General features: G+C 70.5%; 53 protein-coding genes (2 of these 53 cut by a window edge). 26 read left to right on the top strand and 27 right to left on the bottom strand.

Features of this window, described 5'->3' with window-relative positions; translation table 11 throughout:
• The 4 genes from nadE to M4V62_RS00935 all read right to left on the bottom strand — a co-directional run.
• Positions 1–625: the 5' portion of an NAD(+) synthase gene (gene nadE, locus M4V62_RS00950; protein WP_283779062.1), read on the bottom strand. It extends 206 nt beyond the left edge of the window; the window shows 625 of its 831 coding nt (coding positions 1–625); its start codon is at positions 623–625; the stop codon falls past the left edge of the window.
• 100 nt (positions 626–725) lie between these two features.
• Complete coding sequence (locus tag M4V62_RS00945; RefSeq protein WP_249585254.1) at positions 726–1,415, bottom strand: DUF899 domain-containing protein; 690 nt, start codon at positions 1,413–1,415, stop codon at positions 726–728.
• 89 nt (positions 1,416–1,504) lie between these two features.
• Positions 1,505–4,111 (bottom strand): rifamycin-inactivating phosphotransferase, encoded by a 2,607-nt coding sequence (gene rph / locus M4V62_RS00940; RefSeq protein WP_249585253.1) that lies wholly within the window; start codon positions 4,109–4,111, stop codon positions 1,505–1,507.
• 108 nt (positions 4,112–4,219) lie between these two features.
• The gene (locus M4V62_RS00935) at positions 4,220–7,336 is read right to left on the bottom strand and encodes a helix-turn-helix transcriptional regulator (RefSeq protein WP_249585252.1); all 3,117 of its coding nucleotides are present in this window, start codon (positions 7,334–7,336) and stop codon (positions 4,220–4,222) included.
• Between the two features lie 224 nt (positions 7,337–7,560).
• Between M4V62_RS00935 and M4V62_RS00930 the strand changes: the two genes are divergently transcribed.
• Complete coding sequence (locus tag M4V62_RS00930) at positions 7,561–9,318, top strand: putative Ig domain-containing protein (protein WP_249585251.1); 1,758 nt, start codon at positions 7,561–7,563, stop codon at positions 9,316–9,318.
• 57 nt (positions 9,319–9,375) lie between these two features.
• Here M4V62_RS00930 and M4V62_RS00925 read toward each other — a convergent pair whose 3' ends face one another.
• From M4V62_RS00925 to M4V62_RS00915, 3 genes are all read right to left on the bottom strand, one after another.
• Complete coding sequence (locus M4V62_RS00925; protein WP_249585250.1) at positions 9,376–9,828, bottom strand: hypothetical protein; 453 nt, start codon at positions 9,826–9,828, stop codon at positions 9,376–9,378.
• Positions 9,829–9,983: 155 nt separating this feature from the next.
• Positions 9,984–10,445: an SRPBCC family protein gene (locus tag M4V62_RS00920; protein WP_249585249.1), complete on the bottom strand. Its 462-nt coding sequence runs from the start codon at positions 10,443–10,445 to the stop codon at positions 9,984–9,986.
• Positions 10,446–10,488: 43 nt separating this feature from the next.
• Positions 10,489–11,781 (bottom strand): ROK family transcriptional regulator, encoded by a 1,293-nt coding sequence (locus M4V62_RS00915; RefSeq protein ID WP_249585248.1) that lies wholly within the window; start codon positions 11,779–11,781, stop codon positions 10,489–10,491.
• A gap of 249 nt (positions 11,782–12,030) precedes the next feature.
• On the opposite strand from M4V62_RS00915, the gene M4V62_RS00910 reads away from it, so the two are divergent.
• Complete coding sequence (locus M4V62_RS00910; protein WP_249585247.1) at positions 12,031–14,109, top strand: hypothetical protein; 2,079 nt, start codon at positions 12,031–12,033, stop codon at positions 14,107–14,109.
• Positions 14,110–14,165: 56 nt separating this feature from the next.
• A complete protein-coding gene (locus M4V62_RS00905) occupies positions 14,166–15,974 on the top strand; it encodes an RICIN domain-containing protein (RefSeq protein WP_249585246.1) in 1,809 nt (602 codons plus the stop codon).
• 21 nt (positions 15,975–15,995) lie between these two features.
• Here M4V62_RS00905 and M4V62_RS00900 read toward each other — a convergent pair whose 3' ends face one another.
• A complete protein-coding gene (locus tag M4V62_RS00900) occupies positions 15,996–16,658 on the bottom strand; it encodes a DUF4232 domain-containing protein (RefSeq protein WP_249585245.1) in 663 nt (220 codons plus the stop codon).
• Between the two features lie 405 nt (positions 16,659–17,063).
• Between M4V62_RS00900 and M4V62_RS00895 the strand changes: the two genes are divergently transcribed.
• Positions 17,064–17,774 (top strand): GNAT family N-acetyltransferase, encoded by a 711-nt coding sequence (locus M4V62_RS00895; RefSeq protein ID WP_249585244.1) that lies wholly within the window; start codon positions 17,064–17,066, stop codon positions 17,772–17,774.
• Position 17,775: 1 nt separating this feature from the next.
• On the opposite strand, the gene M4V62_RS00890 is transcribed toward M4V62_RS00895, so the two are convergent.
• The 3 genes from M4V62_RS00890 to M4V62_RS00880 all read right to left on the bottom strand — a co-directional run bounded on the left by M4V62_RS00890 (position 17,776) and on the right by M4V62_RS00880 (position 20,973).
• Positions 17,776–19,008 (bottom strand): cytochrome P450 family protein, encoded by a 1,233-nt coding sequence (locus M4V62_RS00890; RefSeq protein WP_249585243.1) that lies wholly within the window; start codon positions 19,006–19,008, stop codon positions 17,776–17,778.
• Positions 19,009–19,132: 124 nt separating this feature from the next.
• Complete coding sequence (locus M4V62_RS00885) at positions 19,133–20,017, bottom strand: aldo/keto reductase (RefSeq protein ID WP_249585242.1); 885 nt, start codon at positions 20,015–20,017, stop codon at positions 19,133–19,135.
• A 14-nt stretch (positions 20,018–20,031) separates the two neighbouring features.
• Complete coding sequence (locus M4V62_RS00880; protein ID WP_249585241.1) at positions 20,032–20,973, bottom strand: NAD-dependent epimerase/dehydratase family protein; 942 nt, start codon at positions 20,971–20,973, stop codon at positions 20,032–20,034.
• 70 nt (positions 20,974–21,043) lie between these two features.
• Between M4V62_RS00880 and M4V62_RS00875 the strand changes: the two genes are divergently transcribed.
• Positions 21,044–21,955 (top strand): LysR family transcriptional regulator, encoded by a 912-nt coding sequence (locus M4V62_RS00875; RefSeq protein WP_249585240.1) that lies wholly within the window; start codon positions 21,044–21,046, stop codon positions 21,953–21,955.
• A 73-nt stretch (positions 21,956–22,028) separates the two neighbouring features.
• Entirely contained in the window at positions 22,029–22,775 is a 747-nt protein-coding gene (locus M4V62_RS00870) for a DUF1838 family protein (protein ID WP_249585239.1), read from the top strand.
• 14 nt (positions 22,776–22,789) lie between these two features.
• Here the strand turns inward: M4V62_RS00870 and M4V62_RS00865 are convergent, their stop codons facing one another.
• The 8 genes from M4V62_RS00865 to M4V62_RS00820 all read right to left on the bottom strand — a co-directional run bounded on the left by M4V62_RS00865 (position 22,790) and on the right by M4V62_RS00820 (position 35,728).
• Positions 22,790–23,203, bottom strand: coding sequence for a peptidase inhibitor family I36 protein (locus M4V62_RS00865; protein WP_249585238.1), 414 nt, complete (start codon positions 23,201–23,203; stop codon positions 22,790–22,792).
• A gap of 177 nt (positions 23,204–23,380) precedes the next feature.
• The gene (locus M4V62_RS00860) at positions 23,381–26,383 is read right to left on the bottom strand and encodes a 3-keto-alpha-glucoside-1,2-lyase-like domain-containing protein (protein ID WP_425575271.1); all 3,003 of its coding nucleotides are present in this window, start codon (positions 26,381–26,383) and stop codon (positions 23,381–23,383) included.
• Between the two features lie 375 nt (positions 26,384–26,758).
• Complete coding sequence (locus M4V62_RS00855) at positions 26,759–27,361, bottom strand: HutD/Ves family protein (protein ID WP_249585237.1); 603 nt, start codon at positions 27,359–27,361, stop codon at positions 26,759–26,761.
• Positions 27,362–27,538: 177 nt separating this feature from the next.
• Positions 27,539–29,293, bottom strand: coding sequence for an ankyrin repeat domain-containing protein (locus tag M4V62_RS00850; protein ID WP_249585236.1), 1,755 nt, complete (start codon positions 29,291–29,293; stop codon positions 27,539–27,541).
• Between the two features lie 411 nt (positions 29,294–29,704).
• On the bottom strand, positions 29,705–32,701 hold the full coding sequence (locus M4V62_RS43550; RefSeq protein WP_283779061.1) for a helix-turn-helix transcriptional regulator: 2,997 nt from the start codon (positions 32,699–32,701) through the stop codon (positions 29,705–29,707).
• A gap of 64 nt (positions 32,702–32,765) precedes the next feature.
• Positions 32,766–33,326, bottom strand: coding sequence for a cytochrome b (locus M4V62_RS00830; protein ID WP_249585234.1), 561 nt, complete (start codon positions 33,324–33,326; stop codon positions 32,766–32,768).
• A 38-nt stretch (positions 33,327–33,364) separates the two neighbouring features.
• Entirely contained in the window at positions 33,365–34,537 is a 1,173-nt protein-coding gene (locus M4V62_RS00825; protein WP_249585233.1) for a serine hydrolase domain-containing protein, read from the bottom strand.
• Positions 34,538–34,651: 114 nt separating this feature from the next.
• Positions 34,652–35,728, bottom strand: coding sequence for a LacI family DNA-binding transcriptional regulator (locus M4V62_RS00820; protein ID WP_249585232.1), 1,077 nt, complete (start codon positions 35,726–35,728; stop codon positions 34,652–34,654).
• Between the two features lie 331 nt (positions 35,729–36,059).
• Between M4V62_RS00820 and M4V62_RS00815 the strand changes: the two genes are divergently transcribed.
• Positions 36,060–36,683: a class I SAM-dependent methyltransferase gene (locus M4V62_RS00815; RefSeq protein WP_249585231.1), complete on the top strand. Its 624-nt coding sequence runs from the start codon at positions 36,060–36,062 to the stop codon at positions 36,681–36,683.
• Positions 36,684–36,775: 92 nt separating this feature from the next.
• On the opposite strand, the gene M4V62_RS00810 is transcribed toward M4V62_RS00815, so the two are convergent.
• From M4V62_RS00810 to ccrA, 6 genes are all read right to left on the bottom strand, one after another.
• Positions 36,776–37,744, bottom strand: a complete 969-nt coding sequence (locus M4V62_RS00810) for an NAD(P)-dependent alcohol dehydrogenase (protein ID WP_249585230.1) — start codon at positions 37,742–37,744, stop codon at positions 36,776–36,778.
• A 197-nt stretch (positions 37,745–37,941) separates the two neighbouring features.
• On the bottom strand, positions 37,942–40,821 hold the full coding sequence (locus tag M4V62_RS00805) for a non-ribosomal peptide synthetase (RefSeq protein WP_249585229.1): 2,880 nt from the start codon (positions 40,819–40,821) through the stop codon (positions 37,942–37,944).
• Positions 40,822–40,853: 32 nt separating this feature from the next.
• Entirely contained in the window at positions 40,854–41,678 is an 825-nt protein-coding gene (locus tag M4V62_RS00800) for an SDR family NAD(P)-dependent oxidoreductase (protein ID WP_249585228.1), read from the bottom strand.
• The gene (locus M4V62_RS00795; protein ID WP_249585227.1) at positions 41,665–42,432 is read right to left on the bottom strand and encodes a thioesterase II family protein; all 768 of its coding nucleotides are present in this window, start codon (positions 42,430–42,432) and stop codon (positions 41,665–41,667) included. Before M4V62_RS00795 ends, M4V62_RS00800 begins: the two co-directional genes overlap by 14 nt.
• A gap of 117 nt (positions 42,433–42,549) precedes the next feature.
• Positions 42,550–43,437 (bottom strand): 3-hydroxybutyryl-CoA dehydrogenase, encoded by an 888-nt coding sequence (locus tag M4V62_RS00790; RefSeq protein WP_249585226.1) that lies wholly within the window; start codon positions 43,435–43,437, stop codon positions 42,550–42,552.
• 64 nt (positions 43,438–43,501) lie between these two features.
• On the bottom strand, positions 43,502–44,884 hold the full coding sequence (ccrA, locus tag M4V62_RS00785; protein ID WP_249585225.1) for a crotonyl-CoA carboxylase/reductase: 1,383 nt from the start codon (positions 44,882–44,884) through the stop codon (positions 43,502–43,504).
• Positions 44,885–45,263: 379 nt separating this feature from the next.
• Between ccrA and M4V62_RS00780 the strand changes: the two genes are divergently transcribed.
• From M4V62_RS00780 to M4V62_RS00735, 10 genes are all read left to right on the top strand, one after another.
• A complete protein-coding gene (locus M4V62_RS00780) occupies positions 45,264–45,479 on the top strand; it encodes an MbtH family protein (RefSeq protein WP_249585224.1) in 216 nt (71 codons plus the stop codon).
• Between the two features lie 234 nt (positions 45,480–45,713).
• The gene (locus tag M4V62_RS00775; RefSeq protein WP_249585223.1) at positions 45,714–47,300 is read left to right on the top strand and encodes an amino acid adenylation domain-containing protein; all 1,587 of its coding nucleotides are present in this window, start codon (positions 45,714–45,716) and stop codon (positions 47,298–47,300) included.
• A 36-nt stretch (positions 47,301–47,336) separates the two neighbouring features.
• Positions 47,337–47,567 (top strand): phosphopantetheine-binding protein, encoded by a 231-nt coding sequence (locus M4V62_RS00770; RefSeq protein ID WP_249585222.1) that lies wholly within the window; start codon positions 47,337–47,339, stop codon positions 47,565–47,567.
• Between the two features lie 39 nt (positions 47,568–47,606).
• The gene (locus M4V62_RS00765) at positions 47,607–48,794 is read left to right on the top strand and encodes an FAD-dependent oxidoreductase (RefSeq protein WP_283779060.1); all 1,188 of its coding nucleotides are present in this window, start codon (positions 47,607–47,609) and stop codon (positions 48,792–48,794) included.
• A gap of 42 nt (positions 48,795–48,836) precedes the next feature.
• Positions 48,837–57,488 (top strand): non-ribosomal peptide synthetase, encoded by an 8,652-nt coding sequence (locus M4V62_RS00760; protein ID WP_249585220.1) that lies wholly within the window; start codon positions 48,837–48,839, stop codon positions 57,486–57,488.
• 5 nt (positions 57,489–57,493) lie between these two features.
• Positions 57,494–66,403: a non-ribosomal peptide synthetase gene (locus M4V62_RS00755; protein ID WP_249585219.1), complete on the top strand. Its 8,910-nt coding sequence runs from the start codon at positions 57,494–57,496 to the stop codon at positions 66,401–66,403.
• A gap of 5 nt (positions 66,404–66,408) precedes the next feature.
• Positions 66,409–70,233, top strand: a complete 3,825-nt coding sequence (locus tag M4V62_RS00750; RefSeq protein WP_249585218.1) for a non-ribosomal peptide synthetase — start codon at positions 66,409–66,411, stop codon at positions 70,231–70,233.
• Positions 70,230–70,973 (top strand): thioesterase II family protein, encoded by a 744-nt coding sequence (locus tag M4V62_RS00745; RefSeq protein ID WP_249585217.1) that lies wholly within the window; start codon positions 70,230–70,232, stop codon positions 70,971–70,973. The genes M4V62_RS00750 and M4V62_RS00745 overlap by 4 nt, the downstream gene beginning before the upstream one ends.
• A gap of 129 nt (positions 70,974–71,102) precedes the next feature.
• A complete protein-coding gene (locus tag M4V62_RS00740; protein WP_249585216.1) occupies positions 71,103–72,041 on the top strand; it encodes an ATP-binding cassette domain-containing protein in 939 nt (312 codons plus the stop codon).
• The gene (locus M4V62_RS00735) at positions 72,038–72,802 is read left to right on the top strand and encodes an ABC transporter permease (protein WP_249585215.1); all 765 of its coding nucleotides are present in this window, start codon (positions 72,038–72,040) and stop codon (positions 72,800–72,802) included. Before M4V62_RS00740 ends, M4V62_RS00735 begins: the two co-directional genes overlap by 4 nt.
• Here the strand turns inward: M4V62_RS00735 and M4V62_RS00730 are convergent.
• Both M4V62_RS00730 and ddaH read right to left on the bottom strand, forming a co-directional pair.
• The gene (locus tag M4V62_RS00730; RefSeq protein ID WP_249585214.1) at positions 72,786–75,977 is read right to left on the bottom strand and encodes an ATP-binding protein; all 3,192 of its coding nucleotides are present in this window, start codon (positions 75,975–75,977) and stop codon (positions 72,786–72,788) included. The two genes, M4V62_RS00735 and M4V62_RS00730, sit on opposite strands and share 17 nt — an antisense overlap.
• A gap of 225 nt (positions 75,978–76,202) precedes the next feature.
• Positions 76,203–77,027: a dimethylargininase gene (gene ddaH, locus M4V62_RS00725; protein WP_249585213.1), complete on the bottom strand. Its 825-nt coding sequence runs from the start codon at positions 77,025–77,027 to the stop codon at positions 76,203–76,205.
• Positions 77,028–77,306: 279 nt separating this feature from the next.
• Here ddaH and M4V62_RS00720 point away from each other — a divergent pair, with 279 nt between their 5' ends.
• The 9 genes from M4V62_RS00720 to M4V62_RS00665 form a co-directional block, all read left to right on the top strand.
• Positions 77,307–77,576 (top strand): phosphopantetheine-binding protein, encoded by a 270-nt coding sequence (locus M4V62_RS00720; protein WP_249585212.1) that lies wholly within the window; start codon positions 77,307–77,309, stop codon positions 77,574–77,576.
• Positions 77,573–78,823 (top strand): cytochrome P450, encoded by a 1,251-nt coding sequence (locus M4V62_RS00715; RefSeq protein WP_249585211.1) that lies wholly within the window; start codon positions 77,573–77,575, stop codon positions 78,821–78,823. Before M4V62_RS00720 ends, M4V62_RS00715 begins: the two co-directional genes overlap by 4 nt.
• On the top strand, positions 78,820–79,557 hold the full coding sequence (locus M4V62_RS00710; RefSeq protein WP_249585210.1) for a thioesterase II family protein: 738 nt from the start codon (positions 78,820–78,822) through the stop codon (positions 79,555–79,557). The genes M4V62_RS00715 and M4V62_RS00710 overlap by 4 nt, the downstream gene beginning before the upstream one ends.
• Before the next feature lie 52 nt (positions 79,558–79,609).
• Positions 79,610–82,819, top strand: coding sequence for a type I polyketide synthase (locus M4V62_RS00705; protein WP_249585209.1), 3,210 nt, complete (start codon positions 79,610–79,612; stop codon positions 82,817–82,819).
• Positions 82,820–82,862: 43 nt separating this feature from the next.
• Entirely contained in the window at positions 82,863–101,807 is an 18,945-nt protein-coding gene (locus tag M4V62_RS43545) for a type I polyketide synthase (protein ID WP_283779059.1), read from the top strand.
• Positions 101,808–101,839: 32 nt separating this feature from the next.
• Positions 101,840–108,415 carry a type I polyketide synthase gene (locus M4V62_RS00680; RefSeq protein WP_425575273.1) on the top strand — a complete coding sequence of 2,192 codons (6,576 nt, stop codon included), beginning with the start codon at positions 101,840–101,842 and terminating at the stop codon, positions 108,413–108,415.
• A 1-nt stretch (position 108,416) separates the two neighbouring features.
• Complete coding sequence (locus M4V62_RS00675) at positions 108,417–111,527, top strand: type I polyketide synthase (protein ID WP_249585207.1); 3,111 nt, start codon at positions 108,417–108,419, stop codon at positions 111,525–111,527.
• A gap of 220 nt (positions 111,528–111,747) precedes the next feature.
• Positions 111,748–114,948: a non-ribosomal peptide synthetase gene (locus M4V62_RS00670; RefSeq protein WP_283779058.1), complete on the top strand. Its 3,201-nt coding sequence runs from the start codon at positions 111,748–111,750 to the stop codon at positions 114,946–114,948.
• Between the two features lie 7 nt (positions 114,949–114,955).
• On the top strand, positions 114,956–115,343 hold the start of the coding sequence (locus M4V62_RS00665) for an FAD-dependent monooxygenase (protein ID WP_249585205.1). 1,232 nt of this gene lie beyond the right edge of the window; the window shows 388 of its 1,620 coding nt (coding positions 1–388); its start codon is at positions 114,956–114,958; the stop codon falls past the right edge of the window.

The raw sequence follows: 115,343 nt of genomic DNA, 5'->3' as shown, positions 1-115,343 counted from the left end.
CACCCAGCGTCTCCGCGACGGCGCGCACCCGGCGCTTGGTCAGGCCGGTCAGCGGGACCAGGTCGGCGGCGCCGTCGCCGAACTTGGTGAAGAAGCCGGAGACCGCCTCCGCGGCGTGGTCTGTGCCGACGACCAGGCCGCTGTGCGCACCGGCCACCGCGTACTGGGCGATCATGCGCTGCCGGGCCTTGATGTTGCCGTGCACGAAGTCCTGGTGGTGGGCGTCGCGGAAGCTCACACCGGCGGCCAGCGCGGCCTCGAGCGCGGCGTCGCTCGCGGGCTTGATGTCCACGGTCAGCACGTGGTCGGCCTGGATGAAGGAGAGCGCGAGCTGCGCGTCGTGCTCGTCGGCCTGGGTCCCGTAGGGCAGCCGCATCGCATAGAACCGCGCCTCGTGTCCGGCGGCCCGCGCCCGCTCGACGGCGAGCTGGCACAGTCGGCCCGCGGTGGTGGAGTCGACGCCGCCACTGATGCCGAGCACGAGGGAGCGCAGACCCGACGAGGTCAGCCGCTCGGCCAGGAAAGCTGCCCGGCGCTCGATCTCCCGCTCGGCCTCGAAGGTCTCGGCGACCTGAAGTGCCTGGGCGATCTCCTGCTGCAGGGCGATGGACGCCGACTCGCTCACGTCTGCTCCTTGTTCCGGTTCACGATGTGCTCTCGCGGAACCCTAGCCTGGGGCGCTGCCGCGGGCGCCGTCGGCCGTGTCCGGGGGCTGGCCGAGAGCCTCAGGACGGCCCCGGGCCGTAGCGTGCGGCGATGTCCTCGGAGCCGGCCCACCGGCTGTAGGTGGGGGACTTCGGCCAGCCATCGGGCGAGTCCTGCCACTCCTCCTGCCGTCCGTACGGCAAGAGGTCGATCAGCGCGAAGGTGTGACTGAGCTGCTCGGTTCCCCGGCCGCTGGTGTGCCACGTCCGGTAGACGGTGTCGCCGTCACGCAGGAAGACGTTGACCGCGAATCCGCCGCCGGGAGGCGCTCCGACGTCGGTGCCGAAGGAGCTGTTCGCGGTGGAGTACCAGGCCATCTTGTTCCCGACCTGCCGTTTGTACGCCAGGGCCTCGTCGATCGGCCCCTGGGTGACGACGACGAACCTCGCGTCGTAGTCCTCCAGGAACTCCAGCCGGGTGAACTGCGAGGTGAACCCCGTGCAGCCCGGGCACTGCCACTTCTCGCCGGGGAACCACATGTGGTTGTAGACGATCAGCTGCGGCTTGCCGTCGAAGATGTCGGCCAGCCGGGCCGGCCCTTCCTCGCCCTCAATGGTGTAGTCGGGCATCTCGACCATCGGCATCCGGCGACGCTGGGCGGCGATCGCGTCGAGCTCCCGGGTCGCGGCCTTCTCCCGAAGACGCACATCGTCCAGTTGGCTCTGCCACGTCTTGGCGTCGACGACGGGCGGCAGTGCTTGTGCGGTCATGAGTGCCTCCGGTTCGCGGTCTGTACGTACAGCGCGGTGTGTACGTACAGACCGCTCCCGTTCGCCGAACTCATCGACCTCCCGCCATTTCAGGGCAGGATCTCGACGTACCCCTCGGTTCCGTGCACGCGGATGCGCTGCCCGTCCCGGATCAGCCGGGTGGCCTGATCCACGCCCACGACGGCCGGCAAGCCGTACTCCCGGGCGATCACCGCGCCATGGGTCATCAGACCGCCCACCTCCGTCACCAGGCCCGCGATCCCGACGAACAGCGGCGACCAGCTGGGGTCCGTGAAGGTCGTGACCAGGATGTCGCCCGCTTCGAGATCGGCCTCCGCCATGTCGAGGATGACGCGGGCCCGCCCCTCGATGGTCCCGGCGGAGACAGGGACGCCGATCAGGGCGCCGGCCGGTGCGTCGTCGCGCCGGTACGCCCCGGTGACGGCCTCGCCGTCCGACGTGAGCACGCGCGGCGGGGTGAGCGCGTGGTACGACCGGAACGCCTCCTTGCGCCGCTGGATGAGCTGTTCGTCCACCTGATGCGAGCGCACGACGTCGTGGAGTTCCTGGAACGTGAGGTAGAAGATGTCCTCCTGCTCGGGAAGCACGCCGGCCTGCACGAGACGCCCGGCTTCTTCCAGCAGGGCCTGCTTGTAGAGGAACGTGCGGCTGACGATGCCGTACTTCGGGTACTCCCGGTAGCCGACGAAGGCTCTGACCTGGTCGATCATCCGCTTGGTCTCGTCGGCCTTCTGTTCTCCGTCCGGCAGTTCCCGCAGGCGGGACAGCACCTCCTGCTCCTTCTTCCGTGCCTTCTGCCGCCCTTGCTCGAAGTGCCGCTCGGCGGCGCCCGGTTCGAAGATCCTTACATTGTCGAGGATCACGGGCACGAGCGTGGTGGGACGCTCGCGCCACCGTGGCCTCGTGATGTCGATCTCGCCTGCGCAGCGCATGCCGTACCGGTCGAGATAGGCCTCGATGGCGTCGCGTGCCTCGGCCCCGCCCGTGAGCTTCGCCAGCTCGTCCAGGAAGCCCTCATCCTCGACGCCCTGCAGGAACACCACCACCTCCGGCCGCGGGCGGATCACGTCCGCGACGTCGAGCAGTGCGAGTCCCATCTCCGAGGTGACGTTGTCGGGGGCGGACAGCGTGAGCGTGTCCGCCGCGTTCTTCTCGCCCAGCCACTCCCGCAGCTTGTCGTTGAGCCACCACGTGGCCTCCATGCCCGCCATGATCGCCCGGAAGTTCAGCGGATCGCTGAGGACCCGCTTGTGCTCCTCGAAGGCCTCCAGCAGGAAGTCGAACAGCGCCGGCCCGGTCTTCGTACGGATGTCGCGTTCCAGGGCGGCGATGGATGCCTGGCTGCGCTCGATCAGCTCGGTGATGACGGCCGGGTCGGTCGCGGTGGGGGTGGGCGCTCCGCCGGGCGGCGGCCCGGCAGGACTCGCGTCGGGGGCGTCGGGGAGCAGCGGGACGAAATCGTCGCGGTCCAGGACGGTCTCCAGAGCGTCCCTGATCAGCGGGTCGCCCTTCCCCATGACGTCCAGGAGGGCGGCCCGGCTCGCGGGGGAGGACAGACGCGCGGTGACGTCGACGAACAGCCTCCCGGCGGCCGCGTGCATCGGAACCAAGGCGGTCAGCTGCCACATGGAGAGCCCCAGGGGCTTCATGGGGTCGGTCATCATCTGCTGGTGGCCGACGGAGACGTAGACGTGACTCTCCTGGTCGCCGGTCTCGGGGACGGGGAACAGCGTCGTGATCGGCCGGCTCTGTACGATCTGGAAGCCGTCGTCGACCAGGCACCATTCGATGTCCTGCGGGCGGCCGAAGTGCGCTTCGATCCGCCGCCCGAGCTGCACGAGCCGCACGGCCTGCGCATCCGTCAGCGCCGGCTGCTCCTGCTGCTGCGGGTCGATCGCCACTTCCTGCGTACCGCCGCTCGGCAGGGCGTGAACGGCACGCTGTTTGGCGGCGATCGTCTTCGCGACGACTTCGCCGTGGCGCACCTTGAAGACGTCCGGGTTCACCAGGCCGGAGACCAGGGCCTCGCCGAGGCCGAACCCGGCGTCCACGGTGGCGACCTTCCGGTTGCCCGTGACGGGGTCGGCCGTGAACAGGATGCCGGACGCGTGCGGGAAGACCATCTGCTGCACGACCACGGCCATGTGGACCGTACGGTGGTCGACGCCGTTGCGCTGGCGGTAGGTCACGGCCCGCTCGGTGAACAGCGAGGCCCAGCACCGGCTGACGTGCCGGAGGATCGCCGTCGTCCCCACGACGTTCAGGTACGTGTCCTGCTGGCCGGCGAAGGAGGCCGTCGGCAGGTCCTCCGCCGTCGCGCTGGAACGGACGGCGTAGGCGGCCTGCTCGCCGGACCGGGCGAGCGCACGCGTGATCGCCGCCGCGAGATCGTCCGGGACGGCGATCCCTTCGATGGTCCCGCGGATCTCCGCGCTGAGCGTGCGGAGCGCGTCGCGGTCGTCCGGGTCCAGGCGCGCAAGCCGATCGAGCTGATCGTCCATCGACGGCGCTGCCGCCAGGATCCGCCGGAAGGCGTCGGTCGTCACGCAGAAGCCGGCCGGCACGCGGATGCCTTCGATCCTCGAAAGACCGCCCAGATGCGCGCCCTTGCCGCCCACGACGGCGACCTGCATCTCGTCGGCCTCTTGAAGATCCACCACGTAACGCTCGATCACTGCGACACCTCCGGGGCAGCCGTGCTTCGTTGCACTGGTCCGGCTGATCGAATCACAGAAGCCCGCGGCTCCGCCGCCCCGGTCGCCCGCCAGGGGCGGCGCTTGGGGCTACGGAGTGAGTGCGGCGGCGAGTTGTGTCCGGGAGCGGATGCCCAGCTTGCGGTAGATGCGGCTCAGCACGGTCTCCACGGTCTTGACGGAGATGAACATCTGCTGGGCCGCTTCCTGGTTGGTCGCACCGGTGCGCACGAGCTCGGCCAGGCGTACCTCGTGTGCGGTCAGGCGCCGCCCCTGCGGCCCCGCCGAGCCGCCGGGCGCGGAGGGCTGGCCCGTCAGGTGTGCCAGATGGTCGTTCGCGAGCGCTGTCCAGGGCCGCGCCTCGGCGTCTTCGAAGAGCGTGCGGGCCCTCTCCCACGCGGTGCGCGCGGCGGCGGCCCGCCGGCGGCGGCGCTCGACACGGCCGCGCAGCAGCTCGGTGCGGCCCTCCTCGACCGGCAGGCCGAGCCCGGCGAAGACGCATGCCGTGTCCGCCAGGAGCTCCGCCGCCTCTTCCCCGGAGCCGTCGAGGTAGCGGCAGAGCGCGCGGGCCCGGGTGAGCGTGGCCCGCAGAGCGGCGTGTGCGGGGTGCGGGCCCACCCGCTCCTGCATCCGCTCCAGCAGGCCGCGGGCCTCGTCCATGCGTCCGCAGAGCGCGAACGCCTCCACCGCGTCGCCCTGCCAGCGCAGTACGCCCGGATCGGCAGCCCCGGAGCGGGACTCGAGCTCCGCGACCTCCGCCAGCGTCGCGGCGGCCCTCTCGGCCCGGCCGGTGTGCAGGAGGGCGGCTCCCAGGGCCCACAGGCCACGTGTCGTGTGGAGCGCGTCCTGCTCCTCACGGGAGGCGCGCACACCGTGGGCGGCATGGCGAAGTGCGTGGGCGAAACTGCCGCCGCAGGTCTCGGCCGTGGCGGCGGTGTACCAGGCGGGGCCGGGGGACAGACCGGCGGCCGCGGTGAGATCGACGGCGCGGGCCGACCAGTGCAGGGCCTGGCCGCACGCACCGCGTCCCGCGTCGACCTCGGCGAGGCTGCGCCAGAGGTCCACCAGGTCCTCGGGCTCCCCGGACTCCTGGGCCGCGGGCAGCAGTTGGAGCAGGAGAGCGCGGGCCTCGGGCAGACGGGCGTCGAACACCGCGTGGCGGGCGGCGAGGTACTGCGGGCTGTTGCGGATCCCCAGCCGAGTCGGCGGCACGGCGAGGTGGAGGGCGCGGTCCAAGGTGGCCGCGGCGGTGTCGAGACGGCCAAGGACGCGCTGCATGCGGGCGGTCATCGTCAGCGCGGCAGCCTCCAGGGGCACCGCGCGAGCTGCTTCGGCCAGGGTGGTGGCCGCCTCTGCGTGGTGCAGGGCACGGGCGAAGTCCTCGCCGGAGATGTTCGCCTGCACCGCGGAGCGCAGCTCGACCGCGGCGAGCAGCGCGGGGTCCTCGGCGGCGGTCCTGCGCGCGGTGGCGAGCAACGGCCGTGTACCGGCGGTGTCCTGGCCGTGCGCGTCGACGACGGCCAGCAGGGCGTGCACCTGTTGTGCGGGAGTGCCGTGCTCGGCCACGATCCGGTCCGCCGCCAGGCGGGTCAGGGCGGCCGAGCCGGCGGCCGCGGCTTCCTGCGCGGCATCGGCGAGCCGTTCAAGGCGCAGGCGGGGCCGGTTGGCAGGGGTGAGGCGGGCCGCGAGGAACAACAGCTCGGCCGCGCACAGGCGTTCGCCCGCCGCGCGGGCCGCGGCGGCCGCGTGCGCGGTGTCACCGGCTACGGCCAGGTCCGGGGACTCCTGGGCCAGCGCGGTGTGCAGGGCGGGTGCGACGGGCCCGTGGGAGCAGGCGGCGAGGGCGTGGTGGATCGCGGTGCGCCGCTCCCGGGTCACCGTGGCGGCCGCGGCGTCGGCCAGGGCCGTCGCGGAGAATCGGTGCGACGCGGCCACACCGGCCGGGACGGATCCCGTGACGCCGTCCGCGGTGACCAGACCGGCGTCGACGGCATGGGCGAGATGGTCCTCGGCGTTGCGGCGCCCACTGCCGCGCAGCAGGTCCGCGTCGCACCTGCCCGCGAGCGCCGCGACCCGGAGCGTGGCACGGACGTCGGCAGGGACGGAGGCGAGCCACGTGGCGGCGAGGTCGCGCACCTGCCGCGGCGGTTCGGGCGGCCCGGTGCAGCCGTCCCCGTCGCCGGACCGCGCGGCGGCGGGGTGGAACCGGACCCAGGCGTCGAGCAGTCCCCGGTGGCCCCCGCAGTAGCGGTGAACGGGCGCCGCCCAGCGCGCGGGCAGCCCAAGGCGCGCGCAGGCGGCTGCCGTCTCGGTGAGATCGGCGGGAGGCACGGGCAGCACCGCCGGATGGCCGCCGAGCAGTGCGGCCGCGGCGGCCGGGTGGCCAGTGGTGCGTTCGGCTGCCACGGCGGTCAGCTGCGCGGGGCCGAAGGTGCGGACGGCGTACCCGATCAGGTCCGCGCTGGCCGGGTCGAGCCACTGCGCACCGTCGATCAGGAGCAGGACCGGAGGCCCATCGGTGAGCAGCCGTATCAGGGCCACGCGCAGCCTCAGCGGGTCGTCGGCGGCGCCCGAGAGCCAGGCGGCGCTCCACGCGCTGTCCCGCGCAACGGCCTCTGCTTCTACGGCTGATGGCGGCGACGCGGTGTGCGCGGGTGCCACGGCACAGGGGAGCAGCACGGCCGCGGCGGGCTCCGAGGACGAGAGAGGGGACGGCGCCGACGACGAGAGAGGGGACGGCTCCGAGGACGCGGCAGGGGATCGGGGAGGGGCGCCCACCGCGCCTGCACGGTCAGCGCCGTGCCCAGGGACCTGCGGTCCACGACAATCCGTTCCGGCACCCTGCGTCCGCGCCGCGCCGAGCAGTTGGACCAGCGCACCGTAGCGAACCCCGGCCCCGCCTTCCTGCGTGCACACCCGCAGGCAGCGCCGCACCACCCCGGTGCCCTGCACGGCTGACGACTGCTCGGCCAGCGCGTCCAGCAGGGTGGTCTTGCCCGCGCCCCACGGACCACTGACCGCCAACCGGCCGTGGCGCTCCAACAGGGCGGCGGCATCGCGGACCACGGTGGCCCAGCCGTCCTTCGCCGCCCACGCCTCGCCGTCCACGCCCGTACGTCCTTGCACACCGGGCACCGTAGGCGCCCGCCTGTCCTCCCACAACGCCCGCGGACGGTCCGCGTACCGGACGAGGGAGATCCCTGACATGCCCGCACTCCCGGCGAGGGAGGCCGTACCCGAGGTCCCGGTCCGTCCGGGTTCCCGGACGTACGCGACAGGGGGCTTCCCGGATACCGCCGACGCCCCGGCACCAGGACGCTGTGGCCGTCCCGGGCGGCACGCCCTGCGGTCTGCCCACACCCACCCCGGACGCACCACATCGCTGCTGATGCCCCGTCACCGGCGACGCCTCCCGGAAAGGAACAACCCCCATGCGAACCCCCTCCCAACGGCCGCTCCTGGCAGGCCTCGTGGCCGCAGCGGCCCTCGCCGGCCTCGCCGCCCTGCCCGCCCACGCGGACACCCCCGCTGATCCTTCCCCCGGAACGACGGCCGAGCCGCGACTGCCGGACGAGCTCCGCGCCGCCCTGGCGCGGGACCTCGGAGTGAGCCCCGCGGGGGTGGCCGAGCGCCTGGCCGACGAATCCCGTGCCCAGCGCGCGGCGACCGCGATCCGTGCCGAGGTCGGCGACCGGGCCACCGCCCTCTGGTTCGACGCGGCCGACGGGCGTCTCCACGCCGCCGTCACCACACCCGGGGCAGCCGACGCCGTGCGGGCCGCCGGAGCGGTGCCGCACGAAGCACGCCGTACACGCGCCGAGTTGGAGGCGGCGGCGCAGGCCGTCGGCGCGTGGAGCCGGGGGGTGCCCGGCGTGCGCTCGTGGGGTCCGGACGCCCGTGCGGGACGGGTCGACGTGGTCGTCGACCCCGCCGCTTCGACCGCGGCGGCCAAGGTCCTGCGGGCCAGGCTCGCCTCCCTCGGCGGGCTCATACGGGTGGTCGAGTCCCGCGACGTACCCCGCCAGCAGGGCGGCGATGTGGTGGGCGGTGAGAAGTGGACCCCCGGCAGCGAGTCGCCCTGCTCGATCGGCTTTCCCGTGACGCGCACGAGCGGCGCCGGCAAGGCGTTCCTCACCGCCGGGCACTGCACGAACGACGTCAGCCAGCCCGCGTACGGAAAGGACGGCACGCGCGTCGGCACGTCGAACAAGAACGGCACCGGGTCGGTCAACGCCCGCGAGGGCGACATGGGCATCGTCGACGTCGACCAGGCAGGCTGGTCGCTGGCGCCCAAGGTGGCGGGCTGGGGCGAGGGAGACGTCGCAGTGACGGGCTCCGCCGAAGCGGTCGTGGGAACGGCCGTGTGCCACTCGGGCCAGACGACCGGATACCGATGCGGCGAGGTCACCAAGGTCGACCAGAGTGTCGACTACGGCAACGTGGTGATCGACGGGCTGTCCTACTCCAGTGCCTGTTCCGCAGGGGGTGACTCGGGCGGCAGCTACGTCACGCCGGCCGGGGGCCGGGCCGTGGGTCTGCACTCGGGTGGCGGCAGCGCGACGTGCAGCGGCGGAAGCGGAGAGAAGTACACCATCTTCCAGCCGGTCAACGAAGCCCTCTCCAAGTTCGGTGCGCAGCTGGCCACTTCGAACCCCCAGCCCGGCGAGGTGACGGTCTCGGCGGTGTCCGCGCAGACCACCGCCACCGGCGGCCGGGTGGAGCTGCGCAACAGCGCGGAGGGCGGCACGGCCCCCTACACATGGACCGCGACCGGCCTGCCCGCGGGGCTGTCCGTCGACGCGTCCACCGGCACCGTATCGGGCAGCCCGACGGCCGCCGGTACGCACCAGGTGACGCTGACCGCGACGGACACGGTCGGCAAGAAGGGGTCCACGTCGTTCGCGTGGACGGTGACGGCCCCCGGTTCAGGCGCACCGAAGCTCGCCGATCCCGGCAGCCAGAACGGCTACGTGGGGCGCCTGGTGAGCGTGCCGCTGAAGGCGACCGGAGGCACGGCCCCCTACACCTTCACCGCGACAAACCTGCCCGCAGGGCTGGCTGTTCACCCGACCACGGGCCTGATCTCGGGCACCCCGACGAGCTGGGGATTCCGCAACGCGACGATGACCGTCACCGACGCGACGGGCAGGAAGGCCTCCGTCGCCGTCACCTTCACGATCTGGTCCTGACCAGGTGAACCGCCGCCCCCGGGCCACGTTTTCCGGGGGCGGCGGCCTCCGGGCCGGTCAGGCGCCCTCGAGCGCCTCTTCGCCGGGCTTGCATTCGGGGCCCCACTTCAGGGACGTCACGGTGTAGCCGTAGCTGTTCGTCGGCTTGAGTTCGACCTTGTACTGACCGCCCGACCCGTTCGGAGTCGCATAGTGCAGGCAGCCCTTGGCCTTGTGCACCCTGCCCGTGGTGGGCGAGTACTTCTCCGCGGTGAAGCGGATGTGGTCCACACCCGCCTGCTGCGTCCCATTGTTGACGATCCGAGTGCTGGACTTCCTGCCGCTCCAGTTCCCCTCCGTGGAGAAGGAGGGGGAGGAGAGGTCGCTGTAGTACAGGCACACATGGCCGGGCTTGCACCCGTAGGCGGACGGATAGATGGCGGCCGACGCGGTGCCGGTGGAGCCGACCGCGGCGAACAGTGCGAAGGTGGCGCTTGTGGCCAGGAGACTGGCCGTACGACGCATGCGCATGGTGTGGGTGAACCTTCCCCGTTGGATGCGGCGGGCGGTCTGCCCGCCCGTTGAACGGGACCCAACGTAGGGACACTTCGCTGTCGGGGCCTCCTGGAAAGTCAGAGGTTGACAGCCCGGCCGAGCAGGGGTGAACGAGCACGGCGCGGCCGTCGCTACTCCACGTTCCGCGCCAGGATCCCGAGGGTCGCGCGCAGGCCCGCCTCAGGGATGACGGGAAAGATGCCCGCGTCCCGGTACCGTTCCTCGATCTCGCTCCAGTCGTAGTACGAGGTGGCCAGAGTGCCGCCCTCGTGGGCCTTGAGCCGGTAGCCGTAGAGGTGCCGGATGGGAGGCTGCACCTGGCCGGAGATCGTCCATTCGATCAGGGCGTCCTGCTCGAACTTCGTGATGATCACGGTGACGTCGTACTTGCCCAACGGATAGTCGTTCAGCGCCTCGCGGTCCATGTGGACGACGAATTCGTCGCCGGCACCGCGCGCGGGCTCTCCCTCGGCGGACTGCAGCATTCCTGAACTGTCGATCGCCACATGCCCGGCCGGGTCGCACAACAAGGCGAAGATCTTCTCCGGGGACGCGGCAATCTGACGCTGCACTTCGAATCGCTCTGTCGTCATGAGGGCCACCCTCGCACGATCACGGAACCGGGGGAGGGGCCGCCTACGACCCCGTGCGCCCGTCCGTCACGGACGTGGTCGTTCCGCTCGGGTCCTGGTAGACCCGGTCGATGGACAGGTAGGCGCCGCCGCGTGCCGCGGCGCTGAATCCCAAGGACGACAGCATGATCTCGCAGCCGCCGGCCTCGGGGGCCATGACCCGGGCGGCGAACTCATCGCGTACGCGATCGATCAGGTAGTCGCCGAAGTGGGTGAAGTAGCCGCCCAGGACGACGGCCCGGGGGTTGAGCACATCGGCCAGCAGCGCCACGCCCAGTGCCAGGCCGTCGGCGATCTGTTCCAGTGCGGCGAGGGTGGCTGCGTCGCCCGTGTCGGCGCGGCGGCGCAGCTCAGTCAGCCGTTGCTCCAGGTCGACGGTGGGGTCGTGGACCGGGTCGTGCGGCGGTGCTGCCCGGCGGAGCAGGGCCGTCAGGCCCACCATGGTCTCCCAGCAGCCGACCCGGCCGCAGACGCAGGGCAGTCCGCCCGGGTCCAGGGGCATGTGGCCGATCTCGCCGGCGAATCCGGCCGAACCCTGCAACAGGCGGCCGTCGGAGATGATGCCGCCGCCGACGCCCGTCTCGCCGGTCACGTAGATCAGGTCGTGGATGTCGGCCGACGCGGCGAGGAGATACTCGGCGATGGCGCCCAGCTTGGCGTCGTTCTCCAGATCGACCGGCGGTGCTCCGGGACCGAGCCGGGCGCGCAGTCCTTCGGCGACGGCGACGTCCTGCCAGCCGATGTTGGGGGCGTAGGAGACGACGCCGGTACCGGTCTTGATCACGCCGGGCGCCGCGACGGTCACCGCCACGGGGGTCACGCCCCGCGCGTGCAGGGCCGCGCGCGTCTCGTTGATGGCCTGGGCCATCTGGTCGAGGACGGCGGCCGGGTCGCTGCCGCGGGTGTCCAGCGGGACGCGATGCCGGGCGGTGACCTCGCCGCGCAGGTCGAGGGCGACCAGGCTCAGGTAGGCGACGTTGATCTCGACGCCGATGCCGCAGAAGCCACGGCCGTCGATCTCCACGGTGCGGCTGGGGCGGCCGACGGAGCCATGGCGCTCGGTCTCCCCTTCGCGCACCAGACCGCTCTCCATCAGCTCCGCGACCAGGTTGGTGATGGTGGCCTTGGGCAGGCCGGTGTCGGCGGCGATCTGGGTGCGGGGACGTGGTCCGGCGTCGCGCAGCAGGCGCAGCACCAGGCTGAGGTTGGACCGGCGCAGGGAGGCGCGATCGCCGGCCCGCGATGGTCCCGCCCTGCCCAAGTCGCGTACGCCCGTGCCGCGTAGGTCTGCCTTCACCAGGTCCGCTCCTTGTCCGTGCTGATCGTCGCGTATCGCGGTGCCCGCCAAATTACGTGGTGGCCGGGGTGTGGGGGAGGAGGGGGCGGAGTTCCGGGCCGGAGTGCTTGTCGTGAACCTGTTGACGAGCCTCTACTTATTTTGGATCCTAGCCGAACTAATTATGACCGACCCGCGACAGAGGTACGACCGAGGCACGCCTGACGTACGCCTGAGGGAACGTCTGGTTTCGGCGAGGGGGCCGCACACATGGACACCGGCACGGAGCATCGCCCGACGGCGCCTCGGCCCACCCGGCGGGCCCGCTATCACCTGCGGTTCCAACTGCGGCCCGGCGACGACCTCGCGGACCGCGCCCGCGCGCTGGCCAAGGTGTGCGGCGAGAACGGCGTCGAGGAGGTGGTCCTGCTGCTCGGAGCCGAGCAGCAGCACACCGGGCACCTCGCCGGGGCGGACGAGGCGCGCTGGTTCGCGGCCGCGGGCGAGGCCCGTGACGTGCTCGGCGCCGCCGGCCTGGACGTCAGCCTCAACCCCTGGGTCACCGTCGGCCACGCGGACCGGGGCCGCGTCGGCACGCTCGGGTTCGCCCCCATGGTCTCGCCCACCGGGCGCCACGCCACCGCCCAGGCGTCCTTCGCCTGCCCCCTCTGGCGTCGCTGGCTCTACGCGCACTACGGACTCTTCGCCGAACTGGGTTTCCGTGTGCTGTGGGTCGAGGACGACTTCCGCTTCCACAACCACGCCCCGCTCGACTGGGGCGGCGGCTTCGAACCGCTCATGCTGGAGCGGTTGGCCGCACTCGTGGGCGAGCCGGTCGGCCGGGAGCAGGTGGTCGCGGCCGTCACCGCGCCCGGCCCGCCCCACCCCTGGCGCGCCCTGTTGCAACAGGTGTGGCGCACGGCCCAGCTCGAGGTCGCCGAGGGGCTGGCCGAGGTGGTGAGGCGGCGCTCCGGCGGCCGCTCACACCTGGGGTTGATGAGTTCGCTGCCCGCGACGCACTCCGTGGAGGGCCGCGACTGGGAGGCGCTGTTCGGTGCCCTGTCCGTGGGGAACAAGGTGACCCACCGGCCGCACTTCGCTCCGTACTCCGACACCCCTGCCCGCGGCCTCGCCTCCGCGGTCTGGTCCCTGGAGGCGCAGCGCGCCCTGCGCCCGCGCCGCGCGGCCTGCGAGCCGGAGATCGAGAACTGGCCGCACACCACGTGGTCGAAGTCGGACACCCAGACCTGGTCGGAGATGGTGACCGCCCAGCTCTTCGGAGCCGACGCACTGCTCCTGAACCTCCACCCCACCCACGGCGAGCGCGCGGAGAACTTCCCGCGCGTCGACCGGCTGCTGCGCCGCTCCCGGCCCGCCCTCGACTGGCTGGCCGCACGCCACACGGGCGAGGAGGTCCCGCTCGGCGTCGGACTGCCCTGGCGGCAGGACACCGCCGCGCGGCTGCCCACCGAGACGGGCCGGATGCAGGAACTGGTGGCAGACCCCGCGCAGACCGCGGAGTTCCTGCTCGGCTACGGGGTCCCTGTCACCTCGCGACCGGCCCCGGTCCAGGCCCTGTTCGGCGATCTGGTCCACACCCTCGACGACGCCGAGATACGCGAACTGCTCCACGGCGGGCTGCTGTTGGACGGCGTGGCCGCACACGCCCTGACCCGGCGGGGGTTCGCCGACCTCCTGGGTCTGCGGGCGAGTGAGCTGGTCGGCCGCGAAGAGCGGGCGCTGCCCGGCCCGTACGCGGTCGAACAGATCACGGGTGAGTACGGAACGGACGGCGGGGCGCTCCTGAGCGTCGACGTCCAGCCTGCGTTGGCCCGCATCGAACCGCTGCCCGGTGCCCACGTCCTGACCCGGATCCAGACGCCCGACGGCCGCCCCTGGGGCGCGGGCCGCTGCCACTTCGGCAACGCTCTGGGCGGGCGCGTGGCGGTCCTGCCCGCGACGGCGCCGGCCGGCCTGGCCCGCAGCGACGAAGGCCGAAGCCTTGTCCACTCCACGATCCGCTTTCTGGAGGGCGAGCAGCCCCAACTCCCGTTGGTGAGCGGCGCTCCGCACCTGATCCCGTACGCGACGCGCTCCGGCGACGGCCACCGGCTCGCGGTGGCCAACGGCAGTGCCGACCCGGCCCACCCCATCATTCACCTGCCGGGGGACGGCCACGACGTGCGGTGCACGCTGCTCGCACCGCTGGCCGATCCCGCCGAGGCCGCCACCGAAGCGGCTGACCCTGAGGCGGCTGGCCCTCAGGCGGTCGACCCTGAGGCGGCCGGTACCGCCCTGGAACTGGGGGCCCCGCTGCCGCACCGCGGCTGGGCGGTCCTCGCATGGTGAACCACCGCCCCGCGGGCACGCCGCCCGCGAGGTGTCCGGCCCCGAGAGGAGTACCCGTGTCACTCCGTTCCCGAGCAAGAACCCTCGCCGCCTTCGCGGCGGGCGCCACCGTCCTGCTCAGCGCGGCAGCCCCCGCACCGGCAGCCCCCGACGCACCCACGTACCAGGTCGCCGTCGGGCAGAAGGGCGCGTGGACCCACCCCGACGACACACCCGCCGCCACCTACATCGACAAGGACGGGACGTTCCACTACCAGTCCGCCCACGCCCTGTACGGCGCCGACGACCCGCGCAAGTGGACGTTCTACACGGGCAAGGACTTCGACTCCGCGACCCGTGATGGCAAGCTGAGTGACGCGGTCAACCCCGCCAACACCAAGGACCGCAACAACGACACCACTTGGCGGTGCGACAACAGCCCCACCGGCCGCGAGGCCACCCAGGCCCAGGACACCTCGCACTACGCGCAGAAGAACTACTGCGACCTCATGGGCGTGTGGGTCGACCCGGACACCGGCCATTGGTACGGCCTGGTCCACAACGAATTCACCCCGCAGCCCTTCGGCGACGGCCTGCACTACGACGCGATCGACTACGCCGTCTCCAAGGACCAGGGCAAGACCTGGGACATCAAGGACCACGTCCTCACCTCGCCCTACAGCACGAAGCGAGGGGACAACGAGGCGTTCCCGCACGACACTTACCACTACGGGAATGGTGACGCGCGCCTGTTCGTGGACACCGCCTCCGGCTACTTCTACGTCTACTACAACTCCCGCGTCATCCCCAAGGGCGGCGTCCCTGGCGCGTGGACGGACGGCAGCCGGGCGCACGTGGCCCGTGCTCCCATGTCCGCCAAGCTGGCCCCCGGCTCCTGGAAGAAGTGGTACGACGGCGCCTGGTCGCAGCCCGGTGTCGGCGGCCTGGAGAGCAACATGGAACCGGTCGGCGCCGACAACCCCACGGGCTACACCCCCGTGGAGCACGACTACGACCCGTCCAACGAAGGCTCGGTGCAGGAGCAGCAGGCCGCCGGTGAACTGCCCGCCAAGTCCGACCTGTTGACGATGAACATCGCCTACGACGCCTACCTGGGCAAGTACATCGGCCAGCCCGAGGCCATCGTCCAGGACAGCACCCAACCGCAGCGCTTCTACGCCACCGACGACCTCTCCACCCAGAAGTGGGAGCTGATCGGAGACACCGGTGACTACCGCTCAGGGTCCTGGTACCGCTGGATGCTGGACTCGGTGAACAAGACCGGATCCACCATCGTCGGAAAGAAGTTCCGCAGCTACTGCTCGTTCTCCTGCTCGGGCGGTGCCGACGGCGAGTACTACGACACCACCATCGAGACCAGCAGCCCGGCCGCCCCCGTCGACACGGGCTCCGCCCACACCATCAGCAGCGGCACGGGCCGTTTCCTCGCCCAGTCCGCCAACGGCAGCGGCACGACCTCACGGCCCTCCGGCGATGACTCCACACGCGGGCACTGGGTCTTCACCTCCAACGCCGACGGCTCGTACCGCATCGCCAACGCCGCCACCGGCCGGCTCCTGGGCGTCGACTCCACCACCAAGGACGGCCGCGCCTGGGGCGCCGAGCCGACCGTGACCTCGGCCCCCAAGGCCGGACCCACCGTCGGCCAGCAGTGGTTCGTCGTCCCCGGCCGGGACGCCGACGGACGCGCCACGGACACCGTGCGCCTGGTCAACCGCTACAGCGGTCTGGTCATCGGCCTGTCGGACACCGAGGGCAGGCTGGCCGAGACCACGCCGACCCGCGCGTGGACCGGCACCTCCGGCGGCATCGGCGGCGCGAGGACCGCGGCCGAGCAGACGCTTGACCTCAAGCCCGTGGATTGAGCTGACTCCAGGGCGTTCGGGTCAGTTCGCCCCGCCCTGGCCTGCGCTGCCGATCGGGAAGACCTTGACCGGGGAGCCGGAGCCGTCGGTGACGGGCAGGGTGGCGGCGCCCGGCCATTCGAGGGAGTACGACTTCGTCTCGCCGGGCGGGGTCACGACCAGGCCGGTGACGCCGACGCCGGAGCCGCCCGAGTCGTTGACCGGGTAACTGATGCTGAAGGAGACCGACTTGCCGTCCTTGAGGGTCATCGGGCTGGCTCCCTGGCCACTGCGCTCGGCGGACAGCTCCCCCTCGCTGGTCTTCAGGTCGACGCCCGCGAAACCGGAGAGGACGCAGTCACGGCCGCCGCCGTTCTGGAACGTCACCGCGACCGAGCCGTCGGTGTCGCCGTCGATGGTGCTGTCCGTCGCGGTGATCTCCAGATCGTCGGTGCGGCACTTGCCTGCCTTGCTGTCCGCGTCGGAGCCGCTTCCGGCGGCCGTACCCTGCCCGCCGGAGTCCTTCGCAGTGTCCTGCCCCGCATCGCCCGAGCCCGCTTCGCCCGAGTCGGAGCCGCCGCCCGAGGAAGACTCGGTGGACGCGGACGACGGGTCGCTCTGTGCCGTGTCGTCGCCGTTGCAGGCCGTCAGCGAGAGACCCGCGGCAACGGCCAGGGCGGCGAAGGTGAGCTTGTGAACGCGCATCGTTTCTTCCTCAGTGTCAGTCGGGGTGGTGCGGTGCCATCTGGTGCGGGCTGCTCGGTACGCGGGGGTACGAGCGAGCGTTTCTGATCACCAGGACCGCACAAGACCGATCAGGCGTTCCCCCCAACTTCCCCCTAAGACATTCCTGTTACATGCACGTACCGCCACCGCGAGCGCCAACACCGGTCACACCCCGCCGTCAGCAGCCTCCCGCCGCCATGGCGCACCAGTTCGAGGCCTCCGCCCGTTGGGACAGACCCGTGACCCGGGCAATCTTGACCCCAGCCGTGTCGTTGTCGTGCCCAGCCGAGGGCGGCTGCGAGGTGGGGGCGCGGCTGTGGGTCCGCAGGCCGGTGTCGCTTCCCGGTCGTAGCGTGGCCCCAGCGCAAACATCTTGGAGATCTGGTGACATCACGCCTGAACACATTCGACCAGCCCGTCGGCGAGCCCCTTCCCGACTGGACACCCCGCCCGGCCCCCGCGAGGGCCGACCTGGACGGCGCGTACTGCCGCCTCGAGCCGCTCGACGCCGGGCGTCACGCGGACGACCTCTTCGCGGCGTACGCGACCGAGACCGACGGCCGGAACTGGACCTATCTGCCCGACGAGCCCTTCGACACCGCCGACGGATACCGCCGCTGGGCCGAGTCCGCGGCCCGCAGCGCCGATCCGCTGCACTACGCGGTGATCGACCGCAGGACGGACAGGGCGGTGGGCACCATGGCGCTGATGCGGCACGACCCGGCCAACGGCGTCGTCGAGGTCGGCTACGTGGTGTTCTCACCGCTGCTGCAGCGCACCCCGGTCTCGACGGAGGCGCAGTACCTCCTGATGGCCTACGCCTTCGACGGGCTGGGCTATCGCCGCTACGAGTGGAAGTGCGACGCCCTCAACGCGCCGTCGCGCAAGGCGGCCGAGCGACTCGGCTTCACCTTCGAGGGCGTGTTCCGCCAGGCGGTCGTCTACAAGGGGCGCAACCGCGACACGGCCTGGTACTCGATCGTCGACGGTGAATGGCCGCTGCTCCGCAAGGCGTTCCGTGTCTGGCTGGCGCCGGAGAACTTCCTCGATGACGGGCGACAACGGCGCTCACTCGGCGGGATCTTGGGCGGTTGAGTCAGTTGCCGGTGGCCGGGCGGAGGATGACCGGAAGTTCCCGGTGCCCGTTGGAGATGAACGACTCCGCGGGACGCAGCGCGGATACGGGGACGGCGAGGGCGAGATCCGGGAAACGGGTGAACAGCGCCCGGAGCGCGGTCTCGGCCTCCATCCGGGCCAGGGCGGCGCCGAGGCAGACGTGGACGCCGTGGCCGAAGGCGAGATGGGTCTTGCCGGCTCGGGTCACGTTGAAGGAGCCGGCGCTCGGGCCGTGGAGGTCGGGGTGGCGGCCTGCCGCGGCGTAGGAGGCGAGGATCGCCTCTCCCTGACGGATCGTGAGTCCCTGCCCCAGCGTGATGTCCTCGACCGCGAACCGCATCGGCAGGTGCGCGACCGGTGCCTCGTAGCGCAGTGTCTCTTCGACGACGTCGGACCACGCACTCTTGCCCTCGCGCACCAGGGCGAGCTGTTCGGGATGGGTGAGCAGGGCGGCGATGGCCTGGTCCAGCAGGTTGACAGTGGTCTCGTAGCCCGCGCTGATCACGAGGAGGAGGGTGTCGAGCAGCTCCTGCTCGGTCAGCGCGGAGCCGTCGTCGTCCCGGGTGGCGATGAGCACGGAGGTCATGTCCGCACCGGGATCGGCGCGCTTGGCCGCGACGAGGTCGGCCAGGATCGCGTACAGCTCCTGGGTGTTCGCGGCGGCTTGCTCAGGGCTGAGCGTGGTGTCGAAGACGCCGTCGACGGTACGGCGGAAGCTGCGCTGGGAGTGGTCGGGAAGCCCCATGAGTTCGCTGATGACCCGGATCGGAAGCGGGTAGGCGAACCGCTCGCGCAGGTCGGTGGGTTCTCCCGGAGGAAGGGCGGCGAGCTCCTCGACCAGGGCGTGCGCAATCTCCTCGATGCGCGGCTGAAGCGCGGCGGTACGCCGCGAGGTGAAGGCCGGGCTGACCAGACGCCGCAGCCGCCGGTGGTCGCCGCCGAAGGCGGTGAACATGTTGTCGACGGCCACCCACAGCGCCAGGGGCCAGATGCCGACGATCTTGTCGGGGAACAGCGGCCAGTGCCGCCGAGGATCCTTGGAGACCCGCGGGTCGGTGAGGAGTTGCTTGAGCAGAGCAGGGTCGGTCACCGCCCACGCTTCGACGCCCAGGACGTCGACACGGGCAGCCGGACCGCGCGAGCGCAGCTCGGCGTCCTCGGCGTGCCGGTCGCTCCCGGCGGCGTCCAGGACAAGTAACTGCGGCTGGTGCATGCGAGAGCTCCTCGAGGCAGGGGAGTGGGCTGCGTCCAGGACAGCACGTCCAGCTGTCGTGCGGTGGCCGTCCGCACAATCAGGCGCGACCGCAAGGGGGCGGTCGGTCGGACTGCCGGTCGGTTCAACTCGGCAGCGCGCCGTCAAGTTCCGCCAACTCCGCCGAGCTCAGACTGACTTCGGTGGCCCGGGCCGAGTCCTGGACGGATGCCGGGCGGCTGGCTCCCGGTACCGGGATCATGGCCGGGGAGCGGGTGAGCAGCCATGCCAGGGCGATCTGTTGCGGGCTGACTCCGTGCCCGGCCGCGACGCGGTGGAAGGCGGTGCCCGCGGAGGTCGGGCCTGACGGGCCGTCGAGGGAGCTGCGGGCGATGCCGCCCAGTGGACTCCAGGGCAGGAAGGCCAGGCCCAGCTCCGCGGTCAGCCGCAGTTCGGGCTCGCTGTCGCGCACGGCGGGGGAGTACTGGTTCTGGACGGAGACGAGCCGGTCGCCGAGGATCGCGTGCGCCTCGCGGATCTGGTCGGTGTTCACGTTGGAGATCCCGGCGGCGCGGATCGTGCCGGCGTCCAGGAGTTCGAGCAACGCGCCGACGGAGTCGGACCAGGGCACCGCCGGATCCGGCTTGTGCAGCTGGTAGAGACCGATGGCCTCGACACCCAGCCGCTTCAGTGATGCCTCGGCGGCGCGCCTGAGGTGTCCGGGGGTGCCGGTGACCGTCCAGCTGCCGTCACCGGGCCGTCCGCGGCCGCCCTTGGTGGCGACGAGGACGCCGGAGGTGTCGCTGCCGTAGCGGGCCAGGGCGCGGGCGATGAGGCGCTCGTTGTGGCCGCTCTCTCCGGCGTGCCAGTGGTAACTGTCGGCCGTGTCGATGAGCGTGACGCCCGCGTCGAGGGCGGCGTGGAGGGTGGCGACGGCCCGCTCCTCGTCCGGTCGCTCCTCGATGGACAGCGGCATGGCACCCAGGCCGACGGCGCTGACGGTGGTGTTCCCGATGGTGCGGTACTGCATGGCGGGTCTGCTCCTCAGGTGGCTCGGGCGGCGGATGCGGCGAGGGCTTCGGCGACGGCGGCGGGCAGCCAGTCGGTGGTGCGGGAGAAGGAGAAGCCCAGTTCCTTCGCACGCCTGTTGCTCATCGCGTAGTGGCGGTCGAAGGAGAAGGGCGAGGCCGCGGCTCCCGCGGCGACGGTCCGGAACACGGGCTCCTGGCCGGTCTGCGCCGCGATGACGGCGGACAGAGCGCGTACGTCGAGCGGTTCGTCGGAGCAGGCGTTCACCGGGCCGGTGAAGTCGGTGGCCGTGGTCGCCCACAGGAGCAGGTCCGCCAGCTCCTCGTAGTGGATGAACACGGTGGGCAGCACCTCGGCGTGCACGGCGATCTCCGTGCCCTGGCCGATGCGCTCGATGTAGTGCGCGAGCCGCCCCGTGAACTCCCGCACGCCGCCGCCGAGTACGTGGGCGCTGCGCACGGAGGCGAAGGCGAACCCGCCGTCGCGGGTGAAGACGGCCTCCGCCTGGCGCTTGCCCTCGGCGTAGTGGGCTTCGAGGTACGCCGTGTCGTGCCAGGGCAGGTCGGTCCGCACCTGCCAGGCGGCCGGGTCCACGACGTCTTCCGGCACGGGGGTGCCGTGCGGGACGGTGGACAGTGCGGCCGTCGCCGGGTCGTACACCTCGATCGTGGACGTCATCACGTACCGAGTGGTGCGACCGTGGAAGGCGCGGGCGGCGATGGCGGCCTGCACGGGGGTGTAGCAGACCTGGTCGACGACCACGTCGAAGGTGCGGGAGCCGAGCGCGGTGGTCAGGGCGGTCTCGTCGTCGCGGTCGACGACGAGGTGCTCGACGCCGGGGGGTGGCGGTGTGGAGCCGCGGTTGATCACGGTGACGTGGTGCCCTGCGGTCAACAGCTGCTGGACCAGGAGCTTTCCGAAGTACCGACTGCCTCCGATGACACAGATTCTTTGCATGCCCCCACCCTGAAGGTCTAGCGTCACCAGAGGAAGTGCTCACTTACTGGACGAGTATTAAGGAATACTGTTGATCGACGTGCAGCGGCTTCGCGTCCTGCGGGCAGTGGCGGAGCACGGCAGCTTCAACCGGGCGGCGGCGGCCCTGCGCCTCACCCCCTCGGCCGTCTCCCAGCACATGGCTGTCCTGGAGCGCAGCCTCGGCACGCAGGTCGTGGCGCGCAGCACGCGCGGGGTCACCCTCACCCAGGCCGGTCGGATCATGGTCCAGGCCGCCGAGTCGGTCACCGCCGAACTCGCGCACGCGCAACAGCAGGTCGAGCGGCTCGGTACGGGCCGCACGCAGCTCACCGTCGCCACGTTCACCAGCGGCGGCAGGTTTCTGCTGCCCGGCGCCCTCGCCCGGCTGACGGAGGCCCATCCCGACACCGTGCTCCACGTCAGGGAGGGCGAGCCCGAAGACAGCCTGGCTCTGGTCCGCCAGGGCGCCGTGGACCTCGCGCTCGCGTATCACTTCGACGGTCCGCTGCCCGGCCGGGTGAGCCGGAATTCAGGGATGGAGTGGACCGAACTCTTGAGTGACCCCTTGCACGTCGTGCTGCCCGAGGGCCATCGACTGGCCGGCCGCGCCGCGCTCGACATCGCCGAGCTGGAGACCGAGTCCTGGGTGCTCGGCTGCCTCAAGACAGAGGCATATCTGAGGCGTTACGCCGAGCGCGCCGGTTTCAGCCCGCAGCTGCGCGGCACGACGACCGACTACTACTTCGCGCGCTCGCTCGTCGCCGCGGGCATGGGGATCTCGCTGATCCCCTCCATCGCGCTGTCTCCGGAGGTGCCTGGTGTGCGCGCCGTCCCGGTCAAGGAGCCGGTTCCGACGCGGCACATCGGCGTTGCCACGATCAGCCGCCGCCGCGAGGACCCCCAGCTCGCGACCCTGATCAGTGCCCTCCAGGAGCAGGCGGCAGCCGTGGACGGCAGGTGACCGCCGGGTGCCGCCCGTCCGGCCGCATGCCCCGCTCACGCGGACCGCGCGGCAGTGGAGCAGAGTTCTCCGTATGACGACACCGGCAGAGCTGCTCCGCTCCTTCGCCCGCACCCGGGCCTCGCTCGACGGCGGCGAGGTCACGTACTGGTGGTCCGGAGACGTGTACTCCTGGGCCCCCGACGAGCCCTACCAGCGCGTCTTCGGTTTCGAGGGGCTCAACGTCGCCCGCCTCCTCCAGGACCCCGAAGGCGGTCCGGACGCCTACCAACTGCTCACGCGCGAGGCCGCCTTCTACCTGGACCCCGTGACGCGCGAGATCCTGCAGACCTGGCGGGACCTGCCGGTGGTGCACATATGGAATGACCCGGCGAACCAGAAGTGGCGCCCCTTCCCGATCCCGACGACCGATCTCGGTGGGCAGGTCTGCTTCAGCCTGGAGATCCCGCTGGCCTACCCCTCGCCGCTGCCGGTGGCCGAGTACCCCGTCCACTCGGCCGGCGACACGTACAAGGCTCTGGAGCTCTTCCAGTTCTTCGCCGACCGGGCCGACCTGGCAGGGCCGGCCCTCAGCGTTCCGGCCACCATGTCGTGGACCCGGATGTCCCAGTGGCTCCCGTGGATGGCCCGCGGTCGGCGGCCCGGCGGCCTGACCTACCACTGCCGCGGCCGCAAGCTCGGCTCGTACGCCGAGGTTCCCGAGCGCACGCGTGCCTATGTCGCCGACCACCACCCGGAGTTCGCCCAGGCCCCGGAGAAGTGGAGCGAGCCCAACGAGACCAGCTGGACGTACTTCCGCAAGCTCAACCCGCCGAAGTAGCCGTTCAGGCCGGCTCAGCCGCCTTCACCGGGCGGCGTGCCGCAGCTCTGACCACCCGGCCCGTCGAACTGCACCGAACTCAGGAAGTCGCGGTAGGCGGGGAAGAAGTTGCCTTTGCCGGTCGGCCCGGCAGAGGTGACGACCGTACAGCCGGAGTAATTCGCGTCGGACCAGAGGTAGATGGTGGAGGGCGTGCGGTTCCAGTCCGACTTGGCCCGGTCGGACATGCCGAGCGCCGCGAGGTCCGGGGTGTTTCCCTTCAGAGCGATCATGTCGCCGGTTCCGTCGAGGCCCGAGAACATGCAGTAGGAGCCGTCCGGGCACCGGTCGTACCCATCGGCCGCGTGGGCCGTGGAGAGCGGTACAGCGGTGGCGGTGGCCGCGGCCACCGCCACGAGCAGCACGGAGAGCTTGTTCCTCTTTGCCATGGCCTTGCGCATACGTGTCCGCCTCAGTCATCAGGGCCCGCGAGTCCGTGAGGTGCGGGCCGTTGTCACCTCAGGCTCGTCGCCCTGTTCGGTGATCCGCCATCCCCCGCAGGGGTGAGACGTGCGCGCTCCGGGCCGCCACTCGGCGGCCCGGAGCGCGCACGGCCTTGCCGACGGTCAGTCGACCGGTTCGATCCAGACGTTGCGGAAGCGGACCTTGTTGCCGTGGTCCTGGAGCCGGATCGCGCCCAACGCCGCGGATTCGGGATCGCCCGCCCCCGTCGGGCCGTCGACGGCCACGTTGTCGTGGACCTTCTTGCCGTTCCACACCACGCTGACCCTGGCGTCCGCCGTCTTCTTGCCGTCCGCGTCGTAGCGGGCGGCGCGGAAGACGATGTCGTACGTCTGCCAAGTCTCCGGCGCCGTGGAGGCGTTGAGGTCGGCGGCCTTCTTGGTGTAGATGGCCGCGGCTTCGTTCGCGGCGAGTTTCTCCACTCCGAACGAGTCCAGGATCTGGATCTCGTACCGCTCCTGAAGGTAGATCCCGCTGTTGCCGCGATCCTGTCCTGTCACGTCGTCGGGCAGCTTCGGCACGCGGAACTCCGCGTGCAGCTTGAAGTCGCCGAAGGCCTGCTTGGTGCGGATGTCCCCGCAGCACACCTCGATCGACTTGTCGGCGGTGTGCGGCCACTCGACGCTGCGGCCGTCGGTGTGCTGCCAGGCGGTGGAGGCGCTGCCACCGGAGAACAGATCGATGCGGCCGCCCGGCTTGCGCACCTCGATCATGTCGAGGTTGACGTGTCCGGTGTCCTCGGGCCGGACGGCGTACGTGATGGTGTTGCGGCCTTTGCGCAGGGCGAGTTGCTCGGTCTTGGTCGACCAGCGCTTCCACGTCTCGGTCGAGGGGAGCTTCGTCTGGTGCGCCGTTCCGCCGTTCACGCTGACCCCGAGGGTCTTGGTTCCGGCGGCGGGGTTGGGTCCGTTGGAGTAGCGCAGGCCCACGGAGTAGGTGCCCTTGGCCGGAGCCTGGACGTCGAAGGTGGCGGAGGCGCCCGGGTCGACGAAGCCGTCGACGAAGCCGCCCCCGGTGTAGCCGGCGTGCTCGGTGTCGATGTCCGCGCCGCCCGAAAGGCGGGCCGACTCGGCGTCGTAGGAGGTGACCGGATCGTCCTGGCCGGGGCGCGCGTTGAGCGTGTACCAGGCCTCGGTGGACCACAGCTGCTCGTCGTCGGTCGAGGAGAACGGGCGCGGTGAGCGCACATGCACCACGCGGTCGCTCTTGAGACCGGGGATGGTCAGCTGGACGGTGCGGCGGTCATCCGAGACGCGGGCGCCGGTGACGGGCAGGGACTCCTCGTCGACCTTGGGGCCGCCGTAGGCGGGGGTGGGGGCGTAGCGCCACTGCTCGACGGAGTAGGCGCCGCTGGTCAGCTTCTCGATGGTCTTGTCCGACAGCGGCTTGGTGTAGGTGAGTTTGAAGCCGTCGCGGGTGGCACGCATGGTCTTGATGTCGAAGGCGGTCTTGCCGTTCGGGGTGAGCTTTTGCAGGCCGAAGCGGAGTTTGCCCTCCTGGCCCCAGTTGCCGTCCGCGCCGAGCCCGCCGGTGTAGATGGCCCCGTCAGGACCGGTGGAGATGCGGGTGATGCCGGACTCAAGGCCCTGGGTGTGGCGGAAGACCGCGCCCTGGAACTCGCCGTTGACCTTCTCCAGGTCGGCGCGCTGCAGGCCGCCGTAGGTGACGTCACCGAACATCAGCTGCCCGGCGAAGGTCCCCTTCTTCACCGTCATGGGGGTGCTGGGCGAGTTGGCTATCTCGTTCTGCGGCAGCCACAGCACCGGCTTGCTGACGCTCTTGTCGTCGAACGGGCCCTCGGGGTTGGTGTAGTGGTTGAAGAACCGGTCCTGCTTGACGTGCATCAGTTTCGACGCGGGCAGCCATCCGCCCTGGTTGTCGGTGACGAACAGCTCGTTGTCCGGGCCGCGGCCTATGCCGTTGGGGGTGCGCAGACCACCGGCCAGGTAGCTGACCTTGCCGCTCGCCCTGTTCACCTTGATGGTGGTGCCTCGGTTGGCGGCGGGCTGCGGATCGGTCGTCGCGCCGCCGTAGTTGATGGCGACGGAGAGGTTCAGATAGAAGTCGCCCTTCTCGTAGAGCAGCCCGAACGCGAACTCGTGGAAGTTCCCGCCGTAGGGCCACTCGGCGATCTTCCGTCGCTCGCCCGCGCCGTTGTCGCCGTCGATGTCGGCGAGCTCGGTCAGCTGGTGCTTCTCGGAGACGTACAGCTTCCCGTCCACGTACTTGATGCCCATCGGCTCCTTGAGCCCGTCGGCGATCTTCTCGTACGTGACCTTGTCGGGACCGGTGTCGCCGGTGACGTTGTCCAGGACGTACACCTCGCCCTTGGTCTCCTGGCTGCCGCCCCAGGTGGTCACCGCGAGCCGGCCGTCGGGCAGCCAGTCCATGGCGGACACCTGCGGCTCGAATCCCTTGGGGCGCAGGTCGGTCAGCGTGTAGCCGGGGTTGACCGACTTGAGCGGGAGGCCGTCGCCGGGGGTGTCGTAACTGCCCTCGCACTCCTTGCGGCCCGGCGCGGTGACCCGCACCACGTCGGCGTCCGTGCTGAGCACGGAGTTGGGCACGAGCGCGAAGGAGTCGGCGCCCGGAGGCTTCCACTGCAGGGTGACCTGCTGGTCGTTGCTCCGGTCGAAGTGGTCGATGCGCAGCGGGTGGTAGCCGGGGGTGAGGGTGATCTCGCCGTCCTTCGGCTCGGCGCCGTGCAGTCCGTCGTGGTCGATGACCTTCTTGTCGCCGAGGAACAGACGGGAACCGTCGTCACTGATCAGACGGAAGGAGTACGCGCCGTCGGAAGGGACGTTGATGTTGCCGATGATCTGCGAGACGAAGTTGTCGTTGAACCCGAAGCCTTCGGTGGAGGACCAGTCGACGGTGGGGATCAGCTTGTCGACGTTGGGGGTCTGGGCGGGCTTGAGGTCACAGAGCTTGCTGAGCGGCGACTGGACGTCGAAGACCCGCAGCGTGACGCCGGGTTCCTGCGGCGGCAGATCGGCGAAGGGCTTCTTCTCGGCGCCGACGGCCGGCGCGGTGAGCCCGGCGGCCAACAGCAGTCCCAGGAGTATCCCGGTGGCTCTGCGCGGTCTCAGACGCGTGCGTCGGCTGATGCGGGGTGGGCGCGTGGGGTTCTCGTGTGGCGTCACTCTGTCTCCTGCTGGGGCGCTGCGAGGCGGCCCGGGCCGCCTCGGCCCGCGTCCGCGGAGTGGAGTTCGTGCACATAGCGGTGGTGCGGGCCGCGGCATTTCGGCCGCGCCTTGCGCAGACTTCCGTACGAGAGCGACGCCCAGAGTACGAAGAGTGCCTCGCAACGTCCATACTTTGTCCTCAACAAGGAGAAACTGGCGGGGGGTTACTGGCGGCACCGGTGAGGCCCGGCGCCACCCGCTGCAACGGGGAAAGCCGCGGGAATGGTCCCGCGGCATCCGTCATTCGCTGAGGTAGGTCGTAGTGGCGAAGCGTGTGTCTACGGCTGAGGCCCGCCGTCAGCGCGCAGCGGTGATCCTGATCGCGGCCACCGCGCCCTCGCCCCGCAGGGTGAGCGTCCCCGGGCCTTCGTGACGTACGCAGTCGAGACGGCCGAGCGCGGTCTCCCGCCCGTCCGGTCCGCCGACGGCGACACCCTCGGTGGCGGCCATGACGAGGAGCGTCTCGCCCGCGGCGCACGCCATCGCCGCCCCTTGTGCGGCGGCGACGGTGACCATCCGTACCTGCGCCGTCGCCCGGCCCCTGCGGGTCATCACATTCATGTCGCGTACCGCGCCCGCCTCCAGCCGGCAGTCCGTCACTGCGTCGCCGGAGAAGGCAAAGGGGCTCAACGGCTCGACCGGCCGCGGGGTCCCGTCCACGGTCAGCACCATGCCTTCGCCCTCGACCAGGGTGATCACACGGTCGATCCCGGGAAAGGAGGAGAAGGGGCCTCCCGCGTCCACGTCCGCGACACTCACCCGCCAGTCGAAGCCGTCCGCGGGCCCCGCGGAGGCCACGGGTGTTTGCACGGCGCCGGACGCGACCTCGCGGGTCGTACCGCCGCCGTTCTTCCACGGCATGCTGCGATATTCGCTCCAGCGCAGAACGTCTCCGCCCACCCGAAACCGCCTCCTTCTTCCGTCGTCCCGCAGGCCCGCCGGGCCCAGCCTACGGTGGCGCGGCACAGGACTCGCCGCAGGCAGGGGGGAGTGGCCGCACGCCCCAAGCACCTCCTGGAGCGCAGCTGGCTCGGCCAGTTCGCCATCTGAGCGCGAGTCCGACCTGCTCCGGACTTCTCAGCGCCGAAGATGTGCAGGCAACTCCACCCAGCGGCGCGGCGTGCGGCGATCCAGTGCGTCCTGGGCGTCACTGACACGCAGACCGGCCGCCGCGGCGGCGTAGGCGAGGGTGTTGGCGTCGTGCGGGAACGTGTGCTGTCGCTGCCAGAAGCGAAAATGCCAGTAGGCGGGCGGGTCCGACTCGTCCGGGCACAGGCCGATCTCCTCGTGCGCAACAGTCTCGCCGTTCTGGGCCAGGGTCCCGAAGGTGCCCCCCTTGGGGTTGAAGTAGATGCCGTACGCGGCGGTGCCCGCCGATATCGCCCGCAGCACGGCGTCGTCGCTCGGCATGTATCCCTCTTGCGTGATCACACAGCCGCCGGGTGCGCCGGGCACGGTGGTGACGCCCACATAGCTGAGGGATTCGTCGGCGTCGGTCAGGTCGAAGGGGGCGTGCTCAAGGTCGGCCGTCGGGCAGGACGCGGGGTCAGCGCTCAGGCGCCGGATCACCTCTTCCTCGCTCAGCCCCCGCACGAAGCAGAGCCCGAGTCCTTCGGTCCACAGCTCTCGTCCGCTGAACGCCGTGATGAGCGCGTCCGCCTCCCGGAAGGCGGTGGCTTCGTCGGCGGGCAGCTCCACCGCCCCGGGCAGTTGCCTGACGTGGGACGCGAGCGACGTCGACAGCAGCAGCCGGCCCGGCGACCAGGTGCCTGACTGTGGCGTCCATACATCGGCCCCGGCGGCGATCAGTGCACGGACGCTGTCCTCGTCCACAGTGCAGGCGGCATACCACAACGGCGTGTGCTCATCGGCGTCGTGTGCGTCGGCCTCCGCACCATGGGACAGGAGCGCGGCGACCGCTTCCGCTGCCCCGTGCTCCGCTGCCAGGTGCAACGGGGTCGACCCATACCCTTCGATGCGGGCGCCGGGCGGCGCGCCCCCGTCGAGCCGGGCCCCGATCACCGCCGCGTTCCCCCAGTCCCCGTAGGCCATCCGTTTCCAGTCGGCCCGCGGCACCAAACGCAGCCGTTCCTCTTCCTGGCGGCGCAGCATCGTGCGCTGGCGCCCCGTCAGAGGCCGAGCCAGGAAGCTGGGCGGTCCGCCCCTCTCGAAGGTCGCGAAAGAGCCCGGCTGCTCCGTCGGCTCGGGTGGTTCGAGGCCCGGCCAGACCTCGAGCACCCGCGCCGACGCGGCGTGCAACGCAGCTGTGTCGATCGACGTACGCGTCTCGTCGATGCCCTCGTCCGGCCACTCGACGACCAGATGTGCTTCGCCCGGCGGGGGAAGCTCGGCCAGATACAGGTCGACGTCGGACTTGAAGAGGGAGCGGTGGGACTGATGCAGTCCGAGGTCCTGCGGGATCAGCCCGACGGCCTGGTCCGTGATGGCCGTGCTCTCTTCTCCATCTGGCCTCGTCCACTGCACGGCTCGTTGCACCGTGGCATCCAGTGAAGTCACCCGGCGGCCGTCGGAGAACAACAGGCCGATCCTGAGCCCGGACTGCCGTCCCGCCTCCGCGCCGGACCATCGGGCCTTGCGGAAGACGGAGAGATGCAGGGTCGCCGCCTGCGGCCACAGAGACCATCCCGTCAACACCACCCGGGCGTGCGCCCCGGCACCGACCATCTCCAACTGCGAGTGCAGCACCGGTGCGAACCAGTCGACGGGCGGCGCGTGACGCCCGGCGTCCGTTCCCGGCGGGCTCAACTGGACCAGCACGGTCCGTTCCGCGGCCGGTTCTTCCGGTAAGACCAGATCGTCGAAGAATCCCATGCGCCGATCGTGGCAGAGGGGTCTGACATCGCCGGCCGTCGAGCGCCAGCTCCAAGTGCTCACCTCGGCCTGCACCCTCGGCAGCTCTCAGGCCTCCGTACTCCTCCGCACGCGTGGTGAGTCTGTGCGGTCACAGTGCTGGATGTCTTCGTCACCGCTGGGGAGTTCGTTGTGGCCTTCGCTCCAGTTGTTGACCCATCCGCATACTCCGCACGCGTAGCGGCCGTTGACGCCTGATACCTGGGTGCCGCACTGGCGACAGTCCGTCGTGGTGATTTCCTGTGATTCCAGGAAGGCCATGGCCGGTGTCGGGGGCCGATCAGATGTCATGGCCTTGACTCTATGTGCGGGGGCCGGAATCAAACACCGCCGGGTCGGCGCGAGGCACCGCACCTGGCCTGTCCTGAACCGTCACTCGCCGAAAACCCCCAACCGGTGCGCGATCGCCGCAGCCTCCCCCCGGCCTGAAGCGTTCAGCTTGGCCAGGATGTTGGAGACATGCACGCTCGCCGTCTTCGGCGAGATGAACAGCTCCTCCGCGATCCTGCGGTTGCTCCGTCCGGCGGCGACCAGCCGCAGCACGTCCCGCTCCCGGGCGGTGAGCCCCAGCGCCCGAGCCGGCTCCGGGGGCGGGGTCGCATCCCCGTCGGCCCGGTGCAGCGGGATCCTGGCGCGGCCTGCCAGCGTGGTGATCTCCGCCGTGAGCGGCACCGCGCCCAGCTCGCGCGCCACCGCCTCGGCCTGCCGCAGCAGCTCACCGGCTGCTTCGCGGGACGCGGCGCCGCCCTCGGCGATCAGTGCCTGTGCGAGCCGCAGCCGGGCGGTGGCCGCCGGCACCGGGGCCTGAAGGCTCTCCGCGGCGGCGACGGCCCGCGTCCAGTGGGCGGTTGCGTCGCGCCCCTCGGCGGTGAGCAGCTCGGCCTCGGTCATTAGTGCCTGCGCGTCCCACAGCGGTACGAACCGGGGCTGGCCCCGCATCGCCTCGCGGATCCGCTCCACCGCCGCCTTGCGCCCCGGCTCGGCCGCCGCGTGGCCGCGGGCCCGCGCCTCCTCCGCAGCGGCCTCGTACAAGAGCGGCCAGCCGTAGCGCTGATGGCCGAGTGGGACGGCCTCGCCGATCGCGGCCTCAAGGAGGGAGCGGACATCCAGGATCCGGCCGTCGGCGGCCGCCAGCGCGATGGCGACCCGGGCCACGGCCAGGGTGTGCTGCGGCTCCGGGTAGGAGCCGGTGGTCCAGGTGTCGGACTCTTCCAGATGATGACGCGCTTCGTCGTACGCGCCCCGGGCCAGGGCCAGTTCGGCCCTCAGCTCGGCGATCTGCCCCCGGGTGCGGATGCTCGCCCCACGGCGGCCGAGGGCCCGCGCGAGCACGTCGTCGGCATCGTCCCAGCGGCCGAGCTGGATGAGGGACTCGGCGAGGTTGCTGTCGATGAACGAGGCGGTGTCGGGAAGGCCGTGCCGGTCGGCAAGGCCGCTGCCCTCCTCACCGGTCTCGACGGCCTCGGTGTAGCGGCCGATGCCGTGCAGCGCGGTGGACAGGTTGCCGTACCCGCGCAGCAGTCTCTGGGCGTTGCCCGGCTCCAGGTCCCGGTCGCATGCGGCACGGGCCAGTTCGAGCCCGGCCTCGATGTCGCCCGAGTCCATGATCCGCCAGGCCAGGGTCTGCTGAGCGGTGATGCCGCTGATCTCGGCGCCCGTGATCCGGCAGAGCTCCACGGCCTGCTTGGCGGTCTCGGTGGCCGTCAGGTCGGGCCGGTGCACCGCGTGCCAGTGAGCCGCCTGCGTCAGCACATCGGCGTGCACGACGGACGGCGGCAGGCCCTGCATCAGTTTCTGGGCGTTGCTGATCTCCTCCCAGCCGTCGGAACGGCAGAGGTCACGCATCAGCTGGTAGCGCTCCAGCCAGAACCACGCCGCCCACGAAGGAGCGCCCTCCAGCATGCGCAGCGCGCGCTTGCAGAGGGCGAGAGCCCGCTCCCGCTCCGTCGCGAGGCGCGCGGCGACAGTGATCGCGGCGAGCAGGCCCACGAAGTCCCCGGGCATGTCGGGGGAGACGGCAGGACACAAGCCGTCCTCGATGCCACGACGTATCGCCTGGCCGCGCAGCTCCTCGGGGGCGTCGTCCCACAATTCGAGCGCCCGCTCCAGGAGTTGGTGCTGCTCGGCGAACGCGTGCCGAAGGCGGGCGGTGGCCGCCGCGGCGATCACGGCGGGCAGCGCCCTTGCGGGGTCACGGGCGCCGAACCAGTAGCCGGCAAGTCGCCCGGCCCGCTCCTCGGCCCGTACGAGCGTGGGGTCGGCCTCCAGCGCCTCGGCGTAGCGGCGGTTGAGGCGGGAGCGTTCACCGGGCAGCAGGTCGCCTGCCACGGCCTCGCGCATCAGGGCGTGCCTGAAGCGGAAGGACTCGCCCTCGTCGCAGGGCTGGAGGACGGCGGCGCCGACAGCGGTGCGCAGGGTCTCGATCAGCGCGTCCTCGGTGAGGCCCGTGACGGTGGCAAGGAGCGCGAACTCCACCTCGGAACCGCCCTCGGCGGCGATCCGCACCACGCGTTGCACCTCGTCCGGCAGTGTCTCGACCCGGACCAGCAGAAGGTCGCGCAGGGAGTCGCTGATGCCGCCCGGGGAGCCTTCGAGGATGCTGCAGGCCAGCTCCTCGACGAAGAACGCGTTGCCCTCGGAGCGTTCGAAGACCCGGTCGAGGATCTGCTCGGCCGGGGCCTCGCCGCGGATGGCGGCGAGCTGGCTGCGGACCTCGGTGCGGTCGAAGCGGGGCAGTTCGACGCGGGTGACGGTGCGCAGTCGCTCGTACTCGGCGAGGGCGGGGCGCAGTGGGTGGCGGCGGTGCAGGTCGTCGGCTCGGTAGGTGGCGACGATGAGCAGGCGGCTGTCGGTGAGGGCACGCAGCAGATAGCTGAGCAGCTCGCGGGTGGAGCGGTCGGCCCAGTGCAGATCCTCCAGGACCAGGACGAGGGTCCGGTCGGCGGCGAGGCGCTCGAGGAGGCGGACGGTGAGCTCGAACAGCCGGGCACGGCCGTCGGCCTCGGAGCGGCCCGGGTCCATCTCGCCGAGCTCGGGCAGCAGCCGGGCGAGCTCGCCCTCCTGGCCGGCGACGGCGGCGTCTAGCTCCGCGCCGAGCTGGCGGCGCAGTGAGCGCAGTGCGGTCGAGACAGGGTGGTAGGGCAGGGCGTCGGCGCCGATCTCGACGCAGCCGCCGAGGGCGACGACGGCCCCCTCCGTGGTGGCCCGGCCGAGGAACTCCCGAATCAGCCGGGTCTTGCCGACGCCGGCCTCGCCGCCGACGACAAGGGCACCGGGCTCCCCGGCGTTCGCCCTGGACAGCCCCTGGCCGAGGGCGGCCAGTTCGGCGCTGCGACCCACGAAGACGGGGCTTGTATGACTGCTGTGCACGGTGCCGAGCATCGCACGTCGTACGCACGGGAGCTGCCTCAGGGCCGGGCCGTACGACATCGCTTCAGGTGATGCGGCGCAGCAAGTGGTCTCGGTTGATCAGTTGATGCTTGAGCACCAACCCGACGTGGACCGCCAGAGCCGCGAAGAAGACGACATGCGCGGCGATGTGGACGACGAGCAGATCGTCGCCCGACAGCAGCAGTGCGATACCGGTGGCCGGAACGGCGAACATGGACACGTACAAGGCGGTCTCGGTGCCGTGCGCGAGGCGTCGCTCGCGGTGGGTGAGGGTCGGCGCCCACGGGGGCAACGGCGTGGCCAGCCGCCAGGCGAGCCGCACGACACCGAGCAGCAGCACCGCCGCGCCGAGCACGACGTGCAGGGTGAGCAGCGCGTCATCGCCGAACGGGTCGTACCCGTCCTCCGCGCCCCCGCCACGGCCTCGTCCCCGGCCCGAGCCCTCACCACGCCCACGCCCGCGGCCCCGCCCATGACCGCTGTCGTCCGCGTCGAGCAGGTATCCCACGACGAACTGCGCGGCCATGGTCACGAAGACCACCCAGTGGAGCGTCTTCGTGACCATGCCATAGCCGTGCGGGCCGTTGCGCAGGTGAGAGCTCATCCCTCCAACGTGCCCTCTCGCGGAGGTCGCCAGTCTGCCTACCGCTTGCGCAACAGCGAGCAGACGAAGTTCTCCTCCACGGTCCGCAGGCGCTCCAGCAGCTCCGGCTTGTTCGTCTTGTTGATCTGAGTGGTGAGGGAGACGGTCAGCGACCGCTTGCCGTCCGGGGTGGCCGCGATCAGCTGGGTGTAGCCGGGGAAATTGCCCGTGTGGCCGTACACCACGCCGCAGCGAGTGGTGTACCGGAAGATGGCCAGACCGGCCTTGTTCTTGCCGGGGCCCGCGGGTTCGGATGCGCCGTTCACCCAGTTCAGCTGCTGACGGCGGGTCCGGTCGGAGATCAGCTTTCCGCCGGCGTAGCCGCGGATGAAGGCCGTCATGTCCTTCGGCGTCGAGATGATCCCGCCCGAAGCCCACACGCCCGACGCGCTCAGCACCTCGCTGACGTCCTCGGGCGGATTCGGCGGGGTGACGTCGTAGCCGTGCATGTACGGATCGGGCATCCGGTAGCCCTGCGGCAGGCTGGTGCGGCGCAGACCCAGCGGTTGGTGGACGAGCTGGGCGAGCAGGTCTTCGTAGCGGCAGTCCGTCGCCGCCTCCGCCATCAGGGCCACGGCGATGTTGTCGGAGTTGGAGTAGGCGTACCGGGCCCCCGGACGGAACCCCAGCGGCTCGTCGGCCACGAAGTCGAGCAGTCGGCGCGAGTCGAAACGGCGGCGCGGGTCCTCGGTCACCAGAGCCAGGAACTCGGGGTCGTCGCTGAAGTCCGGCATCCCGCTGGTGTGGTTCAGGAGCTGCCGCAGCGTCACCCGGTGCCATGCACGCGGCAGGTGGGGGAGCACCTTGCCGATGGTGTCGTTCAGACGCAGCTCCCCACGGTCGACGAGCTGGAGGGCGACCGCGCCGCTGTACGCCTTGGCCGTACTGGCGATGCGCATGTGGTCGTCGACGTCGACCGGACGGTCGGAGCCGGTCTCGGCGACGCCGGCCCGGTAGACCTCGGTACGGGACCCGCGTTTGAGGACCGCCATCGCTCCGGGCGGCCCGCCGGGCGCGGTGGTCAGCTCCTGCAACTGCCGCCGCAGTGAGCGGTGGTCGTCGGCAGGGGCATCCGCGGCTCGGGCCGGGGCCTGCACAAGACCGGCCAGGCAGGCGGCGGCCAGCAGAGCGACAAGGGGCAGGCGGACCTGCGCGGAGCGGGGAACTGGCACGGAGTACTCCCGGGACGTGAGCGCGGTGGGACGTCCAGCTTCACCCGCCGGTCAGGAACCCGCGCGCGGCTCTGCTCCAACCAGCCCACAGCGGCATCCGAACGCCACTGAGGCTCAGGCCGAATCCCGTATCACCAGCCGCGTAGGGGTGACCACGGACGGCAGGCGGTGGGCACCGTCCTTGCGGAGGGGCTGGTGCGATGTGCGGTCGCAGAGCAGCCGGGCCATCAGCCGTCCCATCCCCTCGATGTCCTGACGCACCGTCGTGAGCGGCGGCTCCGTGGCCTCGGCGATGGGGGTGAGGTCGTCGAAGCCGACGACGGCGACGTCCCCCGGCACGGTGCGCCCCCGCTCCCGCAGGATCCGCAGGGCGCCGGAGGCCATCAGGTCCGAGGCGACGAACACCGCGTCCAGATCCGGTGCCTGATCGAGAAGCAGAGCCATGGCATCAGCGCCGCCCTGCAGCGTGAAGTCGGCCTCGGCGACGAGCCGGGGTGGGGTGTCCAGGAGTACGTCGCGGTAGCCGTCGAGCCGGTCCATCGCGGAAGCCTGGTCGAGGGGCCCGGTGATCGTCGCGATGCGCCGGCGCCCCAGCGAGACGAGGTGGCGCACGGCTTCGCGGGCACCGCCGCGGTTGTCGGCGTCGACGTACGTGTAGACATCGCTGCGCTGTCCGGAGCCAGGCCCTGGACGCCCACCGAAGACAGCGGGCAGCCCCATCTGTTCGACCAGGTCCGGCAACGGGTCGTCGGCGCGCAGGGAGAACAGCAGGGCGCCGTCGACGTGACCGCCGCCCAGGAAGTTGCAGACGCGCGGATAGTCCTCCTGCTCCTCGATGAACAGGAGCACCGGCTGGGCGCCGTGCTGAACGAGTTCGTGTCGGATGCCGCGCAGGAGGCAGTCGAAGTACGGGTCGACGAACAGCCGGTTCTGCGGTTCGGTGACCACCACGGCGACGGCGTCGTTGCGGCGGGTGACCAGACTTCTGGCGGCCTGGTTCGGTACGTAGCCGAGCTCCGCCACCGCTTCCCGGATGCGTTCGGCCACCGCCGCGCGCACCCTGGGCTCGCCGTTGATCACACGCGACACCGTGGATTTCGACACCTCCGCCCTGCGCGCGACGTCCTCGAGCGTGGGGCGTTGTCCGATCAGCCGTTCAGCCAACTCGATCTCCGATGCCGTGCGGTTCACGTGCCGTGGACACGTTAGCCGTCCGCCGCCCCATCGTCCCCGACCAATAATTCAGGTGCTGGCCACGAGTCCGACGACTACGGTGATGACTGTTCAGGTGCGCAGGTGGCGGCTACTTCTCCTGTCAAGAGAGCAACGCGGGTTCGAATCCCGTCGCCGACCCCTGGTCGGTGTCGTCCAGCGGCCGAGGACGCTTACGTCGCCGCCGCCGAGTCCGATCTCTGAACATCCGACGCGAGCCGTCCGCCACGGGGGACCAGGCGGACGGCTTCGTCGTGTCCTGTATGCGGCCCGGTCCGGCCGTGCTGCTCACTCACCTACCCTGAGCGTCATGAGTCGTTGGGAAGAGCTGACCGGTGGGACGTCCGGAGAGGACTACGCCGCCCGGTTCGCGGCGCTGGCCGGCAGTGGCAAGGACATGCACGGCGAGGCACAGTTGTGCGCAGCGCTGGTGCCTGCCGGGGCGCGGGTGCTGGACGCCGGGTGCGGTACGGGCCGGGTCATGATCCGGTTGGCGGAGCTCGGCTATGCCTGTGTCGGGATCGACCTGGACGCGTCCATGCTTGCCGTGGCGCGCAGGCAGGCGCCCGAACTGCCCTGGATCCAGGCCGACCTGGCCACGTTCGACCCGGCTGAGCTTCATGGCGGCGCGGACTTCGACCTCGTGGTCGCCGCCGGAAACATCTTCCCGCTCCTTGCTGCGGGTACAGAGGCCTCGGTGGTCGGCCGCCTGGCCGCGAGCCTGCGGCCGGGCGGCCTCATGGTCGCCGGGTTCGGTCTGGATGAAGCCCATCTGCCGGTGGCGCCGGCCATCACACTGCCGGAGTACGACGCCTACTGCGCTGCGGCAGGTCTCACTCTCGTCGACCGCTTCGCGACGTGGGACGCCCACCCCTACGAGGGCGGCGGCTATGCCGTGAGTGTCCATCGGGTGCCGCAGCGCGCAGGCTCCTGATACGGCGGCACTGTTCGGCACGAACCTGAGCGGTGACAACGGCTCCGGAGCGCTGATCCCCCAGAGCCCTGGATCGCCGTGACCCTCTCAGCTCATGGGGTCACGACGATCTTGCCCCGGGGATGTCCCGTCTCCAGGTGCTTGATCGCGGCGACGGCTTCGGAGAGCGGGTAGGTGCGGTCGATGGCCGGTGTGATCGTGCCTGCCTCGGCGAGCCTCTTGAGGGTCAGCAGGTCCTTGTGGCGCACGGTCGCGATCAGGCTGCTCAGCGTCTGGCCGAGGAACGGTGAGAGCGCGTAGCCGCGGAGCTGGCGCCCCAGGCCGCCCACCCAGTCCCCGCCGCCTTCGCCTCCGGCCATCACCAGTACGCCCTTGGGGGCGAGTGCGCGGCGCAGCAGGGACAGCGGGCGGTTGCCGGCGGCGTCGAGGATGATGTCGAACAGGTGCTTGCCGTCGGTGATCTCCTGGCGCGTGTAGTCGATGACGTCGGTGGCGCCCAGGGCCCGGACGAAGTCCGCCCTGCCAGGGCCGCAGACGGCTGTGACCTCGGCTCCGTACGAGACGGCGAGTTGGACGGCGTAGGTTCCGATGCCGCCGGAGGCGCCGATGACCAGGACCTTCTGCTCCGGTGTCGGGCGCGCCTTGCCGCTGAGGGCCTGGCAGGCGGTGACGCCGGATACGGGGAGAGCCGCGGCTTGTTCGAAGGTGAGGTTGCCGGGCCTGGGTGCGAGCTTGTCGGCCCTGGCGCAGGTGTACTCGGCCAGCGAGCCGTCGCCGCTGCCGAAGACCTCGTCACCCGGCTTGAAACGTGCCACCTTCGCACCGACCGTTTCGACCACTCCGGCGACGTCCCAGCCGCGAACCGGGTTCTTGGGCTTGCGAAGTCCCCATGCGAGGCGGGCGATGTAGGGCTTGCCCGTCATGAGGTGCAGGACGCTCGGGTCCACCCCGGCGGCGCGCACCTGGACCAGCACTTCGTTGTCGTGGGGAACGGGGCGGTCGATGTCGCGTAGTTCCAGGACGTCGGCGGTGCCGTACGGGCCTTGGGCGATGGCCTTCATGAGTCCCCCTGGTCGGCGATGCTGCCCCTGAGCATCGCGCCAGTTCGAACCGCTGACCAGCCTTCGAGTCCCCCGTATGCCAACTGCCAACGCGGGCAGCCCTCATGGCCTGTGCTGCGCCGCGGCGGTTGGCGTCGGGCTCACGGTGGGCGAGCGCGACCCGCAGTGCTGCGGGTCGCGCTCGGCCGCAGCCCCGGTCACATCGCGGGGTGCCCGTTCGGCTCCTCGGTGGGCTCTCGGCCGGTGATCAGCGCGCTGACCTCGGCCGCGGTCGGGTGCACGTACAGTTCGCGCAGGGACACCGGGGGCAGTCCGGCCCTGCGCAGCGCACCGGACAGCCGTACCGCGAGCAGCGAGTTGCCGCCGAAGGCGAAGAAGTCGTCATCCGGGCCCACGTGTTGGCCGAGAATCTCCCGCCACACCCGCAGCACCGGGTCGTCCGTCGGCTGCCCGGCCTCGGTGACCGGCGCTGTCCTTGCGGCATCGGTGACCGGGGGGAGCTTGCTCACGTCGACCTTGCCGTTGACGGTCAGCGGCAGCTCGGGCAGCAGCGTGAAGGTGGTCGGCACCATGTACTCCGGCAGATAGCGCGCCGCCCGCCGTCGGACGTCCTCCACGGACACGCCGTCGTGCTTCGGCACCAGGTACGCATCCAGGCGGACGTCAGCCGCATCACCGGCGTCGCCGCCCAGGACAACCGCTGCCGCGGTGACATCCTGATCCTCCATCAGGACCGAGCGGATCTCCCCGAGTTCGATGCGGAAGCCGCGCACCTTGACCTGGCCGTCGATCCTGCCGAGATGGTCCAGGCGCCCGTCCGGGCGCAGCCTGCCCAGGTCACCGCTGCGGTAGACACGCTCCCCGGTGACGGCGTCGGACACGAACCGGTCGGCGGTCAGCTCCTCCTGGTTGAGGTAGTGGTCGGCCACACCTGCGCCACCGACGTAGATCTCACCTGGCACCCCGAACGGCTGGACACGGCCCGCGGTATCCCGTACGGACACCGACCAGCCGGGCAGCGCCCGGCCGACCGACCGGGATCCGGCGCCGACGTCCTGCGGTGTGACGGTCTGGCTGGTGACGTGCACGGTGGTCTCGGTGATGCCGAACATGTTGACCACCCGGCACCGGGTGTGCGGGTGCCCGCGGAACCAGTCCTGCAGCATCCGCACGTCCAGCGGCTCACCACCGAAGATCACCAATCGCACCGCGAGCTCGGCGGAGCGCTGAAGGTCGACCTCCTTGAGCGTGGCGAACGCGGACGGAGTCTGGTTCAGGACGGTGACCCGGTGCCGTACCAGGAGGTCGTGGAAGTCCTCCGGGTTCCTGGAGACGAAGTACGGCACCACGACCAGGTGCCCCCCGGTCAGCAGCGCGCCCCAGATCTCCCACACCGAGAAGTCGAACGCACTGGAGTGGAACAGCGTCCAGGTGTCCGCCGGCCCGAGTCGCAGATCGGTGGTGGTCGCCGCGAGCAGCGCGCCGACGTTGCGGTGGGGTACCGCGACCCCCTTGGGCCGCCCGGTGGAGCCGGACGTGTAGATCACGTAGGCGATGTCGTCCGCGCTGACGCCCGGGTCCATGAGCGGCTCACTGCCCGTACCGGACACCTCGCTCGGGTGCAGCACGCTCACTCCGTCGACCGCGGGAAAGTCCGCCGGACGGGAGAGCACCACCCGCGCGCCGGAGTCGGTCACCGTGTGGACCAGCCGTTCCGCCGGATAGGTCACATCCATCGGGACATAGGCGGCACCGGCCTTGAGCACGCCGAGCAGCGCGATCACCAGATCGGCGTCACGGTCGAGGCACACACCGACCCGGCTCCCCGGTGTCACCCCGTGGCCGCGCAGCGCACCGGCCACCTCGTCGGACCGGGCGTCCAACTCGGCATAACTCAGCGTGCGTTCCGGATCGGACAGCGCGGGGGCGTCCGGCTGGCCGGCGGCCACCTTGCGGAACAGCTCGTGGACGGGTGCGACCACCGCGTCACCCACGGCCGGGGTGCGCCCGGCGGCGACGATGGCGGCGGCCTCCCCGGTGTCCACCAGCTCGATCCCACCGACCCGGGCTCCGGCCGGAGCCTGTGCCAGCGCCCCTACGAGGCGGTCGACGTGCCCGGCGAACTGCCCGGCGATCACCGGGTCCAGTACACCCTCGTCGTAGTGCAGGACGCCGCTCTGGGTACCGTCCGCGTCGTACTGCCACTCCAGCGTCACCGGAAAGACCGGCGCGAGGGCGGGTCGGTAGACGTCACCGGTGCGGTTCTCGGCCAGCAGGACCCCGACCGCCGGCATACCGGACGGCGGCTCGCCGTCGGTGGCGCCGACGCGTGCCGCTGCGTCGAGCAGGTCGGTGAGAGGTGCCGCATCCTCGATCGGGAGTGCGACCGTCCGCTGCGCGTCCGCGGCCGACGAACCCCCGGTGATCAGCGCGAACTCCGCGCGCTCCGTCCCGCCGTAACGGGCCAGCGCAAGCGCGGTGGCCGCCACCCACACCGCCGGTGCCGCGTCGCCCGTGACCGCCGTGGCGGTCAGCGCGACGCTGCCGGCCCGGCCCGCATCGGCCGGGTCGCCGAGGCCCCACGGCAGATCGGGCGGGCCGTCGTGCCGAGGGCTCGCGTCGGCCGTCGATTCGGGCAGTGCCACCGGCTGTGCCGGGTCGGCCAGTGCCGTGGCCAGCTGGTCCAGGGCGCGTCGGTCCACGGCCCGGCGGTGTGCCACCAGCACCAGGTCGACCGTGCCGTCGGCGTAGCCGAGCACGACGGCCCGCGCGATGACCGGGGCGCCGTTGACCGCGCGGCCGGCCTCGCGGGTGCGGCGCCTGTGCGCGGCCCTGTCACCCGCGTCGACGTCCAGTGTCTCGTCGAACAACTGCATGTCGCGGAGGGGCGGGTGACGCTCCGTCAGGATGGCCAGGTTCGCACGCACCGCCGCCGCGTCGGTCCCGGCGGGCAGGCGTCTGATGAGGCTGTGGCAGGCACGGGCCGGGTCGGCGCCGAACTCGGCGCGGGCGAAGAGCCGACCGCTCGGGTGATCGGCCGCGGGAACCTCCGCGGCCGCTTCGCTGGAGACGGACACACGCACTCCTTTGGGTGAGGCCGGGAGAAGGGTCAGCGGGCGGAGAAGCCGGCGTCCACGGGGACAACCGTTCCGGTGACCTTGAGGGAGTCGTCGCCGGCGAGCCACATCGCGGCACCGGCGACGTCGGCCGGGTCGACGAGCGAACTGGTCGCCACCGACTCCAGATAGACGGCTTCCTGCTCCTCGTAGCTGATGCCGAGCGCATCGGCGACGACCGCGGTCATCTGGCCGTCCACGGCCGGGTCGTCGCGCACCGGACCCGGGCACAGCGCGTTGACCCGGATGTTCAGCGGTGCGTAGTCCAGTGCGGCAGCCTTGGTCAGGCCGACCAGCCCGTGCTTGGAGGCGACGTATCCGGCGAAGTGGCGGTAGCCGACGAGGCCGGCCGTCGATGCGACATTGACGATGCTGCCCGACCTCTGGGCGACCATGACCGGCGCGACCGCCGTGATCAGGTGCCACGGCCCGGAGAGGTTCACGTCCAGCATGACCTGCCACTCGTCCTCGGTGACGTCGTGCGCGGCCTTCCCCGACGGCGCCCCCACCCCCGCGTTGTTGATCAGGGCGTCGATCCGCCCGAACCGGTCCACCGCGGCCGTGACGGCCGATGTCACGGCGGACCGCGAGCGCACGTCCGCCGTGGTGACGAGCACGGCCGCGCCGTTCTTGCGGCACAGATGAGCGGTCTGCTCCAACTGGTCGGCGGAGCCCAGGGCGTAAGGGATCTCCGGCACATCAACGGCGATGTCCATGAGGACGACGTCCGCGCCCTCCTCAGCGGCCCGCACGGCACATGCCCGGCCGATTCCCCGGGCCGCGCCCGTGATCACGACGGTCTTGTCATGCAGTCCCATGGGTGAGCCTCCTCCCGGAACCGGCGCGGCCGGCAGCGATGGTCTCGGAGATCAGTGCGAGCAACGGGGCGGGATCGTCCGCCGGATACATATGCCCTCCGGGCAGCTCGGTGAGGGAGAAGGGTGCGGTGGTCACGTCCTGCCACTTGGCCACGTCGTCACGGGAGACGAACGTGTCGTCCGCGGCGTACACCCCGGTCATCGGGACGTCGAACGCCGCGGCGCCGCTGGGCCGGTAGCTCTCGTCCATCGCGTAATCGGCACGCAGTGTCGGTATCAGGAGCTCGCGTATCTCCGGTACGTCGAAAGCGTCGTACCGGCGCCCCGTGGTTTCCTCGACATGTTTGAGGAATGCGTCGTCGGTCAGTGCGGCCACGTCGCTGACCGGTCCTGCGGACGGCGGGCGTGCCGCGCTGACGAACAGGTGCACCACCTCGTTGCGCCCGGTCTCGGTGATGCGGCGGGTGAGTTCATAGGCCAGCACCGCGCCGAGGAAGCAGTGCCCGAGCAGGGCGACGGGGCCCTCGTCCGCCGCCTTGAGCGCGGCCGGGAGCAACGCGTCCGCGGCGACGTGCACGTCGCGGAACGGCTCCTCGTCCAATTGGCGTTCGCGGCCGGGCAGTTGGAGCGGTGTGACCACCACCCCGGGCAGGCCCAACTTGTTCCACGGGCGGAAGAAGTTTGCTCCGCCCCCGGCGAACGGAAGGCACAGCAACGGCACGCTGTCGCGCTCCGAAGTCGTCGGCTTGGTCACGGCATTGCCTCCAGGCGAGACTCCCGGACAGCTCGGATGTGCCGTCCGGGACAGATGGATGGTGGATGTCCGCTTGTTGTCGTGCCCGGCGGAACCACTCAGGAATAGCGGAACCACTCAGGAATAGGAGTAGAAGCCGCGGCCGGACTTCTTGCCCAGCAGTCGGGCCTCCACCATCCGGAGCAGCAGGGTGGGCGGGGCGAACTGCGGTTCGCGGAACTCCCGGTGCAGGGACTCCGCTATCGCGGTGACGACGTCCAGGCCGATCATGTCGGTCAGCCGCAGCGGCCCCATGGGGTGCGAGCAGCCGAGCGTCATGCCCTGGTCGATCACTTCGGCCGTGGCGACATCGGACTCGACCATCCTGATCGCGCTCAGCAGGTAGGGGATGAGCAGGGCGTTGACCACGAAGCCGGACCGGTCCCGCGTGCGGATCGCCGTCTTTCCGAGGGCGACCTCGACGAATTCGGTCATACGCTGGAGGGCGCGTTCCCCGGTGAGCAGCGAACCGATCAGCTCCACCAGCGGCAGGACCGTCACCGGGTTGAAGAAGTGAGCGCCGACCACCCGCTCCGGCCTGCTGGTGACCGCGGCCAGGCGTGTGATCGGGATGGACGAGGTGTTCGACGCGAGGATGGCCTCGGGGGACTCGACGACCTTGTCCAAGGCCACGAACAGCTCGGACTTCTCGTCCTCGTCCTCCCGGATCGCCTCCACCACGAGGTCACGTTCGGCCAGTTCGTCGAGGTCGGCGGTGAACGCGATGCGCGCCAGCGCGGCGTCCCGGTCGGCTCCGGACACCTTGCCGCGGGTCACGGCCCGGTCCAGCGATGCCGTCAGCCGCCCGCGCCCGGCGGACACGGCCGCAGGCCCGGACACCACGACGACGACGTCCAGCCCGGCCCGGCCGCATATCTCGGCGATGCCGGAACCCATCGTGCCGCAGCCGACGATTCCCACGCGGTGGATGCCACCCGGCGGGGCGGTGGCGGTGGTCGCGGTCATGCGGGCACCTCCCACCGCGGCAGACAAGCGCCGAAGGACTCGGTCACGGTCAGATCCCTCCTGGTCAGCCGGTGGGCCCGGCGACGACCGGCGTCGGGCGTGCGGACGGGGCCGGCAGGGCCGGGTCCCGCAGCGGGTTGAGCCGGTCCGCGCCGAACCGGGCGCGCAACACGGGGTCGGTGACCCCAAGCCCGGTGTGCGGGGCGAGGCACAGCACACCGACCTTGCCGATGTGCCGGTTGTTCTGCACCAGCCGGGCGGCCTCGCCGATCTCGTCGAGCGGGTACACCGTCGAGAGCGCGGGTACGAGCTTGCCCAGCTGCACCAGTCGGTTGCACTCCTGGAGCTCCTGCCAGTTGGCCGCGTGACTGCCGATGATCCGCTTGAGGTTCATCCACAGGTAGCGGTTGTCGTACTGGTGCTGGTAACCGGTGCTGGATCCGCAGGTGACGACCGTGCCGCCCTTGCGCACCACGAACACCGAGATGCCGAAGGTGGCGGCGCCGATGTAGTCGAACACCACATGCGGGTCCTCGCCCACCTCGTCCCTGATCCGCCTGCCGAGTTGCTTGCCCAGAGCGATGGCTTCGTCCGGACTCGGGACGCGATCGCCCAGGCCGATGTCGTTGCGGTTGATGACCACGTCACAGCCCAGCCGGCGCAGCGCGCGTGCCTTGTCCTCCGAGCCGACCACACCGACCGGGATGCCGCCGCCCGCCTTCACCAGTTGCACCGCGTAGGAGCCCAGGCCGCCGGTCGCCCCCCAGATGAGCACGACGTCGCCCTGCTTGATGCGTGCGCCGCGGTCGCTGACCAGCATCCGGTAGGCGGTGCTGGCGCACAGCGGTACGGACGCGGCCTCCTCCCACGTCAGGTGCGTGGGCTTGGGCACGAGCTGGTTGACCCGCACCACCGCGTAGTGGGCCAGGCCTCCGAAGTTGGTCTCGAAGCCCCACACGCGCTGTTCCCTGCCGAGCATCCCGTCGGCGTGGGTCGCGGGCTCCTGGTCGTCCACGTAGGACGGTGAGATAACCACGTGGTCGCCGAGCCGCCAGTGCCGCACGCCTGTGCCGACGCGCACGATCACGCCGGCGCCGTCCGAGCCGAGCACATGGTGCGGCCGGTCGTGCCGGGCGGCGTACCCGCCCTGACGGCTGAACCTGCGCAGGAAGTCGAAAGTCGGCAGCGGTTCGAATGTCGCCGACCAGACGGTGTTGTAGTTGACGGAGCTGGCCATGACCGCGACCAGCGCCTCGTCCGGCGCCAGTTCCGGCATCGGCACCCGGCCGATCCGGAGCGAACGGCGCACATCCTTGTCCGGGGCGTCGCCGAACATACCGGCGTCCTCCGCGTGCAGGTACGCGGCCAGGTATTCGCCCGGCACATCCTCCCGGATCAGTTCGTCAGGCGAAGCACCCGCGAGCGCGGCTTCGGCCAATGCGTCCATCTGGAATTCCTTTGCCCTCGTTGCGGCGCAAGCGCGGTCGCCGCTGCGCGACGGAGTTCGGCAGGGATGGGGCTCTTCCGACATCTCTCCACTCGACGCTTTGGTGGAGGGAGATTGGTCGAATCCGAATTCAACTGGGCCCGGCTACGGGGCCACTGCTCGGCCATCGTGGCACAGAACCTCAGAGGGACACAGGTTCGGGCGGACGGCCGGGAGCCAGCAATTCAGCGGTCCTTGCGGCGTTGGCGGTCGAGTCTTAGCGTGGCGTCAGCATTCCAGGGCGGATGCGGATGCCGGGTGTCCTGTCGACAGGACGACGCCCATCTGCGAACCGGTGCTCGGCCCTGTTGATTTCCCCTTTCGATTGAGGATGGTGGCAATGAGCACGAACCCTTTCGATGACGAGAACGGCCAGTTCTACGTCCTGGTCAACGATGAGGACCAGCACTCCCTGTGGCCGGCGTTCGCCGAGGTGCCCGCAGGCTGGCGGGTGGTCTTCGGCGAGGCGGCAAGGGCCGAGTGCCTGGAGTACGTCGAGCGGCACTGGACCGACCTGCGCCCGAGGAGCCTTCAGGAGGCCATGGCGGCGGACTGACCGGGCCGGTGGGCGCGGGCGGTGAGCTCGCCCACCACGCCGATGTGACCCGCCTGGCGCCGCAGGCGCCGACAGCCGCCTGCGGGAGGCCGCCACGCTCACCATCGAACTGTCCGCAGGCCGGCCGGCCTGCTCCTGGCGAAAGTGGCCACCGTCCGAGTGCCGGACAAGCCCCGTTCCCCGTGGCGCGCCGACGGCTCGCCCGGCCGGCCACCTCCACATCGGAGTCAGTTGATGATCCTTCAGGGAAAGCGGGTCGCCCTGCCCTCGGCGCCCGTCGTCCACCAGCAGTTCGAGGCGCACGCGGAGAACACCCCCGACGCCGTTGCCGTCTTCTGTGCGGGACAGCAGGTGACGTACGCGGAACTGAACGCGAAGGCGAACCGGTTCGCGCACTTCCTCACCGCCCGCGGAATCAGGCGGGGCGCGAAGGTCGGGGTCTGTCTCGACTACTCGATCGACATGCTCGTCGCCATCCTCGGCACGCTGAAGTCGGGCGCGGCCTACGTACCGTTCGACCCCTCCTACCCCGCGGCCAGACTCCAACTGCTGCTGGGGCAGGTCCCCGATCTCGCACTGATCGTGGCCTCCCCGGCGACGACCGACCTGGTCGAGTCGTCGGCCGCCGAGACCGTCGGTCTCGAGCAGCTCTCCGATCACCTGGCAGGGCTCCCGGAAACCAATCCTGACGTCACGGTCACCGGGGACGACGTGTGCTACGCGGTCTTCACCTCCGGGTCGACCGGTACGCCGAAGGTGGCCTCGGTGCGGCACGAGGGCTGGTTCAACCTGCTGAACTGGCTGATGCTCGAGTACGGCCTGCACCGCGGATCGAGCAACTTGGTCGTCAGCGCATTCGGGTTCGACCTCTCCCAACGCGCCCTGATGATGCCGCTGTTCTGCGGCGCCACCCAACACCTGATGGCCAGCCGGAACTTCGACGCCGCGATGGCCTACCGCATGGTGGCCCAGCACGGCATACGCGTGGTGCACTGTGCTTCCAGCACGCTGTACCTGCTGGTGGACTGGGAGACCGCACGTGGCGGTGACGTGCTCACCAGGCTGGACTACGTGCTCTTCGGCGGGGAGCCGCTGCGTCTCGAACGGATCGTGGACTGGGCCCGGCGCGAGGACAACAGGTGCACCCTCCTGCACCAGTACGGCGTCGCCGAGTGCACGGACGTCGCGACGTCGTACGACCTCGCAGGCCACCCACCCGGCGAACACGACATCGCACCCGTCGGCACGCCGGCCTACAACACCGACATCCACATCGTCGACGAGCGGATGCGCGGTGTCGCGGTGGGGGAGTACGGCGAGATCTGCATCTCCGGGAGCAGCGTCGGCGCGGGCTACCTCAACGGCACGGGCCCCGAATCCGAGCGGTTCACGACGGTCGTGATCGACGGCGCGCCGCGCAGGCTCTACCGCACGGGTGACCGCGGCCGTGTGAACGAGGCCGGGCAACTCGTCGTCGCCGGGCGGATGGACGCGCAGGTGAAGGTGCGGGGCATGCGCATCGACCCCACCGACATCGAGCGGGCCCTCGGCAGGCTGGACGGCGTCCGGGAGGCCGCCGTGGTGGTCGGGTACACGGACTCGGGCGAGGCCGAACTGCTCGCGTTCGTCGTCCCGGCGGGAGAGGGACCGGCCGGGGACGACGTGCGTAGCCGCCTCCTCGAGACGCTGCCGCGCAACATGGTTCCCGCCAGGTTCCTCACCATCCCGCGGCTTCCGCTGAACCCGCACGGGAAAGTGGACCGCGTCGCATTGGCCGATGAATTCAAGAACAAGTACGCAGGCAGCGGCATGACGGCATAGTCGACGGACCTTGCTGACGAACGAGAGGGCTGTGTGATGATTGCCGACACGGTGCGCAGCATCTGGTGCCGGGAACTCAAGCGCGACGACATATCGGTCGACGACAATTTCTTTGCCCTGGGTGGCCAGTCCCTGATCATGGCCAAAATCCAGATGGCTTTCATCGAAGAGCTGGGCGTCGAGGTTCCGGTGGACCAGATGTTTCTCAACTCGACGGTGGCTTCGATTTCCGCGTACATCGAATCCATGGGTGCGGAAACCTCATAGTCTTTGGGATCCAAAAAACCACTTGGCAAGAGAGGTGCGATGTACGACGTCATTGTCATAGGTGCCCGTTGTGCGGGTTCGCCGGCGGCCATGTTGTTCGCTCAGCAGGGGTACCGAGTCCTGCTCCTGGAGAAGGCACGGTTTCCGCAGGACACGCTCTCCTCGCACTACATCCACCAGCCGGGCATCTCGCTGCTCGGCCGGTGGGGGCTGCTCGACGAGCTCCGTGCGGCGGGCTGCCCGCCGATCGACCGCGAGAGCTACGAGGGCCCCGGTGTCCGCCTCGACGGCTTCTCCCTGCCGGTCGACGGCCATCGGACGACCTATGCGCCGCGGCGGTTCGTACTCGACCCGATCCTTGCCGCCGGCGCTGTGGCGGCCGGCGTGGAGTTCCGGGAGTCCTGCGCGGTGACCGATCTGGTCTTTGACGACGACCGGGTCGTCGGCGTGCGCTACACGACGCCCGGCGGCGCCGAGGCGACGGACCGGGCCCGACTGGTCGTCGGCGCGGACGGCATGCGATCGCTGGTGGCCCGCAAGGTCGGTGCGGGAAACGTCGTCGAGCACCCGCGGATGAGCTGCGTCTACTACAGCTACTGGGCCGGGGTCCCCGCGGGCTTCGAGGTGTACGAGCGACCGGGGCGCTGGATGGTTGCCGCTCCCACCAACGACGACCTCACGCTGATCATGACCTACTTCCCGCAGGACGAGTTCTCCGAGGTCCGCAAGGAGGTGGAACCCGCCTACCTCGAAGCCGTCCGCTCGACGAGCCCCGAGTTGTACGAGCGGATGTCGGCGGGCGAGCGCGTGGAGCAGATGTACGGCACGGGCCACCAGGAGAACTACTTCCGCAAGGCCTACGGCCCCGGGTGGGTGCTGCTGGGCGACGCGGTGCACCACAAGGACTCCATCACCGCCCGCGGCATCACCGATGCCTTCATCCAGGCCCGGTCGCTCACCGAACACATCGGGGAGCGGCTGCACGACCCGGCGGCGCTCGATGAGGCTCTGAAGCGCTACGAGGAAGACCTCGAGGACACCTTCTCCGACGTGTACCAGGGCGCTCTCAACGTGGCCGAGCTCAAGCCGGAGGGGCGTACGGAGATGCTGCGGAAACTGGTCGGTCACCAGGAACTGATCGACCGGTTCTTCTCGACGGTGTCGGGCGCGTGTTCCTTCGACGACTTCTACAACGCCGAGCTTCTGGCAGTACTCGATCAGAACTGAGCTGCGGATTGCTCCTGGTAGCTCTATCGATGTGGAGGAACAATGATCCCGTTGTCGTTCGCGCAGCGCCGACTGTGGTTCGTGGACCGGTTTGAAGGCCCTTCGCCGACGTACAACGGCGCTTTCGCCCTGCGGCTGACCGGTGAACTGGACGTGGGAGCGCTGGAGTCGGCGCTCCGCGACGTCATCGACCGGCACGAGGTCCTCCGCACGATGATCGTCGAGGACGACGACGGCGTCCCGCACCAGCAGGTGCTGCCGTCCGGTCAAAAGCCGTTCGACCTGCCGCTCGTGGAGATCGCGAAGGAAGAGGAGTCGGCGGCCGTCGACGAGGCGGCCACCGCCACCTTCGACCTCGCCGCCGACGTGCCGATCCGCGCCGTCCTGATGCGGTGCGGACCGCGCGAGCACACGCTGGTCCTCGTGATGCATCACATCGCCGTGGACGGGGAGTCCTTCGGGCCGCTGTTCAGCGATCTCCTCATGGCCTACGCGGCCCGCACGGAGGGCAGGGCCCCTGAGTGGGAGCCACTCCCGGTGCAGTACGCGGACTACACGCTGTGGCAGAGGGACATGCTCGGTGACGAGTCCGACCCGCACAGCCTGGCGGCCGGGCAACTGGAGTACTGGCGGCAGACTCTGGCCGATCTGGCACAGCCGCTGGCCATACCCACCGACCGCCAGCGACCGAAGGCGATGAGCCGCCGCGGCGACATGGTCCCGTTCGCGATCGACCCCGATCTGCTCCGGGCCGTCGAGAAGCTGGCCGCGCAGGCGGACACCACGACGTCCATGGTCATGCACTCCGCGCTCGCGGTCCTCCTGCACCACCTGGGCTGCGGTGACGACGTGCCCATCGGCGCACCGATCGCGGGACGCACCGACGAGGAACTGCGGGACCTCGTCGGCTTCTTCGTCAACACCTGGGTGCTGCGCGTCGACCTCTCCGGGAACCCGACCTTCCGCGAGCTGCTCCAGCGCGTGCGGGAGCGAGCCCTGGCCGCGTACGACAACCAGGACATGCCGTTCGAGCGGTTGGTCGAGCTCCTTAACCCGGACCGGTCCACCGCCTACAACCCGTTCTTCCAGGTGATGCTGGCCTGGCAGCCGCCCGTGCCGGAGATGGAGTTTCCCGGCCTCGCGGCGCAGGCCGAGAGGCTGGAGACCAGGACGGCGAAGTTCGACCTCTTCTTCGACATGGTCCCGATCGCATCGGGCGGCGCGCGATGCCGACTGGAGTACGCCACCGACCTGTTCGACAGGGCCACGGCCGAAGACATCGCGGACCGGTTCGTGCGCGTGCTGGGTCGGCTCGTGGCCGCTTCGGGGAACGGGATCGGCGGCATCGACGTGCTCGACGCAGCCGAGCGGGACCAGGTGCTCACCCGGTTCAACGACACCGGCACGGACGTGCCCGAGCTGACGATCCCGGAGCTGTTCGAAAGCCAGGTCGCCAGGACGCCGGACGCCCCGGCGGTCGTGTGTGCCGACCGGACGCTGACCTACCGGGAGCTCGACGACCGGGCGAACGGCCTTGCGCGGGAGCTGGTTCGGCGGGGCGCGGGGCCGGAGGACCTGGTGGTGCTGGCGTTGCCGCGCACGGAGGACCTGGTGGTCGGCCTGCTCGGCATCCTCAAGTCCCGTGCCGCATACCTGCCGATGGACCCGCAGTACCTCGGTGGGCGAGCGGAGACGGTGCTCGCCGAAGCGGCTCCGCGGTTCGTGGTCACCGACACCGAGACGTGGCGGGACCTGCCACGCAACGACATGTCGGCCGTCCACCTCGACCAGCACGCCCAGTGGGCCACGCCTGGGGCGCCGTTGGACGACGCGGGCCGGGGCACGTCGTGGGGTCCCGACAGTCTGGCGTACGTCATGTACACCTCGGGCTCCACGGGCAAGCCCAAGGGCGCGGCGATCACCCACCGCAACGTCGTCAACGGCGTGCGGGAGCTGGTGCGCGTCCTGGACGCGCCGCCCGGGTGGCGGATGCTGGCCGGCACCTCGGTGAACTTCGACGTCTCGGTCTTCGAGCTGCTGACCACCCTGTCCACGGGCGGCACGGCCGAGATGGTGCCGAACGCGCTGGCGCTCGCCGAGCGGGACTCCTGGGACGGGCACGTGATCAGCGCGGTCCCCTCGGTGATGGGGGAGCTGGTCGGCCACCTGGAGAAGGCGACGGACGTGCGCACGGTCGTCTTCGCGGGCGACGTGCTCCCGGCCCGCCTGGTGCGGGAGGTACGCGAGGCTCTGCCCGGGGTGCAGATCGTGAACTCCTACGGGCAGAGCGAGAGTTTCTACGCCACCACGTACTCCCTCACGGCGTCCGAGGAAGGGGCGGGGAGCGAGGTCGCACCGATCGGTACCCCGCTGGGGAACATGCGGTCCTACGTGCTGGGTCCGGGACTCGCCCCGGTGCCGCAGGGCGTGGTCGGTGAGCTGTACGTGGCCGGGACCTGCCTCGGCCGCGGTTACCACGGCCGCCCGGACCTGACCGCCGAACGCTATGTGGCGAACCCGTTCGGCCCGGCGGGTGAGCGGATGTACCGCACGGGTGACCTGGCCCGCTGGAACGCGCGCGGTCAACTGGAGTGCGTGGGCAGGGCCGACGGCCAGGTGAAGGTGCGCGGATTCCGCATCGAGACCGCCGAGGTCGAGGCCGCGTGCATGCTGCACCCCGGGATCAGCCAGGCGGTGGTGATCAGCCGGGAGGCGCCCTCGGGCGGGCGGCGGCTCGTCGCGTACGTGGTGCACGCGGGCGAGGGCGGCGTCGGTGACGACGGCGCCGGCGGGATCGGCGACGTGGATGTGCTCGCCGGTGCATCGGCCGCCGAGCTGCGCAAGTTCGTCGCGGCACGGCTGCCCGACTACATGGTGCCATCGGCCTTCGTGGCCCTGGGCCGGATGCCGCTCGGTCCGACCGGCAAGCTGGACCGCACGGCGCTGCCCGAACCGGAGTTCACGGGCGAGACCTACCGGGCGCCGCGCACCGAGGCCGAGGCGATCATCACCGCGGCGTACGCGGACGTTCTGGGCGTGGACCTGGTCGGCGCCGACGACGACTTCTTCGCCGTGGGCGGTGACAGCCTGCGGTCCCTCCAGGTGGTCGCACGGGCCCGGGCCCGGGGACTGGAGGTCACCACGCGGGAGGTCTTCGAGTGCCGCACGGCGGCCCGCCTCGCCGAGGTGGCCGCCGCCCGCCGGGAGCGGGTGCCCGTGCTCGCGGAGGACGAGGGCGGCGGCGTCGGCCCGATGCCGCTGCAGCCGGTGGCGCGGCAGGTGTTCGAGCACGGCGGCGGGACGAACCGGTTCGCCATGGCGATGGCGCTGGAGCTGCCGGTCGGCATCGACGCGAGCGGGCTGGCCGCGACGCTGGACGCCGTGCTCGACCGGCACGACCTCCTGCGCGCGCAGCTGGTGCGCGGTGACGAGCCCTCCCTGGTCGTGCGTCCGCACGGCACGGTACGGGCGGCGGACCTCATCCACCGGATCGACTGCGACGGCCGGTGGGAGGAGCCGGCCTTGCTGGAGGCCGGGAAGGCGGAGCTGGACGCGGCGGTCGGGCGACTCGATCCGGCAGCCGGAACCATGGCGGACTTCGTGTGGTTCGCCGCCGAACGGGGTGCGGGCCGGCTGCTCGTCGTACTGCACCACCTGGTGGCCGACGGCGTCTCCTGGCGCATCCTCATGTCGGACCTCGCCGAGGCGTGGCAACAGGTCAGGTCCGGCCGGACGCCCGAGCTGCCCGAGGTCGGGACGTCGGCCCGCCGCTGGGCGTCGGCGCTGGAGACCGAGGCGCTCTCCCCGGAGCGGGAAGCGGAACTGGCGTACTGGCGGGACATGCTCCAGGCGCCGAACCCCCCGCTGGGCACGCGGGCGTTCGACCCGGCGGTGGATCTCATGTCCACGGTCGACACCGTCCGGGTGCAACTGTCCGCCGTGGTCACCGAGGCGGTGCTGACCCGGCTTCCCGCAGCCTTCAGGGGCACCGGGACCGATGTGCTGCTCGCCGCGCTCGCCCTGGCGGTGAACCGGTGGCGCGGCGCGGACCGTTCGACCCTGGTCAGGCTGGAGGGCCACGGCCGCGAGGAGGACGTCGTCCCCGGGGCCGACCTCTCCCGGACCATCGGGTGGTTCACCAGCATGTACCCGGCCCGGGTCGACGTGGCCGGAGTGGACCTGGCCGACGTGCTGGCCGGCGGCCCCGCGGCCGGTGAGGCGATCAAGCTGGTCAAGGAGCAGCTGCGCGGGGTCCCCGACAAGGGCGTGGGCTACGGACTGCTGCGCTACCTGAACCCGGAGACCGCCCCGCGACTCGCCGAGTACCCGGCGCCGCAGATCGGGTTCAACTACCTCGGCCGGATCTCCGGCGCCGACGTGCCCGAGCACCTGCGCGCGGACGGCTGGGGACCGGCGTCCTGGTCCGCCGATCTGCTCCCGTTGCCCGACCCGGACCTCCCCGCGCTGTCCGCGCTGGAGGTCAACTCGGTCGCCACGGACACCGCCGACGGCACCCGACTGCAGACCGTCTTCATGTTCCCCACCGGGGTGCTCTCCCGCGAGCGGACCGCCGAACTGGCCGAGCTGTGGGTCGAAGTGCTGCACGGCATGGCCGCGCACGCCGCACACCCGGAGGCCGGCGGACTCACGCCGTCGGACGCCTCGCTGGTCTCCGTGCGGCAGGACGAGATCGAGAACTGGGAGAAGCGCTACGGACGGCTGGTCGAGGTGTGGCCGCAGTCACCGGGGCAGTCCGGGATCCAGTTCCAGGCCGCGCTCGCCGACGGCTCCTTCGACGTCTACCACATGCAGTTCGTGCTGCATCTGTCCGGACACGTGGACCCGGCGCGCATGCGGGCGGCCGGGCAGGCGCTCCTCGAGCGGTATCCGAACCTGCGCTCCGCGTTCTTCACCGCGGCCGGCGGCGATCCGGTGCAGGTCGTGCCGGAGCACGTCACCGTGCCCTGGCGGCACGTCGACCTGACCGGTCACAGCGACGCCGAGCAGGACGCGGCGCTCGACAAGGCCCTCGCCGACGACCGGGCCGAACGGCTCGACCCCGCAAGGCCGCCGCTGTTCCGCCTGGCTCTGCTCACCTGTGGGCCGCAGCAGGCCAAACTCCTCATCACCGCGCATCACACCGTGTTCGACGGCTGGTCGTCGCCGCTGGTGTTCAAGGACCTGATCCAGCTGTACTCCGGAACCGGTGAGCTTGCTCCGGTCCGAAGCTACGGCGACTACCTGGCCTGGCTGTCCACGCGGGACCGGGAGGCGTCGACCGCCCGGTGGGCCGCCGAGCTCGCCGGATTCGACCAGCCGACCCTCGTGGCTCCCCACGCTCCCCTCCAGGAAGCGGCGACCGCTCTCGGGCGGGTCGAAGTACCGCTGAGCATCGACAAGGGGCGTGAACTCGCCCGGCGTGCCGCGGAACTCGGCGTCACACTGAACACGCTTCTCCAGGGCGCGTGGGGCATTCTGCTCTCCAAGCTGACCGGGCAGCAGGACGTGGTGTTCGGGGCCGCCGTCAACGGCCGCCCGGCGGAGCTGCCCGGCTCGGACGAGATGGTCGGCCTGTTCGTCAGTTCCCTTCCGATCAGGGTGTTCTGCCGAACGGACCGCAGCGCGGCCGACGTCATCACCGAGTTGCAGGACCGGCAGACCACGCTGCTCGACCACCACTACTACGGCCTTGCCGACATCCAGCGCGACGTCGGACTGCCCGCACTGTTCGACACGATGATCGCGTTCGAGAACTACCCGGTCGACCGCGAGGGCATCGTCGACGCGAACACCTCGGCGGGCTTCACGATCGACGGCATCCGGCCGTTCGCGGGCTCGCACTACCCGATCAGTCTCAACTCCGCCGATCCCTACCTGCGGCTCTCCCTCGACTACCAGAACAACCTCTACGATCGCGAAGCGGCCGAGGTGATCGCCGCGCGGCTCGTCCGGGTCCTCGAGCAGGTGCTCGCCGACCCGACGGTCCCCGTCGGAGCCATCGGGGTGCTCAGCGACCAGGAGCGGGAATGGTCGGTTTCGCAGGTCAATGACACGGCGCACACCGTGGCCGATGACACCCTGCCGGGCGCGTTCGAGACCCAGGTCGAGCGTGCCCCAGACCGTGTCGCACTGATCGGTGAGCGGGAAACGCTGACCTACGGTGAGTTCGACCGGCGTGCCAACCAGTTGGCGCACTGGCTGATCGAGCGCGGAGCGGGCCCCGAGCAGGTCGTCGCGGTGCGCGTCCCCCGTTCCGTGGACCTGATGGTGGCGCTGTACGCGGTGGTCAAGACGGGAGCCGCTTATCTGCCGGTGGGCACCGATCTGCCCGACGACCGGGTGCGGCACATGCTGGAGAGCGCGCAGCCGCTGCTGGTGCTCGACGAACAGCTCCCGGACGTATCCGGGTACCCGCTCGTGAACCCGGATCGCACGCTCTCGCCGGACAACACCGCGTACGTCATCTACACCTCCGGCTCCACCGGCCGCCCCAAGGGCGTGCAGGTGTCACACCGGTCGATCGTCAACCGGCTGCGCTGGATGCAGCACACGTACCAGCTCACCCCTGAGGACCGGGTGTTGCAGAAGACGCCGTCGTCGTTCGACGTGTCGGTGTGGGAGTTCTTCTGGCCGCTGCACGAGGGCGCGGCGCTGGTGATCGCCGAGCCCAACGGGCACAAGGATCCGGCGTATCTGGCCCGGCTGATCCGCGAGCAGTCCGTCACCACCTGCCATTTCGTGCCCTCGATGCTTGAGGCGTTCCTGACCGAACCGGCCGCCGCCCGGTGCGCCGAGCAGCTCCGCCGGGTGTTCTGCAGCGGTGAGGCCCTGTCCCGGGAGAACGCGAACGCCTTCGCGCGCACGCTGCCGGCCGTCGAGTTGCACAACCTGTACGGCCCGACCGAGGCCGCCGTCGACGTGACGTACCACGCCTGTGTCCCTGAGGGCTCCGGCCCCGTGCCGATCGGCGCGCCGATCTGGAACACCCAGGTGTACGTGCTGGACGCGGCGTTGCGCCCGGTGCCGCCCGGAGTCGACGGTGAGCTGTACCTCGCCGGGACCGGGCTTGCGAGGGGCTACCTCGGCCAGGCCACGCTGACCGCGGACCGGTTCGTGGCCTGCCCCTACGGGGAGCCGGGAGCCCGGATGTACCGCACCGGCGACGTCGTGCGGTGGAACCGGGACGGCGAACTGGACTACATCGGCCGCAGCGACTTCCAGGTGAAGATCCGCGGCTTCCGCATCGAGCTCGGCGAGATCGAAAGCCAACTGGTCCGCCACACGGCCGTGCGGCAGGCCACGGTGATCGCCCGCGAGGACGCCACCGGCGGTCGGCAGCTGGCCGGTTACGTGGTGGTGGACTCCGACACGGCGCCGGGCGTGGCCGCCTACCGCGAGCTGGAGGAGGCCGGGCGTCTGGCCGGGGTCGAATGGCATGAGTTGCCAGGCGGCATGCTGGTGGCCGGACGCAACAAGTCGAACATGGCCTACCTGTACGACGAGATCTTCCAGCGCGGCGAGTACGCGCGCGGAGGCGTGAGCGTCGACGACGGCGCGTGTGTCGTCGACGTGGGCGGCCACGTCGGAATGTTCGGTCTGTGGGCCGGGTCGGTGGCACGCGGCGTGCGCGTGTACGCGGTCGAGCCGATGCCGGAGTCGGCCGAGTTCTACCGGATCAACGCACAACTGCACGGCCTGGACGCGGTGGTGACCGAATGCGGCATATCCGATGCCGCGGGGCGCGCGGAGTTCACCTACTACCCCGAGATGTCGCTGATGTCGGGGCAGTTCGCGGACGAGGCGACGGAGCAGGAGACGCTGCGCAGGGTCATCGCCAACGAGCGTGGCGCGAACGCCGCCGAGGACGACCAGCTGACCGACCTGCTGACCGACCGGCTGGCGAGCACTCGGGTCGATGTGGAACTGCGCACCGTGTCGCAGGTGATCCGGGACAACGGGCTCACCGCGGTGGATCTGCTGAAGGTCGACGCGGAGAAGAGCGAACTGGCCGCCCTGCGGGGGATCGAGCCAGAGCACTGGCCGATCATCCGCCAGGTCGTCGCGGAGGTGCACGACGTCGACGACCGGGTCGCGGTCGTGACGAAGATGTTGGAGACCAAGGGTTTCCACGTCATCGTGGAGACCCCGCAAGGGCTTGAAGGAACCGGGATGTGTCAGCTGTACGCAACCCGCGAAGCCCCGGGCCGGCCCCCGGCCTCAACCACCCCGGCGGCGGCTGCCAAGTGGTACAGCCCGGCCCAGCTCACCCGCGATGTGCGCGCACACCTGGAACGGCACCTGCCCGACTACATGGTGCCCGCCCACCTGATGATCCTCGACCGCATTCCGGTGACGTCGAACGGCAAGGTCGACCGCAACGCGCTGCCCGCACCCGACCAGCCCGAGGTCGCCGTCGGACGAGGGCCGCGCAACCACGACGAGGAGGTCCTCTGCCGGCTGTTCGCGGAACTGCTCGGCGTGGAGGAGGTCGGCATCGACATCGACTTCTTCGACCACGGCGGGCATTCGCTGCTGGCCACCCGGCTGATCGGCCGGATCCGCAATGAGCTCAACGTCGACGTGAAAGTCACGACGGTGTTCCGCAATCCGACCGTGGCCAAGCTCTCGGAGCAGATCAAGAAGCTGGCCACGTCGAAGCGTCCCCAGCTGCGACAGATGACCGTACAGGAGTAGCGTCGATGATCCCGTTGTCCTTTGCCCAGCGTCGGATGTGGTTCCTCCACCGCCTGGAGGGCCCGTCCGCGACCTACAGCATCCCGTTCGCGCTGCGCCTGGACGGGACGTTGGACACGGCAGCCCTGGCCGCGGCGGTCACGGATGTCGTCACCCGGCACGAGAGCCTGCGCACCCTGGTCGTCGAGAGCGCGGACGGCACGCCGGAGCAGCGGGTCCTGCCCCCGGACGAGGCCGACCTCCACTTCCGGGTGGTCGACGTGGCCCCGGAATCGCTGGACGACGCGATGCAGGAGGCCGTGAGCGAGAGCTTCGACCTGGAGACGGAACTCCCCCTGCGGACCTTCGTCTTCCGCCTCTCGCCGCGTGAGCACGTCCTGACGTTCGTGTTCCATCACATCGCCGCGGACGGAGCGTCGATGGCGCCGTTCCTGCGGGACCTGGTGTCGGCGTACACGGCCCGCCACCGTGGGGGAGCACCGCAGTGGACGCCCCTGCCGGTGCAGTACAAGGACTACACGCTGTGGCAGCGGCAACTGCTGGGCGAGGACGGGGACAAGGAAAGCGTCGCCGCACCGCAACTCGCCTACTGGCGCCAGGAGTTGGCGGAAGTTCCACAGCCGGTGCAGCTGCCGCTCGACCGGCCGCGGCCGCCGACGGCCAGCTACCGGGGCGGCCACGTCGACTTCCTCCTGGAACCCGACCTGGTCGCCGGACTCGGGAAGATCGCCGCGGAGCGCGGTGCCACGGCCCCGATGGTGGTCCAGGCCGCACTGGCGGTTCTGCTGCAGAAGCTGGGCGCCGGCGAGGACGTGACGATCGGCAGCCCGATCGAGGGCCGCACCGACGAGGCCCTGGCCGACCTGGTCGGGTTCTTCGTCAACACCTGGGTGCTGCGCGCCGACCTCTCGAAGGCCCCCTCGTTCAGCGATCTGGTGGAGCAGGTACGGGACAAGGCGCTCGCCGCGTACGACAACCAGGACGTTCCGTTCGAACGGCTGGTGGAACTGCTCAACCTGGAGCGTTCCACCTCCTACCAGCCGCTGTTCCAAGTGATGCTGGCGTGGCAGTTCGTGTGGCCGGAGATCGAGATGCCGGACCTGCGGGCCTCCCTCGCCCCTGCGGGCACCGACACCGCGAAGTTCGACCTGTTCTTCAACATCGTCCCGGAGGCGTCCGGACGCGCCTACGGGCGACTTGAGTACGCCACGGAGCTGTTCGACCACACCACGGCCGTCGACATCGTCGACCGGCTCGTGCGCATCCTGGGACAGGCGGTCGCCGACCCGGGCGTGCGTCTGGGGGACGTCGACGTGCTGTCGGCGGGGGAGCGGGAGTGGCTGGTAGGGGAGGTCAACGACACCGCGCACCCGGTGGCCGTGGACACGCTGCCTGGCGCGTTCGAGGCGCAGGTGGAGCGAGATCCTGATCGCCTGGCGCTGATCGGGGAGCAGGAGAGGCTGTCGTACGCGGAGTTCAACCGGCGCGCCAACCAACTGGCGCACTGGCTGGTCGAGCAGGGCGCGGGCCCCGAGCAACTGGTCGCGGTACGTGTCCCGCGTTCCGTCGACCTGATGGTGGCGGTCTACGCGGTGGTCAAGGCGGGCGCGGCCTACCTGCCGATCGACCCCGATCTGCCCGAGGACCGGGTGCGGCATGTGCTGGAGAGCGCGAACCCGCTCGTGGTGCTCGACGAAACACTTCCCGATGTGTCCGGCCACCCGACGGCGAACCCCAGGCGTGCGCTGTCGCCGGACAACGCCGCCTATGTCATCTACACCTCCGGTTCCACGGGCGGGCCGAAGGGCGTGCAGGTGTCGCACCGGTCGATCATGAACCGCCTTGCGTGGGGCCTGGCGCACTTCGATGTCACGGCCGAGGACCGGGTGCTGCTCAGCACGTCCGCGAGCTTCGACGTGTCGGTGCCGGAGCTGTTCGCGCCCTTGCAGGTGGGCGCGGCCGTGGTGATCGCGCGTCCGGACGGCCGCCGGGACCCGGCGTATCTGGCGGAGCTGATCCAGCGGGAGCAGGTGACGGGAGCGGACTTCGTGCCGTCCTTGCTGGAGGTGTTCATCACCGAGCCGGCGGCCAGGGAGTGCACCAGCCTGCGCTGGGCTGAGGTCGCGGGCGAAGCGTTCCCGGCCGCGCTGGCCAACAAGGCCGTCGCTGTGCTGCCCGGCTGCGGGGTGCACAACCTCTACGGACCGACCGAGGCGGCGGTGGAGGTCACCGCGTGGCAGCACGTGCCGGGCGCGGACCGGGTGCCCATCGGCGCGCCGGTGTGGAACACCCAGGTGTACGTGCTGGACGCGGCGCTGCGTCCGGTGGCGCCGGGGGTGGCCGGTGAGCTGTACCTGGCCGGTGCCGGGTTGGCGAGGGGCTATGTGGAGCAGAGTGCGCTGACCGCGCACCGGTTCGTCGCCTGCCCCTACGGCGCGCCGGGGACCCGGATGTACCGCACCGGCGATGTGGTGCGGTGGAACAGGGACGGCCAGGTCGAGTACCTCGGGCGGACCGACTTCCAGGTCAAGATCCGCGGATTCCGCATCGAGCTCGGCGAGATCGAGCAGGCGCTCGCCGGGCATCCCGGTGTGGCGCAGGCGACGGTCGTGGTGCAGGAGGACGAGCAGGGCGACAAGCGCCTCGTGGGATATGTGGTGCCCGACCCGGATGCCGCGGCAGTGGACGCCGATGACCAGACGGACGAGTGGCGCCAGGTCTACGACGACACCTACCGGGAGTCCGAGGACCAGGCGTGGGGCGAGGACTTCCAGATGTGGACGTCCGCGTACGACGGCGAACCGATCCCGCGCGAGCAGATGCAGGAGTGGCGGGACGCGGCTGTGGCCCAGGTGCTGCGGTTCGCGCCGCGGCGTGTGCTGGACATCGGCGTGGGTGCCGGACTCCTGCTCGCGAAGATCGTCGGAGAGGTCGACGAGTACTGGGGCACCGACATCTCGGCCCCGGTCGTGGACCGCATCCGGGCGCAGGCCGAGCGGGCAGGGCACGGCGACCGGGTCCGGCTGAGCGCCCAGGCCGCCGACGACCTGTCCGGGTTGCCCCGCGGCCATTTCGACACCGTGGTGCTCAACTCCGTGACGCAGTACTTCCCGAGCGCCGATTACCTGGACCGGGTCCTGTGCAACGCCATGGAGCTGCTCGCGCCGGGCGGCCGGGTCATCGTCGGTGACGTCCGCAACGCCACGACGCTCCGGCTTCTGCTCACCGCGGTGCAGCGTGCGGCGCACCCGCACGCCTCGTACGAGGAGCTGCGGACGCTGGTGGAGAAGGAGCTGCTGGCCGAGCGTGAGCTGGTGGTGGCCCCCGAGTGGTTCATCGAGTGGGCGGCGGAACGTTCGGTCGGGGTCGACATCCGGACGAAGCCCGGGCAGGCGCACAACGAACTGACCCGGCACCGCTACGAGGTGGTCCTGCACAAGGAGCCGACCGACGTCCTCGACCTGGCCGACGTGCCGTCGGTGCCATGGGGCGGGCAACTGTCCGACCTGCCCGACCTCGGCACTCTCGAGGATCGGGTGGGACACGGCCCGGTGCGGGTGACCGGCGTACCCAACGCGCGGCTCGTCGAGGAGGCCACCGTGACCGTCGCGGCAGGTCTCCTCGACCCGGCGCGCATGTCCGGGAAACCGGTCGATCCGCAGGAACTGATCGCGTGGGCAGGCGAGAACGGCCGTGACGCGGTCCTCACCTTGTCGGGCGAGGACGTGCGCTGCTTCGACGCGGTGCTGCTGCCCCAGCGGCGGACCGGACAGCCCCGTGTCTCGGGCACGTTCGTCCCCGGCGCCGTGGGCAGGCGGGTCCTGGCGAACGCCCCCGTGGTCGCCAAGTCGATCGGTCCGCTGCTCGCCGGTCTGCGCGAGTACCTGCACGGGCGCCTTCCGGACTACATGGTGCCCAGCGCGGTCGTACCGCTGACGGAGATACCACTGACTCCGAGCGGGAAGCTCAACCGGAGGGCGCTGCCGCCGCCGGACTATGCGCAGGGGTCGACCGGCCGGGCGCCGCGCAATCAGCGCGAGGAGACCTTCAGCGCACTGTTCGCCGAAGTGCTCGGCCTGGAGCGGGTCGGCGTCGACGACGACTTCTTCGCCACCGGCGGCGACAGCATCCGTTCCATCCAGGTCGTCGCGCGGGCCAGGTCGCGTGGCGTGACCGTCAGCACGCGGGAGGTCTTCGAGCACCGCACGGCCGCCCGGCTCGCGGAACTGGTCGAAGGCCGGGAAGAAGAGGAACTCCCGACCCTGGCCGAGCTGCCCGGTGGCGGCGTCGGCTGGGCCCCGCTGCCTCCGATGGCGGCACACGTCCTCGCGCTGGACGGTCCCGTCGGCCGCTTCTCCATGTCCGGGATGCTGGCCCTGCCCGAGAGCATCGACCGCGCGGGTCTTGTCACCACGTTGCAGGCCGTGCTGGATCGGCACGATGTGCTGCGGTCCCGGCTCGACCGGGCCGAGCCGGGCCTGTCGATACGGGCGCCGGGCAGTGTGGACGCCGGCGCGCTGCTGCGCGAGATCCCCTACGAACACGCCGATGTGAACGCCGAACTGGACGCGGCCACGGGCCGGCTCGACCCGGACGCGGGCGTCATGGCGCAGTTCGTGTGGTTCGCCTCTGCCACGGGGGCGGGTCGGCTGCTGATCGTGCTGCACCACCTGGTCGTCGACGGGGTGTCGTGGCGCATCCTGATACCGGACCTGATCGCGACGTGGCAGCAGGTCCGGGACGGCCACACCCCCAGAGCGGCGAAGGGCGGCACCTCGTTGCGCCGGTGGGCGCATGCCCTGGTCGACGAGGCGGCCAGGCCGGAACGGGTGGCGGAACTGCCCCTGTGGCAGCAGATCCTGCGTTCGGACGAGCCCGTCCTTGGCGCGCGTCAGCTGGACCGCACGCGTGATGTCACGGCCACCGTCGACACGGTGACCGTCCGGGTCCCCGCAGACGTCACCAAGACCCTGCTGACCACGGTGCCCGCGGTGTTCCGCGGCGGGCCCGACGACGGGCTGCTGGCCGGGCTCGCGCTGGCGCTGGCCCACTGGCGCCGGACACGCGGGGTGTCCGGATCCTCGACGCTGGTCCGGATGGAAGGGCACGGCCGGGAAGAGCACGTGGTGCCGGGCACGGACCTGTCGAGCACGGTCGGATGGTTCACCTCGCTGTACCCCGTGTGTCTCGACGTGGCAGGCATCGACGTGGCGGACGCCATCGCCGGCGGTCCGGCCGCCGGCCGGGCGATCAAGGCCGTCAAGGAGCAGTTGCGGACGGTGCCGGACAACGGCATCGGCTACGGCCTGCTGCGTCACCTCAATCCCGGCACCGCCGCCGCGCTGGCCGCGGAGCCGGAACCGCAGATCGGGTTCAACTACCTCGGCCGCACATCCGGCGCGGACATCCCCGAGGAGCTGCGCGACCTGGGCTGGGCACCGGACACCACGCACCAGGACCTGATCGCGGCCCCGGACGCCGACATGCCCGTTCTGTCGGCGCTGGAGATCAACGCGGTGGCCGTCGACACCGTCGGCGGCGAGGAACTGACCGCCTACTTCGGCTTCCCGACCGGAGTGCTCTCCCGCGAGGAGGTGACCGAGCTGGCCGGACTGTGGGTCCGGGCGCTGACTGCCCTGGCCCAGCACGCCACGGCCCCCGACGCCGGCGGGCTGACCCCGAGCGACGCCCCCCTGGTCGCGGTGGGCCAGGAGGAGATCGACACCTGGGAGAGCCGCCTCGGCCCGCTGACCGAGATATGGCCGACCACCCCGACACAGTCCGGGATCCTCTTCCACTCGATGCTGGCCGGGACGTCGTTCGACCCCTACCACATCCAGCTGGTGTTCCAGCTGTCCGGCGAGGTCGACCCCGAGCGGATGCGCCGGGCCGGGCAGGCACTCCTGGAGCGCTACCCCAACCTCCGTGCCGCGTTCGTGAACCGGGCCGACGGCGATGTCGTACAAGTCGTGCCTGCGCAAGGCGTGACCCTGCCGTGGCAGTACCTCGACCTGACCGCGGCCGACGAGGCGGAGCGAACCGCGACGTTCGAGGGGTTCCTCACCCAGGACCGGACGGCCCACTTCGACGTGGACACCCCGCCGCTGCTGCGGCTGGCGCTCGCCGTCCTGGAGCCCGGCCGGGCCGAGCTCGTGATGACCGTCCACCACGTGCTGTCCGACGGCTGGTCCGCGCCCCTGCTGATGCGGGACCTGCTGCTCCTCTACGCCTCTCACGGCGATGGATCGGCTCTGCCCGGCACGCGCAGCTTCGGTGAGTACCTGGCCTGGCGCGCCGGGCAGGACCAGGACGAGGCGGCACGGGCCTGGGCGGCCGAACTGGCCGGCGTCGACGAGCCGACCCTGCTCGCCCCGGGAGCCGCGGACGGCGACGGCCTTGACCAGGTCGAGTTCAGCGTCCCGCATGACATGTCAAGTCAACTCAACAGCCGTGCGGCCGAGTTGGGCGTCACCATCAACACCCTGGTCCAGGGCGCCTGGGCGCTCCTGCTCGGTCAGCTCACCGGTCGCCAGGACCTGATGTTCGGCGCCACGGTCTCCGGGCGTCCGCCCGCCGTGACCGGCGTCGAGTCGATGGTCGGGATGTTCATCAACACGCTGCCCGTACGCGTGGAGTACGCGCCCGGCGACACCCTCGCCGAGGTCGTGACCAGGCTTCAGCGCGGGCAGGCCGGCCTGATGGAGCACCACCACTACAGCCTCACGCAGATCCAGCAGTCCGTCGGCCTGCAGACCCTCTTCGACACCCTGGTGGTCTTCGAGTCCTACCCGGTCGACCGGGAAGGCATCGGCGCCGCCACCGAAGCCGCGGACGGGATCGCCTTCACCGGCCTGCGCCCGACCAACGGCACCCACTACCCGCTGGCCCTGATGGCGGCGGCCGAGACGCACCTGGAGTTCCTCCTCCAGTACGCGCCCGGCGTCTTCGACCGGGACACGGTGCTGGCGTACGCGGCCCGGTTCGTACGTGTCCTGGAGCAGCTGGCGGCCACTCCCGAACTGAAGGTCGCGCAGCTCGACGTCCTGGAGCCGGCCGAACGCGACCGACTCCTCGTCGAGTTCAACGACACGGCCGTCCCGACCCCGGACGTCACGATCACCGGGCTCGTCGAGGCCCAGGCGGAGCGGACACCGGACGAGGTCGCCGTGATCTCCGAGGGCGCGTCACTCACGTACCGCGAGGTGACAGCCCGTGCCGACCGCCTGGCGCGCGAACTGGCCGGACGTGGCGTGGGCCCGGAGTCGGTGGTCGCGGTCTCGCTGCCACGGTCGGTGGACCTGGTGGTCGCACTGCTCGCCGTCCTGAAGGCCGGTGGAGCGTATCTGCCGGTCGATTCCAGGTACCCGAGCCACCGCCTGGTGCCCATCTTCGACGAGGCGCGTCCGCACCTCATCCTGACGGACACCGCGACGGCCGGGTTGCTGCCGGAGCACGACGCCCCGGACGTCTTCCTCGACACGCTCGACCTGTCCGCGCAGGCTCCTGGCCCCGACCGTCCGCTCCACGCAGGCCAGTTGGCCTACGTGATGTACACCTCCGGATCCACGGGCAAGCCCAAGGGCGTCGCCATCACCCACGCGAACGTGGTCAACGGCGTGCTGCGGCTGGCCTCGCGCATCGGGATGGAACCGGGCAAGCGCCTCCTCGCGGGCACGTCGGTCAACTTCGACGTCTCGGTGTTCGAGATCTTCACGACGCTCGCCGTCGGCGGCGTCGTCGAAGTCGTCCCGGACGTGCTGGTCCTGGGCGACCGCAAGGGCTGGAGCGGCAGCGTCATCTCCACCGTGCCCTCCGTCTTCGCCGAACTCGTCGACGAGATCTCCGGCCGCACCAGCGTGGACACGATCGTCTTCGCCGGCGAGGCCCTGCCCTCGTCGCTCGTCGACAGGACGCGGGACGCCTTCCCCGGCGTACGGATCGTCAACGCCTACGGGCAGAGCGAGTCGTTCTACGCCACCACCTTCACCGTCGACGGCGATACGCACGGATGGACGGGCAGCGCACCCGTCGGCACCCCGCTCGGCAACATGCGGGCCTACGTCCTTGGTCCCGGCCTTGCCCCGGTGCCGCCTGGCGCGGTCGGCGAGCTCTACGTCGGCGGGAACGTGGGCCGTGGCTACCACGGCCGTGCCGCACTGACCGCCGAGCGCTTCGTCGCCGACCCGTTCGGCCCGCCCGGCGCGCCCATGTACCGCACCGGTGACCTGGCCCGCGTCAACGGCGAAGGCCAGCTGGAGTACGTGGGCCGAGGGGACGCGCAGGTCAAGGTGCGCGGCTTCCGCATCGAGCCCGCCGAGGTCGAGGCCGCGCTCACCGCGCACCCCGGCGTCGCGCAGGCCGCCGTCATCGCCCGCGACGGGCGGGCCGACACCACGGTCAAGCAACTGGTCGCGTATGTCGTGCCCGCCGTCACCGTCACCGGCGCAAGGACGACCACGACCACGACCGACGACGACCGCGGCCCGCGGACGAAGGAGCTGCACGCCTTCGTCTCGGAGCGGCTGCCGGACTTCATGGTGCCGTCCGCCTTCGTGGTTCTCGACCGGCTGCCACTGGCCCCGAACGGCAAGCTGGACCGGGCGGCCCTGCCAGAGCCCGAGTTCACCACCGCCCCCTACCGGGCCCCCCGCATCCCCCGTGAGGAGACCCTGGCCGCGTTGTTCGCCGAGGTGCTCGGCGTGGACCGGGTCGGAATTGACGACGGCTTCTTCGAGCTCGGCGGGCACTCCCTGCTCGCCACCCGGCTGATCAGCCGCGTCCGCTCCGAAATGGAGATCGAGATACCGATCCGCAAGATCTTCGACCTGCCGACAGTGGCCGCGCTCGCCGCGTGGACGGAGGAATCGACTGCTCCCCGTCGCCCCGGCCTGCGCAAGATGTTCACAGAGGAGTAAGAGCAATGATTCCGCTTGCATTCGCGCAACGCCGCATGTGGGTTCTGCACCAGATGGAGGGCGGGTCGGAGAACTGGAACATGCCGGCGGCCATTCGGCTGACCGGATCCCTGGACCAGGCCGCCCTCGCCGCGGCGATCGGCGACGTGATCGACCGGCACGAGATCCTGCGCACCGTATACGCGACCAACGACGACGGTGAGCTCCACCAGCGCATCCTCCCGACAGCGGAGGCCATACCGGAGGTGCCGGTCATCGACGTGGCGCCCGAGGGTGTGTCCGGCGCGGTCGACGAGGCCATCGCCTACCGCTTCGATCTGGCGACCGAGATTCCGGTGCGGGTGCGCCTGTTCCGCTGTTCGCCCGAGGAACACGTCCTCGTCCTGGTCATCCACCACATCGCCACCGACGGCAGCTCGGGCGCTCCGTTGGCACGGGACCTGGCCACGGCCTACACCGCGCGCCGGGACGGCGGGGCCCCGCAGTGGGAGCCGCTGCCCGTGCAGTACAAGGACTACACGATGTGGCAGCGGGAGGTGCTCGGTGATGTCGCCGACCCGCGGAGTCTCGCGGCGCAGCAGATCGAGTACTGGCGCAAGGAACTGGCCGGAGTGCCGCAGCCGTTGAACTTGCCGCTGGACCGCCCGCGTCCCCCGGAGGCGAGTGGGCGGGGCGCCACGGTCGGTCTCATGGTGCCGCCGGAGGTGGTGAGCGGGCTGCAGAAGGTGGCCGACGAGCGCGGGTCGACCATGTCGATGGTCCTGCACGCCGCGCTGGCGGTGCTGCTGGGCAAGCTGGGCGGCGGGCCGGACGTGACCATCGGCAGCTCGATCGCCGGGCGGACCGACGAGGCGCTGGCCGATCTGGTCGGCTTCTTCGTCAACACCCAGGTGCTGCGAGTGGCCCTGTCCGACGACGCCTCGTTCACCGATCTGCTCGGACAGGTGCGGAACAAGGCGCTGGCGGCCTACGAGCACCAGGACGTCCCGTTCGACATGCTGGTCGAGTCGATCAACCCCGTACGCTCCGCCGCCTATCAGCCGCTGTTCCAGGTGATGCTCGGCCTGCAGAACTACGAGCGGCCGGAGCTCGAACTGGCCGGGCTCACCTTGGAGGTCGAGCAGGTCACCACATCGACTTCCAAGGTCGACCTGTTCTTCAACGTGGTCGCCGACGAATCGGGGGCGCTGCGGGGCGACATCCTGTACGCGACCGACCTGTTCGACCGGGAGACGGTCGAGGCCGTCGCCGAACGGTTCGTGCGTGTTCTGGAGCAGTTGGCCGCCGACCCTGGCATGTGCGTCGAGGACGTCGACGTCCTGCTGGCGGGGGAGCGGCAGCGGCTGTTGGTGGAGGTGAACGACACCGCGGAGCCCGCCCCGGAGCGAGACGTGGCCGCGGCGCTCGCCAGGCAGGCACAGGCGACCCCGGAGGCACTCGCCGTCATCGGCGAGGACGAGTCGGTCACCTATCAGGACCTGGACGCGCGGTCGAGCAGGCTGGCGCACTGGCTGGTCGAGCGCGGCGTGCGGGCGGAGTCCCGGGTCGCCGTGTGCCTGCCCCGGTCGGTGAACCAGGTGGTGGCGCTGCTGGCGGTGCTGAAGGCCGGCGGAGCCTGCGTTCCGATCGATCCGGGCCACCCACGTTCCCGGATCGACGCCGTCATCGAGCACGCGGAGCCGGCGCTCGTGCTGGACGCAGACGTGCTGGCCGGCGTGGATCGGTCGAAGTACCCGGACTCGGCACCGGAGGTGGCCGTCCGGCCCGAGAACACCCAGTACGTGATCTACACCTCGGAGTCGACGGGGAAGCCGCGGGGTGTGGCGGTCCCGCGCGGCGCTGTGGCCAACTACCTGGCCACGATGCAGCGCCGGTTCCCGCTGTCGTCCGCGGACCGGATGCTCTTCAGCACGACCGTGGCGCTCGACCTGGCCAACACCGAGCTGTACCTCCCGCTCATCACCGGCGCGACCATGGTGGTGGCAGGGGAGGAGACCGTCGACGACATGTCGGCCGTGGCGGAGTTGATGCGCCGTCACGAGGTCACCGTGGTGCAGGCCACGCCCGCTTTCTGGCAGACGCTGGCGATGCGCGAGCCGCACGCCGCGAACGGCCTGCGGATCATCATCGGCGGGGAGACCGTACCGGTACGGCTGGCCAAGCTCCTGGCGAAGCAGGCCGCCGAGGTGTTCCACATGTACGGCCCGACCGAGACGGCGACGTGGTGCACCGAGGCACGCGTGAGGGTGGGGGCGGGGGCGCCGATCGGGCTGCCCGTCGGGAACACCCAGGTGTACGTGCTCGACTCGCGGTTGCGCCCGGTTCCGCGCGGAGTGCCGGGCGAGCTGTACATCGCCGGTGCCGGGGTGGCCCGCGGGTACCAGGGGCGGCCGGAGCTGACCGCGGAGCGCTTCGTGGCATGCCCGTTCGGCCCTGCCGACGGCGGGGCAGGACGGCGGATGTACCGCACCGGGGACCTGGTGCGCTGGGACAGCAACGGTCAGCTGGAGTACCTCGAGCGGACCGACAGCCAGGTGCAGATCCGGGGCTTCAGGGTCGAGCTGGGGGAGATCGAGCATGTGCTGACCGGGCATCCTGACGTGGCGCGGGCGGCGGCCGTGCTGCGTGAGAACCAGGACGGCGGCAAGCGCCTCGTGGGCTATGTGACGCCCGAGCCCGAGGCCGCACAGGACGATGCCGGCGTTCAGACGCTGCTCAAGGAACTGCCCGAGTATCTGCGTGGGCATCTCCCGCTCCACATGGTGCCCTCCGCGGTGGTCTCGCTCCCGGAGATCCCGCTGACTCCGGACGGAAGGACCGACCGGGACGCACTGCCGTCCGAGGACACGAGCACCGCGGTCAGCCGGGAGCCGCGCAACTCCCACGAGGAGAGGATGTGTGTCCTCTTCAGCGAGTTGCTCGAACTCGAGACGGTCGGCATCGACGACGACTTTTTCGAACTCGGTGGGCACTCGCTCCTGGCCACCCGGCTCAGCGCCCGGATCCGCGACGAGTTCGACATCGAGATGCCTCTCAGGACCATCATCAAGTACCCCACGGTGGCCGAGTTGGCCGCGCTGCTGCTCGTCGCCTCATCCGAGGACCTCGACGATCCGTTCGCCGTCGTGCTGCCGCTGAACAACGATCCCGGCACGGGCAAGCTGCCGCTGTGGTTCCTCCACGGGGGAGGCGGGCTCGGCTGGGCGTTCTTCAGCTTCGTGCTGCACGCACAGGACCGGCCGTCCTACGCCCTGCAGTCCCGCGGCTGGAACGGCGTGGACAAGCTGGCCGGTTCGGTGCACGAGATGGTCGAGGACTACGTCGACGAGATGGTGCGGGTCCAGCCGGAAGGCCCCTTCCACCTGATCGGCTGGTCCTACGGCGGGACTGTCGTGCAGGCCGTCGCGGAGGCGATCGACCGACGCGGGCGCGAGATCGAGTTCGTGGCCGTCCTGGACTCCCAGCCGGGTGGCGGCTATTTCAGGGAGCTGCATACCGGCAGGACACTGGCCGACTACCGGAAGGAACTGGTGGAGCACTTCAGCGAGTACTTCGGGGACACCGACAACCAGCAGCAGCTCGTGGAAACCATGTCGAGGATTCTGGCCAACAACGCGGCCATCATGATGGATTTCGAATCGCCGGTCTACCGCGGCGATGTGCTGTTCTTCAACGCGACGCTCGAAGAAAACTCGTACGCGCACCTGTGGCGGCCGTACATCCAGGGCTCCATTGAGGTGCACGATGTGCGCGCCGTGCATCACGAATTGCACATGCCAGGGCCCGTGGCCGAAATCATGGAGGTCATCAACCGGAAGCTCGCGGCATGACCGGGCATCGCATTCCCGGCGCGTCCGCGGGACACGAGGGCCCGACCTCGCTGCTGTGCGTGCCCTTCGCGGGAGCGGGGGCGTCGTTCTTCCACCCGTGGCGGGCACTCGCCGCCGACCGGTGGTCCGTGGTCGCCTTCGAACTGCCCGGCAGGGAGCGGCGGATGCTGGAGACGCCGTACCGCAGTGTCGTCGAGGCGGCCAGGGACGAGGTCGACGGCATCGCCGCGACGCTCGGCGAGGGCGCGCGGGTGGTGCTGTTCGGGCACAGCCTGGGCGCGGTGCTCGCCTACGAACTGGTGCACCTGCTGACCAAGCGCGACGTGCAGGTGGAGCGGCTGGTCGTCAGCGGTTCGCCGGGACCGTGGACGCAACGCGAGAGGCGGGCTGCGGGCCTCCCCGACGAGGAATTCCTCGCTCGCGTCGAGGAGTTCGCGGGGTTCCGGCACGAGGCTCTCGATCACCCGGAAATGCGTGAGCTGATTCTTCCGGTGCTGCAGGCCGACTGCGAAATGCACGAGAACTACTTCCCGAGCACCGACGAACCGCTGTCGGTGCCGATCTGCTCACTGCGCGGTGATTCCGACGGCCTGGTCACCGCGGACGAGGCACAGCAGTGGCGGGATGCGACCACGGGTGGATTCAGCTATGTGGAGCTCCCGGGCGATCACATGTACCTGGTCGACCTCGGCCGTGAGGTGCTGGACGTGATCGGGACGGAGTCCGCCCGTGGTTGCTAGCGTCGCGGCGGGTGCTCGCCTGCGGGCCGCACACCGCCGCTACCGGGGACGATGTGGTGGAGCCCTGTGTCAGAGGCCGTGTCAGGGGCGTGACAGATCGGTGTCAGGCCCGGCGAGGACGGTGGACACATGACAAGTTCGGCGATCGCAGTCTCTGGACTGCGCAAGGCATATGGCGACAAAGTCGTGCTCGACGGCATCGACTTCGAGGTGGCCGAGGGATCGGTGTTCTCCATGCTCGGCCCGAACGGGGCGGGCAAGACAACCACGGTGAACGTCCTGGCGACGCTCCTGAAGGCCGACGCCGGCACGGTGCGCGTCGCCGGGCACGACGTGGCGACCGCGACCAAGCAGGTGCGCGCGTCCATCGGCGTGACCGGACAGTTCGCCGCACTGGACGATCTGCTCACCGGCCGGGAGAACCTGCAGCTGATGGCGGACCTGAAGCGCACGCCCTCCGGCGACCGGACGGTCAGTCAGCTCCTGGAACGGTTCGACCTCGGGGAGTCCGCGGACAAGATGGCGGCGACCTACTCCGGCGGCATGCGCCGGAAGCTGGACCTGGCGATGACGCTGGTCGGCAGGCCGCAGATCATCTTCCTGGACGAGCCGACCACCGGCCTCGACCCCCGAAGCAGGCGCACGATGTGGGGGATCGTCCGCGATCTGGTGGTCAACGGCACCACCATCTTCCTCACCACCCAGTACCTCGACGAGGCCGACGAGCTCTCCGACCGGATCGTGGTGCTCGACCAGGGCCACCTGGTCGCCCAGGGAGCCCCCGAGGAACTCAAGCGCCAGGTCCCCGGCACCCACGTCCGGCTCCGCTTCGCCGACCTCGACGACCTCGACACGGCTGCACGGATCCTGCCCGGTGCCACTCGCGACGACCAGGAACTGGCCCTGCGGGTGCCCGGCGAAGGCGACTCGAAGTCGCTGCGGGCCATCCTTGACCGGCTCGACGAGCACATGATCAACGCCCAGGAGTTCTCCGTGCACACGCCGGACCTCGACGACGTCTTCCTCGCCCTGACCGGGCACGCGAGCACGAAGGAGGAGGCGAAGTGAGCTCCCTCTCCGCGGCCTGGACCGATTCGTCGATCATGTTGCGCCGCAACCTGAAGCACACCCTGCGGAACCCGATCACGGTGTTCAACGCGGCTCTGGTGCCCATCCTGATCATGCTGATGTTCGTCAAGGTGTTCGGTGGCGCCTTCAGCGTCGGTGAGGACTACGTCGACTACGCGACGCCGGGGATGCTCGTGATGGCGGTCAGCTACGGCCTGAGCGCCACCGCGGTGGCCGTGAACGACGACATGACGAAGGGCATCATCAACCGGTTCAAGGCCATGGACGTCTCGCGCGGTGCCGTGCTGACCGGGCAGGTCGTCGTCACCATCGTGCGCTGCCTGGTGGCCAACGCGGCCATCATCGGGGTGGCCTTCGCCATGGGGTTCGACCCGGCGGCGAGCGCCCTCGACTGGCTCGGCGTGGTCGGTCTCATCCTGCTGCTCAGCGTCGCGGCCAGCTGGCTCACCGTCGCCCTGGGGCTCGCAGCGAAGACCGCGGAGTCGGCGGGCCTGGCCGCAGTGCCACTGATCATGCTGCCGTTCCTGAGCACCGCTTTCGTGCCCTCGGAATCGATGGGGGCCGGCGTGCGGCAGTTCGCGGAGTACCAGCCCTTCACCCCGATCATCGAGACGCTGCGCGGGCTGCTGCTGGAGGGCGGCCCGTCGAGCGGCGACGCGATGGCGGCCGTCGCCTGGTGCGTCGGGCTCGCCGTCCTCGGCTACGTATGGGCGCTCTCCACGTTCAAGAAGCGAGCGTGACCTCCACCAGCTGAGACCAGCTGGTCCGTGTCCCCTCCCGAGCCGCCTCGGCGAACCGCGCGTCGCCGAGGCGGTGCCGCGCGGTCCGCTCGATCCGGGCCACGTCCGGGTGGGAGAGGTCCTGGAGCCCGCGTATGCCCACGCTCGCCGCGAGCAGCCGCGCGGCCTGCTCGTGCTCCTCGCAGCGCAGTGCCAGGTCCGCGACCCCGACGAGCACCTGAGCGATCAGGGGTGCGTGTCCCCCCTCGGACGCCGCAGCGCAGGCTGCCGCACGGTGCGCCCGGGACTCGCCGATGTCGTCGGCGAGATAGCCGAGCAGATCGTGGGTCACCGCGCGGATGTTCGCCCGCTCCGCTTCTTCGCCCAACATGGCCACAGCGATGCCGAGTTGCCTGTGTGCCTCCTCGGCGTCGCCGCCCCACCGGGCGATTTCCGCCTCCGAGAGGGCAAGCTCGGCCAGCGCGTCCGGCCAGGTGACCCGCTCCGCGCTCCGCCGTGCCGCGGCGATGGCGGCCGCGCCGGCGTCCTCGTCGCCCAGCAGCCAGTACAGCTGCGCCTGGCGCGACCGCATCCGGACGACGTCCTCACGGGCGCCGACCTCGGCGCCGACTTCGGTGACGACCTCGGTGACGGCCGCGATCGCCTGCTCGTAGTGCTCGCACGCGGCGGCGAACTCGCCGCGCACAGCGACCCGGTCCGCCAGCTCGGTCAGGGCGAACGAGATCCCGAACCGCTCGCCGAGCGCTCCGAACTCGGCGAGCGCCCCTTCCAGGTACGCGTCCGCTTCCCATCCGTCCCGGCCGAGCACGATCCGCATCTTGCCCAGGTGCAGCCGCGCCATCGCACGCACCCAGGGATCCTCGTCGTCCAGCAGCGACTCGAACGCGGGCAGGAACGTGTCGGGCGCCTGGAGCATGCGCTCCAACGGGGCGATGAACCCCAGCGCCGGGTGGCGGCGACTGCTGAGCTTGCTGAACCGGTGGGCCTTGAGGATCCACTCCGCGGCCTCGTGCTCGTCGCCGCCCCGCCCCGTGCTCACGAACATCGCGATGAGGGCGTACACCAGGGCGCGGACCTCGTCGGTCACCTCGCCGGGCGTCCTGGTGGCCGCGGTGAGCAGCTCCATGCCTTCGGTCTTGTGGCCGCCGAGCCACCAGAACCAGCCCGCGCTCGCAGCCAGCCGCATCGCCGACTGCGCCTCGCCCGCCGCGAGCGCGCCGCGCATCGCCGCACCGATGTTGTCGTGCTCGGTCTCGAGCGTGGCCAGCCAGTCCAGTTGCTCGGCGCGGCGCAGGTGCGGCTCCGCGATCTCGGTGAGCTCGGTGAAGCAGGCCAGGTGTGCGTGGCGCGCCCGGTCGGTCTCTCCCGCTTCTGTGAGCCGGTGCCGGGCGTACTCCTTGATCGTGCCGATCATGCGATAGCGCGGGGCGCTGCCGCCCTCGGCGAGCAGCAGCGACTTCTCGGTCAGCGCGGTGAGCAGTTCGAGCACCTGCTCGGCCTCGACCGCATCTCCCGCGCACACCCGCTCGGCCGCTTCCAGACTCGCGCCGTCGGAGAACACCGACAGCCGTCGCAGGACCATCCGCTCGGCGTCGCTCAGCAGATCCCAGCTCCAGTCGACCGACGCGCGCAGTGTCTTGTGGCGCGGCAGCGCGGTCCGGCTGCCGCTGGTCAGCAGACGGAACCGGTTGTCGAGCCGATGGGCGAGCTGGTCGACGGACATGGTGCGCAAGCGGGCCGCTGCCAGCTCGATCGCGAGCGGTATCCCGTCCAGCGCCCGGCAGACCCGCGCGGTGGTCGCCAGCGTGTGCGCGTCGGCCCCGAGATCCCGGCGCACCGCCCTGGCCCGGTCCCGCAGCAGCCGGACGGCGGGTGAGGCCTTGATCTCGTCCGGTCCCGCGTCGCCGTGCGGCAGGGCCAGCGGCTCGACAAGCCACAGGGCCTCCCCGGTGATGCCGAGGGGTTCGCGACTCGTCGCCAGTATCCGCAGCCGCCGGCACTCGCCGAGCACCCGGTGGGCGAACACCGCCACGGACTCGATGACATGCTCGCAGTTGTCCAGGATCAGCAGCGCCTCCCGCTCGCGCATCGCGACCACGAGCCGGTCCACCAGTTCCGCGTTCGGGGCTCCGCCGAGCAGGGAGTCCCGCAGGCCGAGCCCGGCGAGCATGGCCTGCGCCACGTCGGTCAAGCCGCCATTGACGCGGACGGCGGCGAGCTCCACCAGCCAGACCCCGTCCGGCAAGTCGCCGACGAGGGTACGTGCGGTCTCCGTGGCCAGTCTGGTCTTCCCCGAGCCGGCCGGACCGATCAGCGTGGTGAGCCGGTGCTCGGCGACGAGTTCGCGGACCGCGGCGACATCGGAGCCCCTGCCGACCAGGGTGGTCAGCTCCGCGCGCAGGTTGGTCCTGCGGCTCGCTTCCCCCTGCCGCAGAGCCTGCCCGAGCTCACCCCGCAGCAGCGCGACGTGCAACGCCGCCAGCTCGGGGGAGGGGTCGGTGCCCAGCGTGTCGGCCAGGGCCTCCCTCGCGCGCTGGTACACCAGCAGAGCTTCGCTGTCCCGCCCGGCCGCGACGAGGGCGCGCATCAGCGCGGCGACGAACCGTTCCCGTACCGGATGTGCGGCGACCAGGTCGGTCAGGTCCGCGACCATCTCCGCACCGCGCCCCAGCGCGATCTCCGCGCTGATCCGCTCCTCCATGGCGGTCAGGCGCAACGCGTCAAGCCGGACGACCGCGGCGTCGAAGGCGGCGCTGTCCTGCAGGCCGACGTCCTGCATGGCCGCACCGCGCCACACACCGAGGGCCTCGCCGAGCAGCCGCTCGCGGCCGGGACTGTTCTCGGCACGGGCCCGGCCCGCGACGACGAGGCGTTCGAACCGGACGGCGTCGACGGCGTCGGGCTCCAGCGTCAGCCGGTAACCGTCGGTCTGCCCCTCGATCAATCCGTCCGGAAGTGCCTTGCGCAGCCGGGAGACCAGACGCTGAAGGGCGTTCGTCGCATCGGCAGGTGTGTGCTCGCCCCAGATCCAGTCGACGAGTGACGCCTTGGGGACCGCGTGACCCGTCCTGAGGGCGAGGGCGATCAGTAGTCCGCGCAGTCGCGCTCCCGGCACATCGACCAAGTCGCCGTCGTCTGTGCGTACTTCAAACGGACCCAGCATCCCGATCTGCACGCGCTGATTCTGTCATGAGCATTTGGCAGGCAGCGACCTGGTCGGCGTGTTCCCCGGGGCCATGAAGCGGAACGTCCGTGGGGCCAACTGCCGCTCTCGCCAGCAGGGTTGTAAACGGTGTTGTGGCGGTGTCCGCGGTCCGTGCGGTTGTCCCGTGGACGGGACAACCGCACGGACCGCTGGATGGACCCTGCGGACCGCGCCGTCCTCACACGCTCCCGCGCCTCATTCCCGCAGTTCGAGCGTGCAGCACTTGACGCTGCCCCCGGCCTTCAGCAACTCGGCAAGGTCGGCGCCGAGAGGGTGGTAGCCGCGCTCGCGCAACCGCTCCGCGAGGCCGACGGCCGCACGGGGCAGGACGACGTTGCGGCCGTCCGACAGCGCGTTGAGGCCGAACACGGCGGCGTCGGCCTCATCGGCGAGGACAGCGTCCGGGAACCGCTCGGCCAGCACCGCCTGGCTCTGCGGGGAGAACGCACCCGGGTAGTACATGATCTCCGCGTCCCCGAGCACCGCCAGGGCCGTGTCGAGGTGGTAGAAGCGCGGATCGACGAGGGTCAGGCTGATCACCGGGCGCCCGAAGAACTCGCGCACCTCGTCGTGGGATCGCGGTTCGGAGCGGAAGCCGGTGCCGGCCAGGATCTCCCTGCCGGTGAAGAGGAAGTCGCCCTCGCCCTCGTTGACGTACTCGGCCTGCCGGACCTCGGACCAGCCGCCGCGGCCGAACCACTCCAGGTACGCTGCGGACTCGTCCCTGCGCTGGGTGTGCCGGAAGCGCGCGACGAGCACCTTGCGGTCCACGACCAGGGCGCCGTTCGCGGCGAAGACCATGTCGGGAAGACCCGGTACGGGCTCGATGAGCCGTACGTCGTGGCCCAGGTCGGCGAAGGTGTCGCACAGCCACTTCCACTGGGACAGCCCGGTCTGTATCGAGGTGGGCCGGGCCGGATCCATCCATGGATTGATCGAGTACGTGACGTCGAAGTACGTGGGACGGCACATCAGATATTGCCTGGGCGACGCCATTCGCTGTTCGTGCGGCACCTTCATTCCCTTCTGCAGGTGAAACTTCGAAATTTCCGGAGCAGTTCCCGGATGAAAAGGAATAACGTGGCGCGGGGAAAGTCAATGCGACTGCGCACAGTGCTGCGTTGTCCTGTCGGCGGGACAACGGCGCCCGGACTGGGGCTGTACGGCCATCTCTTGCCCTGCCTTTCCCCGGCCATTTACGTTGACCTGGCGATGTCCCCCCTCCGTGCACTGTCGGCGAACACTTCCGCTCAACGGACTTGTCTCGCCAGCGGGACAGTGGAAAGGAAAAGGCTGGCCATGGAGTCAGAAGCGCAAGCCGTGCCTTCGAGTTCACCCGAGTCGCTCGTGCGGGAGGTCTCGGCGCTGTGGGGGGAATACCTCGACTCCCTAGAAGTCGGGGCGGACGACGACTTCTTCGCCCTCGGCGGCAATTCACTGATCGGCATCAAGATCATCGACCGAGTGGCCCAGGACTACGACGTCGCGCTGTCCGTACGCGACTTCTACCTGGCGCAGACACCGGCCCGGGTCGCCGCACTGATCGAGCAGGGGAGGGCACAGACGTGAGGCTGACGCCGGGGCCCGCACGCGACGTCGACCTCGACCGCGTCGACCTGTTCGACCTGGACCTCTACACCTCGGGCGATCCCCACCCGATCTGGGACGTGATGCGGGCGAAGGCACCCCTGCACCGCCAAGTCCTGCCGGACGGCCGGGAGTTCTGGTCGGTGACCCGCTACGACGACGTCTGCCGGGTGCTCGGCGACCATCGGGAGTTCACGTCGGAACGCGGCACGGTGGTGACCCATCTCGGGGTGGACGACGTCGCGGCGGGCAAGCTGATGACGTCCACCGACCCGCCACGGCACACCCAGGTCCGCAGAGCGATCGGCGCCAAGCTCACCGCGCGGGCGGTGGCCTCCTGGGAGGACAGGATCCGGCAGACGATCGTGCGCTTTCTCCAGCCGGCGCTCGAAGGCGGCACCTTCGACCTGGCCGAGCAGGCGCTGCGACTGCCGGCGATGGTCACGGGCCCGCTCCTCGGGATCCCGGAGCGGGACTGGGACGAGCTCGTACAGCTGACCGCCATGGTGACGGCGCCTTCGGACCCGCACTTCCAGCACGGCAGCGAAGCCGCGACGCTGGCCATCTCCCACCACGAACTCGTCACCTACGTCACCGAGTGGGTCAAACGGCGGCGGGCGACCGGAGACGAGGACGGGAGTCTGCTCGACCAGCTCATGAGCGTCCGCGCTGGAGACATGCCACTGACCGACGAGGAGATCGCCCTCGACGGCTACAGCATCCTTCTGGGCGCCAACGTGACGACGCCGCACACCGTCTCGGGCACGGTGCACGCGCTCATCGAGCGGCCCGAGCAGTTCGCGAAGGCGCAGGCCGACCCGTCGCTGGTCCCGAACCTGGCCGAGGAAGGGCTGCGCTGGACGTCGGCCGCCTGTAACTTCATGCGGTACGCGGTGAGCGACACCCAGGTCGGCGGGGGCACCATCCCGGCCCGTGCGGCCGTCGTCGCGTGGATCGGATCGGCCAACCGGGACGCCTCCCAGTTCACCGATCCGCACGAGTTCGACATCACGCGGAGCAACGCCAAGCGCCAGGTCGCGTTCGGGTTCGGGCCGCACTTCTGCATCGGGGCACCGCTGGCCCGGTTGACGCTGCGCATCTTCTTCGAGGAACTGCTCCAGCGGTTCGGATCGATCGCCCTCGACGGCGAGCCGCAGCATCTGCGGTCGTACTTCATCGCCGGGATGACCCACCTCCCCATCGTCGCCAAGAAACGAATGACGCCATGACATCCGGCTCCACCACCGCCACGTCACCGTGGTTCGTCCGGCCGCCGTCCACCGACCATCCCGCCCGGATCTTCTGCTTCCCCTATGCGGGGTCCGGGGCATCGGCCTTCAGCGCCTGGCCGGCCGAGATCGACGACGTCGAGGTCTGCCCGGTGCAGTTCCCCGGCCGCGAGAACCGGCTGGCCGAACCCCACTACGACACCTACGAGAACCTCGCCGCCAGCCTGACCGGACCGTTGGCTCCCCGACTCGACCGGCCGTTCGCGTTCTTCGGGCACTGCGCGGGTGCGCTGCCCGCCTTCGAGACCGTGGTCCGGCTCGCCGCACTGGGCCTGCCCCTTCCGGCTTGTCTCTTCGTGTCGGGCCAGCCGGCACCGCACGACGCCGCGAGCGACCGGATGCTCACCATGACCGAGGACGACCTGCGCGCCGAGCTCGAATCGGTCATCCGCGGACGTGGGATCGAGCCGCGGCCCGACATGGTCGATCTGGGCATGGTGGTACTGCTCCGCGATCTGGCCGCCGCGCGCGAGTACCGGCGGGCGGAGCCGGTCAAGGTGCCCTGCCCCATCGTCGTACTGCACTGGCGGGACGACCCCGACGTGAGCATCGACCAGCTCGCGGGATGGCGTCGGTACGCGGACTCGGTCGACACGCACGTCGTCGACGGCAGTCACCACGACTTCATGAACGCACCCGACGAGCTGCGGAAGTTGCTGACCTCTTGGCGATGAAGGCAGCGCGGCCCATGAGCGCCGCACGCCGAGGCAACCGGAAGGAACGCGCATGAGTGGCACAGCCACCGATATTGCGGTCATCGGCATGTCGTGCCGCTTCCCGGGCGTGCACGACCCGGAGGAGTTCTGGCGTCTGCTGTCCGACGGGAAGTCGACCGTCGGAACGTTCCCCGAGCACCGGGTGGTCACCCCGACGCACCCGTCCCACCCCGACGCCGCCACCGTGAACGCGGGTTCGTTCCTGGACGCCATCGCCGGGTTCGACGCGGAGTTCTTCGGAACGGATCCGGCGGAGGCGGCCGCCATGGACCCCGTACAGAGACTGGGGCTCGAACTCTCCTGGGAGGCCGTCGAAGACGCCCGGGTCGCGGCGGGCGCGCTCGCCGGCCGCGAGGTCGATGTCCTCGTCGGTGCCGCGTCCTCCGGGTATGACGTGCTGCGCACGTTGTCCGGCAGTGACCGGGACGACCACTATGCCGCGCTCGGTTCGAGCGGCGCACTGATCGCCAACCGGATATCGAGCCTGTTCGACGTCCGCGGCATGAGTTTCTGCGCGGATTCGGGCCAGTCCTCTTCCCTCGTGGCGCTGGCGCTGGCGTGTGAACGCATCCGCAGCGGCGCGGTCGACATGGCGATCGCAGGCGGCGTGAACCTGATCGTCGACCCGGAAGCGGGACTCGGCATGGCGAATTTGGGTGCCCTGTCGCCCGACGGCCGTTGCTTCACCTTCGACGAACGGGCCAGCGGTTTCGTCCGGGGAGAGGGCGGGGGCTTCGTCCTGCTGAAGCGGCTTGACCTCGCCGTCGCCGACCGTGACCACATCTACGCGGTGGTCCGCGGCTGGAGCGTCGGCAGCGGTGGCGCGACCTCCCGCATGCCGGACCCCAGCCCAGGCGCGCAGACGGCGACCACACTGTCCGCTCTGCGACGCGCGGGTGTTCCGTTCGACGAAATCGACTACGTCGAGGCCCACGGCACCGGTACCCGACTGGGCGATCCCGCCGAGATATCCGCTCTGCGCGAGGTGTTCAGGGAAACCGGCCGCAGCCGCCCCCTGGTGATCGGTTCGGTGAAGACGAACGTCGGGCACCTGGAGCCGGCCGCGGGAATCGTCGGCTTCATCAAGGCGGTGCTCTGCATGGAGCGCGCCCAGCTGGTTCCGAGCCTGAACTTCCGGGCCCCGAACCCCGCCATCGCCGACTTTCAGGAGGACTTCGAAGTCCTCCGCACCGCCCGGCCCTGGCCGAGCGTGCCGGACCGGCCGCGACGGGCAGGGGTGTCGTCCTTCGGAATGGGCGGCACGAACGCGCACGTGATCCTGGAGCAGGCGCCCGAAGAGCAGACAGGGCCCCGTGCCGCGGGTGAGGGATTGGCCTCCGCGGGCGCATTCGGAGTGGTGCCATGGGTGCTGTCGGCGCGGTCGGAGCCGGCCTTGCGGGAGCAGGCGACGCGGTTGCGGGAACTCGTGGCCGCGGACACCTCTCTCCCGGCGGTCGACGTGGGGCATTCGCTGGTGTCGACGCGGTCCCTGTTCGAGCACCGGGCGGTGGTCCTTGCCAGTGGCCGTGAGGATTCGCTGGCCGGCCTGGACGTGGTCGCGGCGGGCGGAAGCTCGGCCCGGGTGGTTCGGGGGACAGCCGCGCGGCAGGCGGGCCCCGTCGTCTTCGTGTTCCCCGGCCAGGGGTCGCAGTGGACGGGAATGGGAAAGCGGCTGTACGCGGAGTCGGACGTTTTCGCGCGCGGGATCGATGAGTGCGCGCGTGCGCTGGCCCCGTGGGTGGACTGGTCACTCGTGGACGTGGTGACCGGCGTGGAGTCGGCGCCGTCGCTGGCGCGGGGCGACGACGTGGTGCAGCCCGCGTTGTTCGCGATGATGGTGTCCCTTGCGCGGGTGTGGCGGTCGCTGGGAGTGGTCCCCGACGTGGTGGTGGGGCACTCGCAGGGAGAGATCGCAGCGGCCTGCGTGGCGGGCGCGCTCCCGCTGGAGGAAGCGGCGCGGATCGTCGCCCTGCGCAGTCGTGCATTGACCGACCTGGCCGGCCTGGGCGGGTTGAACGCCGTGTCCGCACCCCTCGCATGGGTTGAGGACCGGTTGCGGCAATGGTCCGGGCGGCTCTGCGTGGGCGCGGTCAACGGACCGGGCTCCGTGGTGATCTCCGGAGATCTTGAGGCACTGGAGCAGTTCGCCGCGATGGCGGCCGCGGACGGTGTCCGGGTGCGCCGGGTCAGAATCGAGTACGCGTCACACTCCCACCAGGTCGAACGCATCCGGGATCGTGTGCTTGAGGCCGCCGCGGGTCTTTCCCCGAAGGGGTCGGCGGTGGAGTTCCACTCCACGGTCACCGGCGGGTTGCTCGACACGCGCAGGCTCGACGGCTCGTACTGGTACGACAACCTGCGCTCGCCGGTGCGCTTCGGCGAGGTGGTCGAACACCTGATGCGTGACCGCGGCGGGGTGTTCGTGGAAGTCAGCCCGCATCCGGTGCTCACGGTGGCGATGGAGGAGACCGCCGATGCGCTGGCTGCCTCGCCGCTGGTGACGGGCACCCTGCACAAGGACGACGGGAGTGCGAGCAAGCTCGTCACCTCGCTGGCCGAGCTGCACGTACAGGGTGTGCCGGTGAACTGGGACGCGGTGTTCGCGGACGCGGACCCGCCGCGCCGGATCGGCTTGCCGACCTACGCGTTCCAGCGCAGGCAGTACTGGCTGACGGCGCCCGATGACACGGACAGGCTTGCCATGGCCGGGAGCTCGGACATCACCGAGCGCTCGGCCGTCACGAACACGGGCTCCTTCGCGCACGCGAGCGGAACGGCCCTGCACCGGCCCGGCGCTGCCGATACCAGGGCGGCGCACCTGAGTTCGGAACCATCGGTCCTGAGCCTGGTGTGCGCCGAAACAGCAGCGGTGCTGAGCAGGCAGGACGCGGATCTGACGGGCGCCGATCTCGCGGCGAGGTCGACCGAGACCTTCAAGGATCTGGGCTTCGACTCCTCGATGGCAGTGCGGCTCCGCAACCGGCTTGCCGCGGCCGCCGGTGTGCGACTCCCGGCCACCGTCGCGTTCTCGTACCCCACCCCGCGATCGCTCGGCAGCCACATCTTTTCCCTCATCGAGCCGGCGGCGTCCGACGTCCCGGCAACGGTGGAGGAACGGGAACGGGAACGGGAACCGGAATCGGAATCGGTGGAGGACGCGGGACCGGAAAGCCGGAGCGATGACGATTTGTACGAATTGATCGACCGCGGATACGTGTAACACCACCTGTCCGTCCGAGCAACAACTCTTGGGGGAGGCTTCGGTGAACGACGTCGACAAGCTCCGGTCCTACTTGCGACGCGCCGTCGACGACGCGCAGGCGCTGCGCGAGCGGGTCAGCGAGCTGGAGGAGTCCGCTCGCGAGCCCATCGCGATCGTGGGCATGGCCTGCCGCTATCCAGGAGGCGTCCGCGCCCCTGAGGACCTGTGGCGCCTCGTCAGCGAAGGCGTCGACGCCATCACCGACTTCCCCGCCGACCGGGGCTGGGACACCGAGAAGCTCCTCGACTCCGACCCGGACCGACCCGGTGCGTCCTACGTCGCCAAGGGCGGATTCCTCTCAGACGCGGCCGAGTTCGACTCCGCGTTCTTCGGGATCAGTCCGCGTGAGGCGACGGCGATGGACCCGCAGCAGCGGCTGCTCCTTGAGACCGCCTGGGAGGCGTTCGAGCGGGCGGGCATCGACGCGACCGCGCTGAGCGGCAGCCAGACCGGTGTGTTCGTCGGCGCCATGACCCAGGAGTACGGTCCTCAACTGCACGACGGTGCGGCCGGGTTCGACGGGTACCTGCTGACCGGCAACACCGCCAGCGTCGCCTCCGGCCGCCTCGCCTACACCTTCGGCTTCGAGGGCCCGGCGGTGACGGTCGACACCGCATGCTCCTCCTCGCTGGTCTCGATGCACCTGGCGGCCCAGGCACTGCGCAACGGCGAGTGCTCGCTGGCCCTGGCGGGCGGTGTCGCTGTCATGGCGACGCCAGGCATGTTCGTGGAGTTCAGCCGACAGCGCGGTCTTGCTGCGGACGGGCGGTGCAAGGCGTTCGCCGAGGCGGCGGACGGCACGGCCTGGGCGGAGGGTGTGGGTCTGCTGCTGCTGGAACGCCTCTCGGATGCACGGAGGCATGGTCACCAGGTGCTGGCGGTCGTGCGTGGTTCGGCCGTCAACCAGGACGGCGCGAGCAACGGCCTGACGGCACCCAACGGCCTCTCCCAGGAACGCGTGATACGCCAGGCCCTTGCCGGCGCGGGGCTGTCGTCGCAGGACGTCGACGTTGTCGAGGCACATGGCACGGGTACGACGCTGGGTGACCCGATCGAGGCAGAGGCGCTGCTTGCCACCTATGGTCAGGACCGGCCGGAGGACCGGCCGTTGTGGCTGGGTTCGCTGAAGTCGAACGTCGGTCACGCCCAGGCCGCGGCGGGCGTGGGTGGCGTGATCAAGATGGTGATGGCCCTGCAGCACGGGGTGCTGCCGAAGACGCTGCATGTGGACGAGCCGACTCCCCACGTCGACTGGGCCGGGGGCGCGGTGGAGTTGCTGACGGAGGAGCGGCCCTGGCCGGACGCGGGTCGTCCGCGTCGCGCCGGTATCTCGTCGTTCGGTGTCAGTGGCACCAATGCCCATCTCATCGTCGAGCAGGCTCCGGAGGATGGGGACGTCGTCGGTGAGGGTGTGCCGGGGCCGGTGGTGGTGACGGATGGGACGTTGCCGTGGGTGATGTCGGCGAAGTCGGAGGCGGCGCTGAAGGATCAGGCGCGGCAGTTGCTGGATCACCTGGACCGTCATCCGCAGGTGATGCCTGCTGAGGTTGGTCATGCGTTGGCCGCGGGGCGTTCTGTGTTCGATCATCGGGCGGTGGTGGTCGGCCGTGAACTGGCTGACTTCAGGGGCGGTTTGGCGGCGTTGGCCGCGGGTGAGCCTTCTCCGCGTGTGCTGGCCGGTACGGCGGCTGCTCGGTCTGGGAAGACGGTGTTTGTGTTTCCGGGGCAGGGTTCGCAGTGGGTTGGCATGGGTGTGGAGTTGATGCGTACTTCACCGGTGTTTGCCGAGCATTTGACGGCGTGTGCGGAGGCGCTTGAGCTGTTCACGGGCTGGAGTCTTATCGATGTCCTGACTCAGGTGCCTGGTGCTCCGGGTCTGGATCGGGTGGATGTGGTTCAGCCTGCGTTGTGGGCGGTGATGGTTTCTCTGGCTCGGTTGTGGGAGCACCTGGGTGTGGTTCCGGATGCGGTGGTGGGTCACTCGCAGGGTGAGATTGCGGCTGCTCATGTTGCTGGTGTGCTGTCGTTGGAGGACTCGGCGCGGATTGTGGCGTTGCGTTCGCAGGCCATTACGGGCATTGCGGGTCGGGGCGGGATGGTCTCAGTGCCTCTGTCCGCGGCTGAGGTCTTGGAGTTGATTGCCCGGTGGGATCGGCGGGTGGTGGTGGCTGCGGTGAACGGGCCGTCGGCCACGGTGGTGGCTGGTGATGCCGACGCGCTGAGCGAGCTGCTGGCCCACTGTGAGAGCGAGGGCATCAGGGCCCGGAAGATTCCGGTGGACTACGCCTCGCACTCCTCGCATGTGGAGGCGTTGCGGGACCAGTTGTTGGAGGTGTTGGAGCCTGTTGAGCCGCGGGAGTCCGCGGTGGCGTTCTATTCGACGGTGGCTGGTCATGTCGGTGGCGCGATGGCGGATACGACGGTGATGAACGCCCAGTACTGGTACGACAACCTGGCCTCCACCGTCGACTTCCAGGCAGCCACCCACACCCTCCTCGATGACGGGCACACCCTGTTCATCGAGGCCAGCCCCCACCCCGTCCTCACCCACCCCCTGCAGGAGAGCACCGAGGAATACGCGAGCCGAGGAGAGGTCGCCCTCACCGGCACCCTGCGCCGCGACGACGACACCTGGCAGCGCGTGCTGACCTCCCTCGCCGTCGCCCACACGCACACCCACGCCACCGCCGACTGGGCGGGTTTCTACCCCGCCACCCGGCCGACCCACCTCGACCTGCCCACCTACCCCTTCCAACACCAGCGTTACTGGATGGAGGCGTCCGGGGGCACGGGCGACGCCGCCGCGACGGGACAGGCGGCGGTCGAACACCCGCTGCTCGGTGCGGCGGTGGAGCTGGCGGGGACGGATGTCACCGTGCTGACCGGCCGGTTGTCGTTGCAGACGCATGGCTGGCTGGTCGACCACGCGGTCTCCGACACCGTCCTGCTGCCCGGAACGGCCTTCGTCGAGATGGCACTCCGCGCGGGTGACGAGGTGGGAGCTGACCACCTCGAGGAACTCACCTTGCAGGCACCGCTCGTTCTCTCCGCGACCGGCGGTGTCCAGTTGCGGGTGGAGGTGGGTGAGGCGGACGATGCGGGACGGCGATCCGTGAACGTTCACTCCCGACCTGACGGCGAGGGGACGAGTGTGCCCTGGACCTGCCATGCCACGGGCGTACTCGCCTCGGGCGGTCCGGTGCAGTCCTCGTGGGATCCCCAGGTGTGGCCGCCGGCCGGGGCGGTGCCGGTGGAAACCGATGAGCTGTACCCGTCGCTGGCCGCCCTCGGCTATCGATACGGCCCCGACTTCCAGGGGGTGCGGGCGATGTGGAAGCGGGGAGAGGAGGTGTACGCCGAGGTGGTGCTGCCGGAGGAGCGGCACGCCGAGGCGACCGCCTTCGGCATCCACCCCGCGCTGCTGGACGCGGCCCTGCACTCCGGGCTCATGCCGAACGAGTCGGGGACCGCGCAGGAAGCGGGGGCGCCGAGGCTGCCGTTCGTGTGGTCCGATGTGCGGCTGCACGCGACCGGCGCCACGAACGTGCGGGTGCGGCTGAGCCCGGCGGGCCACGACGCCCTGGTGGTGGAAGTCGCCGACACTGAGGGCGCGCTGGTCGCGTCGGTCGGTTCGCTTGCGCTGCGTCCCGTTGATCCCGGGAAGCTGGGCGGGGCAAGGGACGGGCGCCACGACGCGTTGTTCCGCATGGAATGGGTGCCCCGGCCGGTGGCGGATGTCGACGGGACCTCGGTCGGTCCGTGGGCGCTGGTGGGCGACGACGTACTCGGCCTGGGCACCGTTGTGGACGGTGCAGGGGTGCGGCGGTACGCGGACCTGTCCGTACTCAGTGGCGAGTTCACGGAGCTGGCCACCACCGTCTCTGCTTCCCGACCCGAACTCGTCCTGGCCTGCCATCTGCCCCGCCCAGAAGTCGCCTCTGGCGCAGACACCACCGCAGACACCACCTCTGCCGCAGACGTCATCTCTGCCGCGGGTGCTACCCCCGGCGATCCCGCCGCCGTCCGCGCCCAGTTGCTCAAGGCCCTGTCCCTGGTGCAGTCATGGCTGGCCGACGAGCGGTTCGCCGACACACGGCTGGTCGTGGTCACCCGCGGTGCGGTGGTGGTCGGCCACGCGGAGCAGCCGGATCTTGCCTCAGCGCCGGTGTGGGGTCTGCTGCGCACAGCACAGACGGAGAACCCGGACCGTTTTGTTCTCGTCGACGTCGATGAGGACGAGCGTTCCCTGCACGCACTGCCTGCCGCGCTCGCCTGCGGGGAGCCTCAGCTGGCGGTGCGCGGGGGAGAGGTCCTGGTGCCCCGGCTGGTCCGGGCAGCGGCCGATGGCGCGCTGACACCCTCGCGGGAGCAGCAGGCGCGGCGGCTTGAGGTGACCGGCCGCGGAACCATGCCACCGGTGTGGGATCCCGAAGGTACGGTGCTGCTCACCGGCGGCACCGGAACGCTGGGCGGACTCCTCGCCGGGCACCTGGTCACCGAGTACGGGCTGCGGCACCTGCTGCTGGTCAGCCGCCGCGGACCCGGTGCCGAGGGCGCCGGCGAGCTGGTGGACCGGCTGGCCGGGCTCGGGGCGACGGCCACGGTGGTGGCGTGTGACGTCTCCGACCCCGAGGCGCTGTCAGCTGTGCTGGAGGCGATACCGGTCGAGCACCCGCTGACCGCCGTCGTGCACACGGCAGGCGTACTGGACGACGGTCTGGTCTCCGCGCTGACGCCCGAGAGCCTTGACGCCGTGCTGCGGCCGAAGGCGGACGCGGCATGGCATCTGCACCAGCTCACCCAGGACCGGGATCTGGCGGCGTTCGTCCTGTTCTCCTCGGTGATGGGCGCGCTCGGCGGTGCGGGGCAGGGCAACTACGCGGCGGCGAACGTCTACCTCGACGCGCTGGCCGCGCACCGCCGGGCCCAGGGACTTCCGGCCACGTCGCTGGCCTGGGGTCTGTGGGACCAGCGCAGTGACATGACGGGGGACCTGGACCAGGCGGATCTGGCCCGGATGGCCAGGGTCGGCCTGACGCCCTTGCGGGCACAGGAAGGGCTCGCCCTGTTCGACGCGGCCCTCACCCTCCACGAGCCGATGCTCGTACCCGCGCGGCTGGACACCGCGCGGCTCGCCCAGGGCGGGAACGGGGCGCTGCCCGCGGTGCTCGGCGCCCTGGTGCGTCCCCGTGCCGCCCGGCGCACCGCCGCGACCGGTTCGACGGGCGGTGCCAGGGGTGGGCAGCGGTTCGCCGGGATGTCCGCGGCCGAGGCCGAGCGCGAGTTGATGGAGGTGGTGCGTGCCCACGCCGCGACCGTGCTGGGGCACGATTCACCGGAGGCTGTCCGGCCGGACAGCAAGTTCAAGCAACTCGGCTTCGACTCACTGTCCTCGGTCGAGCTTCGTAACCAGCTCAACACCGCCACCGGTCTGCGCCTGTCACCGACGGCCGTCTTCGACTACCCGACGCCGGCTGCGATGGCCCGTTATCTGCGCGGTGCTTTGTTCGGGGAGTCGGTCTCCGGGGCCGAACCCGTGGGTGTGGCGGCCGTGTTGGACGAGCCGGTGGCTGTGGTGGGTATCGGTTGCAGGCTTCCCGGGGGTGTGGGGTCGCCGGAGGAGCTGTGGGACCTGGTCACGTCTGGCAGTGAGGCGTTCTCGGGGTTGCCGACTGATCGTGGTTGGGATGTCGAGGGGTTGTATGACCCCGATCCGGACCGGTCGGGCAAGAGCTATGTCCGCGAGGCGGGCTTCCTCTCCGACCCGGCTGCCTTCGACGCCTCCTTCTTCGAGATCGGCCCCCGTGAGGCGACGGCGATGGACCCGCAGCAGCGGCTGCTCCTTGAGACCGCCTGGGAGGCGATCGAGCGCGCCGGCATCGACCCGACCACGCTGCGCGGCAGCCAGACCGGCGTCTTCGTCGGCGCCATGACCCAGGAGTACGGCCCGCTGCTCCATGAGGCCGCGGAGGGAATGGACGGCCTGCTGCTGACCGGCAAGATAGCCAGTGTGATCTCTGGTCGGCTGGCCTATTTCCTGGGTCTTGAGGGTCCGGCGATCACGGTTGACACGGCGTGTTCGTCGTCGTTGGTGGCGTTGCACCAGGCGTCGCAGGCGCTGCGTCAGGGGGAGTGCACTCTTGCGGTGGCCGCCGGTGTGTCAGTGATGACCACCCCGGGTTTGTTCACCGAGTTCAGCAGGCAGCGTGGGCTGGCGGCGGACGGGCGGATCAAGGCGTTCGCGGCTGCGGCTGACGGTACGAACTGGGGTGAGGGCGCTGGTGTGCTGATCCTGGAACGGCTCTTCGACGCGCGGCGCAACGGGCACCCTGTGCTCGCCGTCATCCGGGGCTCAGCGGTCAACCAGGACGGCGCGTCCAACGGCCTGACGGCGCCCAATGGGCCTTCGCAGGAGCGTGTCATCCGCCAGGCCCTGGTCAACGCCCGCCTCACTCCGGACGAGGTCGACGCGGTCGAGGGACACGGCACGGGTACGGCGCTGGGTGACCCGATCGAGGCGCAGGCGTTGATCGCCACCTACGGTCAGGACCGGCCCGCGGACCGGCCGCTGTGGCTGGGTTCGCTGAAGTCCAACATCGGCCACACCATGGCGGCCTCCGGCGCAGCCGGCGTGATCAAGATGGTGATGTCCCTACGCAACGGGGTGCTGCCGAAGACGCTGCATGTGGACGAGCCGACCCCGCACGTCGACTGGACTGCGGGCGCGGTGGAATTGCTGACGGAGGAGCGGTCCTGGCCGGACGCGGGACGTCCGCGCCGCGCAGGCATCTCGTCGTTCGGCATCAGCGGCACCAACGCACACCTGGTGCTGGAGCAGGCCCCGGAAGGTGAGGACACGGCCGACGAGGATGTGCCGGGGCCGGTGGTGACAACGGATGGGCCGATGCCGTGGGTGGTGTCCGGCAAGAGCGCGGCGGCACTGGCGGTGCAGGCGGGGCGGTTGCGAGATTTCATTGCCGCGGATGCCGAAGTGCCGGTGGCCGACGTGGGGTTGTCGCTGGCGGTGTCGCGATCGGCGTTCGATCATCGGGCGGTGGTGGTCGGCCGTGAACTGGCTGACTACCGGGGCGCTTTAGCGGCGTTGGCCGCGGGTGAGCCCTCCCCGCATGTGGTTACGGGCGCCGTGGCTGCTCAGTCCGGGAAGACGGTGTTCGTGTTTCCTGGGCAGGGTTCGCAGTGGGTCGGCATGGGTGTGGAGTTGATGCGTACTTCACCGGTCTTTGCCGAGCATTTGACGGCGTGTGCGGAGGCGCTTGAGCCGTTCACCGGCTGGAGTCTCATCGATGTCCTCAATGAGGAACCCGCTGCCCCCGGTCTGGACCGGGTGGATGTGGTCCAGCCTGCGTTGTGGGCGGTGATGATTTCTCTGGCCCGGCTGTGGGAGCACCTGGGCGTGGTTCCGGATGCGGTGGTGGGCCATTCGCAGGGTGAGATTGCTGCTGCTCATGTTGCTGGTGTGTTGTCGTTGGAGGACTCGGCGCGGATTGTGGCGTTGCGTTCGCAGGCCATTACGGGCATTGCGGGGCGGGGCGGGATGGTCTCGGTGCCTCTGTCCGCGCCCGAGGTCTCGGAGTTGATTGCCCGGTGGGATCGGCGGGTGGTGGTGGCTGCGGTGAACGGGCCGTCGGCCACTGTGGTGGCCGGTGACGCCGACGCGCTGACCGAGCTGCTGGCCCACTGTGAGAGCGAGGGGATCAGGGCCCGGAAGATTCCGGTGGACTACGCCTCGCACTCCTCGCATGTGGAGGCGTTGCGGGACCAGTTGTTGGAGGTGCTGGCGCCTGTTGAGCCGCGGGAGTCCGCGGTGGCGTTCTATTCGACGGTGGCCGGTCATGTCGGTGGCGCGATGGCGGATACGACGGTGATGAATGCCCAGTACTGGTACGACAACCTGGCCTCCACCGTCGATTTCCAGGCAGCCACCCGCACCCTCCTCGATGACGGGCACACTCTGTTCATCGAGGCCAGCCCCCACCCGGTCCTCATCCACCCCCTGCAGGAGACCGCCGAAGAGCACACAGGCAGCGGCGAAGTCGCCCTGACCGGCACCCTGCGCCGCGACGAGGGTGGGCTGAAGCGATTCTGCGCCTCTTTGGGTGAGGCATGGGTCCGGGGGGTGAACGTTGACTGGCCGGCGGTGTTCGCGGGCCGGGGAGCGGGTGTCATCGACCTGCCGACGTACGCATTCCAACACCAGCGGTACTGGATGCAGACGTCCGGGAGCGCAAGCAACGTGATCGCAGGCGGACAGGACCAGACCGGACAGACGGCGGACGACTCGGCGGGTGGGGAGCGGTTCGCCGGGATGTCCGTGGCCGAGGCGGAGCGCGAGTTGGTGGGAGTGGTGCGTGCCCACGCCGCGACGGTGCTGGGGCACGATTCACCGGAAGTGGTCCAGCCGGACAGCAAGTTCAAGGACGTCGGCTTCCACTCGCTGGCCGCAGTGGAACTGAGCAACCGTCTCACCGCGGCCATTGGCCTGCGGGTGCCACCGACGGCGGTGTTTGACCACCCGACGCCGGCTGCGATGGCCCGGTATCTGCGCGGTGCTTTGTTCGGGGAGTCGGTCTCCGGGGCCGAACCCGTGGGTTTGGCAGCCGTGTTGGACGAGCCGGTGGCCGTTGTCGGTATCGGTTGCAGGCTTCCCGGGGATGTGGGGTCGCCGGAGGAGCTGTGGGACCTGGTCACGTCTGGCAGTGAGGCGTTCTCGGGGTTGCCGACGGATCGTGGTTGGGATGTCGAGGGGTTGTATGACCCCGATCCGGACCGGTCGGGCAAGAGCTATGTCCGCGAGGCGGGCTTCCTCTCCGACGCGGCCGAGTTCGACGCCGCCTTCTTCGGGATCAGTCCTCGCGAAGCCCTCGCCATGGATCCCCAGCAACGCCTTCTGCTGGAGACCGCCTGGGAGGCGTTCGAGCGGGCGGGCATCCGCCCGGAGTCGGTGCACGGCAGCCGCACAGGCGTCTTCGTCGGCGCCGTGGGACTGGAGTACGGCCCGCGGTTGCATGAGGCAGCGGACGGGATGGAAGGCCTGATGGTGACCGGCAAGATGACCAGTGTGATCTCTGGTCGGCTGGCCTATTTCCTGGGTCTTGAGGGTCCGGCGATCACGGTTGACACGGCGTGTTCGTCGTCGTTGGTGGCGTTGCACCAGGCGTCGCAGGCGCTGCGTCAGGGGGAGTGCACTCTTGCGGTGGCCGCCGGTGTGTCAGTGATCGCCACCCCGGGTTTGTTCACCGAGTTCAGCAGGCAGCGTGGGCTGGCGGCGGACGGGCGGATCAAAGCATTCGCGGCTGCGGCTGACGGCACGAACTGGGGTGAGGGCGCAGGTGTGCTGATCCTGGAACGGCTCTCCGACGCGCGGCGCAACGGGCACCCTGTGCTCGCCGTCATTCGGGGCTCAGCGGTCAACCAGGACGGCGCCAGTAATGGCCTCGCCGCCCCGAACGGGCCTTCGCAGGAGCGTGTCATCCGCCAGGCCCTGGCCAACTCCCGGGTCCAGGCCGACGAGATCGACGTGGTCGAGGCGCACGGGACCGGAACCACGCTCGGCGACCCGATCGAGGCGCAGGCGTTGATCGCCACCTACGGTCAGGACCGGCCCGCGGACCGGCCGCTGTGGCTGGGTTCGCTCAAGCCCAACATCGGCCATCTGGGAGCTGCGGCGGGCGTGAGCAGCGTAATCAAGATGGTGATGGCCCTACGCAACGGGGTGCTGCCGAAGACGCTGCATGTGGACGAGCCGACCCCGCATGTGGACTGGAGCGCGGGCGCGGTGGAGTTGCTGACGGAGGAGCGGTCCTGGCCGGACGCGGGTCGTCCGCGTCGCGCAGGGGTGTCTTCTTTCGGTGTCAGTGGGACCAACGTGCACCTGGTGTTGGAGCAGGCTCCAGAAGGTGGGGATACAGAGGTCGAAGATGTGCCGGGGCCGGTGGTGGTGACGGATGGGACGTTGCCGTGGGTGATGTCGGCGAAGTCGGAGGCAGCGCTGAAGGATCAGGCGCGGCAGTTGCTGGATCACCTGGATCTTCATCCGCAGGTGACGGCGGTTCAGGTCGGTCACGCGCTGGTGGCGGGGCGTTCTGTGTTCGATCATCGGGCGGTGGTGGTCGGCCGTGAACTGGCCGATTACCGGGGTGCTTTGGCGGCGTTGGCGGCGGGTGAGCCCTCCCCGCATGTGGTTACGGGCGCCGTGGCTGCTCAGTCCGGGAAGACGGTGTTCGTGTTTCCGGGGCAGGGTTCGCAGTGGGTTGGCATGGGTGTGGAGTTGATGGCCACCAGCCCTGTCTTCGCCGAGCATTTGACGGCGTGTGCGGCGGCTCTTGAGCCGTTCACCGGCTGGAGTCTCATCGATGTCCTCAATGAGGAACCCGCTGCCCCCGGTCTGGACCGGGTGGATGTGGTTCAGCCTGCGTTGTGGGCGGTGATGGTTTCTCTGGCCCGGCTGTGGGAGCACCTGGGCGTCACCCCGGATGCGGTGGTGGGTCATTCGCAGGGTGAGATTGCGGCTGCTCATGTTGCTGGTGTGTTGTCGTTGGAGGACTCGGCGCGGATTGTGGCGTTGCGTTCGCAGGCCATTACGGGCATTGCGGGTCGGGGCGGGATGGTCTCGGTGCCGCTTGCCGTGTCCGGTGTCTCGGAGTTGATTGCCCGGTGGGATCGGCGGGTGGTGGTGGCTGCGGTGAATGGGCCGTCGGCCACGGTGGTGGCTGGTGATGCCGACGCTCTGACCGAGTTGCTGGCCCACTGTGAGAGCGAGGGCATCAGGGCCCGGAAGATTCCGGTGGACTACGCCTCGCACTCCTCGCATGTGGAGGCGTTGCGGGACCAGTTGTTGGAGGTGTTGGAGCCTGTTGAGCCGCGGGAGTCCGCGGTGGCGTTCTATTCGACGGTGGCCGGTCATGTCGGTGGCGCGATGGCGGATACGACGGTGATGAATGCCCAGTACTGGTACGACAACCTGGCCTCCACCGTCGATTTCCAGGCAGCCACCCGCACCCTCCTTGATGACGGGCACACTCTGTTCATCGAGGCCAGCCCCCACCCCGTCCTCATCCACCCCCTGCAGGAGAGTGCCGAAGAGCACACAGGCAGCGGCGAAGTCGCCCTGACCGGCACCCTGCGCCGCGACGACGACACCTGGCAGCGGGTGCTGACCTCTCTCGCCGTCGCCCACACGCACACCCGCACCGCCGCCGACTGGGCGGGCTTCTACCCCGCCACCCGGCCCACCCACCTCGACCTGCCCACCTACCCCTTCCAACACCAGCACTACTGGCTCCTGGACACCACCACTGCCACCGACCCCCACACTCTCGGCCTACGGGCCACCGACCACGGTCTGCTCTCTGCCGCCGTCGCGCTCGCGGACGGCGACGGCCACGTGTTCACCGGAAGCCTGTCGCTGCGCAGCCACCCCTGGCTGGCCGACCATGCCGTTCACGACACGCCCCTCGTGCCCGGCACCGCGTTCGTCGAACTCGCCCTCCACGTCGGCCAGGCAACCGACACTCCCCACCTGGAAGACCTGGCCCTCGAAGCACCCCTGACGCTCACGGGCGTCGGCGGTTTTCACCTGCAGGTGCACGTGACGGCGCCCGACGCCGACGGCCGCCGGGCCCTCACCGTTCACTCCCGACCCGATGACGCCGCACCCGACCGGCCCTGGACCCGCCACGCCACCGGCACCCTCAGTCCTCAGCCGCCTGCCACACCGGACACGGCAGAGTGGGCGGAGTCGACGGCCTGGCCGCCGGCCGGGGCCACTCCCTTGCCCTCCGACACTCTCTACGACCTCATCGCCGGTTTCGGTTACCACTACGGCCCCACCTTCCAGGGCGTGACCGCTGCCTGGCGCCATGGCGACACCCTCTACGCCGAGGTGACCCTCCCCACTGACGACACCACAGACGCCGACCACTACGGCATCCATCCCGCCCTCTTCGACGCCGCTCTCCACCCGACGATCTTCGACCGTGCCGAGCAGGGCTCGGACGAGGTGCCGCTGTTGTTCGCCTGGTCGAACGTCCGGCTTCACGCCGTGGGGGCCCGGGCGCTGCGCGTCCAGATCACCACTTCTGAGGCGGGGGCGCTGCGCGTCAGGCTGGCCGACCCCGCCGGGCAGCCGGTCGCCGACGTGGAGTCGCTGTCCATGCGGTCGATCACCGCCGAGCAACTGGCGAAGGCGGTCGCGACGGGCGGGAGCGGGAACGACCTCCTGTTCCGCCTGGACTGGGCCGCCATGCCCGTCTCGGAGGGCTTCAGGGCCGACCGGGTGGCGTTCCTGGGCGCCGACGTTCCCGAGGGGCTGGCCACGTCGCTCCCCGACGGTGTTGTGGTCGAGCGTCATGCGGAGCTGGCGACGCTACTGGCTGACGACACCGCTGCCCTCCCAGATCTGGTCATCGCCACCGGCCTGCTGGGGCGTTCAGGCCCGGCCGAGGGCGTCCCCGGCGCCGCGCGCGAGGCCGTGCAGTACGCCTTGGGCACGATCCAGACGTGGCTGGCTGAGGAGCGTCTGTCCGGCAGCCGGCTGGTGTTCGTCACGAGGCGAGCCGTCGCGGTCCACGCCGAGACCGAGTCGCCCAGCCCCGCGGACGCCGCCGCGTGGGGGCTGATCCGTACGGCTCAGACCGAGAACCCGGGCCGTTTCACCGTGATCGATCTTGCGGACGAGAACACTGTCTCCGTCGAGTCGTTCCGTGCGGCCCTGGGAGGCGGCGAGCCGCAGGTGGCCATCCGTGACGGCGATCAGCAGACGCTGTACGTCCCCCGGCTCGTGCGGGAGATCCTCCCCGACGGCGACGGCGACGGCGACGGCGACGGCGACGGCGACGGCCACGGCCACGGCCACGGCGACAGCGACTACGCAGCCGTACCGGAGCCGACCGTAGGCGGCACAGTCCTGATCACCGGCGGCACGGGCACCCTCGGCTTGCTGTTCGCCCGCCGCTATGCCACGGCTGGGCAGGCGGCGCACCTGCTGCTGACCAGCCGACGCGGCCCGGAGGCTCCGGGCGCGACCGAACTCGCTGCCGAACTGCGAGAGTTGGGGGTCAAGGTCACCATCGCGGCTTGCGACACCGCCGACCGTGGCGCGCTCGCCGCACTCCTGGACGGCATCCCCGACGAACACCCCCTCACCGCCGTCGTGCACAGCGCCGGTGTCCTCGACGACGGCATCGTCACATCCTTGACGGCGGAGCGCGTCGACGGCGTGTTCCGCCCCAAGGTCGACGGCGCCTGGCACCTGCACGAACTCACCCGCGAGTTGGACCTCACTGAGTTCATCCTCTTTTCCTCCATGGCGGGGGTTCTGGGTACTCCGGGGCAGGGCAACTACGCCGCGGCGAACACCTTCCTCGACGCGCTGGCCCAGCGCCGTCGCGCCGAGGGCCTGCCCGCCACCTCGCTGGCCTGGGGCTTCTGGGAACAGCGGAGTGACATGACCAGCCACCTGGACGACGCGGACCTGGTCCGAGCGGCCCGCCTCGGGATCGAGCCCATCACGGCAGAGGAAGGGCTGGCGTTGTTCGATGCCGCCCGTGCCACGCGGAGCGCCTGCCTGGTCCCTGCCAAGATCGTTCCTGCCCTGCTCCGTCCGCACCTGAAGACCGGCACTGTTCCCGCCGTCCTTCAGGGCCTGGTGCGCGTTCCCGTCCGCAGGGCCACCGCCGCCACGGCGAGCAATGCCGCCGGCCTCCGCGATCGCCTGGCCCGCCTCTCGCCCGAAGATGCCGAGGACACCCTCGCGACCCTCGTCCGTACCGAGGTCGCCCTCGTCCTGGGCCATGCCACGCCCGACACCATCAACCTCACCCAGGCGTTCAAGGACCTCGGTTTCGACTCGCTGACCGCGGTCGAGTTCCGCAACCGGCTCAACGCCGCCACCGGCCTCCGCCTCCCCGCCAGCCTCGTCTTCGACCACCCGACCCCGCGCCGCCTGGTCGCCCACCTCCACGCCACTCTCGCCCCGACCGCCCACACGCCCACCGTCGCCACGGCCACAGTGGCCGCCGTCGCCACCGACGAGCCCATCGCCATCGTGGCCATCGGCTGCCGGTACCCGGGCGGCGTGCAATCCGCGGACGACCTGTGGTCCTTGGTGGCGAGCGAGTCGGATGCCGTCGCGGAGTTTCCGGCCACCCGTGGCTGGGACGTCGAGACGCTGTACGACCCCGATCCCGACCGGCCCGGCAAGACCTACGTCCGCGAGGGCGGTTTCCTCTACGACGCCGGCGCCTTCGATCCCGCATTCTTCGGAATCAGCCCCCGCGAAGCCCTCGCCATGGACCCCCAGCAACGCCTCCTGCTGGAGGTCGCCTGGGAAACCGTCGAACGGGCCGGGATCGACCCCACCTCCCTCCAGGCCACTCCCACCGGCGTCTTCACCGGCGTGATGTACGGCGACTACGGCAGCCGCCTCAGCTCCGTCCCCGAAGGCCTGGAGGGCTACCTGCTCAACGGCAGCGCGGGCAGCGTGGCCTCCGGCCGCGTCGCCTACACCTTCGGCTTCGAGGGTTCGGCGGTGTCGGTCGACACCGCCTGCTCCTCCTCACTGGTTGCCATCCACCTCGCCGCGCAGGCCCTGCGCAACGGCGAGTGCTCGCTGGCCCTGGCGGGCGGTGTCACCGTCATGGCAAAGCCTGATGTCTTCACCGAGTTCAGCAAGCAGCGCGGCCTGTCCGCCGATGGGCGGTGCAAGTCCTTCGCTGCTTCCGCCGACGGCGCGGGCTGGGCGGAGGGTGTGGGCCTGCTGCTGCTGGAACGCCTCTCGGACGCACGGAGGCATGGTCACCAGGTGCTGGCGGTCGTGCGTGGTTCGGCCGTCAACCAGGACGGCGCGAGCAACGGCCTGACGGCACCCAACGGGCCTTCGCAGGAGCGTGTGATCCGGCAGGCCCTGGCCAACGCCCGCCTCACGTCCGACGAGATCGACACGGTCGAGGCACATGGCACGGGTACGACGCTGGGCGACCCGATCGAGGCGCAGGCGCTCCTTGCCACCTATGGTCAGGACCGGCCGGAGGACCGGCCGTTGTGGCTGGGTTCGCTGAAGTCGAACATTGGCCACACCCAGGCCGCGGCGGGCGTGGGCGGCGTGATCAAGATGGTGATGGCCCTACGCAACGGGGTGCTGCCGAAGACGCTGCACGTGGACGAGCCGACCCCGCATGTGGACTGGAGCGCGGGAGCAGTCGAACTGCTGACGGAGGCACGGTCATGGCCGGAGACAGGCCGCCCGCGTCGTGCCGGCGTGTCGTCGTTCGGCGTCAGCGGCACCAATGCCCATCTCATCGTCGAGCAGGCTCCGGAGGATGGGGATACAGAGGTCGAAGATGTGCCGGGGCCGGTGGTGGTGACGGATGGGACGTTGCCGTGGGTGATGTCGGCGAAGTCGGAGGCCGCGCTGAAGGATCAGGCGCGGCAGTTGCTGGATCACCTGGATCGTCATCCGCAGGTGACGGCGGATCAGGTCGGTCACGCGCTGGTGGCGGGGCGTTCTGTGTTCGATCATCGGGCGGTGGTGGTCGGCCGTGAACTGGCCGATTACCGGGGTGCTTTGGCGGCGTTGGCTGCCGGTGAGCCTTCCTCTCGTGTGGTCACGGGCACGGTGGCTGCTCAGTCCGGGAAGACGGTGTTCGTGTTTCCCGGGCAGGGTTCGCAGTGGGTTGGCATGGGTGTGGAGTTGATGCGTACTTCACCGGTCTTCGCCGAGCATTTGACGGCATGCGCGGAGGCGCTTGAGCCGTTCACCGGCTGGAATCTCATCGATGTCCTCAATGAGGAACCCGCTGCCCCCGGTCTGGACCGGGTGGATGTGGTGCAGCCCGCGTTGTGGGCGGTGATGATTTCTCTGGCCCGGCTGTGGGAGCACCTTGGTGTCACTCCGGATGCGGTGGTGGGCCACTCCCAAGGGGAGATTGCGGCTGCTTATGTTGCCGGTGTGCTGTCGTTGGAGGACTCGGCCCGGATCGTGGCGTTGCGTTCGCAGGCCATCACGGGCATTGCCGGTCGGGGCGGGATGGTCTCAGTGCCGCTGTCCGCGCCCAACGTCTTGGAGCTGATTGCCCGGTGGGAGCAGCGGGTGGTGGTGGCTGCGGTGAACGGGCCGTCGGCCACCGTGGTAGCTGGTGATGCCGACGCGCTGACCGAGTTGCTGGCCCACTGTGAGAGCGAGGGCATCCGAGCTCGCCGTATCCCCGTCGACTACGCCTCCCACACCTCCCACGTTCACGCTCTCCACGCCCGGCTGCTGGAGGTGCTGGCTCCGGTGCGTGCGCAGGAGTCGACGGTGGCGTTCTATTCGACGGTGGCCGGTCATGTCGGTGGCGCGATGGCGGATACGACGGTGATGAACGCCCAGTACTGGTACGACAACCTGGCCTCCACCGTCGATTTCCAGGCAGCAACCCACACCCTCCTCGATGACGGGCACACCTTGTTCATCGAGGCCAGCCCCCACCCGGTCCTCATCCACCCCCTGCAGGAGACCGCCGAAGACCACACAGGCAGCGGCGAAGTCGCCCTGACCGGCACCCTGCGCCGCGACGACGACACCTGGCAGCGGGTGCTGACCTCCCTCGCCGTCGCCCACACGCACACCCGCACCACCGCCGACTGGGCTGGCTTCTACCCCGCCACCCGGCCCACCCACCTCGACCTGCCCACCTACCCCTTCCAACACCAGCACTACTGGCTCCTGGATGCCGAGAATGCCGACACCAGCCGTGCGACCGGTGCCTCCGCGGACCCGGTCGAGGACGAGTTCTGGGACGCGGTCGACCGGGAGGACCTGGACGCGCTGATCAGCACGCTGGGGCTGGGCGACGCGGAGGGGGAGCGCGACGGTGTGAGCACCGCCCTTCCCGCCGTGCTGTCCGCCATGGCGTCATGGCGACGACGCCGACAGGACCGGTCGGTACTGGAGAGCTGGCGCTACCGCGCCACATGGAAGCCGCTGCTCGGCATCGGGGCCGGGGCGACGCCGGGATTGGAGGGGGGCGCCTGGCTGGTGGCCGTCCCCGAGGAAGCCGCCCAGGACCCTGCGGTGGAGACGGTGCTCGACGCGCTGCGGCAACACCGCGCCCAGGTGATCCGATGGGACATCGCGTCGACCGACCTGCGGGACCGCACCGCGCTCGGCCGCCGACTCGCCGACACCCTCGCAGAGGAGGACGTACCGGGCGGCCTCTCCGGTGTCCTGTCGCTCGCCGCGCTTGTCGACGACGGCCTGGGCGCCGCGCACGAGCCGGTCTCCGGCGGCCTCGCGGGCACGGTTGCCCTGGTGCAGGCAATGGATGACGTGGGCGTCGAGGCCCGGCTGTGGTGCCTCACGCGCGAGGCGGTGTCCACGGGGAGCGCCGACATCGTCACCAACCCGCTGCAGGCCCAGATCTGGGGCCTGGGCCGGGTGGTGGCGCTGGAGCGACCGGAACGCTGGGGCGGGCTCGTGGACGTGCCCGCCCGGCTGGACGGGCGGACCGCGCAACTGCTGTGCGCGGTCATCCACGGCGTCGACACCGTGGACGGAGTCCATGGTGAGGACGAGGTGGCGGTGCGCCCTTCGGGAGCGTTCGGCCGACGGCTGGCGCGGGCACCGCTGGGTGATGCGCCGGCGGAGGACTGGCGCCCACAGGGCACCGTGCTGGTGACGGGCGGCGCGGGCGCGGTCGGATCGCACGTCTGCCGCTGGCTGGCCCGGGCCGGCGCGCCACACCTCCTGCTGGTCGGCAGGCGCGGCAAGGACACGCCCGGCATCGCGGAGTTGGAGGCGGAGCTGACGGAGTTGGGGTCGCGCGTGACGGTGGCCGCGGTGGATGTCACCGACCGGGATGGGCTGCGGAAGGTGCTGGCGTCGATTCCGGAGGAGCTCCCGCTGACCGCGGTGATCCACGGCGCCGCGGTGCTGGCGGACGGGCTGGTGGAGTCCCTCACGGCGGAGCAGCTGGAGCGGGTTCTCAGGCCCAAGGTGGCGGCCGCCACAGTGCTGCACGAACTCACCGCTGATCTGAAGTTGGACGCGTTCGTGCTGTTCTCCTCGGCCGTCGGCGGCGTCTGGGGCAGCGGCGGGCAGGGCGGGTACGCCGCGGCGAACGCCTTCCTCGACGCGCTGGCCCAGGTGCGGCGGGCGGCCGGGCTGCCCGCGACCTCCGTGGCCTGGGGGTCCTGGGGCGGCGGCGGAATGGTGACCGGCGAGGTGGAGGAACGACTGCGCCGGCAGGGGTTGCCGCCGATGGTTCCCGCGACGGCGATGGCGGCGCTGGCCGCCTCATTGGGCCGGGAGGAGACACAGGTGATGGTGGCCCAGGTCGAGTGGGCGGATTACGCGCCCGCCCTTGAGGCGATCCGTCCCAGCCGGCTCATCGCCGATCTCCCCGACGTCGCCGTACTCACCGCGGCGCACCCCGGCGATCAAGCGGGTGAGGAGTCGGAGGGTGACCTGATGGCCCGGCTGAAGGGGCTGCCGGACGGCAAGGTGGACGACGCCCTGCTGGAGATCGTCCGTGCGCACGCCGCGGCGGTCCTCGGCCTGAGCGGGCCCGATGCGATCGGTGCCGAGCGGGCATTCAGCCTGGTCGGTTTCGACTCGCTGACCTCAGTGGAGCTGCGGAACCGGCTGCGGCGCGTGACCGGTTTGCAGCTGCCGAGCACGCTCCTGTTCGACTATCCGACGCCGGTCGTCGCGGCGCGGTACCTGCGGGAGGAACTGTTCCCGGAGCGAACGGCCGACGGCGGCGACGCGGAGGCGGACGCTGCGAACACCCCGAACAACGCCAACAGCGCGAACGGCACGAACGGCGCGAACGGCGAGGGTCACGCACCTGAGAACGGCGACGGGCCGTCGCTGGACGAGATGGGTGTGGACGACCTGGTGCGCATGGCGATGAAGAACGACGTTCCCGACGAGATGCGGAGGTCATGATGGCCGAGTCGAAGGATGCCGTCGTCGAGGCATTGAGAGCATCTCTCAAGGAGACGGAACACCTGCGCCGCGCGAACGCCGAGCTGTCGGCGGCGTCGCACGAGCCGATCGCGATCGTGGGTATGAGCTGCCGCTATCCGGGCGGAGTCCGCTCACCGGAGGACCTGTGGGATCTGGTCGCCGCCGGGCGGGACGCCATCTCCGGCTTTCCGCAGAACCGTGGCTGGGATCTCGACGGGCTGTACGCACCGGAGCCGGGCACCCCTGGCAAGTCGTATGCCCGCGAGGGCGGTTTCCTGTACGACGCGGACGAGTTCGACCCGGCCTTCTTCGAGATCAGCCCGCGCGAGGCGATGGCGATCGACCCGCAGCAGCGTCTCCTGCTGCAGTCCTCGTGGGAGGCGGTCGAGCGGGCCGGCATCGACCCGACGACGCTGCGCGGAAGCCGGACCGGGGTGTACGTGGGGATCGCGCGCCAGGAGTACGGGCCGCCGCTGCACAAGTCGCCGGAAGAGCTTGAGGGCTACCTGATGACGGGCACGTCGGTCGCGGTCGCCTCGGGGCGCATCTCCTACCTGTGGGGGTTCGAGGGGCCGGCCGTCACGATCGACACGGCGTGCTCGTCGTCGCTGGTGACGCTGCACATGGCGGCCCAGGCGCTGCGGAACGCCGAATGCTCGCTGGCCCTGGCCGGCGGCGTGACGGTCATGGCGATGCCCGGCGTGTTCACCGAGTTCAGCCGACAGCGCGGGCTGGCTCCGGACGGGCGGATCAAGGCGTTCGCGGCCGCCGCCGACGGCACGGCCTGGGGCGAGGGCGTGGGCCTGCTGCTGCTGGAACGCCTCTCCGACGCGCGCAGGCACGGCCATCCGGTCCTGGCGGTCGTCCGTGGCTCTGCCGTCAACCAGGACGGCGCAAGCAACGGCCTCACCGCACCCAACGGCCCCTCCCAACAACGCGTCATCCGCCAGGCATTGGCGAACGCGCGGCTGACGGCGGACCAGGTGGACGCCGTCGAGGCGCACGGCACGGGCACCAAGCTGGGCGACCCGATCGAGGCGCAGGCCCTGCTGGCCACCTACGGCAAGAACCGGCCCGGGGACCGGCCCCTGTTGCTGGGGTCGGTGAAGTCGAACATCGGTCACCCGCAGTGCGCGGCGGGCGCGGCGGGTGTCATGAAAATGGTCATGGCCATGCGGCACGGCACCCTGCCGAAGACACTGCACATGGATGAGCCGACGCCGCATGTGAACTGGTCGGCAGGCGCGGTGGAACTGCTCGCGGAGGCGCGGCCATGGCCGGAGACCGACGGGCGGCCGCGGCGGGCCGCGGTGTCGGCGTTCGGCGTGAGCGGTACGAACGCGCACCTGATCCTTGAGCAGGCTCCCGAGGAGGAGACGACGCCCGGCACCGCCGGTCATGTCCCGGGCGTCGCCGCCGGATCGGTCGTCCCGTGGGCCGTGTCGGCGCGGTCGGAGCAGGGCTTGCGGGCGCAGGCGGACGAGCTGCGCGACTTCGCTTCCTCCGATGCGGGCCTGGACATCGCTGATGTCGGCTGGTCGCTGGCGTCGAGCCGGGCAGGGCTCGAGCATCGCGCGGTGGTACTGGGGCGTGACCGGGACGAGTTGCTCGACGGTCTGGTGTCGTTGAGCGACGGTGCGGAGTCCGCCCGGGTGGTGCGTGGTGTCGTGGGCAGGCTCGGTGGCTCCGCCTTCATGCTCCCGGGGCAGGGGGCGCGGTGGGTCGGTGTGGCGCGGCAGCTGTACGACGCGTTCCCCGTCTTCGCGCAGAGCCTCGACGAGGTCTGCGAACGCTTCGGCGAACATCTTCCCTACGCGCTGAAGCCCCTGCTCCTCGCCGACGCGCTGGAGGAGGCTCGGGCCCAGCGAACCGACATCGCGCAGCCGGCGCTGTTCGCGCTGCAGGTCAGCCTGTACCGGCTGATGACGCGGTACTGCCCGCAGCCCGACCACCTGATCGGTCACTCGGTCGGCGAGATCACAGCCGCCCATGTGTCCGGCGCCATCGACCTGGACAGTGCGACCAGGCTCGTGGCCGCTCGCGGACGGGTCATGCAGACGGTCACCGAGCGAGGCGCCATGGTGGCGGTGCGCGCCTCGGAGGACGACGTGCGCGCCCTGCTCAGCCCGTATCACCGCACTGGCGTCGCCGCTGTCAACGGCCCGGAATCGGTGGTGGTCTCGGGCGACCGCGACGAGGTCCTCGACCTCCGGGATCAGCTCGTCGCCGACGGAAAGCAGGCGAAACTGCTGAAGGTGGACCACGCGTTCCACTCCCCGCTCATGGACCCGATCCTGGAAGCGTTCGCCGGATCGATCGAAGCGATTCCCGCGGGCGAGCAGGCGATCCCGGTCGTCTCGACCAGGCTGGGCCGCGTGGCCACGCTCGAGGAGCTGACGTCCGTCGAGCACTGGGTGAACCACGTCCGCGAACCCGTCCGCTTCTTCGACGCGGTGGAGCACACGCGTGCGGCAGGTGCGCAGGTCTTCCTCGAAGTGGGCCCGGGGTCGACGCTCGCGAGCAGCACCAAGGAAGCCTTCGCCGGTGAGGGCGTGGACGACGCGGTGGTCCTTTCGTCGTCACGCCGGGACCGCGGGGCGGTGGAGGCGTTGGTCGCCGCGCTGGCCCAACTGCACGTCAGGGGCGGGTCCGTCGACTGGGACGCGCTGTTGGGGGCGCGCCGACGGGTGGATCTTCCGACGTACGCGTTCGAGCGCCGGAGTTTCTGGCTGGACCCCTCGGCAGGGACGGGCGCGGCGGACGTGGCCTCCGCCGGTCTCTTCGCTCCGGAACACCCGCTGCTCGGCGCTGTGGTGGACCATCCCGGCACCGGCGAGGTGGTGTTCACCGACCGGTGGTCCCAGCACACCCACGACTGGCTGGCCGACCACACCGTGTTCGGCGCGGTCGTGGTACCGGGAACGGCCTATCTGGACCTGGCGCTGTGGGTGGGCGACTCCGTCGGATGTGCGGTGATCGACGAACTCTCCTTGGAAGTTCCCCTGATCCTTCCCGGCTCGGGTGACGTGCAGGTGCGGGTCGTCGTCGGAGCGGTGGGCGAGACGGGGCACCGCTCCCTGGACGTGTACTCGCGCCCCGGCGACGACGGCCGGACGATGGGTGGCTGGACCCGCCACGCGACGGGAAGCCTGTCATCGAGTTCGCCGAGTTCATCGCGTTCACCGCGGGCGGCCGGGCGGACCGGTGACGCGTCCTCACTCGCCGTGTGGCCGCCGGTCGGGGCGCGCCGGCTCGCCATCGACGGTTTCTACGAATCCCTCGCGGACAAGGGGTTCGACTACGGTCCTGCCTTCCGCGGGCTGCGAGAGGTGTGGCAGCACGGTGATGACCTCTACGTGCTGGCCACCCTGCCGTCGACCGACGAAGGCGCGGACGGCGGCGGGTTCGCGCTGCATCCCGCGCTGATCGACTCGGTGCTCCACGCGGTGGCGGTCGGCGGTGTCATCGACGTGGACGGCGGCCAGGGATGGATGCCCTTCTCCTGGTCAGGGGTGGAACAGACCGGGGACTGCGGCTCGAGCGCAAGGGTCCGGATGACCCCGGCCGGCGATGGCGTCGTGTCCTTGGCGATCGCCGACGAGCACGGCCGCGACATCGCGCACGTCGCGGCACTGACGTTCCGACCGGCCGGCCCCGAGCAACTGCGCTCGGCACGAGGCGGACACGAGCAGTCGCTGTTCGAACTGCAATGGCGACCGTTCCAGCAGAGCAAGCAGGCAACCCACGCAACCCACCCCGGGCAGTGGGGTGTTCTCGGTACGGAGAACGGCCTGGCCTCGCGGCTCGTAGCGGCAGGCGACGGGAACACCCTGTCCTACGCGTCCATGGACGATGTCCTCATGGGGGACGCACCCCGGCATGTCGTCCTCTGCCTGGACGACTTCGTCACCCCCGGCCCCGACCTGCTCGCCGAGGTCGCCGGCGCGGACACTCGCGTCCTCGACTGGATCCAGCGGTTCCTGGCCGATGAGCGGCTCGCCGGATCCGTGCTGGTGGTGCTCACCCGCCTGGCCATCGACACCGGTGGCGGGGGGAGCGTCGAAAGCCTCCCCGGCGTGTCCGTGTGGGGCCTGATCCGGTCCGCCCAGACGGAGCACCCCGGCAGGTTCCGGCTGGTGGACGTCGACGACGAGGAGGCGTCCTGGGCGCGCTTCCCGGACGTACTCGCTCTCGGCGAAGACCAGCTGGCACTGCGCGGCGGTGCCTACCTCACGCCGCGCATGATCCCGGCCGCACCCGCGGACCACCAGATCGAGCCGCCTCCGGCCGGCGCCCACCGGCTGGGAATCCCGACCAAGGGGACGCTGGAGAACCTGACATGGGTTCCGTGCCCCGAGGTGGAGGCGCCCCTGACGAGCGGGCAGGTCCGCGTCGCCGTGCAGGCCGCGGGGCTCAACTTCCGGGACGTCACGATCGCCCTGGGACTGGTGGACAGAACAGCCTTCGGCGCCGGGCTCGGCAGTGAGGGCGCCGGAACAGTGCTCGAGGTGGCGGGCGACGTCACCGCTCTCGCGCCGGGTGACCGGGTGATGGGCGCGTTCTCCGGGGCGTTCGGGCGCGTGGCCGTGACGGATCAGCGCCTGATCATGCCCATCCCCGAGGGGTGGAGCCACGCCGAGGCGGCGTCCGTACCGAGTGCCTTCCTCACCGCCTACCACGCGCTCTTCCACGTGATGAAGCTCGAAAAGGGGCAGCGGATCCTCATCCACGCCGCAGCGGGCGGCGTCGGGATGGCCGCGGTGCAACTGGCGAAGCACGTCGGCGCCGAGATCTACGCGACCGCGAGCCCGGCCAAGTGGCCCGTCCTGCGCGGTCTTGGACTGGATGACGAGCACCTGGCGTCGTCACGGGACCTGGAGTTCGCGGACAAGTTCCTGGACTCCACGGACGGCCGAGGGGTGGATGTCGTCCTGAACTCCCTTGCGCACAAGTTCGTCGACGCCTCGCTGAGGCTGCTCCCCAAGGGCGGGAACTTCATCGAGATGGGGAAGACGGACATCCGTGACCCCCACCAAGTGGCGGCCGATCACCCCGGAGTCGACTACCGGGCCTTCGACCTCTACGAGGAAGGCACGGACGCGACCCACGAGATGTTCCGGGCCGTCATGCGGCTGTTCGCCGACGGGCGGGTGCACCTGAACCCCATCTCCCTGCGGAACATCCGCGACGCGCGCCAGGCCTTCCGCGAGATGAGCCAGGGCCGCCACGTCGGCAAACTGGTCCTTGAAGTGGGCGACGGCTTCGGCGGCGGGACCGTGCTGGTCACCGGCGGGACCGGGGGAGTGGGCTCGCTGGTGGCGCGCCACCTCGTCGCCGAGCACGGGGTGCGGAGCCTGGTCCTGGCAAGTCGTCGGGGAACGGCGGCCGACGGAGTGCCCGAGCTGGTCTCGGACCTGGAGAAGGCAGGCGCGACGGTCGCAGTCCGGGCATGTGATGTCGGGGACCGGGCCGCCGTGGCGGACCTGCTCGCGGACATGCCGGGCAAGTACCCCCTGACGGCGGTCGTCCACGCGGCAGGTGCGCTGGCGGACGGCACCGTCGAGTCGCTGACCGCGCAGAGCGTCGAAAGCGTGCTGCGGGCCAAAGCCGGCGGCGCGGTCAACCTGCACGAGCTGACCCGGAGTCACACCCTGTCGGCGTTTGTCCAGTTCTCCGCCCTCGCGGGGATGCTCGGCAGCGCAGGACAGGCGAACTACGCAGCGGCGAACACGTTCCTGGACGGTCTGGCGGCGCAGCGCAGGGCATCCGGTCTGGTCGGCACGTCGCTGTGCTGGGGCTGGTGGGAGCAGCGCAGCGGCATGACCGCGGACCTGGACCAGGCCGACCTCGTCCGGACCCGGCGCCTCGGCGTCGCCGCGATGCCGACACCCGAGGCGCTGGCCCTGTTCGACGCGGCGTGCGCGATCGACAGACCCGTCCTCATCCCGGCCCGGATGGACCTCTCCGCGCTGCGGCACAAGACCGGTGACGAACTGCCGCTCCTCCTGCGCGACCTCGCCGACGCCAGCCGTCCACTCCGGAAACGGACAGGCACGACCAGGGACAGCGCTCCCCTCGGCCTGACCGACAGGCTGGCCACCCTGCCGCAGGACGAGGCGGAGGCAGCCGTCCTGGACTGGGTCCGCGAGCAGGCCGCCATCGTGCTCGGGCACCCCTCGGGTGCGTCCGTCGACGCCGACCAGGCCTTCACCCACATCGGATTCGACTCGCTGACCGCGGTCGAACTGTGCAACCGCCTGGCTTCCTCGACGGGGCTGCGCCTGCCGTCCACCCTCGTGTTCAGCTACCCGACACCACGCGAGCTGAGCCGGCACATCTTCGGTCTGCTGCGTCCGGCACCCGACACCGGCTCGGCCGAGGACGCGCAGATCCGCGACGTGCTGCGGACCGTATCGATCGACGGTCTGCGGAGCGCGGGCATCTTGGAACTGGTCCTGGCGTGCGCCGAACCGTCTGAAGCGGGCGCCGACGCGGCGGTGCCGGACGCGGGCGTCGCCGCCGGTGAACTGGCGGTCATGGATTTGGAAGCACTGGTCGACCTGGCTCTGGACGAGAGGGACAAGTGACATGACCAACCTGCCGGACAGCTCAGCGCAAGGCGCAGACCGGGTCCAGAGGGCGCTGCGCACATTGTTGGAGGAGCGCGATCGCCTCCGGCAGGAGAACGACGCCCTGAAGGCCGACCGCAGCGCCCCGATCGCCGTGGTGGCCATGGCGTGCCGCTACCCGGGAGGTGTGTCGTCGCCCGAGGATCTGTGGGACGTGATCCGCAGCGGCCGGGACGTCGTGGACGAGTTCCCGCAGGACCGCGGGTGGCGGGATGTGTACGACGCGGATCCCGACACCGCAGGCAGCGCGTACGTACGTCACGGAGGTTTCCTGACGGACGTGGCCGGCTTTGACGCGAACTTCTTCGGCATCAGTCCCCGTGAGGCGCTGGCGACCGACCCGCAGCAGCGCTTGCTGTTGGAGACGTCGTGGGAGGTCTTCGAACGGGCAGGCATCGTTCCCGCCGATGTGCGCGGCGCCGATGTCGGCGTCTTCACCGGGGTGAGCTCGCCCGAGTACGGGGCGCGTTTCCTGGAGGCGGACCAGCAGGAGCTGGAGGGCTACCTGCTGCACGGCAGCACGTTGAGCGTCGCCTCCGGCCGGGTGGCGTACGAGATGGGGTTCACCGGCCCAGCGATGTCGGTGGACACGGCGTGTTCGTCGTCGCTGGTGGCCATGCACCTGGCGGCCCAGTCACTGCGTTCGGGCGAGTGCTCACTCGCGCTGGCGGGCGGGGCATCGGTGATGTCGACGCCCGTGACCCTCGTGGAATTCTCCCGGCAGCGCGCGCTGTCGGCAGACGGCCGCTGCAAGGCCTTCGCGGACGGAGCCGATGGAACCGGCTGGGCCGAGGGAGTGGGCGTGCTGCTCCTTGAGCGGTTGTCCGATGCCCGCCGCAACGGCCACCCGGTGCTGGCCGTACTGCGCGGTTCCGCGGTGAACCAGGACGGCGCGAGCAACGGACTGACCGCCCCCAACGGCCTCGCCCAGGAGAAGGTGATCCGTAAGGCACTGGAGAACGCGGGGGTCGCGGCCCGCGAGGTGGACGTGGTCGAAGCGCATGGCACCGGGACCGCGCTGGGGGATCCCATCGAGGCAGGTGCGCTGCTGGCGGCCTACGGGGAGGACCGGGCCGAGGACAGGCCGCTCTGGCTGGGGTCAGTGAAGTCGAACATGGGTCACGCCCAGGCCGCCGCGGGGGTCGCCGGGGTGATCAAGACGGTGATGGCCATGCGCCACGCGTTCCTGCCGCGGACCTTGCATGCGGAGACGCCGTCCCAGCACGTGGACTGGTCGTCCGGCGCGGTCGAACTGCTGGTGGAGGGGCGTGAGTGGACCCGGGCGGACGGTCCGCGGCGGGCCGCGGTGTCGTCCTTCGGAGTCAGCGGCACCAACGCGCACGTGATTCTGGAGGAGGAACCGCCGCTGGAGCGGGCGGACCGGCCCGGCCCGGACCCGGAGCTTGCGGGCGGACCGGTGCCGTGGGTGGTGTCGGGCAAGAGCGCGGCTGCGCTGGAGGCGCAGGCGGGGCGCTTGGCGGACTTCGTCGCCGAGCGTGCCGATGTGCCGGTGGCCGATGTGGGGTTGTCGCTCGCGGTGTCGCGGTCGGCGTTCCAGCACCGGGCGGTCGTGGTCGGCGGGGACCGGGAACAACTCCTGAAGCAGCTCGCTGAGCCGGTCGTGCGCGGCACGGCCGACATCGACGGCAAGACCGTGTTCGTGTTCCCCGGCCAGGGGTCGCAGTGGGTGGGGATGGCGGTGGAGTTGCTGGACTCCTCGCCGGTGTTCGCGGCGCGGCTGGCGGAGTGCGCGGGGGCGATCGAGCCACACGTGGGCTGGCGGGTGCTCGATGTGCTGCGGGAGGTGGAGGGGGCGCCGTCGCTGGAGCGGATCGAGGTCGTGCAGCCGGTGCTGTTTGCGGTGATGGTGTCGTTGGCGGAGTTGTGGCGGGCGTGCGGGGTGGTGCCCGCGGCCGTGGTGGGTAGTTCGCAGGGGGAGATCGCTGCCGCATGTGTGTCGGGGGCATTGTCGTTGCAGGACGCGGCCCGGGTGGTGGTTCTGCGGTCGCAGTTGTTCGCGGATGAGCTGGTGGGGCGGGGTGCGGTGGCGTCGGTGGCGTTGCCGCTCGCGGAGGTCGAGGCGCGGCTTGAGCCGTGGGGGGAGCGGTTGTCGATCGCTGGGGTCAACGGGCCCCGGGCGGTGGCGGTGGCCGGTGAGGTCGCGGCCTTGGAGGAGTTGGTCGCGTCCTTGGATGCGGAGGGTGTGCGGGCGCGGGTGGTGCCGGCGACCGTGGCCTCGCACTGTGCCCAGGTGGACCGGCTGCGAGAGCGGATTCTTGACCTGCTGGGCTTTGTGCAGCCCCGGGCAGGGGCGGTGCCGATGTACTCCACGGTGACCGGGGAGGTGCTGAACGGGGCCGAGTTGGATGCCGGGTACTGGTTCGACAACTGCCGCCGCCCGGTGGCTTTCGAGCCGGTGGTGCGGTCGTTGCTCGCTGACGGCTTCCGGGCCTTCGTGGAGTCCAGCGCGCATCCGGTGCTGACGTCGGGGGTGGTGGAGACCGCCGAGGAGGCCGGGAGCGAGGTCATGGCGGTGGGTTCGCTGCGCCGGGGCGAGGGCGGACTTGAGCGGTTCTGCACCTCTCTGGGTGAGGCGTGGGTGCGCGGGGTGAACGTTGACTGGCCTGCGGTGTTCGCGGACCGGGCAGCGCGTGTCGTCGACCTGCCGACCTACGCGTTCCAGCGGCGGAGGTACTGGCTGAACGCCCCCTCGCACGCAGGGGCGACAGTGGAGATGCCCCCGGCGGAGCTCCCCGCGAGCGATGACGACCTCGTCCCTCTGTTGGACAAGCTCGCCACGCTCCCCGACGGCGACGCGGAGGCACTCGTGCTGGATCTGGTCCGCGAGAAGGTCGCCGTCGTGCTCGGGCACCCCTCCGCCGAGACCATCGACCCCGACCAGAAATTCGGGGAAATCGGATTCGACTCGATGCTCTCTGTGGAGCTGAGCAAACGCCTTGCCATAATGACCGGGGTCAAGTTGAGGGCGAATGTGGTGCTGCGGTTCCCGACACCGAAACTGATCACCGGGCACATCATGTCCTCGATGGCCGGCCGCGATCCGCGGTAATCTCCCCCGCATTCCGGGCCTTTCCGCCTCACGGTTCGTCCCGCCGACGGGACACCGCACGGTTGACTGCCGCTTGTCCTGCCCCGGCACCTGATTGTCTTGACCGGCTGCGCCGCCTCCGTGAAGGTGGAGGAGATCTGCGATTTCCTCCGCTCCGGGCCTATATGTTGAGGGGTTGATCCGTTTGCGTTCATTCGATGCACCGGCTGCGCATAAAGGGATGTGGCTGGCGCAGAAAATGACTCCCGATTCGCTGAACCACGCGATGATCATGTGGGATGTGGACGGTGAGCTGAACCCCGCGGTCATGGAATCCGCGTTTCTGCACGTGATGGGCGAGGCGGAAGTCCTGCGCGTCAACTTCGTCGACGACGGCAGCGGGCTGCGGCTCGTGCCCCGGGAGTTGGGCGACTGGCGGCCGTTCTTCCTGGATCTCAGTGCCGAGGCCGACCCCGAGCAGGCTGCGCGCGAAACGCTGGCCGACATGGTGCGCCAGCCGTTCGATCTGGAGCAGGATCTGCTGTTCCGGCTGGGCGTGGTCAAACTGGCGGCAACCCGCTCGCTCGTGGTGATCGCCTACCACCACCTCATATCGGACGGGTACGGGGCGGCCGGCCTGCTGTCGCGGCGCCTCGCCGAGGTGTACACGGCGCTGGCGCAGGGGGCGAAGGCGCCGGAGCTGCCCCACCCGTGGGATGCCGAGTCGTTCACCACCGAGGCAGCGGATTACCAGGCCTCGCAGAAATTCGCCGACGACACGGAGTTCTGGCGCGACTACCTCAAGGACGCGCCCCCGCCCGCGCAGGTACCGCGCGTCGCCCTGTCCGAGTCGATGCGCTCCGCGCTCTCAGAACCGATGAGCAGCGCCGACCGCTGGTCGGAGGTGGCCGGTTCCATCGGCATGGTGAGCCGGACGCTGACCGTCCCGCGCGCCGAGGCGGACGCGTGGACCGAGGCCGCGAAGTCCATGGGCGTATGGATGTCGTCGATGCTGACCGCGGCCGCGGCGGCGTACTTCCGGCACCGCTGCGAACGTCCGGAGTTCCTTCTCTCGCTGGCCGTGGGCAACCGGTCCGGGGCGGCGAGCAGGACACCCGGTCTGGCCGTGAACGTGGTGCCGGTGCGGGCGAGTGTTCCGCTCGGTGCGACCCTCATGGAGATCACCGACGCGCTGGGCGACGAGACGTACGAGATCTTTGATCACATCGCCTGCCACTATTCCGAGATCCAGCGGGCGAGCGGAGCCGCCCTGAGCGGCCGCGGCACGTTCGGCGCCGTCATGAACGTCACCCAGTTCGCGGAGCAGCTCCACTTCGCCGACCACCCGGCACGCTACCTCTGCGCGACGACCGGGACGTTCGACGAACTGTCGATCGCCGTCGGCACCGACGGGAGCCCCGACAGCGACCTGTGCTTCCGGCTCGACGCCCCCGCGGGCCTGTACTCCCGCGAGGAGCTGAGCTTCATCGGCGCGGAGCTGATCGCCTACGTCCGTGCCGTGACGGCCGCCGACGCGCAGGCGCCGATCGGCGCCCTGGACGTACTGAGCGGTGCCGAGCGGGACCGGGTGGTGACGGCACCGAACGCCACGGACGTGCCGGTGCCGGGGCTGACGGTTCCCGAGCTCTTCGCCCGCCAGGTGGACCGGGCTCCCGACGCGGTCGCGGTGGTGTCCGGGGACGCGGCCGTCTCGTACCGGGAGTTGGACGAGCGGTCGAGCCGCGTCGCCGAGGCGCTGCGGCGTCGGGATGTCGGCCCGGAGGTGGTCGTGGCGGTGGCGATGCCGCGATCGGCGGACCTGGCCGTCGCCCTGCTGGGAGTGGCGAAGGCGGGCGGAGCGTACCTGCCGATCGACCCCACGTTCCCGGCGGAGCGGGTCACGCCGGTGGTCAGGGACTCCTCGGCGCGCGTACTGCTCACCGATGCGACGACAGCCGAAGCGCTCTCCGCCGATCTGGGCGTTCAGGCGATCCTGTTCGACGACATCTGCTCGGACCCCGCCGACGGTGACGGTGACGGTGTGCGGGAGGTTCCGGTCCCGGTGCACCGGGACAACCTGCTGGCCGTGATGTACGGCTCCGAGCCGACCGGCTCGGCCACAGGAATCGCCGTGACGCACCGGAACATGGAGCGGTTCGTCCTGGACAGCCTCTGGCAAGAAGGCGGCCGCAGCACCGTCCTGTGGCATGCGCCGTACACCTGCGACGGGCTCGCCCTCGAATTGTGGGTGCCTCTGCTGAACGGCGGCCAGGTGGTCGTGGCTCCTGCGGGAGGACTGGACATCGAGGCGCTGCCCGAGTTGCGGACAGCGAACCAGATTTCCACGCTGTGGCTGCCCGCGGCCCAGTTCTCGGCGATCGCGGCACAACGCCCCGAGTGCCTCGCCGGGTTGAGCGAGGTGTGGACCGGTGGTGACCGAGTGCCCGCGGCCGCGCTGCGACGGGTACGCGAGGCCTGCCCCGAGCTGACGATCGTCAACGGCCACGGCCCGACGGAAACGGCGGTGTTCACCGCATGCCACCGCCTGGCCGCGAACGAACCGGTGCACCACACGGGCGCCGCGGTCGGCCGCCCGACGGACAACACCGCCCTCTACGTGCTGGGCCCGGGGCTGGCGCCCGTCCCCGTGGGCGTGACCGGAGAGCTGTACGTCGCCGGGCCCGGTGTGACACGTGGCTGTGCCGGGCGCCCCGGGCAGACCGCGGAGCGGTTCGTGCCCTGCCCGTTCGGTCCGTCCGGCGGGCTCATGTACCGCACCGGGGACCGCGTGCGGTGGGCGGCCGAAGGGCAACTCGAGTACGTGGGCCGGGCCGACGCCCAGGCGGAGATCCGTGGAATCCGGGTCGAAGTGGCCGAGGTCGAGGAGGCGCTGTCCGAGCACACCCAACTGGCGCAGTCGGTCGTGGTCGCAGGCACGGACGACTCCGGCCAGCAGCGACTGGTGGCCTACGTGGTCCCGGTGGGCGGCCCCGAGGCCGGACCTTCGGCCGAGGAACTGCGTCGGTTCGCCTTGGGACGGTTGCCGGAATACGTGGTGCCGTCGGTGTTCGTGCCGCTGGAACACCTGCCGGTGACGGCCGGCGGACGGCTGGCCCTGGCGTCGCTGCCGGACCCGGCGTTCGACGACGAGAAGTACCGGGCACCGCGCAACCACACCGAGCGGCTTCTGACCAAGGCATTCGCGGACGCCCTCGAGTTGGACCGGGTGGGCATCGACGACGACTTCTTCGACCTCGGCGGCAACTCGCTGCGGGCCATCAGACTCGTCGGGCTGATCCGGGCGGAGCTGAGCCAAGAGGTCTCCATCCGCACGCTGTTCGCCGTACGCACCGTCGCGGGTCTGTCCGACACGTGGAAGGACCTCACCCAGTCCAGCAGGCCCACGCTGCGCAGGAGGACGAAGGACGGCGAAGTCCTCTGAGCGGGCCGTGGCCGATGAGGAGGACTGCGCGGGCCGCGAGCAGGTACGTGCAGGCGCGTTGACGGCGTCACAGGTGCAGGGCAACGAGGAGGAGATCAAGGTGGGGCACACCGGCATGGACACGGATGTGGTGATCGCGGGCGCCGGACCGACGGGCTTGATGCTCGCCTGCGAGCTGCGCCTTGCGGGCGTCGACGTGGTGGTGGTCGATCGGCTCGCGGAGCCGACGGGCGAATCGAGGGCGGGCGGGATGCACTCGCGCACCCTGGAGGTGCTCGACCAGCGTGGAGTCCTGGACCGCTTCCTGGCGGTCGGCGAACTGCAGGGGGTCGGTCACTTCTCCGGCCTCCGGCTGGAATTCGACGAGTCCGAGTCCCGCCACCCCTACCCGCTGA

The sequence above is a fragment of the Streptomyces durmitorensis genome (assembly GCF_023498005.1).
GTDB classification, from domain to species: domain Bacteria; phylum Actinomycetota; class Actinomycetes; order Streptomycetales; family Streptomycetaceae; genus Streptomyces; species Streptomyces durmitorensis.
The sequence above is the reverse complement of the archived record's forward strand: the minus strand, read 5'-3'. Positions and strand labels throughout refer to the sequence as shown.

Coding starts and splice junctions, on each gene's coding strand:
- M4V62_RS00945 (WP_249585254.1), bottom strand. CDS start 1,415: ATGACCGCACAAGCACTGCCGCCCGTCGTCGACGCCAAGACGTGGCAG.
- M4V62_RS00935 (WP_249585252.1), bottom strand. CDS start 7,336: ATGTCAGGGATCTCCCTCGTCCGGTACGCGGACCGTCCGCGGGCGTTG.
- M4V62_RS00930 (WP_249585251.1), top strand. CDS start 7,561: ATGCGAACCCCCTCCCAACGGCCGCTCCTGGCAGGCCTCGTGGCCGCA.
- M4V62_RS00925 (WP_249585250.1), bottom strand. CDS start 9,828: ATGCGCATGCGTCGTACGGCCAGTCTCCTGGCCACAAGCGCCACCTTC.
- M4V62_RS00920 (WP_249585249.1), bottom strand. CDS start 10,445: ATGACGACAGAGCGATTCGAAGTGCAGCGTCAGATTGCCGCGTCCCCG.
- M4V62_RS00910 (WP_249585247.1), top strand. CDS start 12,031: ATGGACACCGGCACGGAGCATCGCCCGACGGCGCCTCGGCCCACCCGG.
- M4V62_RS00900 (WP_249585245.1), bottom strand. CDS start 16,658: ATGCGCGTTCACAAGCTCACCTTCGCCGCCCTGGCCGTTGCCGCGGGT.
- M4V62_RS00890 (WP_249585243.1), bottom strand. CDS start 19,008: ATGCACCAGCCGCAGTTACTTGTCCTGGACGCCGCCGGGAGCGACCGG.
- M4V62_RS00885 (WP_249585242.1), bottom strand. CDS start 20,017: ATGCAGTACCGCACCATCGGGAACACCACCGTCAGCGCCGTCGGCCTG.
- M4V62_RS00880 (WP_249585241.1), bottom strand. CDS start 20,973: ATGCAAAGAATCTGTGTCATCGGAGGCAGTCGGTACTTCGGAAAGCTC.
- M4V62_RS00870 (WP_249585239.1), top strand. CDS start 22,029: ATGACGACACCGGCAGAGCTGCTCCGCTCCTTCGCCCGCACCCGGGCC.
- M4V62_RS00865 (WP_249585238.1), bottom strand. CDS start 23,203: ATGGCAAAGAGGAACAAGCTCTCCGTGCTGCTCGTGGCGGTGGCCGCG.
- M4V62_RS00850 (WP_249585236.1), bottom strand. CDS start 29,293: ATGGGATTCTTCGACGATCTGGTCTTACCGGAAGAACCGGCCGCGGAA.
- M4V62_RS00830 (WP_249585234.1), bottom strand. CDS start 33,326: ATGAGCTCTCACCTGCGCAACGGCCCGCACGGCTATGGCATGGTCACG.
- M4V62_RS00815 (WP_249585231.1), top strand. CDS start 36,060: ATGAGTCGTTGGGAAGAGCTGACCGGTGGGACGTCCGGAGAGGACTAC.
- M4V62_RS00810 (WP_249585230.1), bottom strand. CDS start 37,744: ATGAAGGCCATCGCCCAAGGCCCGTACGGCACCGCCGACGTCCTGGAA.
- M4V62_RS00800 (WP_249585228.1), bottom strand. CDS start 41,678: ATGGGACTGCATGACAAGACCGTCGTGATCACGGGCGCGGCCCGGGGA.
- M4V62_RS00790 (WP_249585226.1), bottom strand. CDS start 43,437: ATGACCGCGACCACCGCCACCGCCCCGCCGGGTGGCATCCACCGCGTG.
- ccrA (WP_249585225.1), bottom strand. CDS start 44,884: ATGGACGCATTGGCCGAAGCCGCGCTCGCGGGTGCTTCGCCTGACGAA.
- M4V62_RS00780 (WP_249585224.1), top strand. CDS start 45,264: ATGAGCACGAACCCTTTCGATGACGAGAACGGCCAGTTCTACGTCCTG.
- M4V62_RS00775 (WP_249585223.1), top strand. CDS start 45,714: ATGATCCTTCAGGGAAAGCGGGTCGCCCTGCCCTCGGCGCCCGTCGTC.
- M4V62_RS00770 (WP_249585222.1), top strand. CDS start 47,337: ATGATTGCCGACACGGTGCGCAGCATCTGGTGCCGGGAACTCAAGCGC.
- M4V62_RS00765 (WP_283779060.1), top strand. CDS start 47,607: ATGTACGACGTCATTGTCATAGGTGCCCGTTGTGCGGGTTCGCCGGCG.
- M4V62_RS00760 (WP_249585220.1), top strand. CDS start 48,837: ATGATCCCGTTGTCGTTCGCGCAGCGCCGACTGTGGTTCGTGGACCGG.
- M4V62_RS00755 (WP_249585219.1), top strand. CDS start 57,494: ATGATCCCGTTGTCCTTTGCCCAGCGTCGGATGTGGTTCCTCCACCGC.
- M4V62_RS00750 (WP_249585218.1), top strand. CDS start 66,409: ATGATTCCGCTTGCATTCGCGCAACGCCGCATGTGGGTTCTGCACCAG.
- M4V62_RS00745 (WP_249585217.1), top strand. CDS start 70,230: ATGACCGGGCATCGCATTCCCGGCGCGTCCGCGGGACACGAGGGCCCG.
- M4V62_RS00740 (WP_249585216.1), top strand. CDS start 71,103: ATGACAAGTTCGGCGATCGCAGTCTCTGGACTGCGCAAGGCATATGGC.
- ddaH (WP_249585213.1), bottom strand. CDS start 77,027: ATGAAGGTGCCGCACGAACAGCGAATGGCGTCGCCCAGGCAATATCTG.
- M4V62_RS00720 (WP_249585212.1), top strand. CDS start 77,307: ATGGAGTCAGAAGCGCAAGCCGTGCCTTCGAGTTCACCCGAGTCGCTC.
- M4V62_RS00710 (WP_249585210.1), top strand. CDS start 78,820: ATGACATCCGGCTCCACCACCGCCACGTCACCGTGGTTCGTCCGGCCG.
- M4V62_RS00705 (WP_249585209.1), top strand. CDS start 79,610: ATGAGTGGCACAGCCACCGATATTGCGGTCATCGGCATGTCGTGCCGC.
- M4V62_RS00675 (WP_249585207.1), top strand. CDS start 108,417: ATGACCAACCTGCCGGACAGCTCAGCGCAAGGCGCAGACCGGGTCCAG.
- M4V62_RS00670 (WP_283779058.1), top strand. CDS start 111,748: ATGTGGCTGGCGCAGAAAATGACTCCCGATTCGCTGAACCACGCGATG.